Source organism: Methylobacterium planeticum, from assembly GCF_008806345.1.
Taxonomy (GTDB): Bacteria; Pseudomonadota; Alphaproteobacteria; order Rhizobiales; family Beijerinckiaceae; genus Methylobacterium; species Methylobacterium planeticum.
This window is the reverse complement of the sequence record NZ_VZZJ01000006.1, coordinates 168,873-280,531: the sequence shown is the minus strand read 5'-3', so window position 1 is coordinate 280,531 and position 111,659 is coordinate 168,873. Positions and strand designations below refer to the sequence as shown.

At 69.5% G+C, this 111,659-nt stretch carries 103 protein-coding genes and 3 pseudogenes (1 of these 106 only partly in view); 60 read left to right on the top strand and 46 right to left on the bottom strand.

Annotation, left to right across the window (positions count from 1 at the left end):
* Window positions 1–17 precede the first annotated feature (17 nt).
* From F6X51_RS10230 to F6X51_RS10210, 5 genes are all read right to left on the bottom strand, one after another.
* Entirely contained in the window at window positions 18–494 is a 477-nt protein-coding gene (locus F6X51_RS10230; RefSeq protein ID WP_150963200.1) for a VOC family protein, read from the bottom strand.
* A gap of 44 nt (window positions 495–538) precedes the next feature.
* The gene (locus F6X51_RS10225) at window positions 539–1,030 is read right to left on the bottom strand and encodes an SRPBCC family protein (protein ID WP_150963198.1); all 492 of its coding nucleotides are present in this window, start codon (window positions 1,028–1,030) and stop codon (window positions 539–541) included.
* Window positions 1,031–1,130: 100 nt separating this feature from the next.
* Entirely contained in the window at window positions 1,131–1,577 is a 447-nt protein-coding gene (locus F6X51_RS10220; RefSeq protein WP_150963196.1) for a VOC family protein, read from the bottom strand.
* 107 nt (window positions 1,578–1,684) lie between these two features.
* Window positions 1,685–2,947: an RNA polymerase sigma factor gene (locus tag F6X51_RS10215; RefSeq protein ID WP_150963194.1), complete on the bottom strand. Its 1,263-nt coding sequence runs from the start codon at window positions 2,945–2,947 to the stop codon at window positions 1,685–1,687.
* Complete coding sequence (locus F6X51_RS10210) at window positions 2,944–3,321, bottom strand: YciI family protein (protein ID WP_150963192.1); 378 nt, start codon at window positions 3,319–3,321, stop codon at window positions 2,944–2,946. Before F6X51_RS10210 ends, F6X51_RS10215 begins: the two co-directional genes overlap by 4 nt.
* A gap of 173 nt (window positions 3,322–3,494) precedes the next feature.
* On the opposite strand from F6X51_RS10210, the gene F6X51_RS10205 reads away from it, so the two are divergent.
* Window positions 3,495–4,964 carry a hypothetical protein gene (locus F6X51_RS10205; RefSeq protein ID WP_150963190.1) on the top strand — a complete coding sequence of 490 codons (1,470 nt, stop codon included), beginning with the start codon at window positions 3,495–3,497 and terminating at the stop codon, window positions 4,962–4,964.
* On the opposite strand, the gene F6X51_RS10200 is transcribed toward F6X51_RS10205, so the two are convergent.
* Together F6X51_RS10200 and F6X51_RS10195 are read right to left on the bottom strand one after the other, a co-directional pair.
* Complete coding sequence (locus F6X51_RS10200) at window positions 4,948–5,664, bottom strand: class I SAM-dependent methyltransferase (protein ID WP_210250299.1); 717 nt, start codon at window positions 5,662–5,664, stop codon at window positions 4,948–4,950. The genes F6X51_RS10205 and F6X51_RS10200 overlap by 17 nt on opposite strands.
* Window positions 5,586–6,671 (bottom strand): glycosyltransferase family 2 protein, encoded by a 1,086-nt coding sequence (locus F6X51_RS10195; RefSeq protein ID WP_150963186.1) that lies wholly within the window; start codon window positions 6,669–6,671, stop codon window positions 5,586–5,588. Before F6X51_RS10195 ends, F6X51_RS10200 begins: the two co-directional genes overlap by 79 nt.
* 184 nt (window positions 6,672–6,855) lie before the next feature.
* Here F6X51_RS10195 and F6X51_RS10190 point away from each other — a divergent pair, with 184 nt between their 5' ends.
* From F6X51_RS10190 to F6X51_RS10180, 3 genes are all read left to right on the top strand, one after another.
* Window positions 6,856–8,478 (top strand): ABC-F family ATP-binding cassette domain-containing protein, encoded by a 1,623-nt coding sequence (locus F6X51_RS10190; RefSeq protein WP_150963184.1) that lies wholly within the window; start codon window positions 6,856–6,858, stop codon window positions 8,476–8,478.
* Window positions 8,479–8,653: 175 nt separating this feature from the next.
* On the top strand, window positions 8,654–9,544 hold the full coding sequence (locus F6X51_RS10185) for a 3'-5' exonuclease (RefSeq protein ID WP_150963182.1): 891 nt from the start codon (window positions 8,654–8,656) through the stop codon (window positions 9,542–9,544).
* Window positions 9,545–9,672: 128 nt separating this feature from the next.
* The gene (locus F6X51_RS10180; RefSeq protein WP_150963180.1) at window positions 9,673–9,939 is read left to right on the top strand and encodes a hypothetical protein; all 267 of its coding nucleotides are present in this window, start codon (window positions 9,673–9,675) and stop codon (window positions 9,937–9,939) included.
* A gap of 86 nt (window positions 9,940–10,025) precedes the next feature.
* Here the strand turns inward: F6X51_RS10180 and F6X51_RS10175 are convergent, their stop codons facing one another.
* Window positions 10,026–10,385, bottom strand: a complete 360-nt coding sequence (locus F6X51_RS10175) for a hypothetical protein (RefSeq protein ID WP_150963178.1) — start codon at window positions 10,383–10,385, stop codon at window positions 10,026–10,028.
* Between the two features lie 170 nt (window positions 10,386–10,555).
* Here F6X51_RS10175 and F6X51_RS10170 point away from each other — a divergent pair, with 170 nt between their 5' ends.
* From F6X51_RS10170 to F6X51_RS10160, 3 genes are all read left to right on the top strand, one after another.
* A complete protein-coding gene (locus tag F6X51_RS10170; protein WP_210250298.1) occupies window positions 10,556–10,858 on the top strand; it encodes a hypothetical protein in 303 nt (100 codons plus the stop codon).
* A gap of 136 nt (window positions 10,859–10,994) precedes the next feature.
* Entirely contained in the window at window positions 10,995–11,534 is a 540-nt protein-coding gene (locus F6X51_RS10165; RefSeq protein ID WP_150963174.1) for a hypothetical protein, read from the top strand.
* 167 nt (window positions 11,535–11,701) lie between these two features.
* Window positions 11,702–11,929, top strand: a complete 228-nt coding sequence (locus F6X51_RS10160; RefSeq protein WP_150963172.1) for a hypothetical protein — start codon at window positions 11,702–11,704, stop codon at window positions 11,927–11,929.
* A gap of 21 nt (window positions 11,930–11,950) precedes the next feature.
* Here the strand turns inward: F6X51_RS10160 and F6X51_RS10155 are convergent, their stop codons facing one another.
* On the bottom strand, window positions 11,951–12,796 hold the full coding sequence (locus F6X51_RS10155; RefSeq protein ID WP_150963170.1) for a transglutaminase-like domain-containing protein: 846 nt from the start codon (window positions 12,794–12,796) through the stop codon (window positions 11,951–11,953).
* 664 nt (window positions 12,797–13,460) lie between these two features.
* On the opposite strand from F6X51_RS10155, the gene F6X51_RS10150 reads away from it, so the two are divergent.
* The 6 genes and pseudogenes from F6X51_RS10150 to hydA all read left to right on the top strand — a co-directional run bounded on the left by F6X51_RS10150 (window position 13,461) and on the right by hydA (window position 18,097).
* Window positions 13,461–13,883 carry a response regulator gene (locus tag F6X51_RS10150; protein WP_150963168.1) on the top strand — a complete coding sequence of 141 codons (423 nt, stop codon included), beginning with the start codon at window positions 13,461–13,463 and terminating at the stop codon, window positions 13,881–13,883.
* A 147-nt stretch (window positions 13,884–14,030) separates the two neighbouring features.
* Window positions 14,031–14,567 (top strand): annotated as a pseudogene (locus tag F6X51_RS10145) (ABC transporter permease); the annotation flags it as partial.
* 2 nt (window positions 14,568–14,569) lie between these two features.
* Window positions 14,570–15,346 (top strand): ABC transporter ATP-binding protein, encoded by a 777-nt coding sequence (locus tag F6X51_RS10140; protein WP_150963166.1) that lies wholly within the window; start codon window positions 14,570–14,572, stop codon window positions 15,344–15,346.
* Window positions 15,346–15,909 carry a hypothetical protein gene (locus tag F6X51_RS10135; RefSeq protein WP_246696731.1) on the top strand — a complete coding sequence of 188 codons (564 nt, stop codon included), beginning with the start codon at window positions 15,346–15,348 and terminating at the stop codon, window positions 15,907–15,909. The genes F6X51_RS10140 and F6X51_RS10135 overlap by 1 nt, the downstream gene beginning before the upstream one ends.
* 11 nt (window positions 15,910–15,920) lie before the next feature.
* A pseudogene (locus F6X51_RS10130) lies at window positions 15,921–16,689 on the top strand (aspartate/glutamate racemase family protein).
* Between the two features lie 10 nt (window positions 16,690–16,699).
* On the top strand, window positions 16,700–18,097 hold the full coding sequence (hydA, locus tag F6X51_RS10125) for a dihydropyrimidinase (protein ID WP_150963164.1): 1,398 nt from the start codon (window positions 16,700–16,702) through the stop codon (window positions 18,095–18,097).
* 40 nt (window positions 18,098–18,137) lie between these two features.
* Here the strand turns inward: hydA and F6X51_RS10120 are convergent, their stop codons facing one another.
* The 7 genes and pseudogenes from F6X51_RS10120 to F6X51_RS10090 form a co-directional block, all read right to left on the bottom strand.
* Window positions 18,138–19,028: an ABC transporter permease gene (locus tag F6X51_RS10120; protein ID WP_150963162.1), complete on the bottom strand. Its 891-nt coding sequence runs from the start codon at window positions 19,026–19,028 to the stop codon at window positions 18,138–18,140.
* Between the two features lie 4 nt (window positions 19,029–19,032).
* On the bottom strand, window positions 19,033–19,974 hold the full coding sequence (locus F6X51_RS10115; protein ID WP_150963161.1) for an ABC transporter permease: 942 nt from the start codon (window positions 19,972–19,974) through the stop codon (window positions 19,033–19,035).
* 100 nt (window positions 19,975–20,074) lie between these two features.
* The gene (locus F6X51_RS10110; protein WP_150963159.1) at window positions 20,075–21,340 is read right to left on the bottom strand and encodes an ABC transporter substrate-binding protein; all 1,266 of its coding nucleotides are present in this window, start codon (window positions 21,338–21,340) and stop codon (window positions 20,075–20,077) included.
* 42 nt (window positions 21,341–21,382) lie between these two features.
* Entirely contained in the window at window positions 21,383–22,378 is a 996-nt protein-coding gene (locus F6X51_RS10105) for an ABC transporter ATP-binding protein (protein ID WP_150963156.1), read from the bottom strand.
* A 157-nt stretch (window positions 22,379–22,535) separates the two neighbouring features.
* Window positions 22,536–23,261, bottom strand: a complete 726-nt coding sequence (locus tag F6X51_RS10100; RefSeq protein ID WP_150963154.1) for an aspartate/glutamate racemase family protein — start codon at window positions 23,259–23,261, stop codon at window positions 22,536–22,538.
* A 154-nt stretch (window positions 23,262–23,415) separates the two neighbouring features.
* The gene (locus tag F6X51_RS10095) at window positions 23,416–23,841 is read right to left on the bottom strand and encodes a PAS domain-containing protein (RefSeq protein WP_150963152.1); all 426 of its coding nucleotides are present in this window, start codon (window positions 23,839–23,841) and stop codon (window positions 23,416–23,418) included.
* 47 nt (window positions 23,842–23,888) lie between these two features.
* Window positions 23,889–24,107, bottom strand: a pseudogene (locus F6X51_RS10090) (nitric oxide dioxygenase); the annotation flags it as partial.
* Between the two features lie 80 nt (window positions 24,108–24,187).
* Between F6X51_RS10090 and F6X51_RS10085 the strand changes: the two are divergent.
* Window positions 24,188–24,658 (top strand): Rrf2 family transcriptional regulator, encoded by a 471-nt coding sequence (locus F6X51_RS10085; protein WP_150963150.1) that lies wholly within the window; start codon window positions 24,188–24,190, stop codon window positions 24,656–24,658.
* 199 nt (window positions 24,659–24,857) lie between these two features.
* On the opposite strand, the gene F6X51_RS10080 is transcribed toward F6X51_RS10085, so the two are convergent.
* Both F6X51_RS10080 and F6X51_RS10075 read right to left on the bottom strand, forming a co-directional pair.
* The gene (locus F6X51_RS10080) at window positions 24,858–25,079 is read right to left on the bottom strand and encodes a DUF2171 domain-containing protein (protein WP_150963148.1); all 222 of its coding nucleotides are present in this window, start codon (window positions 25,077–25,079) and stop codon (window positions 24,858–24,860) included.
* Window positions 25,080–25,105: 26 nt separating this feature from the next.
* On the bottom strand, window positions 25,106–25,663 hold the full coding sequence (locus F6X51_RS10075; protein WP_150963146.1) for a YciE/YciF ferroxidase family protein: 558 nt from the start codon (window positions 25,661–25,663) through the stop codon (window positions 25,106–25,108).
* 209 nt (window positions 25,664–25,872) lie between these two features.
* Between F6X51_RS10075 and F6X51_RS10070 the strand changes: the two genes are divergently transcribed.
* The 3 genes from F6X51_RS10070 (at window position 25,873) to F6X51_RS10060 (ending at window position 29,726) form a co-directional block, all read left to right on the top strand.
* Window positions 25,873–27,147, top strand: coding sequence for a GNAT family N-acetyltransferase (locus F6X51_RS10070; protein WP_150963144.1), 1,275 nt, complete (start codon window positions 25,873–25,875; stop codon window positions 27,145–27,147).
* A 100-nt stretch (window positions 27,148–27,247) separates the two neighbouring features.
* Complete coding sequence (locus tag F6X51_RS10065; RefSeq protein WP_150963143.1) at window positions 27,248–28,129, top strand: cupin-like domain-containing protein; 882 nt, start codon at window positions 27,248–27,250, stop codon at window positions 28,127–28,129.
* A gap of 73 nt (window positions 28,130–28,202) precedes the next feature.
* Window positions 28,203–29,726, top strand: a complete 1,524-nt coding sequence (locus F6X51_RS10060) for a lipopolysaccharide biosynthesis protein (RefSeq protein WP_150963140.1) — start codon at window positions 28,203–28,205, stop codon at window positions 29,724–29,726.
* A 142-nt stretch (window positions 29,727–29,868) separates the two neighbouring features.
* Here F6X51_RS10060 and F6X51_RS10055 read toward each other — a convergent pair whose 3' ends face one another.
* The 4 genes from F6X51_RS10055 to F6X51_RS10040 all read right to left on the bottom strand — a co-directional run bounded on the left by F6X51_RS10055 (window position 29,869) and on the right by F6X51_RS10040 (window position 35,176).
* Window positions 29,869–31,035 (bottom strand): glycosyltransferase family 4 protein, encoded by a 1,167-nt coding sequence (locus tag F6X51_RS10055; protein WP_150963138.1) that lies wholly within the window; start codon window positions 31,033–31,035, stop codon window positions 29,869–29,871.
* Window positions 31,032–32,276 carry a glycosyltransferase family 4 protein gene (locus F6X51_RS10050; RefSeq protein ID WP_150963136.1) on the bottom strand — a complete coding sequence of 415 codons (1,245 nt, stop codon included), beginning with the start codon at window positions 32,274–32,276 and terminating at the stop codon, window positions 31,032–31,034. Before F6X51_RS10050 ends, F6X51_RS10055 begins: the two co-directional genes overlap by 4 nt.
* Before the next feature lie 357 nt (window positions 32,277–32,633).
* Window positions 32,634–33,800, bottom strand: a complete 1,167-nt coding sequence (locus tag F6X51_RS10045; RefSeq protein ID WP_191970060.1) for a glycosyltransferase — start codon at window positions 33,798–33,800, stop codon at window positions 32,634–32,636.
* 92 nt (window positions 33,801–33,892) lie between these two features.
* Complete coding sequence (locus F6X51_RS10040; RefSeq protein WP_150963132.1) at window positions 33,893–35,176, bottom strand: GNAT family N-acetyltransferase; 1,284 nt, start codon at window positions 35,174–35,176, stop codon at window positions 33,893–33,895.
* A 203-nt stretch (window positions 35,177–35,379) separates the two neighbouring features.
* On the opposite strand from F6X51_RS10040, the gene F6X51_RS10035 reads away from it, so the two are divergent.
* The 3 genes from F6X51_RS10035 (at window position 35,380) to F6X51_RS10025 (ending at window position 38,180) form a co-directional block, all read left to right on the top strand.
* A complete protein-coding gene (locus tag F6X51_RS10035; RefSeq protein WP_150963130.1) occupies window positions 35,380–36,441 on the top strand; it encodes a polysaccharide deacetylase family protein in 1,062 nt (353 codons plus the stop codon).
* Between the two features lie 173 nt (window positions 36,442–36,614).
* The gene (locus F6X51_RS10030) at window positions 36,615–37,670 is read left to right on the top strand and encodes a glycoside hydrolase family 5 protein (RefSeq protein WP_191970059.1); all 1,056 of its coding nucleotides are present in this window, start codon (window positions 36,615–36,617) and stop codon (window positions 37,668–37,670) included.
* Window positions 37,671–37,742: 72 nt separating this feature from the next.
* Window positions 37,743–38,180, top strand: coding sequence for a hypothetical protein (locus F6X51_RS10025; protein WP_150963125.1), 438 nt, complete (start codon window positions 37,743–37,745; stop codon window positions 38,178–38,180).
* Window positions 38,181–38,249: 69 nt separating this feature from the next.
* Here the strand turns inward: F6X51_RS10025 and hpxZ are convergent, their stop codons facing one another.
* Window positions 38,250–38,651 (bottom strand): oxalurate catabolism protein HpxZ, encoded by a 402-nt coding sequence (hpxZ, locus tag F6X51_RS10020; protein WP_150963123.1) that lies wholly within the window; start codon window positions 38,649–38,651, stop codon window positions 38,250–38,252.
* Window positions 38,652–39,080: 429 nt separating this feature from the next.
* Here hpxZ and F6X51_RS10015 point away from each other — a divergent pair, with 429 nt between their 5' ends.
* The 5 genes from F6X51_RS10015 to F6X51_RS09995 all read left to right on the top strand — a co-directional run bounded on the left by F6X51_RS10015 (window position 39,081) and on the right by F6X51_RS09995 (window position 44,762).
* Window positions 39,081–40,715, top strand: a complete 1,635-nt coding sequence (locus F6X51_RS10015) for an ABC transporter substrate-binding protein (protein ID WP_150963121.1) — start codon at window positions 39,081–39,083, stop codon at window positions 40,713–40,715.
* Between the two features lie 113 nt (window positions 40,716–40,828).
* Window positions 40,829–41,782, top strand: coding sequence for an ABC transporter permease (locus tag F6X51_RS10010; protein WP_150963119.1), 954 nt, complete (start codon window positions 40,829–40,831; stop codon window positions 41,780–41,782).
* 3 nt (window positions 41,783–41,785) lie between these two features.
* Window positions 41,786–42,712 (top strand): ABC transporter permease, encoded by a 927-nt coding sequence (locus F6X51_RS10005; RefSeq protein WP_150963117.1) that lies wholly within the window; start codon window positions 41,786–41,788, stop codon window positions 42,710–42,712.
* Window positions 42,709–43,752, top strand: a complete 1,044-nt coding sequence (locus F6X51_RS10000) for an ABC transporter ATP-binding protein (protein WP_150963115.1) — start codon at window positions 42,709–42,711, stop codon at window positions 43,750–43,752. The genes F6X51_RS10005 and F6X51_RS10000 overlap by 4 nt, the downstream gene beginning before the upstream one ends.
* On the top strand, window positions 43,749–44,762 hold the full coding sequence (locus F6X51_RS09995) for an ABC transporter ATP-binding protein (RefSeq protein WP_150963113.1): 1,014 nt from the start codon (window positions 43,749–43,751) through the stop codon (window positions 44,760–44,762). The genes F6X51_RS10000 and F6X51_RS09995 overlap by 4 nt, the downstream gene beginning before the upstream one ends.
* Here F6X51_RS09995 and F6X51_RS09990 read toward each other — a convergent pair.
* The 6 genes from F6X51_RS09990 to F6X51_RS09965 all read right to left on the bottom strand — a co-directional run bounded on the left by F6X51_RS09990 (window position 44,759) and on the right by F6X51_RS09965 (window position 51,189).
* Window positions 44,759–46,411: an AMP-binding protein gene (locus tag F6X51_RS09990; protein ID WP_150963111.1), complete on the bottom strand. Its 1,653-nt coding sequence runs from the start codon at window positions 46,409–46,411 to the stop codon at window positions 44,759–44,761. The genes F6X51_RS09995 and F6X51_RS09990 overlap by 4 nt on opposite strands.
* Before the next feature lie 71 nt (window positions 46,412–46,482).
* The gene (locus F6X51_RS09985) at window positions 46,483–46,818 is read right to left on the bottom strand and encodes a DUF6285 domain-containing protein (RefSeq protein WP_150963108.1); all 336 of its coding nucleotides are present in this window, start codon (window positions 46,816–46,818) and stop codon (window positions 46,483–46,485) included.
* Between the two features lie 2 nt (window positions 46,819–46,820).
* Window positions 46,821–47,837, bottom strand: a complete 1,017-nt coding sequence (locus F6X51_RS09980) for a phosphotransferase family protein (RefSeq protein ID WP_150963106.1) — start codon at window positions 47,835–47,837, stop codon at window positions 46,821–46,823.
* A 45-nt stretch (window positions 47,838–47,882) separates the two neighbouring features.
* A complete protein-coding gene (locus tag F6X51_RS09975) occupies window positions 47,883–48,650 on the bottom strand; it encodes an SDR family NAD(P)-dependent oxidoreductase (protein ID WP_150963104.1) in 768 nt (255 codons plus the stop codon).
* Between the two features lie 105 nt (window positions 48,651–48,755).
* Window positions 48,756–49,937 (bottom strand): acetyl-CoA C-acyltransferase family protein, encoded by a 1,182-nt coding sequence (locus tag F6X51_RS09970; RefSeq protein ID WP_150963102.1) that lies wholly within the window; start codon window positions 49,935–49,937, stop codon window positions 48,756–48,758.
* Window positions 49,938–49,977: 40 nt separating this feature from the next.
* Window positions 49,978–51,189, bottom strand: a complete 1,212-nt coding sequence (locus F6X51_RS09965; protein ID WP_150963100.1) for an acyl-CoA dehydrogenase family protein — start codon at window positions 51,187–51,189, stop codon at window positions 49,978–49,980.
* Window positions 51,190–51,320: 131 nt separating this feature from the next.
* Between F6X51_RS09965 and F6X51_RS09960 the strand changes: the two genes are divergently transcribed.
* Both F6X51_RS09960 and F6X51_RS09955 read left to right on the top strand, forming a co-directional pair.
* Window positions 51,321–52,025, top strand: a complete 705-nt coding sequence (locus F6X51_RS09960; RefSeq protein ID WP_150963098.1) for a TetR/AcrR family transcriptional regulator — start codon at window positions 51,321–51,323, stop codon at window positions 52,023–52,025.
* A gap of 114 nt (window positions 52,026–52,139) precedes the next feature.
* The gene (locus F6X51_RS09955; RefSeq protein ID WP_150963096.1) at window positions 52,140–53,477 is read left to right on the top strand and encodes an Nramp family divalent metal transporter; all 1,338 of its coding nucleotides are present in this window, start codon (window positions 52,140–52,142) and stop codon (window positions 53,475–53,477) included.
* Window positions 53,478–53,550: 73 nt separating this feature from the next.
* Here the strand turns inward: F6X51_RS09955 and F6X51_RS09950 are convergent, their stop codons facing one another.
* A complete protein-coding gene (locus tag F6X51_RS09950; protein WP_150963094.1) occupies window positions 53,551–54,171 on the bottom strand; it encodes a BA14K family protein in 621 nt (206 codons plus the stop codon).
* A 219-nt stretch (window positions 54,172–54,390) separates the two neighbouring features.
* Window positions 54,391–55,131, bottom strand: coding sequence for a Crp/Fnr family transcriptional regulator (locus F6X51_RS09945; RefSeq protein ID WP_150963091.1), 741 nt, complete (start codon window positions 55,129–55,131; stop codon window positions 54,391–54,393).
* Between the two features lie 629 nt (window positions 55,132–55,760).
* On the opposite strand from F6X51_RS09945, the gene F6X51_RS09940 reads away from it, so the two are divergent.
* Both F6X51_RS09940 and F6X51_RS09935 read left to right on the top strand, forming a co-directional pair.
* Entirely contained in the window at window positions 55,761–56,357 is a 597-nt protein-coding gene (locus F6X51_RS09940) for a hypothetical protein (RefSeq protein ID WP_246696729.1), read from the top strand.
* 260 nt (window positions 56,358–56,617) lie between these two features.
* Window positions 56,618–57,469: a transglutaminase-like domain-containing protein gene (locus F6X51_RS09935; protein WP_150963090.1), complete on the top strand. Its 852-nt coding sequence runs from the start codon at window positions 56,618–56,620 to the stop codon at window positions 57,467–57,469.
* A gap of 57 nt (window positions 57,470–57,526) precedes the next feature.
* Here F6X51_RS09935 and scpA read toward each other — a convergent pair whose 3' ends face one another.
* The 4 genes from scpA to F6X51_RS09915 all read right to left on the bottom strand — a co-directional run bounded on the left by scpA (window position 57,527) and on the right by F6X51_RS09915 (window position 62,954).
* Window positions 57,527–59,692 (bottom strand): methylmalonyl-CoA mutase, encoded by a 2,166-nt coding sequence (gene scpA, locus F6X51_RS09930; protein ID WP_150963088.1) that lies wholly within the window; start codon window positions 59,690–59,692, stop codon window positions 57,527–57,529.
* Between the two features lie 104 nt (window positions 59,693–59,796).
* The gene (locus F6X51_RS09925; RefSeq protein WP_150963236.1) at window positions 59,797–60,057 is read right to left on the bottom strand and encodes a hypothetical protein; all 261 of its coding nucleotides are present in this window, start codon (window positions 60,055–60,057) and stop codon (window positions 59,797–59,799) included.
* A gap of 147 nt (window positions 60,058–60,204) precedes the next feature.
* Window positions 60,205–62,010 (bottom strand): translation elongation factor 4, encoded by a 1,806-nt coding sequence (gene lepA, locus F6X51_RS09920; RefSeq protein ID WP_150963087.1) that lies wholly within the window; start codon window positions 62,008–62,010, stop codon window positions 60,205–60,207.
* A gap of 158 nt (window positions 62,011–62,168) precedes the next feature.
* On the bottom strand, window positions 62,169–62,954 hold the full coding sequence (locus tag F6X51_RS09915; RefSeq protein WP_150963085.1) for a HugZ family pyridoxamine 5'-phosphate oxidase: 786 nt from the start codon (window positions 62,952–62,954) through the stop codon (window positions 62,169–62,171).
* A gap of 303 nt (window positions 62,955–63,257) precedes the next feature.
* Between F6X51_RS09915 and F6X51_RS09910 the strand changes: the two genes are divergently transcribed.
* The 5 genes from F6X51_RS09910 (at window position 63,258) to F6X51_RS09890 (ending at window position 67,287) form a co-directional block, all read left to right on the top strand.
* Window positions 63,258–63,968 carry a response regulator transcription factor gene (locus F6X51_RS09910; protein WP_150963083.1) on the top strand — a complete coding sequence of 237 codons (711 nt, stop codon included), beginning with the start codon at window positions 63,258–63,260 and terminating at the stop codon, window positions 63,966–63,968.
* 40 nt (window positions 63,969–64,008) lie between these two features.
* On the top strand, window positions 64,009–65,811 hold the full coding sequence (locus F6X51_RS09905) for a sensor histidine kinase (RefSeq protein ID WP_150963081.1): 1,803 nt from the start codon (window positions 64,009–64,011) through the stop codon (window positions 65,809–65,811).
* On the top strand, window positions 65,808–66,314 hold the full coding sequence (locus F6X51_RS09900) for an HPr kinase/phosphorylase (protein ID WP_150963079.1): 507 nt from the start codon (window positions 65,808–65,810) through the stop codon (window positions 66,312–66,314). The genes F6X51_RS09905 and F6X51_RS09900 overlap by 4 nt, the downstream gene beginning before the upstream one ends.
* Before the next feature lie 125 nt (window positions 66,315–66,439).
* Entirely contained in the window at window positions 66,440–66,841 is a 402-nt protein-coding gene (locus F6X51_RS09895; RefSeq protein WP_150963077.1) for a PTS sugar transporter subunit IIA, read from the top strand.
* A 125-nt stretch (window positions 66,842–66,966) separates the two neighbouring features.
* Window positions 66,967–67,287, top strand: coding sequence for an HPr family phosphocarrier protein (locus F6X51_RS09890; protein WP_150963075.1), 321 nt, complete (start codon window positions 66,967–66,969; stop codon window positions 67,285–67,287).
* Between the two features lie 6 nt (window positions 67,288–67,293).
* Here F6X51_RS09890 and F6X51_RS09885 read toward each other — a convergent pair whose 3' ends face one another.
* The 3 genes from F6X51_RS09885 to F6X51_RS09875 form a co-directional block, all read right to left on the bottom strand.
* Window positions 67,294–68,160, bottom strand: coding sequence for a GNAT family N-acetyltransferase (locus F6X51_RS09885; protein ID WP_150963073.1), 867 nt, complete (start codon window positions 68,158–68,160; stop codon window positions 67,294–67,296).
* A gap of 115 nt (window positions 68,161–68,275) precedes the next feature.
* A complete protein-coding gene (locus F6X51_RS09880) occupies window positions 68,276–69,370 on the bottom strand; it encodes a CobW family GTP-binding protein (protein WP_150963071.1) in 1,095 nt (364 codons plus the stop codon).
* Window positions 69,371–69,542: 172 nt separating this feature from the next.
* On the bottom strand, window positions 69,543–71,090 hold the full coding sequence (locus F6X51_RS09875) for a D-alanyl-D-alanine carboxypeptidase family protein (protein WP_150963069.1): 1,548 nt from the start codon (window positions 71,088–71,090) through the stop codon (window positions 69,543–69,545).
* Window positions 71,091–71,448: 358 nt separating this feature from the next.
* Here F6X51_RS09875 and queE point away from each other — a divergent pair, with 358 nt between their 5' ends.
* The 3 genes from queE (at window position 71,449) to queC (ending at window position 73,358) form a co-directional block, all read left to right on the top strand.
* Window positions 71,449–72,081, top strand: a complete 633-nt coding sequence (gene queE / locus F6X51_RS09870; RefSeq protein ID WP_150963067.1) for a 7-carboxy-7-deazaguanine synthase — start codon at window positions 71,449–71,451, stop codon at window positions 72,079–72,081.
* 155 nt (window positions 72,082–72,236) lie between these two features.
* Window positions 72,237–72,596 carry a 6-carboxytetrahydropterin synthase QueD gene (gene queD / locus F6X51_RS09865; RefSeq protein ID WP_150963065.1) on the top strand — a complete coding sequence of 120 codons (360 nt, stop codon included), beginning with the start codon at window positions 72,237–72,239 and terminating at the stop codon, window positions 72,594–72,596.
* Between the two features lie 57 nt (window positions 72,597–72,653).
* A complete protein-coding gene (gene queC, locus F6X51_RS09860) occupies window positions 72,654–73,358 on the top strand; it encodes a 7-cyano-7-deazaguanine synthase QueC (RefSeq protein ID WP_150963063.1) in 705 nt (234 codons plus the stop codon).
* A 267-nt stretch (window positions 73,359–73,625) separates the two neighbouring features.
* Here the strand turns inward: queC and F6X51_RS09855 are convergent, their stop codons facing one another.
* The 3 genes from F6X51_RS09855 to F6X51_RS09845 form a co-directional block, all read right to left on the bottom strand.
* Window positions 73,626–74,054, bottom strand: coding sequence for an EamA family transporter (locus tag F6X51_RS09855; protein ID WP_150963061.1), 429 nt, complete (start codon window positions 74,052–74,054; stop codon window positions 73,626–73,628).
* Between the two features lie 3 nt (window positions 74,055–74,057).
* A complete protein-coding gene (locus F6X51_RS09850) occupies window positions 74,058–74,504 on the bottom strand; it encodes a tautomerase family protein (protein ID WP_150963059.1) in 447 nt (148 codons plus the stop codon).
* Between the two features lie 207 nt (window positions 74,505–74,711).
* Window positions 74,712–75,272 carry a TetR/AcrR family transcriptional regulator gene (locus tag F6X51_RS09845; protein WP_150963057.1) on the bottom strand — a complete coding sequence of 187 codons (561 nt, stop codon included), beginning with the start codon at window positions 75,270–75,272 and terminating at the stop codon, window positions 74,712–74,714.
* 191 nt (window positions 75,273–75,463) lie between these two features.
* Here F6X51_RS09845 and F6X51_RS09840 point away from each other — a divergent pair, with 191 nt between their 5' ends.
* The 15 genes from F6X51_RS09840 (at window position 75,464) to F6X51_RS09770 (ending at window position 94,862) form a co-directional block, all read left to right on the top strand.
* Window positions 75,464–76,396, top strand: a complete 933-nt coding sequence (locus tag F6X51_RS09840; protein WP_150963055.1) for a quinoprotein relay system zinc metallohydrolase 2 — start codon at window positions 75,464–75,466, stop codon at window positions 76,394–76,396.
* 35 nt (window positions 76,397–76,431) lie between these two features.
* A complete protein-coding gene (locus tag F6X51_RS09835) occupies window positions 76,432–77,247 on the top strand; it encodes a quinoprotein dehydrogenase-associated SoxYZ-like carrier (RefSeq protein ID WP_150963053.1) in 816 nt (271 codons plus the stop codon).
* A 20-nt stretch (window positions 77,248–77,267) separates the two neighbouring features.
* A complete protein-coding gene (locus F6X51_RS09830) occupies window positions 77,268–77,861 on the top strand; it encodes a rhodanese-like domain-containing protein (protein WP_150963052.1) in 594 nt (197 codons plus the stop codon).
* Between the two features lie 27 nt (window positions 77,862–77,888).
* Window positions 77,889–78,293, top strand: a complete 405-nt coding sequence (locus tag F6X51_RS09825; protein ID WP_150963051.1) for a thioredoxin family protein — start codon at window positions 77,889–77,891, stop codon at window positions 78,291–78,293.
* 503 nt (window positions 78,294–78,796) lie between these two features.
* Window positions 78,797–79,621: a 3-methyl-2-oxobutanoate hydroxymethyltransferase gene (gene panB / locus F6X51_RS09820; RefSeq protein WP_150963050.1), complete on the top strand. Its 825-nt coding sequence runs from the start codon at window positions 78,797–78,799 to the stop codon at window positions 79,619–79,621.
* A gap of 225 nt (window positions 79,622–79,846) precedes the next feature.
* Complete coding sequence (locus F6X51_RS09815; RefSeq protein ID WP_150963049.1) at window positions 79,847–82,306, top strand: response regulator; 2,460 nt, start codon at window positions 79,847–79,849, stop codon at window positions 82,304–82,306.
* 161 nt (window positions 82,307–82,467) lie between these two features.
* On the top strand, window positions 82,468–83,229 hold the full coding sequence (bcsS, locus tag F6X51_RS09810; protein ID WP_150963048.1) for a cellulose biosynthesis protein BcsS: 762 nt from the start codon (window positions 82,468–82,470) through the stop codon (window positions 83,227–83,229).
* A gap of 522 nt (window positions 83,230–83,751) precedes the next feature.
* Entirely contained in the window at window positions 83,752–86,109 is a 2,358-nt protein-coding gene (gene bcsA / locus F6X51_RS09805) for a UDP-forming cellulose synthase catalytic subunit (protein WP_246696734.1), read from the top strand.
* Window positions 86,110–86,119: 10 nt separating this feature from the next.
* Entirely contained in the window at window positions 86,120–88,669 is a 2,550-nt protein-coding gene (locus F6X51_RS09800; RefSeq protein ID WP_191970065.1) for a cellulose biosynthesis cyclic di-GMP-binding regulatory protein BcsB, read from the top strand.
* Window positions 88,666–89,850: a glycosyl hydrolase family 8 gene (locus F6X51_RS09795; protein ID WP_150963045.1), complete on the top strand. Its 1,185-nt coding sequence runs from the start codon at window positions 88,666–88,668 to the stop codon at window positions 89,848–89,850. The genes F6X51_RS09800 and F6X51_RS09795 overlap by 4 nt, the downstream gene beginning before the upstream one ends.
* Window positions 89,835–91,832 carry a hypothetical protein gene (locus tag F6X51_RS09790; RefSeq protein ID WP_150963044.1) on the top strand — a complete coding sequence of 666 codons (1,998 nt, stop codon included), beginning with the start codon at window positions 89,835–89,837 and terminating at the stop codon, window positions 91,830–91,832. Before F6X51_RS09795 ends, F6X51_RS09790 begins: the two co-directional genes overlap by 16 nt.
* The gene (gene bcsN / locus F6X51_RS09785; protein WP_150963043.1) at window positions 91,829–92,866 is read left to right on the top strand and encodes a cellulose biosynthesis protein BcsN; all 1,038 of its coding nucleotides are present in this window, start codon (window positions 91,829–91,831) and stop codon (window positions 92,864–92,866) included. Before F6X51_RS09790 ends, bcsN begins: the two co-directional genes overlap by 4 nt.
* Before the next feature lie 63 nt (window positions 92,867–92,929).
* The gene (locus tag F6X51_RS09780; RefSeq protein WP_150963042.1) at window positions 92,930–93,385 is read left to right on the top strand and encodes a hypothetical protein; all 456 of its coding nucleotides are present in this window, start codon (window positions 92,930–92,932) and stop codon (window positions 93,383–93,385) included.
* 181 nt (window positions 93,386–93,566) lie between these two features.
* Entirely contained in the window at window positions 93,567–93,803 is a 237-nt protein-coding gene (locus F6X51_RS09775) for a DUF6894 family protein (RefSeq protein ID WP_150963041.1), read from the top strand.
* Window positions 93,804–94,064: 261 nt separating this feature from the next.
* Window positions 94,065–94,862: a lytic murein transglycosylase gene (locus tag F6X51_RS09770; protein ID WP_150963040.1), complete on the top strand. Its 798-nt coding sequence runs from the start codon at window positions 94,065–94,067 to the stop codon at window positions 94,860–94,862.
* A gap of 23 nt (window positions 94,863–94,885) precedes the next feature.
* Here F6X51_RS09770 and F6X51_RS09765 read toward each other — a convergent pair whose 3' ends face one another.
* Window positions 94,886–95,983 (bottom strand): DUF2778 domain-containing protein, encoded by a 1,098-nt coding sequence (locus F6X51_RS09765; protein ID WP_150963039.1) that lies wholly within the window; start codon window positions 95,981–95,983, stop codon window positions 94,886–94,888.
* Between the two features lie 306 nt (window positions 95,984–96,289).
* On the opposite strand from F6X51_RS09765, the gene F6X51_RS09760 reads away from it, so the two are divergent.
* Complete coding sequence (locus tag F6X51_RS09760; RefSeq protein WP_150963038.1) at window positions 96,290–96,496, top strand: hypothetical protein; 207 nt, start codon at window positions 96,290–96,292, stop codon at window positions 96,494–96,496.
* Window positions 96,497–96,552: 56 nt separating this feature from the next.
* On the opposite strand, the gene F6X51_RS09755 is transcribed toward F6X51_RS09760, so the two are convergent.
* Window positions 96,553–97,455 carry a ketopantoate reductase family protein gene (locus tag F6X51_RS09755; RefSeq protein ID WP_150963234.1) on the bottom strand — a complete coding sequence of 301 codons (903 nt, stop codon included), beginning with the start codon at window positions 97,453–97,455 and terminating at the stop codon, window positions 96,553–96,555.
* A 129-nt stretch (window positions 97,456–97,584) separates the two neighbouring features.
* Entirely contained in the window at window positions 97,585–98,319 is a 735-nt protein-coding gene (locus F6X51_RS09750) for a DUF3750 domain-containing protein (protein WP_150963232.1), read from the bottom strand.
* Between the two features lie 429 nt (window positions 98,320–98,748).
* Between F6X51_RS09750 and F6X51_RS09745 the strand changes: the two genes are divergently transcribed.
* The 3 genes from F6X51_RS09745 to F6X51_RS09735 all read left to right on the top strand — a co-directional run bounded on the left by F6X51_RS09745 (window position 98,749) and on the right by F6X51_RS09735 (window position 107,672).
* A complete protein-coding gene (locus F6X51_RS09745) occupies window positions 98,749–104,556 on the top strand; it encodes a HAMP domain-containing protein (RefSeq protein WP_150963037.1) in 5,808 nt (1,935 codons plus the stop codon).
* A complete protein-coding gene (locus F6X51_RS09740; RefSeq protein ID WP_150963036.1) occupies window positions 104,553–106,652 on the top strand; it encodes a response regulator in 2,100 nt (699 codons plus the stop codon). The genes F6X51_RS09745 and F6X51_RS09740 overlap by 4 nt, the downstream gene beginning before the upstream one ends.
* A gap of 78 nt (window positions 106,653–106,730) precedes the next feature.
* Entirely contained in the window at window positions 106,731–107,672 is a 942-nt protein-coding gene (locus F6X51_RS09735; RefSeq protein WP_150963035.1) for a hydroxyacid dehydrogenase, read from the top strand.
* 103 nt (window positions 107,673–107,775) lie between these two features.
* On the opposite strand, the gene F6X51_RS09730 is transcribed toward F6X51_RS09735, so the two are convergent.
* Complete coding sequence (locus F6X51_RS09730) at window positions 107,776–107,970, bottom strand: hypothetical protein (protein WP_150963034.1); 195 nt, start codon at window positions 107,968–107,970, stop codon at window positions 107,776–107,778.
* 236 nt (window positions 107,971–108,206) lie between these two features.
* Window positions 108,207–108,779, bottom strand: coding sequence for a MucR family transcriptional regulator (locus F6X51_RS09725; protein ID WP_150963033.1), 573 nt, complete (start codon window positions 108,777–108,779; stop codon window positions 108,207–108,209).
* Between the two features lie 185 nt (window positions 108,780–108,964).
* On the opposite strand from F6X51_RS09725, the gene F6X51_RS09720 reads away from it, so the two are divergent.
* From F6X51_RS09720 to F6X51_RS09705, 4 genes are all read left to right on the top strand, one after another.
* Window positions 108,965–109,381: a hypothetical protein gene (locus F6X51_RS09720; protein ID WP_322098523.1), complete on the top strand. Its 417-nt coding sequence runs from the start codon at window positions 108,965–108,967 to the stop codon at window positions 109,379–109,381.
* A gap of 212 nt (window positions 109,382–109,593) precedes the next feature.
* Window positions 109,594–110,082 (top strand): winged helix-turn-helix transcriptional regulator, encoded by a 489-nt coding sequence (locus F6X51_RS09715; RefSeq protein ID WP_150963032.1) that lies wholly within the window; start codon window positions 109,594–109,596, stop codon window positions 110,080–110,082.
* Window positions 110,083–110,090: 8 nt separating this feature from the next.
* A complete protein-coding gene (locus tag F6X51_RS09710) occupies window positions 110,091–111,230 on the top strand; it encodes an HlyD family secretion protein (RefSeq protein ID WP_150963031.1) in 1,140 nt (379 codons plus the stop codon).
* A protein-coding gene (locus F6X51_RS09705; protein WP_246696727.1) for a DHA2 family efflux MFS transporter permease subunit crosses the window boundary here: on the top strand, window positions 111,227–111,659 show its start. The gene runs 1,151 nt beyond the window's last position; 433 of the gene's 1,584 nt are visible here — the first part of the coding sequence; it begins with the start codon at window positions 111,227–111,229; its stop codon lies off the right edge, out of view. Before F6X51_RS09710 ends, F6X51_RS09705 begins: the two co-directional genes overlap by 4 nt.

Below are 111,659 nucleotides of genomic sequence, written 5' to 3'. Positions count from 1 at the left end.
TCGACCCGGAACCGGCCTCAGCCCGCGGCGGCGCGCGCCAGGGCGGCGATGTCGAGCTTCACCATGCCCTGCATCGCCAGGAACACCCGGCTCCCGACCGCCGGATCGGGGTCGGCCAGGAGGCGCGGCAGCATCTCGGGCACGATCTGCCAGGGCACGCCCCAGCGGTCGCGCAGCCAGCCGCAGGCGATCTCCGCCCCGCCCTCGGCGGTGAGCGCCGACCACAGCCGGTCCACCTCCGCCTGATCGGCGCACAGGACCGAGATCGAGGCGGCGGTGTCGTAGCTCGCCGGACGGCCCCCGTTGAGCGCCTGGAAGCTCTGGTCGCCGAGCCTGAAGCTGATCAGGATGACGTCGCCCGCCTGCCCGCCCGGCCAGGGGCCCGGCGCGTGCTGGACATGCGTGATGGCCGATCCGGGAATGAGCGAGACGTAGAGGCGGACGGCCGCCTCGACGTCGCCGCCGAACCAGAGGCAGGTGCTGATCGTCGACATGGGTGCATCTCCCGATCCGTGGAGGGTGTTGGGGCGGCCCGCCCCTAGAGGGTCGCGGCGAGCTCCGCGAGCTGGTCGGCGCAGCGTCCCCAGCCCGCGTGGAAGCCCATGGCCTCGTGCCGGGCCCGGTCCTCCGCCGACCAGTGGCGGGCGCGGGCCGTGTAGCGGGTCCCGCCCTCCGCATCCTCGAAGGTGATGATACCCGTGAAGAAGGGCTTCGCCGACGGCTCCCAGGCCCGCAGGTAGGCGTCGGTGAAGACGATGCGGGCGTCCGGCACGATCTCGAGATAGACCCCGGCGCTCGGGAATTCCGAGCCGTCCGGCCCCCGCATCACGAGGCGGCTCGCCCCGCCGGGCCGCGGGTCGGTCTCGGCCTCGCTCACGGTCCAGGGCTTCGGCGCGAACCAGCGCTTCAGGAGTTCCGGCTCGGTCCAGGCCCGGAACAGGGCGGCCCGCGGCGCCGGGATGATGCGGGTGAGGACGAGGTCGCGCTCGCCCGTCGAGGCGCTCGGGGTTTCGGAGGTCGCGTCGGTCATGGCCGGTCTCATGGTCGGAGGTTGCGTGGCGGCGCGCGATCGGTGGCGCCGGCACGGTGCGGGCGCGTCGCGACCGGGCGGGGCAGGCTCGGGGCGTCGATCAGCGTGTCTGCTGGTTCATCGCCCAGACCACGCCGAAGGGGTCGCGCAGCTGCGCGTAGCGGTCGCCCCAGAACATGTCGGTCGGCGGCATCAGCGGCGTGGCGCCGGCCTCGGTCGCGCGTGCCCACCACGCCGCGATGTCGTCGACCATCAGCGTCATGTTGAAGCTCTGCGGCGCCTGCAGCGGGTGGCCGTGCTCGGGAAAGGCATCGGACAGCATCAGCGACGAGCCGTTGACGTAGAGGTGGACGTGCATCGTCCGTCCCTGCTCGTCGGGGGGAATCGCGGCGGCGGTCTCGGCTCCGAAGGCGCGGGCGTAGAACTCGGCGGCCTTCATCGCGCCGTCGACGGTGAGGTAGGCGACGAGGCCCCCCTTCGTCGGGCAGGGGGCGGGCTTGGCGTCGTTGGGCTTGGCGTCGGCGGGCTTGGCGTCGGTGCTGCTCATGCTGGTCCTCTCCTCTCGGCTGCGACCCTGGTCGTCCGCGGCCTCGCCCCAAGGACGCTCGGCCCGACCGGTCTCCGACAGCGTCGGCGAAATTTTTTCGTTTGTCGCTAGTCCGGGTGCGCGGCCTCGCGCGACAGGCGGTCGAGCTGTTGGCGGATCTGCGCGGCCTCCGCGGCGGTGCCCGCGAGGGCGATCGCGCGGGTCATCGCCTCCCGGGCCTCGGCGGCGCGGCCGAGCTGCATCAGGAAGGCGCCGCGCAGCCCGTGAAAGTAGAAGTATCCGTCGAGGGCCGCCGCGAGGGCGTCCGTGAGCGCGAGCCCCGCCGCGGGGCCGCGGGTCTTGCCGACCGCGACCGCCCGGTTGAGGCTCACCACCGGCGAGGGCTGCATCCGCTCGAGCACCGCGTAGAGGGCGTCGATCTCCGCCCAATCGGTGTCCTGCGGGCGGCGCGCGCGGGCGTGGAGCGCGGCGATGGCGGCCTGGACCTGGTAGGGGCCGGGCGCGCGGTGGCGCATCGCCTTGTCGACGAGGGCCAGCCCCTCGGCGATCATGGGCCTGCTCCACAGGGCGCGATTCTGGTCGTCGAGGAGCACGATCTCGCCCTGCGGATCGAACCGCGCCGGGCTCCGGGCGTGCTGGAGCAGCATCAGGCCGAGGAGCCCCATCACCTCCGGGTCGGTCCCGAACAGGCGCAGCAGCACGCGCCCGAGGCGGATCGCCTCGTCGCAGAGGGCGCCGCGCTCCGAACCCGTCCCGGCGGAATAGCCGGCGTTGAAGACGAGGTAGACCATGGCGGCGACGGCCGAAAGCCGTTCGGCGCGCTCGGCGGCGCCGGGCGGCCCGTAGGGCACGCCGCTGCGGGCGATCCGCGCCTTGGCGCGGGTGATGCGCTGCTCCATCGCCGCCTCGGAGACCAGGAAGGCACGGGCGATCCGCGCCAGGCTGATGCCGGAGACGATCCGCAGCGCCAGGGCGATCTGCTGCGTCGCCGGAAGGTCCGGGTGACAGCAGATGAACAGCAGGCGCAGGATGTCGTCGCGGTAGGGGACGGCGTCGAGCTGCTCCGCGAGGGGCCCTTCCGTGTCGTCGAGGTCGGACAGGGCGGCATCGTCCGGCAGGGGGGCGTGCCGCGCCTCGCGCCGCTTCCCGTCGAGGCCGGCATTGCGCCCGACCAGGATGAGCCAGGCCGCGGGATCGCGCGGCGGGCCGTTGCGGGGCCAGGTCCGGAGGGCGCGCAGGGTCGCCTCCTGGAAGGCCTCCTCCGCGACGTCGAGGTCGCGGAAGCTGCGCAGCAGGGCGGCGATCGCCTGCGGCCGGGCCGCGCCCAGCGCCGCCGCGATCCAGGCCGTGTCCGGATTGGCCTCGCTCATCCGGCGGCGAGCCTCGGATCGGGATTGTAGAGGAGGACGGGGCGGAGCTCGTAGGCGCCGCCGGGATTGGCCGCCGCGAGGTCGCGGGCGATGGCGAGCGCCTCCTCGAGGTCGGCCACGTCCACCACGTAGAAGCCGAGCAACTGCTCCTTGGTCTCCGCGAATGGGCCGTCGATCACGAGCGGCGGCTCGCTCGCCTTGCGCAGGGTCGTCGCCGCGGTGGTCGGCAGGAGGCGCAGGGAGGGGCCGAGCCGCCCGGTGCGCTGCAGCTTCTCGTGGACGACGCCGAGGCGGGCCATCACGGCGGCGTCCTCCTCCTGGCTCCAGCCCGTGACGACGTCCTCGTCCTTGTAGCAGAGGATGGTGTAGAGCATGGCTTCTCCTTCCCGTCAGAGGACGCGGATCCCAGCCCGATTCCGACACAGGCGGCCAGGATTTTTTCGCGCGCGCCGGATGACGCCCGCCCGGCGCCGGTGGATCCCGGCTTAAAGCGATCTTCACGCGCGGGGCCCAAGCTTGCGGCCTTGGGAAGCCGGACGCATCCGAAATGGCCGAGATCCTCGCAGCACCCCGCCCCATGCCGGTGCGCCGGCTCCGGCCGGATGGCGCGACGCTCGTGCTGGTCGGGGTGCTGGCGTTCCTGGCGAGCCAGGCGGGACGGCTCCTCGGGGATCCGGACACGCAGTGGCACGTGGCCGTCGGGGCCCGGATCGTGGCCGAGGGGGCGCTGCCCTGGGTCGACCGCTTCTCGCACACCTTCGCGGGCGCCGCCTGGATCGCCAAGGAGTGGCTCTCGCAGGTCCTGCTCTACGGCGCCTTCGCGGCTGCCGGCTGGCCCGGCGTCGCCCTGCTGACCGCCCTCGTGGTCGCCGGCACCTTCGCGCTGATGTATCGCTGGCTCTGCGGCGACCTGGCGCCGACCTCGGCCCTCGTCGCGGTGCTGCTCGCCGCGGTCTTGACCGCACCGCACCTCCTGGCGCGGCCGCACGTCCTCTCCTTCCCGGTGATCCTTCTGACGACCTGCGCGCTGGTGGGGGCCGCCGAGCGGCGCGCCGGGCCGCCCTGGTGGGTGCTCGGCCTCTTCGCCCTGTGGGCGAACCTGCATGCCGGCTTCACCATCGGCTTCGCGGTGGCGGGGCTGATCGGGCTCGAGGCGGTCGCCGCGGCACCGGCGGGGCGGCGGGCCGGCCTCGCCCTGCGCTGGGGCATGTTCCTCGCCGCGATGCCCCTCGCGGCCTGCGCCACCCCCTACGGCCCCCGCGCCATGCTGATCACCATCACCCTGTTCGGCAGCGGCGAGCCCCTCCCCTACATTCAGGAATGGCAGCCGCTCGACCTCGACACGGTCGGGATTCTGGCCGGCGCCGCGATGCTGGCGCTCCTCCTCGTCCTGGCGCGGGAGGGATGGCGCAACCTGCCGCGCATCGTCCTCCTGCTCCTCCTCGGCGCCATGACCCTGCGGCACGGGCGATTCCTCGACCTCTTCGCCCTGATCGCCCCGATCCTCGCCGCGGCCCCCCTGGCGCGCTGGCTGCCGCCTCGGGCCGCGGCGCCGGTCCCGGCCCCGCACCCGGTCGGGTGGGCCGTGGCCGCGCTGCTCCTGGCGTTGCCGGTCGGCCTCACGCTGACGCGTCCCCTGGAACCCGATCCGGCGGTGGCGCCCCGCGCCGCCCTCGATGCCGCGCGCCGCGGCGGGCTGACGGCGGGCCCGGTCTACAACAGCTTCGACTTCGGCGGATTCCTGATTGGCGCCGGCGTGCCGACCTTCGTCGACGGGCGCGCGGACCAGATCTTCCTCGGCGGCTTCACCCGCAGCCTCAACGAGGCGATCGCGGCCGAGGCGGACGGCCCGTTCCTCGACATCCTGAGCCGCCACGGCGTGACCTGGGCCCTCGTCCAGGCCGGATCCCCGGAGGCACGCCACCTCGCCCGCGCCGGCTGGACCCGCATCCACGCGGACGCGGTCGCGGCGGTGTTCGGGCGGCCGGGCGCGGCGGCGCTCAGTCCGGCAGGCTGACGAGCGCGAAGAGCGACAGCCCGAGGGCCATGCGGACGCGGCCGACGAGGTGACGCTCCGCCGAGAAGATCGTGCGGAGCAGGGCGTTCATCCATCGGGCCGGCACCCGGTCGTCCTCGGTCGGCCGCCCGGTCACGATCGAGCCGACGCGGCGCGCCAGCGCCAGGGGAAACAGCAGCGTGTTGAAGTAGCCCACGCGCTCGACGCGCAACCCCGCCGCCGCGACCGCGTCCGTCAGGCTGCGCGCGGTGTAGCGCCGCTTGTGGTGGTGGACCGCGTCGTGGTGCGACCAGAGCCACGGCAGGGCCGGCACGGTGACCAGGATGCGGCCGTCCCGCTTCAGCTTGGCGCCGAGGGCGGCCAGGGAGGCGCGGTCCTCCTCCACGTGCTCCAGCACGTCGAGGAGCGCAATCAGGTCGTAGCTCCGGTCGGGGACGGGCAGGTCGTGCGGCAGGGCGCAGGGCCGGATCACGAGGCCGGAGCGCCGTTCGGCGATCGCGCGCGCGCCCGGGTCGTACTCGACCGCCTCGACGGTCCCGAAGGCGCCGAGCATCCCGAGATTGCCGCCGCTGCCGCAGCCGGCCTCGAGGATGCGCATCGGCGCCGGGGCGCGGCCCCGGCTCAGCTCGCGGCGGAGGAGCGTCGCGAGGATCTGGCGTCGGCCGGTGAACCACCAGTGCCGCTGTTCGTTCTCGGCCATTCGGGCATAGGCGGTCGGGTCCATTCGGAATCCTGCTCGGGAAGCCGCGCGCGCTCCCCATTCACGTCGCGCACGAGGTAAAGCGGGCGGCCCCTGACCTCCGCGGCGATGCGGCCGACATATTCCCCCATGATCCCGAGGGAGAGGAGGTTGAGGCCGCCGAGGAACAGGATCGTCACCATGATCGAGGGGTAGCCCGGCACCGCGTTGCCGGTGACCAGGGTCAGGCCGATCAGGACCAGGCCGTAGAGGATGGCGAAGCCCGCCACGGTGAGGCCGATATAGGTCCAGACCCGCAGGGGCGCGGTGGTGGAGCCCGTGAGGCCGTCGAGGGCGAAGTTCCACAGGCGCCAGTAGCGCCACTTGGTCTGGCCCGTCCGGCGGGCCTCGCGCACGAAGCGGACCTCCGCCTGACGGAAGCCGATCCAGGAGAACAGCCCCTTCATGAAGCGCGCGCGCTCGGGCAGCGTGTTCAGGATGTCGACGACCTGCCGGTCAAGCAGCCGGAAGTCGCCGGCATTCGACGGGATGCCCTGGTCGGCGACGCGGTTATAGACCCCGTAGAAGCCCCAGGCGGTGAGCCGCTTCAGCGGCGTGTCGACCCTGCGCCCGCAGCGTACGCCGTTCACGATGACGGAGCCGGCCATCCAGAGGGCGACCATCTCCTCGATCACCTCCGGCGGATCCTGCAGGTCGACGTCGATCGGGATGACCGCCTGGCCGCGGGCGTGGCGCAGCCCTGCGGCCAGCGCCGCATCCTTCCCGAAATTGCGCGACAGGCTCACCACCGCGATGTCGCTGCGCTGCAGCCGGGCGGCGGCGAGGATCGCCGGGGTCGCGTCCGAGCTGCCGTCGTCCACGAACAGGATCTCGTAGCGCGTGCCGGGTCCGGCGCGCCGGCAGGCGCTCTCCATCGCCGCGTCGGCGCGGGCGAGGAACGGGGCGATCGCGGCTTCCTCGTTGAAGACCGGAACGACGAGCGACAGCAGGATCTGGGTCAGCGGCATCACCGGCAGCGTTGGCCGAACTCGGGGGGCCAGTATGGTGCAGGAATGCTTAAGGCTTCCCTTCCCGCCAGGGCCGCGCCGGGCGGGCCCGGGGCCGGCGGGGGTCTGCAATGATCCCCCCGCCCTTCCGCTCGCGCGACCGATGCCGTATGGGCGCGGGACAATCCCGAGGTCCCGCGCACGCATGATACGCCTGGAAAAGATCGGCAAGCAGAACGGCCGGCAGATCGTCTTCATCGAGGCCTCCGCCGCCCTCCAGAAGGGGGAGAAGATCGGCCTCGTCGGTCCGAACGGCGCCGGCAAGACCACCCTGTTCCGGATGATCACCGGCGAGGAGCAGCCGGACGAGGGCCAGGTCGCGGCCGAGCGCGGCATCACCATCGGGTATTTCAGCCAGGATGTCGGCGAGATGTCCGGCTGCAGCGTGCTCGCGGCGGTGATGGACGGCGCCGGCCCGGTGAGCGCGGTCGCGGCATCGCTGAAGGCGCTCGAGGCGGCCCTCGCCGACCCCGACTGGATGGACGAGATGGAGACCCTCATCGAGCAGTACGGCGAGGTCCAGGGGCGCTTCGAGGAACTCGGCGGCTACGCCCTGGAGGGCCGGGCGAGCGAGGTCCTGGCCGGCCTGAGCTTCACCCAGGAGATGATGGAGGGCGATGTCGGCGCCCTCTCGGGCGGCTGGAAGATGCGGGTCGCGCTCGCCCGCATCCTGCTGATGAACCCCGACGTCATGCTCCTCGACGAGCCGAGCAACCACCTCGATCTCGAGAGCCTGATCTGGCTCGAGACCTTCCTCAAGGGCTACGAGGGCGCGCTGCTGATGACCTCGCACGACCGCGAGTTCATGAACCGCATTGTCACCAAGATCGTCGAGATCGACGGCGGCGCCCTGACGACCTACTCGGGCGACTACGCCTTCTACGACCAGCAGCGCGCGCTGAACGAGACGCAGCAGCAGGCCCAGTTCGAGCGCCAGCAGGCGATGCTCGCCAAGGAGATCAAGTTCATCGAGCGCTTCAAGGCCCGCGCCTCCCACGCCGCGCAGGTGCAGAGCCGGGTGAAGAAGCTCGACAAGATCGAGCGCGTGGAGCCGCCCAAGCGCCGCCAGAGCGTCGCCTTCGAGTTCCAGCCGGCGCCCCGGTCCGGCGAGGACGTCGTCAGCCTGAAGAACGTGCACAAGCGCTACGGCAGCCGCCGGATCTACGAGGGGCTCGACTTCTCGGTGCGCCGCAAGGAGCGCTGGTGCGTGATGGGCATCAACGGCGCCGGCAAGTCGACCCTGCTGAAGCTGGTGACCGGCTCGACGCAGCCCGACGACGGCGCGGTGACGATCGGGGGCAGCGTCAAGCTCGGCTACTTCGCCCAGCACGCGATGGACCTCCTCGACGGCGACCGGACCATCTTCGGGTTCCTGGAGGATGCCTTCCCGCAAGCCGGCCAGGGCTCGCTGCGGGCGCTCGCGGGCTGCTTCGGGTTCTCGGGCGACGACGTGGAGAAGCGCTGCCGGGTGCTCTCGGGGGGCGAGAAGGCCCGCCTGGTGATGGCCAGGATGCTCTACGACCCGCCGAACTTCCTCGTCCTCGACGAGCCCACGAACCACCTCGACATGGGCACGAAGGAGATGCTGATCGGCGCCCTCTCGGGCTACGAGGGCACCATGCTGTTCGTCTCGCACGACCGGCACTTCCTCGCCGCCCTGTCGAACCGCGTCCTCGAACTCACCCCCGACGGCATCCACGCCTACGGGGGCGGCTACACCGAATACGTGGCGCGCACCGGGCAGGAGGCCCCGGGCCTGCGCGGCTGAGCGGCTGAGCGGGCCGCCGGCCCGCAAATGCCTGGGGATGCCGGCCCGCAAATGCCTGGGGATGCCGGCCCGGCGGCCCTGGCCTGACCCGAACCTTCGCGCCTAGGTTGTCGCGTTGCGCCGCCTCGCCCCGATGCGGGCGGCGCGGGCGAGACGCGGCGGGACGCGAGCGACGGTGACCGAACCCCTCGACGGCATTGCGAGCGTCCTGGAGAGCACGGGCGAGTACCGGGTGCTGCGCCGGCTCGGGCCCTTCGCGGGCTGCGGCGTGGTTCCGGACGAGCCGACCTTCATCGGGCTGATCCTCGACACCGAGACCACCGGGATCGACCACGCGACCGCCGAGGTGATCGAGCTCGGCATCATCAAGTTCGAGTACGGGGCGAGCGGCCGGGTCTACCGGGTGCTGGAGACCTTCAACCAGCTGCACCAGCCGCGCGGGCCGATCCCGCCGGAGATCACGCGGCTGACCGGCATCACCGACGCGGACGTCGCCGGGCAGCGGATCGACGACGCCGCCGTCCTGGCGCTCGCCGCCGACGCCGCCGTGGTGATCGCCCACAACGCGCGCTTCGACCGGCAGATGTGCGAGACGCGCTGGCCGGTCTTCGCCGAGAAGAACTGGGCCTGCTCCTGCCACCAGCTGCCCTGGCGCGAGGAGGGCCACGAGGGCCTGAAGCTCGGCTACCTGCTCGTCGATTACGGCTGCTTCCACAACGGCCACCGCGCCATCGACGATTGCCACGCCCTCCTGGCCCTCCTCGCCGCGCCGCTGCGCCGGTCCGGGCGCCTCGCCCTCGCCTGCCTGCTCGAGACCGCCCGCAAGCCCACCGTGCGGATCTGGGCGACGGGCTCGCCGATCGAGACCAAGGACGTGCTCAAGGCCCGCAGCTATCGCTGGAGCGGCCGGCGGCGCTGCTGGTACATCGACGTCGCGGAGGACCAGTTCGACATCGAGCGCAGCTTCCTCAGCCGCGAGGTGTTCCGGCGCGAGATCCGCGACCTGCCGGCGGACCGCATCACCGCGCGGGACCGGTTCTCGCTGCGGACGAATCCGGAGGCCTGAGCCCGCCGCGCGGGTCCTCGGTCAGGGAATATTGCGACCTTTTCGGCGCTCGGCCGTTGACGGGGCACGCTACCCCGGCGCGCACGGCGCGGCCGGACCCCTCGCAACCCCACCGGAAGGACATCCCGATGAAGCGCATCCTGATCGCCGCGACCCTGATTCTCTCACCCCTCGCCCTCGCCGCCTCCGCCCAGGCGCAAGGCACCGTGCGTGGGGCCGAGCGGGGCGTCGAGGACGGCAACCGCGCCGCCGGGCCGGTCGGCGGCGTCGTGGGCGGCGCCGTCGGCGCGGCCACCGGCACCGTCGGCGGCGTGCTCGGGGTCGACCCCGACCGCCGCGAGGAGCGGATCGAGCGCCGCGAGGAGCGCACCGTGCGCGAGCGCCGCGACCGCTGATCGCCGCATTCGGCCCCGGCCGACCCTCGATCGAAGGCCCGGACGGCACCCGCCGCCCGGGCCTTCTTCCGTCCGCGCCTCCTCCGTCATCTCCTGTGACCCGGCCGAAGCGAGCGGAAGAAGCCGATGACCTTACGGGCGACGGTCGGCCCGTCCGGATCGTGCGGGTCTTCGGGGTGGCCGGCCCCGCCCGCGGGACCCGGTCCCGCCCCGTCCCCCGCGCGCCGGCGCTCCTCGAAGAAGCGCGTCAGCAGCTCGAGGGCGAGGGGCGGCACCGGCTCGCCGTGCTCCTCGAGCAGGAGCGCCGCCTGCGCCAGGGCGGTCACGGTCTGGTCGGCGACCGGGCGCTGGAGCATCCGCTCCGCCAGGGCCTTCTCGGCGAGCTTCACCGCCAATTCGGACACCCTGGCGAGGCGTTCCGGGGAGGGTCTCTCAGTCGCGCTCATCGCTCGCGTCTCCTCCTGCAAATCACCACGCGCTCGGCCGGAGATCGCTGACGCGGATGGCAACCCACTTGAGGTCAAGGCTGCCGCTCCGCGTATGCTCTCAGGTAGATTGACCCCCGCGTCACCGACGGCAAGAACTCCGCCCACAGAAATCATCAGAGGTGGGCGGGGTGTCCGAGGCGGAGCCGATCTACACTTTCGAGACGATCAAGGGTTTCTTGCACTCCGGCGACCGGGTGCTGTTCTACAAGCCGCATCAATCGCTCGGATTCACGATCGACACGGACGAGCGCCTCGCGAGCGTGCACGCGCTGCTCGGGCGCGACCTCGGCCTGCGCTCCGCCGACATCAAGGAGACCTTCTGCAACGGCGACGGTTCGCAGATCATCGCGCGGATCGAGCACGCGGCGCGCGTCAAGCCGGCGACCCAGTACGGCAACGCCCTGATCTCGGTCCTCACCGCGGAGGGCTGAGGCGCGGAAATCCCCGTCCGGTGCTCGGCGGGCGGGGTTCGCCGCTCAAGTTCGCCGGGCACTTGCGCTATGTTAAGGACGTCCCGCGCGTCCGGGAGGATCCTCGAAATTGGGGGCGGCTACGGGGTAGGCCACCATGAACAAGTTCGACCACATCCTGAACTGGACGCTCCAGGCTGGCTCGCACGTGTTTCCGGGCGAGGACGGTGGAACCTGCATCAACGAGGCGGCGCTCGTGGCGGCGGGATTCCCCTATCGGCCCGTACGCTCGATCCTCGACATGCCGCCCTGCTTCTCGCGGCCGATCTGCAGCCTCGCGATGATGCTCAACGACGAGGCGAACGACACCGACCGTCAGCGCCTGATGCCCTTCGTGACGCGCCTCGCCTGCGCGGACACGCCGGAGGTCGAGCGCCGCCGGGCGGCCTTCATCGACTCGCAGGTGGGCTATCTCGGGCTCTATCCCCGGCACACCCGGTTCGAGCGGGGCCTGAAGGCGCTCGAGGGCGCCCTCGCCATCGGCCGGCAGGCGGAGGCGATCGGGTTCGAGGCGGCGCGCGGCCGCCTCGACGCGGCCCGGACCGAGCCGCCGCCGTCGAGCCCGCGCGGAGCCCAGTCGATCTCGGCCAAGCTGAAGGCCTGGCTCGGCGCCGCCCAGGGCGAGAGCGTCGGCTAGGCGTTGCGAGCGGGCGTCGCGGAAGGCGTCGGCGCGCCCGGTTGGACGCCGGGCCCGTCCGGTTTGACGCCGGGCCTGCCCGGCGTCCATCAAGGCGGGACAGGTTCCGGCGGGCGGTCGCGGTCGCCCGATCGGGACCGGTGTCACCGGATGACGGGCGGGGGCCGATGGCGGGAGCCGACGATTATCTGCGCCGGCTGCTCGATCGGGCGGCGGAGGAGGAGATGTTCCTGGAACGGCTCGGGCGCGCCGAGGAGGTCCGGCCGGACGCCGCGCCCGCCCTCTCGCTGATGATCACCCGCGAGCAGCGCGTGCGCCTGCGCGCGCTCGGCTTCACGGATCAGGACATCCACACCATGAGCCCGGCCGAGGCGCACCGGCATCTCGGTCTCTGACGGCCGGGCCGCCCGGCGCCCTCAGGCGGCGCGTTCGAGCACGAAGTCGCCCGCAACCTCGTCCGTATGCACCGTGAACTGGGCGAGCGGGGCGCGGCCGAAGCTCGTGGTGATGGCGCAATCGGTGGCGTCGCGCCCGTAGGCCATCACGATCCGGCCGATCCGGGGCGTGTTGTGGCGGGCATCGAAGGTGTACCAGCGCGGGCCCTGCGGGCCTTCGAGGAACACCTCGAACCAAGCCGAGAAATCCATCGGGTCCGGCACCGGCGGGATGCCGATATCGCCGAGGTAGCCGGTAGCGTAGCGGGCCGGGATGTTCATGCAGCGGCACAGGGTGATGGCGAGATGCGCGAAGTCGCGGCAGACGCCGACCTGCTGCGCGTGGCCGTCGGCGGCGCTGCGGGTCTCGTCGGCCTGCAGGTAGTCGAAGCGGAGCCGCCCGTGGGCGTAGTCCACGATGGCCTGGACCCGGGCCCAGCCCTCCGGGGTCCCGCCGAACAGAGACCAGGCGGTTGCCGAGAGCTTGTCGGTGTCGCAGTAGCGCGAGCCGAGCAGGAATTGCAGCACGGCGTCGGGTAGGTCCTGCACCGGGATCTGCCGGGCCCCCTGCTCGACCGCGTCCGGTGCGCCGGAATCCTCGATCACGAAATCGGCCGACATCGCGATCCGGCCGCCGGGGGCGACGATCCGGGTGCGCAGGTTCCCGAACTCGTCCCGGTGCTGCGAGGCCTCGACCGGCGGATCGAAGCTGATGCGCTCCGGCGTGACGAGATCGGCCTGGCGCTCCGGCCGGACGTTCAGCAGCAGCAGCATCGGCGTCGGGCCGAACGTGTCGAACGCGATGGTGTAGCCGGTCCGAATGCGCATGGTCGCCGCCCGCTCACGATATGTTAAACGCTTAAACATCTATACGCGCGAACGTTCCGGCCGCGGCTGCCTCGTTGTTGGACATCTGCGCAAGAATTGGAGGCATCTGCGCCAGTTGATCGGCGTTTCCCCCGACGCCCGCGGCACCTCACGCTGTTGTGACCAGAGCGGCGTCGCCGGCGTTGCGGGAGGATGCGCCGCCACGGCGCGGCCGCGCCGGACCGGAAAGCCCGATGGCGTCGACGCCCGCCCCGCGCCAGCCCGCCCCGGTTCCGCCTCCGGCGACCTCCGGCATGCGCGGGCCTCGCGCTCCGGCGGTCGGCGCATGGCTGGTCGGCCGTCCAGCATCTTGGCCGCGACGGGGTCCTGACCCCCGGTGCCCGCAATCCTGCGGAGCGTCGTCCTCGCCGCCGCCGTCGATCGCCTCGGGCGCGTCCGCTTCGGCCGCGGCGCGAGGCCGGACGAAGGGTCCCGCGCGACGCCGGCTGACATGGAGCATTGGCGACCGGTTGGGCAGGCCGGTGATCATTACTGAGGCAGTATCGGCGGCGGGTCGGCATTTTTGTCCGAAGTCCTGCGAATATTGATTGTGACCAGCGCCGTTAACACAACGTTAACGCTTTTATAAGGTAATGTGTTTACTGTTTTTCCAAGGGTGGGTTCCGTGGCACATCGACATCGCCAACCTCAGGTGCTGCTCCTGTCGGGTGACGAACTCACGCGGCTCCTGACCACGAGCGGGCTCGAAGGCTACGGATACGAGGTGCGCAGCGCGCGCACCGCGGCCGAGGCCGAGGCGATCCTGCGCGACGAGGAGGCCCTGCGCCACATCCACGTCCTGGTGACGGATGCCGACGTGCGCGACGCGAGCGACGGCCTCGCTTTGGCGTCGCTGGCCCGCCGGCTCCGGCCCTCGATCCACGTGATCTACACGGCGCGCCAGCCGCACCGGATCTCCGCCGCCCACAAGGTCGCGGGGGCACCCTGCCTGCGCACGCCCTACCACCCGCACCAACTCGCCGGCATCATCAGCGGCCTGCAGGCGACCGTGGCGCCGAGCGGCGGCCAGAGCCAGAAGGCGGCCTGATCCCCGTCCTGCCCGCCGCCCGGACCGCGTCCGCCACCACCCCGACATTGCCCGCCACGATGCCCGCCGGGTCGGCGCGTTCCCGGGCCGCATCCGCGGTGATCGCCGCGCCGATCACCAGCGTGTCGACCGGATGGGCGGCGAGGTTCGATCGGCTGGTCGCGATCCATCGAGAAGTCGGTCGAGCCGACCCTGCAGATGCTCCGCCCGATCCCGCCGGTCTCATGGATTCCCCTCGCCATCATCTGGTTCGGCATCGCCGACAGGCCGGCGATCTTCCTGGTCTTTCTCGGAGCCTTCTTCCCGATCCTGATGAACACCATCCACGGGGTTTGGACGATCGACCGGAACCTCGTTCGGGCCGCATCCATGATGGGCGCCAACGAGCGGCAGTTTCTCTGGAACGTCGTCGTTCCGGCCGCCCTCCCCTCGATCTTCGCAGGCCTACGCATCGCTATCGGCTCGGCCTGGATGCTGACGGTCAGGGCCGAGATGGTCGCGGTGAAAAGCGGCGTCGGCTACGTACTGTGGGACTCCTATTACTTCCTCCGCTACGACATGGTCATTCCCGCGATGGTCTCGATCGGCCTGCTCGGATACCTGTCGGATTGGGCGATCAAGGGGCTGATGGGCAGCATCCTGCGCTGGCAGAGGACCACCACCGTCCAGGGCCGGGAGGGCTGACCATGGCCGAGATCGCCATCCGCAACGTCACCAAGGCCTTCCACGACCGGGCCCGCTCCCAGGATGTGCTGGCCGTCGACACCGTGAACCTGACGATTGCCGACCATGACTTCGTCTGCCTGCTTGGGCCCTCCGGTTGCGGGAAGTCGACGCTCCTCAACATGATCGCGGGTTTCGAGAAGCCGAGCAGCGGCTTGATCGAGGTCGCCGGCACGCGGGTCGAGCGCCCATGCGCCGACCGCGGCGTGGTCTTTCAGCAGCCGACCTTGATGCCGTGGCTCGACGTTGCCGACAACGTGCCTTTTCACCTGAAGCTGAAGGGCGTCGGCCGGAAGGAGCGGCGCGAGCGGGCGCAATCCTTCATCGACCTCGTCGGCCTGACCGGCTTCGAGCGGCACTTTCCGTCGGAACTCTCGGGAGGCATGAATCAGCGCGTCGGCATCGCCCGGGCGCTTCTGATGAACCCGCGGGTGATCCTGATGGATGAGCCCTTCGCGGCCCTCGATGCCCAGACCAAGATGGAGATGCAGGAGGAACTGGTGCGGATCTGGGAGCGCATCCGCTGCACCATCGTGTTCGTCAGCCACAGCGTCGACGAGGCCCTGGTGCTGGGGAGCCGGGTTGCCGTGATGACGCGCCGGCCGGGCCGCATCCGCGACGATTTCGCCTTCGACCTCCCGCGCCCGCGCGACGTTACCCGCCCCGCCTTCAACGACGCCAAGCGCCGGGTGCTCTCGCTCATCCGGGACGAGGCGACGACGTCCCGCCGGGCGGCCTGATGTCCGGCCCGGAGATGTTCGGTGACGCGACGCCCGACGGACCGGCGTTGCGTCTCGGCATGCTGACGCCATTATCGAACACGGTGCTGGAGCCGATGATGGCAGCGCTCGCCGCCGACCTGCCGGGGACGAGCGTCCATTTCGGCCGCTTCCGGGTGACCGAGATCGCCCTGTCCGAGACTGCACTCGGTCAGTTTTCCCTCGCACGGATGACGGAGGCGGCCGAACTCCTCGGCCACGCACGCGTCGATGCGATCGCCTGGAACGGGACTTCGGCGGCTTGGCTTGGCTTCGCCCGCGACGAGGCGCTCTGCGCCGCGATCCAATCGACGACGGGTATCCCGAGCACGACCTCGGTCCTTGCGTTTCGCGACCTGTTCCGCGCGACGGGCGCCCGCCGGATCGCACCGTTCCTCGAACGCGAATTCGGCTTGCCGGTCTACGTTTCCATCGCCGCCACCCTCTGGGGCAGCCTTGCTCTCCTCGGGAAGGACGCCCGAGGGCTCGCCGCGTGGGGCAGCATGTTCGCGATTTCGCCCGCGTCCGGCCGCCACGCGCGCTGAGAGTTGAACCGTTGCGCCTCCTCCTCCTCAATCCCAACACCTCGCAGGACATGACCGAGCGCATGCTCGTCGTGGCGCGGGCGGTAGCTTCTCCGGGCACCACCATCGTCCCGGTCACCGCGTCCCGCGGGATGCCCTACATCGCCAGCCGGGCCGAGGCGCAGATCGGCGGCGCCATCGCTCTGGAGATGATCGCGGAGCACCACGACGCCGTCGACGCCGTGGTGATCGCGGCCTTCGGTGACCCGGGCCTGCTCGGGGCGCGCGAACTCTTCGATATCCCGATCGTCGGGATGGCCGAGGCCGCGATGCTGAGCGCCTGCATGCTCGGGCGGCGCTTCGGCATCGTCACCTTCGCGCGCCCTCGGGCCCTGGTACGAGGACTGCGTCGCGATGCACGGTCTCGCGAGCCGCTGCGCCGGGATCCGAATGCTCGACATGCCGGTGCGCACCGTCGCGACGGTGCAGGAGGGCAGCGAAGACCTTCTCGTCGAGTTGTCGGCGCGGAGCATCGCGGCGGATCAGGCCGATGTGGTGATCCTCCCCGGCGCGCCGCTGGCGGGCCTTGCCCGGCGGGTTGCGCACCGAATCCCGGTCCCGGTCATCGATCAGGTCGCGGCCGCCGTGAAGCAGGCGGAAGCCCTCGTCGCGCTGCGCCCACGCAAGGCCACTACCGGCACCTTCAGCCGACCGCCCGCCAAGTCCGCCATCGGATTGCCGCTGCCGCTGGCCGAGCGGATCGCTCATACCAACGAACCGATCGCGCTTCGGGCCCTGTGAGACACAGACCATGACCGAACTTGATCTCGCCATCCGGGGCGCCACCGTGGTCACGGCCTCCGAATCGGTGCGGGCCGATATCGGCATCCGCGGCGGCCGCATCGTCGCCCTCGCGGATACCCTCGAAGGTGCCCCGCGCGAGATCGACGCGAGGGGCCTCCTCGCCCTCCCCGGCGGCATCGACAGCCATGTTCATATCGCGCAACCCTCCGGCCCCGGCATCGTCATGGCGGATGATTTCGCATCGGCCACGGCGGCTGCGGCCGCCGGCGGAAACACCCTGGTGATGCCCTTCGCGCTTCAGGCGCGGGGCACATCGCTGCGCGCGGCAGTCGAATCCTACCGGGCCCTCGCGGAGGGCCGATGCCACGTCGACGTGGCGATGCACATGATCGTCTCGGACGCCTCGCCGAACGTGCTTGGCCAGGAGCTGCCCTCCCTCGTCAAGGACGGGTACACCTCCTTCAAGGTCTTCATGACCTACGACGACCTCGTGCTCAGCGATAGGGACCTGCTGCAGGTCTTCGACGTGGCCCGGCGCGAGGGCGCCCTGGTGATGGTCCACTGCGAGGGCTACGATGCCATCCGGTTCCTCACCGAGCGCCTGGAGCGCGAGGGCCGCACGGCACCCTATTACCACGCGGTATCGCGGCCCGAGATCGTCGAGCGGGAGGCGGCCCATCGGGCGATCAGCCACGCCGAACTCGTCGACGTGCCGATCATGATCGTGCATGTCTCCGGGCGCGAGGCGATGGAGCAGGTGCGCTGGGCCCAGAGCCGAGGCCTCAAGGTCCATGCCGAAACCTGCCCGCAATACATCACGCTGACGGCCGAGGACCTGCGCGACGCGGGCCTCGAGATGAGCGGCGCGAAATACGTCTGCTCGCCGCCGCCCCGCGACCGCGACAGCCATGCGGCCATCTGGGAAGGCCTCACGCAGGGGGTGTTCCAGACCTTCTCGTCCGACCACTGCCCGTTCCGCTACGACAGCCCCGAGGGCAAGCTGACCCCCCGCGGCCGGACCTCCTTCCGCTGGGTGCCGAATGGGATCCCGGGCATCGAGACGCGCCTGCCGATCCTGTTCTCCGAAGGCGTCTCGAAGGGGCGGATCAGCCTGCAGCGCTTCGTCGAGTTGTCGTCGACGAACCATGCGCGCATCTACGGCCTGGCGCGCAAGGGCTCGATCGCCGTGGGATACGATGCCGACATCGCCCTTTGGGACCCGAACCGTCGGGAGACGATCCGCCAGGAGATCCTGCATCACGGCGCCGATTACACGCCCTGGGAAGGGTTCGAGGTCGTCGGCTGGCCCGTTTCCACGATCCTGCGGGGCGAGGTGATCGCCGAGGCGGGCCGTGTCATCGGAGCGCCGGGCCAGGGCCGGATCCTCGACCGGCAGCCTCGCTGAGAGAGCCCACAGCGTCACGGGCGAGCCGGGCGAAGGGCCGTCAGAGCTTGAGCGGTCCGCGGCGCGCCCGGCGGCGCTGAAGCCAGAGCACGGTGCAGAGGGCGGAGGCGATGACGACGGCCGAGACGGCGGTCGTCAGCGTGCCGAGGGCGTAGATCTCCGGCGTCGTCACGGTCGTGGTCAGGCCCTGGAGCTCCAGCGGCAGGGTGTTGCGTCCCCCGATCGCCTGGCTGGTCCGCGCCAGCTCGTCGAAGGAGAGGGTGAAGCCGAACAGGGCGACGCCGACAAGGGAGGGCGCGAGGATCGGCACCACGACGTGGGTGAGCGTCTGCGCACCGGTGGCGCCGAGATCACGCGCCGCCTCCTCATAGGCCGGGTCGAAGCGGTTGAAGACCGCGAACATGATCAGGAGGCCGAAGGGCAGCGTCCAGGTCAAGTGCGCGCCGAGGGCCGAGGTGTAGAGCCCCATCGCGGTGCCGTGGTCCTGGAGAAACGGCCAGCCCGTCGCTGTGGCGAGCGCCTTGATGCCGTCGTCGATCACCCGGAACTCCAGGCCGATGCCGAGGGAGACGACGATCGAGGGCACGATCAGGCTCGCGACCGCGAGAGTGAACAGGAGGTTGGAGCCCCGAAAACCCTTGCGGAAGGCAAGGCCCGCGAAGAAGGCGAGCAACACCGTCAGCGCCATGGCAACGAGGCCGAGCCGGAGGGATCGCCCGAAGGCAGCCCAGATGTCGACCACGCCGACGCCGGCCCAGAGGCGCGAGAACCAGTGCGTCGAGACCCCGTTCAGCGGGAAGGTCAGGCCGCCCTGCGGCCCCTGGAAGCTGAGCACGAGGATCGTCAATGTCGGGCCGTAGAGGAACAGCACGAACAGCGCGAAGAACGCTGCCAGAAGGTAGAACGAGAGGGTACGGGGACGGTCGCTCACGCGCTCACAGCTCCCGGCGCAGGTCGATGATGCGGGTCAGGCCGAGGATCATCAGCATCACCGCGCCGAGCAGCACCATCGCGTTGGCCGCGGCGGCCGGGAACTGCAGATACGACATCTGAACCTGGATGACCTTGCCGACCGAGGCGATCTGCTGCCCGCCCATGACGCCGACGGTCACGAAATCGCCCATCACGAGGGTGACGACGAAGATCGACCCGATGGCGATGCCCGGTTTGCAGAGGGGAATGACCACGTTCGCCAGCGTCTGCCAGCCCGTGGCACCCGCGTCGTAGGAGGCCTCGATCAGCGCACGGTCGATCCGTGCCATGCTGTTGAAGATCGGCACGATCATGAAGACGGTGTAGAGGTGCACGAAGGCGAGCGTGACGGAGAAGTTCGAGTAGAGCAGCCCCTCGATTGGAGATTTGGTCAGGCCAAGGCTCTGCAGCGTGTCGTTGACGAGCCCGTTGCGTCCGAGGAGGGGGATCCACGAGATCATCCGGATCACGTTCGAGGTCCAGAACGGGATCGTGCAGATCAGGAACAGCACCGTCTGGGTCGTGCGCGAGCGGACGTGGAATGCCAGAAAGTAGGCCACCGTGAAGCCGATCAGCAGGGTGCAGACCCAGGTCAGCGCACAGAACTTCAGCGTCGACAGGTAGGTCCGCACCGTGGTGCAGAGATCGCTGCCGTTGAGGCAGCCCTCGAAGACGTCGCGGTAGTTCTGCAGCGTGAAGGCCGGCACGATCTCGTACTCGTTGTATTCCCAGAAGCTGACCATCAAGGTCAGCAGCAATGGGATCGCGAGGAAGATCAGGAACACGAGCGCCATCGGCGCCGCCTGCAGGTAGGTCAGGCGCCGCCGCCGCCGCTCGCCCGCATTGAGGCTGGTCCGCGGCTTGTCGGCGGCGAGCGCTGGCGCGGGCAGGACGATCTCGGTCATCGGGCTCTCCCCGGCGCTGCACAGAGGCACAGGACCCGAGCGCCGCGACTTGGCGCCCAGTCGCGTCGCGCGTGGCAGGCGCGGCGATGCGGTGCCGCGCTCACGCGGCGATGAACTCGTTCCACTTGCGGACCATGTAGGTGTTCTCGTCCATCACCGCGTTCCAGCAGGCGACCGAGCCCATGCGCGCCTCGAAGGAACCGCCGTCGCGCGTTGCGCCGGCCTTCTCGAGGACCGAGCCGTCCGGACCCTTGATGTCCTTCTCGGCCGCCTTGCCCTCCATCCAGTAGGCCCACTCGTAGGGTTCCATATGCGCCTTGGCGGTCTCCAGCACCGCGGAGTAGTAGCCCTGCCGGTTGAGGTAAGCTCCGGCCCAGCCCGAGAGGAACCAGTTGACGAAGTCGTAGGCGGCATCGAGCTTGCGCCCGCTCAGCGTCTTCGGCAGGCCGAAGCCCGAGGCCCAGGCGCGGTAGCCCTCCTTCAACGGCTGGTAGACGCAGGGCACCCCCTGCGAGCGGACCTTGGTGACGGCGGGCGACCACATCGACTGGATCACGGTCTCGCCGGACGCCATCAGGTTCACGGACTCGTTGAAGTCCTGCCAGAAGGCCCGAAACTGTCCCGCGCGCTTGGCCTCGATGAGGAGTTTGATGGTGCGGTCGATTTCCGCCTTCGTCATGTTTCCCTTGTCGCCGTAGGTGTAGTCGCCCGTCGCCTCCACCACCATCGCGGCGTCCATGATGCCGATCGACGGGATGTTGAGGATCGACGCGCGTCCCTTGAACTCGGGGTTCAGCAGTTCCTTCCAACTCCCGATCGGCCGTTTGATCAGGTCGGGACGGATGCCGAGGGTGTCGGCGTTGTAAGTCGTGGGGATCAGGGTGATCCACTCGGTGGTGGAACTCGCGAAGGTCTTTCCAGTCTGGCCCTCCAGGTAGAAGACCTTCTTCGGCGCCGTGCCCTGGTCTCCGATCGTCTTGCCGGCGACCTCGCCCTTGGTGAACACGCTGGTGATCTTGTCGGCGAGCTTGATGCGCTTGGCATCCATGCCGAGGATATTGCCCGAGGGAATGATCTTCTTCAGGCTGAAGAACTCGGTGTCGACCAGATCGAACGAGTTCGGCTGCGTCACCACGCGCTTGGTCACCTCGTCGGTGACCACCGGGATGTATTCGATGGTGATGCCGAGATCCTCCTTCACCTTCCGAGCGATCTCGGCCGATTGGTTCACGGCCGTTCCGAGGTAGCGGAGCGTCACGGGCTCCGCCGCGTGGATCGCCGGAAATCCGGTGATCGGCCCGGCGCCGAGCGCCAGTCCGGCCCCCTTCAGGAAGGTGCGCCGGTTCGGTGTGGTGATCTCGCTCATGCGGGTGTTTCCCCTGGCTTGTTCTGCGCGAAAGGTTTGATGTCAGGCATCGAGCCGGTGTGCGGCGGCCTCGTCCCAGCCGACCGGGACGGTATCGCCGAGGGCGAGCGGGCGCGCGGCGAAAGCGTGATCGCTCAGCACCGCGGTGAGTGCCGAGGAACCGTCGGCCGGCCTCTCGATCCCATCGGCATCGAGGCCGACCAAGACGCTGGTCCCCTGGTACTCGACCGCGACCACCCGCGCCGGACGAGCCCCCTCGCCGGCATCCTCACCGAGGCGCATCCGGTCGGTGCGGACCGCGATGGGGCCTTCGGGGAGGCCGATCACGTTGTGACCGCCGATGAAGCGCGCGACGAACGCGGTCGCCGGGCGCTCGAACACCGTGCGCGGATCGGCGGCCTGCTCGATCCGTCCACCCTTCATCACCACGACGAGGTCGGAGAGGGCCATCGCCTCCTCCTGACTGTGCGTGACGTGGATGAAGGTGAGACCGAGTTCCGCCTGGATCCGCTTCAGTTCGACCCGCATCCGGACGCGCAGGAACGGATCGAGGGCGGAGAGCGGCTCATCGAGGAGGAGGACCTTCGGGCCCGTGACCAGGGCGCGGGCAAGCGCCACGCGCTGCTGCTGGCCGCCGGAGAGCTGGGCGGGCAGGCGTTCGGCCAGATGCTCCATCTGCACGAGGCTCAACATCTTCATAGCCTTGGCCTGCCGCTCGGCCTTGGCGATCCCGCGCATCTTCAGGCTGAAGGCGACGTTGTCCCGGCAGTTCAAGTGCGGGAAGAGCGCGTAGCTCTGGAACATCATCGCGGTGCCGCGCTCGGCAGGCGGTGCGTCGCCAACGGAATACGGCCCGATCACGACATCGCCACTCGACACGGCCTCATGCCCGCCGATCATCCGCAGCGTCGTGGTTTTGCCGCAGCCGGACGGCCCCAGGAGGCAGCAATAGGCCCCGGACGGGATCTTCAGATCGATCGCGTCCACGGCGAGGGTTTCGCCGTAGCGCTTGGTCAGACGGATCAGCTCGACATCCATGCGGTGCTCCCTGCGCTCTCGCGAGCAAGGGGCGGGCCAGAACCTTGGCCACTGCGGCGTTTCTGCCTCCGGCGAGGCATCTTCGGGGCAGCCGGCATCGGGGCCGCCGCGTGACGCGTGCATCCGGGCTCGGTCGGTCCGAGCCCGGATGCACGCGTCACGCACCACCGAGCATCCGCGACAACGGGCCCGACAGTCCAGCGGTTTCGACGATGATCCGGGGCGGTGGCGGCTCGATCCGGGAGGCGGCCGCGATCACCGCGCGCGTGCCTGCCTCGACCGAGCAGATCACCGGCACCGGAACCGCGGGCTGGATGCGCTCCACCATTCCCGCGAGCGCCGCACCACCGAGGATGACGGTCTCCGCCCCGGTCTCCACCGCGCAGGCGCAACAGGCGGCGGCGAGGTGGGTCAGGGCGGCTTCGGGGTCGCGGGCGATCTCTCCCCCGGTCTGCGTGATCGTTCTCACCCCGGCAAATTGCTCCGAGAGCCCGAGTGTCGCGACGATTTCGCCGAGGATCGGCTGCCACAGGGCGCCGCCGGTGACGATGCCGAAGCGTCGATCGCCGGCGGCCGCCGCTCGGCAGGAGGCCTCGACCATGCCGACGACCGGCACCGCCGAGACCTCCTGCAAGGCGGACAGGCCCGGATCGCCGAAGCAGGCGAGAAAGACGGCATCGTGGCCATTCGCATGCTCGGCAAGGCATTCGAGGGCAGCATGCCCCGCGATCGTGAGGGCCGCGCGGCTCGCGATGTAGCGCGCCCCGAACCGGGCGGTGACCGGCTCGAACGCCGCACTCCCGCCCGCGATGCGCCGCACATGCCCTGTCACCAGGTCGGTGACGCTCTCGCTCGTATTCGGATTGATCAGGAGGATGCGCATGATTCAGCTGCCTCGGACTTCGCTCTGCCGGCCCGACACGCATCGCGAAGGATACGCCAGGAGCGGAGCCCGATCTCGATGCCAGTCTCAACGCACCGAAGCCAGTGCCGGAAGCAGCGTCCTGACGAGAGCGCGGACGGCTCGGCGCTCCCGGCTAGCCTGAGCGGTTCGCCAGTTGCTGGCGCAGGGCCTTCATCTCGGCGAATCGCACGGTCACGTCGCGCATGACTGCGACCACTCCGGTCATGGTGCCCTGCTCATCCTTGAGCGGAACGATGGTGAATTCGAGCGAGATCTGGCGCCCATCCTTGCAGATGCCGGGGACGGACAGGAGAGCGCCTTCGCCGTAGCGGCTCTCTCCGGTCGCCATGGTCTTGCGATAGCCGTCCCAATGCCGCGCCCGCAGGCGCTCGGGCGTGATGATGTCGAGGGACTGACCGAGAGCCTCGGCCTCGCTATAGCCGAAGATGCGCTCGGCACCGGGATTCCAGACGCAGATGGTGCCGTCGCTGTCGGAGGCGATCACCGCGTCGGCGGACGCGGCCAGGATGGCGTCCGCGACGATGCGGGCGATGGGCATGCGGGTTCTCCTCGCGTCGGGGCGCCGCTGCGATCTGGAGCGGCGCATCAGGGGGTGCAGGCAGCCTGCCTGTCGTCCTCGATCAACGCGTCGGCCGGGCCGAGGAACTCGAAGCGGATTCGCTCGGCCGGCACGCCGTGGCGCAGAAATCCAGGGACGAGTGCGCCGAGGAACGGCTTCGGGCCGCAAAGATAGTAGGTCGCTGCGTCGCGGGGCGTCTGTGCCGCCAACCATTCCGCGGTGATCCGGCCTTCGGCATCGACGTCGCATCTTCTATGTGGCTCGTCGCAAAGGTGCAACTCGCGTATATCTTCAGATCTCGCTTCGAACGTCGCCCGGATCGCCGATGCGCCTGACCCGCTACACGGACTACGCCCTCCGCACGCTGATCTATCTCGGTCTCCACGAGCCGCAGCAGAGCTCGATCGCGCAGATCGCGCGCGCCTACGGCATCTCTGAAAATCATCTGACGAAGGTGGTGCATCAGCTCGGACGCCTCGGCCTGGTGAGAACGAGCCGGGGACGCGGTGGTGGCCTTCGCCTCGGCAAACCGCCCGGGGAGATCGTGGTCGGCGCCGTGGTGCGCCAGACGGAGGACGATCTGGCTCTGGTCGAGTGCTTCGCGACCGGCGCCTGCGCGATCACGGCGCCGTGTCGGCTCAAGCACGTCCTCGGCGAGGCGCTGGCGGCTTTCCTCGCAGTGCTCGATCGCTACACGCTCGCGGATCTCCTCGGCGACGACGCGGGTCCGGAGATCGCGCAGCTCCTCGGGATCCCGCTGTCGCCTGGAGGACGCAGCTTGCCGGAACACGTCTGAATCGCCGAGGCCGGGTCGCTGCCTAACCCTGATCGCCAGATCGAAGCGCGCGACCGGAACGCCCTCTCGGCGTGGATGCTGCGGATCGGGTGCCTGGGTGCCGCGTCTTTCCGCAATGCGATGTCCCGGCCATGCCTGCTCGATGTGAGAGGGGCCACCCGCGGGCGGCCCCTCCTTGAACCCATGAGTGATCGTCGTCTCAGTGGGCGACAGCCTCCTCGTCCTCCGCCTCGGGGGCGGTTAGGTTCAGGCGGACCACTCCATCGGCAATTGCCGCGATCGAGTCGACGTGAAGACAATGGTGACGGCCCTGCGCGTCCGGGTCGGTCTTGGTCGGCTTGATGCGTTGATCCTCGAGATGATCCACCGTACCGACATGCCCCCCGTCGGATCCGACGACCGGCATCTGCTCCTGAATCATGCTGAGCTCGACCCTACTGAACCCCCTCAGGCGGCCCGGGGTTTCGCGCTGCCTTTGGCCTTGGCACCAGTGTTCGCATCCGCGTCCGCGCCCTCATCACCCGAGAGATTGATGCGTTCGGCAATCTGCGTCAGGAGCGCATCGGCCTTCTTCTCCTCCTGAAGGGTCTGATCGAGGAGCTTGGCGGCATCGGCGTATCCGAGCTGCGTCGCCCAGGTCTTCAGCGTGCCGTAGCGGGCAATCTCATAATGCTCGACGGCCTGGGCGCAGGCCGCGAGAACCGCATCAGCCGCCGGGCTGTCGGCAAAATCCTCGAGATCCTCTTCCATCTCGCTGGTGATGCCCTGCATCGCCTCGCAGGTCTTCGCCCGCGCGGGCTTTCCAACCAGCTCGAACACCTCCTGCAAGCGCTCGACCTGCGCCGCGCTCTCCTCGGCATGGGTCTCGAAGGCTTGCCGCAACTCGTCGTGCTCCGCTGCCTTGGCCGACTTCTTAAGCGCTTTCACTGACTGTTTTTCCGCGTAGTACACGTCCTTCAGCGTCTCATAGAACGCGTCGTGCAAGGTCTTTTGCTTGGTTGCCATGTTATCGTGTCCCATAAATACTGGTTCAGCGTGGTCGCTGTTGGAAAGCCGCGTGAGCCGTGACATCAGAACGTCTCGCGCCGAGCCCGGCTCCGTAAATTTCGGTGTGCATGTGCCGGGAAATCTCGGGAACAAACGTTGCGCCACAGGCATGAAACGCCCGCCTTTTTGGGAACCGAGGATCGCCGAAACGCGCGCTTAAGCCCGGGATGCTAATCGCCCGCAACGTTCGAGCGGGATGGCAGGCTGATGACGCAGTTCGAGGCGGGGTTACGGCCGTGTGGAGCGACGTGGCCGAGGATGCATCGACCGGGTGCAGAGGTCGAGGCCTTCGCGTGAGCGTAGCCCTCACAGCTGAGATCCTGGAGGTGGAGGCCGCCGCCGAGCATGCCGCGCGCTGGCGTGACCTGGCGGCCCGCGCCCTCGAGCCCAACCCGTTCTTCGCACCCGATCTCGCGATCCCCGGGCTCCGCCATCTGCCCGAGGGGCGCCGCGGCTCGGTCGTGATGGTCTGGCGCGGGGAGGAGCGCCGCGACCTCGTCGGCGTCCTGCCGATCGTCGGGATCGGGGCGCGCTACCTCGCGCCCCTTCCGGCGCGTCAGGCCGCGGCGTTCTACGGCACGATCAGCACGCCCTTGCTCGGCGCCGAAGCGCCGGATGCGACCCTCGCGGCAATGCTCGCATCGCTTGGACAGCGCGGAATCCACGCGCTCCACCTCCCGTATCTGCACGAGGGCGGACAGGTTGACGCGGTACTGGCCAAGCTCGAAGCGGATGCGGGCGTTCGTCGGGTTCGCATCGACGGGTTCCGACGCGCCTTCCTTCAGAGCGCGCTTCCGGGTTCGGATTACATGCGGGCGACTTTGGAGACCCGGCGGCGCAAGGAGGCCGATCGCCAACGACGCCGCCTCGCCGACATCGGGTCCCTGACCTTTCGTGTCGCACGAGGCCCGCTGGAGATCGCTGCCGCAGTCGAACTGTTCCTCGATCTCGAGGCGTTAGGCTGGAAGGGCCGCGAGGGCACGGACCTCAAGACGGCGCCGGGCTCCGCGGCGTTTCTCCGCGATGCCGCGGCGGGTCTTGCTGCCCACGACGCCATCCGGATCGCGATTCTCAGCCTCGACGAGCGCCCGATCGCGGCCGGCCTCGTGCTCACCGCGCAGAATCGCGCCTACTATACCAAGACCTGTTACGCCGAGGATCTCGGGCGGTTCTCGCCCGGTTTCCTCCTTACCCTCGATCTCACCGCCCATCTCCTCGACGATCCTGCCCTCGCGAGCGCCGATTCCATCGCGATTGCTGATCATCCGATGATCGATCGGCTCTGGGTCGAGCGGTTTCCCGTGATGTCGATACTGGTTGAGACCGGGCCTGCTTTCGGACTCGTGGCCGGAGCCGAGCGCCTGCGGGAGACCATCCGTCAACGAAGTCGCGCTTTCCGGACTGGAATCCGGGCGTGGCGCTCATCGCGGAATAAAGGTTAAAATTCGATAATCCCATCCTGATGGAGCGGAGCCATTGTTCGGCAGGTGCCGGAAAGTTAGGTCTGTCCTGAAGAATCCAAGCTTCCAAGGGCCCGGCAACATGGCTAGCCAGATCGACGTCTCGGCACAGGATCTGTCCGACTTCCCGAAGGTGCCCTTCGGGATCCGGCACAATCTGGCGAACAACCCGCTGCTGTCGCTCGATCGCTTGATCGAATTGGCCGCCAGCATGCCGCGCGACAGCATCGAGTACAATTCCGGCAAGGTCGGCATCGACCAGAACCCCGAGACGGTGCCGCTGATCGACATGGATCCCGTCGAGGTGGTCCGCCGGATCCGCGAGGCGAATGCCTGGCTGGTTCTCAAGCGCGTCGAGCGCGACCCGGCCTACGGCGCGCTCCTGACCGAGGTGCTCGATCGCTTCGCGCGCGATCTCGGCCATGCCAACGCCGCTGCCGCTGGCTTCACGAATATCGAGGGCTTCGTCTTCGTATCCTCGCCGAACGCGACGACGCCGTTCCACTCCGACCCGGAGGACAATTTCTTCGTCCAGGTCCACGGTGAGAAGTTCTTCCACATCATCGACAACCAGGATGGCGGGGTGGTTTCCGCCGCCGAGATGGAATTCGCGCCCGACGCACATCGCAATCACGCCTACAAGCCGGAGTTCGAGGCGCGGGCGCGGGTGTTCAGCATGAATGCGGGCGACGGCTGCTTCGTGCCCTATCAATGGCCGCACTGGGTCCGCACCGGCGCGACGTACTCGATCTCGATGGCGATTACCTGGAAGTCGACCGAAGTGAAGCGGCGTAACCGCCTGCTCTTCGTCAATGCCATGTTGCGCAGGGCGGGCATGCCGCAGCCCGCGCCCGGGCGACGCCCGGCGCTCGACGCCGTGAAGGTCGCTGCCTACACGGGGTTGCGCGCTGCGATCGAGCCGCTGCGGCGGGTGCAGGGCCTGCGGGCGCAGCACGGCAAGTGAGGGGACGCCGGCGGACCGCACCACGCGCGCCGGCCCGAGCGGTGTCGGCGGAATCAGTCAGCCGGATGGGTCGATGGTGAGGGCGGTTGCGGAGGCGGGAGCGCCCGGCGCGGAAGGCGCCCCAGAGGGGAGCCGGCGCGGACCGACGCGTCGCCTCGCTGGCCTGTTCGGCAGTTCCGGAATCGGAGCCTATCTGCGGGTTGCCGCCTTCGGGTCTGGCGCCCGCATGTTCGGGCTCGCCTCGCAATTCGTCGTATTGATCCTCCTGAGCCGGGTCCTGTCGAAGGCCGGCTTCGGCGAGATGATGATCGCGTTCGGGATCTATCGCGTCATCGGAACGGCCCTCGGTGTCGGCGGCTCCCTCGTCCTGCTGTTTCACATCTCGCGCCATCCTGAAGACAGGGCGGCCGAGATTCGCCTTCACCGGTTCACCGCCCTGATCACCGGCGCAGCGTCCTGTCTCCTTGCCCTGATCGGCGCGCGCGAAGCGGGCTTGATCGCCACTGCCCTGAACAAGCCCGCGCTCGCGGATTGGATGGTCCTGCTCGCCCCCTTCGCGGTGTTCAGCACGCTTCTGGTGGTCGCCACCGGGGCACTCGAAGGCCGCTCCCGGGTCTCGGAATCGATCCTGGTCGGCGAGGTGGCACCGAGCGCGGCCCGCATCGTGCTCCTGCCCCTCGTGGCCTTCCTGGCGTTGCCAGAGAGTACGGTGGCCCACGTCCTCACCCTCTCGGTCTTACTGCCGTGGCTCTGGGCATCGCGACGGATCTGGGCGCGGGAGATTCCGGGGATGCGTGCCTGGACAAGGTGGGATTATCAGTACTGCGCGAAGTTCGTCGGCGCGACACTCTTCGCCAACCAGCTCGGCGCGATCGACCTCGTCGTCGCGGGCGCTCTGTTCCCGTCGGCGGTCGTGGCCGATTATGCGGTGGCGTCGCGCATCGCGGCACTCTACGCCTTCTTCCAGCTCATCCTGCTGAAGCGCTTCGCGCCCCTGGCCGGGCACCTGCTGCAGGCGGAGGACGATGCGGCCTTGCGGCGCGACACCGGCCTGTGCCGCAGCCTGACCATCGGCTGCACGGCCCTGACCATCGCCGGCATCCTCGCCGTCGCCCCCTATGTCCTGCCGCTCTTCGGTGGGTTCGGAGGGGCGATGACCTTCCTGGTCTGGCTCGCCGTGCCCTCCTTCGTCACCTCTTTCTACGCAACCTCCGACCGGCTGCTCGTCATTGCCGGCAAGGCCGACGTGCTTCTCGGGCTGACCGTATCGTCCTTCCTGCTGCTCGCGCTCTCGCCGTACCTGACAGCTCCCTGGATCGGCTCGGCCGCGATCCCGGCGGCGATGATCCTGTCGGCGCTGGCGCTGAACCCGATCGTCGCTGTCTACGCCCAGCGCCTGTACGGCGTCGTGACGATCCGGCCCATCGACATCGGGACCATCGCGATCGTCTGCCTCACGCTCGGTTATCACGCCCACGCGACCTCATTGGTCTCGACGCTCGCCGCCTGCCTCGTTCTCGCCATCGTCGGCACAGCGTTCCTGCTCTCGGCGGGCGGGACGGGCTGGAGCCTAAAGAGCCTGCGCCGGCGCGCTTGAGATCGGGCGGGTTTCGGCGGCAATCACCATCGCCTGAGGAGCCGGGCCTCCCAGCGCGCCGCATGGCTTCGCCCGGTGCGGGTGCCTTGCTTTCCGAGATCCCGGGCAACAGCCGGTTGCCCGACCGCCGGCGGCGGAGCCCTCAGCGGTCCGTGAGGGCGTGATGGTAGAGCTGCAGCGTGCGCCGGGCAATCACCGTCCAATCGTGCGCCTCGGCGATGCGCATGCGGTCTGCCGCATCGATCCCTTCCGCCGCCGCTCCCGAGGCGGCCGCCTCGAAGGCTGCGGCGAGATCCGTGACGTCGCCGACGGCGATGAACCGCGTGCCGGCGGGTGCGATCTCCCGGTGGGCCGGAATGTCGCTCAGGATCAGCGGGCAGCCGTAGCTCAGGGCCTCGAGAACGGCGATCGGTTGACCCTCGACGCTCGACACCATCGCGAAGGCGCCGGCATGGCCGAACAGGCCGGCCAGGTTGGTGCCGGTCTGGTGGCCGAGAAGCACTGCATCGCCCACGCCCTCAGCCGCATCCGAAACCGCGCGCGCGTACCCGTCGCGGTAATCGGCGCTCCCGACGATGGCCAGTTTCCATCCGCGGGCGCGCGCCTGCCGCATCGCGGCGATCAGGTCGAGTTGGCGCTTGACCGGGTCGATGCGCGCAACGGTGAGGATGTAGCGGCCTGGCGTCAGATCGAAGCTGCGCAGGATCGCCGGGCCGGCCTCGACGTTCGGCGCCGGGATCCCGTTCGGAATGATCTCGACGGGCACCTGATAGCGGCCGCGGACGCGGTCGGCGAGAAACCCCGACACCACGATGCGTCCGTGCGCCAGGCGCATTCCGGCCGTCTCGCCGAGGCGCAGGAGCCAGCGTGCGAATGAGCCCCACTTCTCGCGCTCGTAGTCGAGGCTGTGATGCGTCACCACAAGCCGCAACCCGAGCATGCGACCGAGCGGCGTGAACAGGGCCGGTCCGATGCCGTGGATGTGCAGGATGTCGGGCCGCGTCACACCGGCCCGCAGGACGCCGATCAACGTGTGGAAGAAGGTCTCGACGCCAGTCGTGCGGGGAGCCCACAGGCGGGCGAACCGCACGCCGCACCAGGTGCGCCCGACATCCGCAGCCATGTAGGAGGGCCGCACGACGACCTCGACTTCGCACCCGATCTCGACGAGGCGCGTGGCGAGATTCTCAACGTGATTCTCGATGCCCCCCTGCACCTTCGGGAATCCGCGCAGGCCGAGCATCGTCACACGCAGGGCCGGCCGGACCGCATCAACGACCTCAGGCTGCGCCTCCAACACGTCCATCATGCCGCGACTCCCGGGGTCAGCGTGGAATAGAGAGCTACGAGCCGGTCGCGATAGGCGGCGGCGGTAAAGTCGCGCTCGACCCAGGCACGCCCGGCCGCCCCCATCCTGGCGAGCCTCGCATCCGGCAGGGCGGCGTAGCGCGCGAGCTCGTCGGCGAGAGCCTCGACATCGCCCGATGCGACGAGGCTGCCGGTCTCGCCCTCGCGAACGAGTTCGGGGATGCCGGCGATCCTGGCACCGATGACCGGGCGTCCGGCCGCGTAGGCTTCGAGCACCGCAAGCGGCGCGTTCTCGTTGCACTCGGACGGCGCCACGACGGCGCGCGCCGTCTGGAGCACGTCGGCGAGTTCGTCCTTGCTCACGTGACCGAGGAACCGCACGTCGGCGCCGAGCCTTTCCGTCAGCTCACGCAGTTGGGTCTCGTCCGGACCGCGGCCGGCGAGTGTCAGCGGCTGGCCGGAACGCGCGGCCGCTCGCACCAGTGTCTCGACCCCCTTGAGCCGCTCCAGGCGACCGCAATAGACGAAGCGCGTCCCGATCGGCTCGTCGGGTCGGAAGCGGGCGACGTCGACGAAATTCGGCACGTGCACGAAGCGCTCGCGCGGCCAGCCCCAGCCGATGAGGGTTTCCATGACGAAGCGGCTCGGCACGACGAAGCGCGCGATGTTGGCCTCGTAGAGCCGCAGCCAGCGGTGGATATAGCTCTCCGCCATCACGACGCCCGACAGGGCGAGCGATCCTTTGATGCAGCGATGGACCGCGACGTTGTAGAGGCGCCCACCCTTGCAGCTGTCGCAGGGTCGGCCATCCCGCATCATCGTGTAGGCCGGACAGCCGAGCTTCAGATCGTGCACCGTCATGACGGTCGGGACCCCCCGTTCGCGCAGCAGGGGAAGCACGGAGGGGGAGAGGTGGTGATAGATGTTGTGGGCGTGCGCGATCGTCGGCCTCGCCCGGTCGAGGAGGTTTCCGAGCTTGCTGCGGGCCTGACGGGAATAGATCACCCGTTGTGCGTTGAGCAGCTTGCGCGCCAGGCTGTAATCGCGACCGAATTCGATCTCGTCAGGAAAGTAGTTCTCGTAGGCGGTCGGCAGATTGTTAGCATGTCGCATCGCGAAGGGCACGACATCCCAGCCGATGCCCTCGAACAGCCGGTTCTGCTCCAGGAACAGTACTTCAGCACCTCCGCGCGGGTAGAAGTAGTTGTTAATCGAGAGGAGGCGATTCTGAGCAAACGACATCAACGCCGCCGATCCATGCCGCTGGACGCGCCAGTCCGCGCGGGTGCGAGTGACGCCGTTACGCGGACGCCGATCCGATGGGGTGAAGTCGTTCGAACGCCCTGACCGCCCATCATGGCGTGAGGGGACCGGAGGCTCGCGGAGGCGCCGTCGGATTCAGTAGCATCGTTTCCTCCAGCACAGCTTCTACGACACATCGCCTCGCGCGATGCCACGACGGCCAACTAAAAACGCTTGGTCTCTGCTCGCCGTAACGCGATGTCCACAGAAATAGACTCGGGAGAACGAGTAGAAGAGCGATCAAAATCGGAAGGAATGCTTTCGAATTTTCGAAAAGTTTTTTGCGTATCGCCGCACTTACGCGGCGGCCGAGTTCGGCTTCGCGTCAGCCACGACGTGGCCGTCGATCCAGGCCTGCGGACGGATCCGCGGACGCAGGAGGCCGAACCAGAATCCCACCGCGTAGATGTTCCAGGCGGAGACCGCGTAGAGCGCGTAACGCCACGAGCGCCACTTCAGCGCCATGGCACCGAAGGGAAGGGCCAGCAGCACGCCGAACGCCACCGCCTTCTGCCAGCCCGGAACGGCAACGAGCGCCGCCAGCATCGACAACCACCACAGGTGGATGATTGCGCAGAGCAGGAAGGCGTTGTTGTTCCGGAAGATCAGCCGGAACTGCGGCTGGCCGAACGCGGCTCGGAAGGCCTCCCCGGTGGCGAAGGCGGTCTTGTTCCGGAATCGGCGGGCCAGCAACCGGAAATCCCCGTCCGAATGCCCGTGATGGTCGATCGCGACGCTGTCGATCCGTGCCAGGGTCCAGCCAGCAGCGTGGAGGCGGCAGCCGAGATCGAGTTCTTCGCCCCCGTGCAGGTTCCGGTCGGTGAAGTACCCGATCGCCTCGATCGCCTCGCGGCGATAGAGGCCGCCGCAATCGAGGCGGCTCACCGCTCCCGGCTGTCGGTCCGGCTCGATGCGTCGCTCGCGCGCTTCGAACTCGACGTTGCTCGTCTCCCGCTCGCGGATCAGGCCACCAATGCCCGCGAGCATCGGGTCGCGCGCGAGCTGTTCCAGGGCCTTCCCGAGGAAGCCGGGTTGCAGCTTCATGTCGCCGTCGATGAGGCAGATGAAGCGCCCGCGGCAGTACTGGTAGCCGAGCTGGGCGCCCGCTCCGCAGGATCGATCAGCGATCCGCTGAAGCGTGACGATGCGGATCGGGTAGCGGCGGGCGATCTCCAGCGTCCGGTCCGTGGAGGCGCTGTCGGCGAGAATGACTTCACCGTCATGTCCCGCCAACGCCGCGAGCGCGCTCTCGATCGCCGCGGCGATGCGCTGCTCCTCATTGAGCGCCTTGATGACGATACTGATGGTCGGTTGATCTGGCACGATGTCGTGAGCCTGCTGATCCAAGAATGTGTCGCGTTGATACGGTCGTCCCGCCTCCAGACACAGCATCCGATGAGGATTGCCAACCTGTGTCTGGGTGGCACAGTGCCTTTGCGCTTGTGAGTAGCTGCGCAAGCGCAAGGCCAACTTCCGCGTGTGCCAAGTTGAACCTCTGCCGAAAGGAAGCCTCGGCACCGCTGCCCTGTGCATCCTTCGCGGTGTGCGTTGCGAGGTCAGGTGCGATTTCGCAGTCGGTGCCTGAACGTCGCTGCGGCGCGCACGCTCCGACGGAGGCCCGGCCATCCCTTCACCCGCTCGCGCGCATGCCAGAGCGCGAGGATCAGGCGTCCGCGCAAGGTGCGGGCGGCCTGATACCGGTATAGCGGCAGGGTATGATCGGCCCAGTCCGCCTTGTAGCCCTCTTCGCCCACCGTCAGGTCGAAGACCGTGAGATCACCCCGCGCGATGCACATCTGGATGACGCTCTCGATCAGAAGACGTCCGACCGACAACCGGCTCCAATCGGCCCGGTAGGTGGTGATCAGGAAGGCGTAGCGACCGCGGAAGATCACGCCCCAGAGACCCGCGACGAGTTCGTCGCCGACCCAGAGCCCCGCGACGCTGATGCTGCCCTCACGCATCGGCGCGCCGGTCATGCGCTCGTAAAATGCGACCCTCGCATCCTGAGCCAGGGTGTCCGACAGGCCCGCCGCCTGTTGCCAGCGGGATTTGTGCTCGAGCAGGAAGCGGGTGATCGCGAGACGCTCCGCTTCCGCCTCGGGAAAAGCGACGCGCACGGGTGCTATCTTCTCGAGGCGGCGGCGATAGCGCCGGTTCTGGCTGAAGAACTGCGTGCTGCGTGCCGCCGCGAACGCCGCGAAATTATCCGGCAGGCTCGCCCCATACGCGTTCGTGTGGGGCTTGAGGCCCGGCAGGCTCGCCAGGGGATTGGGGACCCCGTCGAAGGCGAGCGGCATCCGCGTGAGGCGTACGAGATCGACGCGGGGCAACCGAGCGAGGATGTTGCTCCAGAGCCGAGCCATGTCGATGGTGCCGATCGCCCGTTTTGGATTGATCAGCGGGAGGTTGTAATCGGTGAGATCACCCCCGAGAAATTCGAGGCTCCGAACCGAGCCCTTCAAGGTAAGCGCCAGAGGGAGGAGGAGCAGGGTCTCGCCGCCCCGCGTGGTCACGTGAACGAGGCAGGCGTTCACACCGGTGGCTACGCCGACGGTGTCGAACCAAGTCGAGACCCACTCGAAGGTCTGGAACGCGCTGCAGGAGCAGGTCTTGCTAGCCTGCTGCCAGATCTCCTCACTCGCCGCGAGGCTGTGGAAGATCGTTAGGCCGGCGCCCGCTAAATCAGGAATGGTCCAATCCTCAGGCGCGCGCGACAACTCGAAGTGCTCGGCAGCACCCGGACGGCGATTTTCTTCGGGGAGGGCCGAGGCGGTTCGCGCGGATTGCATGGACCATTGTCCGGAAGCCAAGGAAGAATCAGCTCGATCTTCGATCACAGATAGGGTCCGATGGAAAAGGCCGTGGTTTTACCGTGTTTCGATGAAGACTTGGTGTCCGGGAACCACTTCGTATAAGTTCAGGGGATTGAACAGGCACTTTCGTTCGTTCGCAGCTGAAGACGGACTGCTGGAAGCCGATATCCTTAACAGTTCGGCTGGGGTCGGCCGGTTCAGAATGAAAGCGTTGGGGAACGACCGAGATGGATGCGCGCGCGCTGCTGAAGACCGGTCTGCCGATCATAGCGCATCGGAGCGGCTTGGCGCGCGCCCTCTCCCAGCGTTACGGCGGAGCTGGCACGCTCTTCATGCTCCATTCCGTTGTCCCGGACGGTACTTTTCATCCCGACGCGAGCCTGCGGTGCCCGGTCTCCCGCCTCGATGCGGCCTTGGGCTTCTTGCGCAGGCTCGGTGTGGACTTCGTCAGCCTGGATGAGGCGGTTCGCCGCCTCCAGTCCGGGGCGCCTGGCCGGTTTGCAGCCTTCACGTTCGACGACGGGTTCGCGGACAATCTCGTCCACGCGCTTCCGGTGATGGAGCGGCACGGCGCGCCGTTCACCGTCTACGTCACCACCGGCATGATGACGGGCGAAATCGATGCCTGGTGGCTCGGCTTGGCGGAGCTGATCCGCAGGCGCGACACGATCACCCTCCCGAGTATCGGGCGCAGCTTCACGTGCGAGAGCCGGGCCGCGAAGGTCGCGACCTATATCGAGATCGAGCGGCTCGTCCACGACGATTACATGCTCCTGCCCTTGATCCGGAGCCTGATCGCCCTGTCCGACATCGACATCGCCTCACTCGTTCTGAAAGAAGGGCTGACGCGCGATCAGATCCGGCGGTTTGCCGATCACCCCTTGGTGACGATCGGCGCGCATGGAACGACGCATATCAATCTGGCGCTCGCCCCGGAGGACGCGGCGCGCAGCGAGATGGCCGAGAACCGCAGCTTTCTCGAACTGATGCTCGATCGGCCGGTGCGCCACTTCGCCTATCCGTTCGGCAACCCGCGCGCCTGCGGCATCCGGGAGGCCAAGCTTGCCAAGGAACTCGGTTTCGAGACCGCCGTGACCACCCGGCACGGGGCCGTATTCTCCGATCACCTCCGGCATCTGCACGCCCTGCCGCGCGAGACCCTCGCCAGCACCGACACGCCCTCGACGCTGTCCTGCAAGGTCGGTGGGTTCTACCGGGCGGTTCGCACCAAGTTCGGGCCGCCGGTGGCGCATATGCTGAGCGGCCGTGAGCCCAGCGCCTCCCGATGAGGCGGCGTCTCCCGGCGATCTGGATCGCGGCCTATCTCGTCGGCGGACCGGTCCTCGCCGCCGAGAGCGTGCCGTTTCACCGCGGCATCGGCATCTCGCACATCCTTGCCTGGGCGGAGGTCGGCCCGGACCGGGCCTTCGCCTTTCCGCCCTTTGCGGGTGCGGACCGAACCATGCCGCCCGCCGAGATGCGCCGCTTGACCGACGCTGGCCTCGATTTCGTGCGCCTCGCGCTCGATCCCGGGCCTTACCTGCAATTCACCGGATGGAAGCGCGATTGGGCGGACCGCTTCCTGATCGATACGGTCCGGGGCTTTCTCGCGGCGGGGCTCGGAGTGATCGTCGACCTGCACCCGAGTGATCTTCACCCCGACTACGAGTCCCAGGCGTTGACCGTGAGCTCGCGCAGCTCGGGCTTCCAGGCCTATCTCGGCCTCGTCTCGCGCATCGCAGGCCTCCTCACCGAGATCAAGTCCGAGAAGGTCGCGCTTGAGCTGATGAACGAGCCGACGATCGGGTCGGCGGCGTGGCAGCCGATGCTGGAGGCTGCCTACAAGGCCGCGCGGAGCCGGGCGCCGCGCCTGTCGCTGGTTCTTGGCGGCGGAAACCAGAACGCGGTTTCCGGCCTCACCGGCATGGATACAAGGCCATTCGCCGACGATCCAGCCGTCCTCTACACCTTCCACGCCTATGATCCGTTTCAGTTCACGCATCAGGGGGCGTCGTGGAACGCCGCCGCTCTGCTTGCCGACGTACCATATCCGGCTCGCGCGCGGCCGCTGAATGAGAGCTTGGACGCGATGAGCCGCATCATCGCGCAATCGGACATGAAGGCCGACGCGAAGCCGGCAGCGCTGGCGACCGCGACGCGCCAGCTCGAGAGCTACCAGCGCTCGGGTTTCGACCGCGGCGCCCTCGCGAAGGTTTTCGACGAGGTCGGTGAATGGGCACGCAGCCGGACCATCGCGCCGCAACGGATCCTGCTCGGCGAGTTCGGTGCGCGTCTGACGCCCGCGAGCACGGGAGCCGCGCAGCAGGCGGAGCGGGAGCGCTGGTTCCGCGACATGCGCGAGCTTGCCGAAGCGAAGGGGTTCGCGTGGTCGGCCTTCACCTATCGCGGCTCCGGCGGTTTCGCGCTGGCCCGCAACGAGGTCGGACCCGGGCTCGACCCGATCGTCGCGCGAGGTCTCGGCCTGCGGCGCATGGAGGCCGCGCCGCATCGACCTTGAACTCGGGACAATCCGTCGGTTGGCGTCGCTTCGCCGAACGTGGCAGAAGCCGTCGCGCGAGAGGATGTGCTCATGACGGATGCCGGCCCCGATGCGATCCCGAGTGCTCAAAACGACGGCAGGATCGCAACGCCGAGCCTGAGCGTGATCGCGGGCCCGAACGGTCTGCCGAGTCTGCGCCTGAACACCGGCTCGCAGATCGTGATGATGGACGTTTCTCCCGCTCTTGCCGCCCAGCTCGGAACGTCGCTGCTCGCCGCGAGTGCACTCTACAGCCGCGAGGCGCAGATTCTGGAGCCGGGTGAGGTGATCGTGCAGGCTGAACTGCCCGTGACTGCCTGGAAATCGGGCACATTCGACGCGAGCGGCATGCCGGCCCTCATCCTCGGCCTGCTCGGCGGAGCGGAGCTCGTCCTGCGCCTCACCCCCGTCGACGCGGCCGCTTGCGGCGCGGCCCTCTACACCACGACCGAACGGATGAAGGCGGAGCCCGGCACGCCGATCAGCTGAGGGGCGGCGAGGTCTCGCTCCGCGGTTTGGAGGCGCCGAACGCGTCCCTGCGGGACCGGCTTCGAGGGATCACGCGCCAACTCCAGCATCAGCATCCTCGATGAGGCTGACATGGGCCGCGACGACTTTCCAGCCATCCGAAAAACGCATCCAGGTTTGACTCTGGCGCCCGATCCGACCGGGCGCACCGCGACGCGTGAACAGGGTCATCGCGCTCGCGGAGTCCTGGCCGTAGGTGGTGATGACGGTTCGGACAAGCTGCCGCTCAAGACCTGCCGGCGAGCGGGCGCGTCGGAACGCGCGAATCGCGTCCATTCCATAGAGATTCTCGCCGGCTCCGTAGCGGATCGTGCGGGGATCGTCGTGGAAGAGGGCTTCGAGGGTCGCCACGTCGTTCGTCACGAGGGCCTGCTCGTAGGCGCGAAAAGCCGCCTCGACTTCGGCCTTCACCGTGGGGTCATCGATCTGCATGAGGTTCTCCGGAGCCGCGCGGGCCCGCCAGCGTTCGGGCTTGGCCAGGAAAGAGCAAGGCGACCGCTCGCCCTGAGCTTGCGAGTTTCGGGCCTCCTTCAGCGACGGTGTCAACACCGCTCGGGCAGTTCCGGTCGCCCTGGAATTGGGTGACACGACTTCCAGGCCCTGGGAATTTCGATCGACGCACGGGGCCGCTGAGGATCTGCCACGACTGCTCGCAGGACCGACGGGTAATCGATGCCGCGCTGAGATCGGGTCCAAGAAACACATGATCTTGTCGTAACTTAGCCTCGTTGATCCGACATCGGATCGGTCCGCCCGTGCGTGCCCGCTACTGTGTGGCCGCGAGCTTGCATACAGGACGCCGACCCGGAAGCGCCCTCCACCAAGGAGCGGCCACGGGACCTCAGGGGACGGCTTTTCGGTATGCGGGCTCAATCTCGGAATCGGTTCGGTCACTCGCTCGGGCTGCGCCTCGCGCTCGCCACGGCACTCTCTGTCGCGGCCGTGCCGGCCGTCGCGCAAGGCGTGCTTCGGATCGGCATGACCGCGTCGGACATCCCGCTGACGACCGGTCAGGCCGACAACGGCGGCGAGGGCATGCGGTTCATGGGCTACACCGTCTATGACGGGCTCGTGAACTGGGACCTGTCGAGCGCGACGAAGCCCTCCGATCTCGCGCCCGGCCTCGCCACAGGTTGGACGGTGGACGCCAACGACAAGACGCTCTGGACCTTCAAGCTCCGTGATGGCGTGAAATTCCACGACGGATCGGATTTCACCGCGGACGCGGTGGTGTGGAACCTCGATAAGCTGCTGAAGAACGATGTCCCGCAATTCGATCCGCGCCAATCGGCCCAGGGCCGCTCGCGTATCCCGGCGGTGGCGAGCTACCGCGTGATCGATCCGCTGACGGTCGAGATCAAGACCAAGGCGCCGGATGCCACCCTGCCCTACCAGATCGCCTGGGTGATGATCTCCTCGCCCGCGCAATGGGAGAAGCTCGGCAAGAGCTGGGAGGCCTTCGCCAAGACGCCCTCCGGCACGGGTCCCTGGAAGCTCAGCCTGTTCGCTCCGCGCGAGCGCGCCGAAATGCTGCCGAACAAGGAGTACTGGGACAAACCCCGCGTGCCCAAGCTCGACAAGCTCGTGCTCGTGCCCCTGCCCGAGGCCAATGCCCGCGTGGCCGCGCTGCGCTCCGGCCAGGTCGACTGGATCGAGGCGCCCGCGCCCGACGCGGTCGCGTCCCTCAAGGGTGCCGGATTCCAGATCGTCACGAACAGCTACCCGCATAACTGGACCTGGCATCTCTCGCGCGTGCCGGGCTCGCCCTGGAACGATGTCCGGGTGCGCAAGGCCGCCAACCTCGCCATCGACCGCGAAGGCCTGAAGGAGTTACTCGGCGGCCTCGCGATCCCCGCCCAGGGCTTCATGCCTCCGGGGCATCAATGGTTCGGCAGCCCGAGCTTCAAGCCGGGCTACGACCCGGAGGCGGCCAAGAAACTCCTGGCCGAGGCCGGCTACGGGCCGGGCAAGCCGCTGAAGACCAAGATCCTCATCTCGGCGTCCGGTTCGGGCCAGATGCAACCCTTGCCGATGAACGAGTTCGTGCAGCAGAGCCTCGCCGAGGTCGGGATCGAGATCTCGTTCGAGGTGGTGGAGTGGAACACGCTCATCAACATCTGGCGGGCCGGCGCCAAGTCCGACATGGCGCGCGGTGCGACGGGGATGAACTATTCCTACTTCATCCAGGATCCCTTCACGGCCTTCATCCGCCACCTGCAATGTGATCTGACGCCGCCGGCCGGCACCAACTGGGGCTATCACTGCGACCCCGAGATGGACAAGCTCTTCGCCGAGGTGCGCAACGCCTTCGATCCGGCCCAGCAACTCGCCGTCTTGAAAAAGGTCCACGAGAAGTTCGTGGACGATGCGCTCTTCATCATGATCACGCACGACGTGAACCCGCGGGCGATGAGCCCGAAGGTCAAGGGCTTCGTGCAGGCTCAGAACTGGTTCCAGGACTTCTCGCCGATCTCCATCGCGAGCCCGTCCCGCTAGCGCGCTCTCGCCCCGGGCGACCCCCGGCGTGAGAGGACCGCGACACCGCAACTGCCCGGTACCGATCCTGCCTCCGTGGGACCGGCGCCGGGCCGCAGGAGCCCGTTCGCCCCGTGCTGTTCTACATTCTGAAACGACTCGTCTACGTCACGCCGGTCGCCCTCGGCGTCAGCCTCGTCTGCTTCCTCCTCGTCCATCTGGCGCCCGGGGATCCGCTGAGCGCGGTCCTGCCGGTCGATGCGAGCCAGGAGACGATCGCCGAGATGCGGGCAGCCTACGGCTTCGATAAGCCGTTGCCGGTGCAATACGCGATCTGGCTGTGGCGGGTGCTGCACGGCGACCTCGGCAACTCGATCGCGACCGGACGCCCCGTGCTCTCGGAGGTCGGCCGGGCGGTGGTGAACAGCCTGATCCTCGCCTCGCTGGCGACGCTGATCGGCTTCACCTTCGGAACCCTGTTCGGGTTCGTGGCGGGTTACCGCCGCAACTCGATCCTCGATCGGCTCGCTTCGATGGTGTCGGTGTTCGGAGTAAGTGTCCCGCATTACTGGCTCGGCATGGTGCTGGTCATCGTGTTCTCGGCCAATCTCGGCTGGCTGCCGCCGACGGGCGCCGGCCCGGACGGCTCGGGCAACTGGCGCCCCGATTTCGAGCACCTGCGCTACATCATCCTGCCGGCCCTCACGATGTCGGTGATCCCGATGGGGATCATCGCCCGCACCGTGCGGGCGCTCGTCGGCGACATCCTCGGCCAGGACTTCGTCGAGGCTTTGCGCGCCAAGGGACTGACCGAGTTCGGTGTGTTCCGCCACGTCGTGCGCAATGCCGCCCCGACCGCGCTGGCGATCATGGGTCTGCAACTCGGCTACCTCCTCGGAGGCTCGATCCTGATCGAGACGGTCTTCGCCTGGCCCGGCACCGGGTTCCTCCTGAACGCGGCGATCTTCCAGCGCGACCTGCCCCTTCTCCAGGGTTCGATCCTGGTGCTGGCGATGTTCTTCGTCCTTCTTAACCTCATCGTGGACGTGATGCAGACCGCACTCGATCCACGCATCGAGCGGGCCTGACCGATGGCTGCACCGATCACCGCCGCCGCCGTCACGGCACTCGCCGAGGGCACGCCGCTTCCGAGCGTCTCGCCCGAGGCCTACGTGCCCTCCCGGGGCTACTGGCGTCATGTCGGCCACAAGCTTTCCCGCGATCCGGTGGCACTCGCAGCCGCCGCCGTGATCCTCCTGGTCGTGGGCGTCGCCCTGTTCTCGCCCTGGATCACCCCGATGGATCCCTACAAGGGATCGATGCTGCGGCGCCTCAGGCCCATCGGTGATTCCACCTACTGGCTCGGCTCGGACGAACTCGGCCGCGACATGCTGAGCCGCCTGATGGTGGGCGGACGCCTCTCCCTGTTCATGGGGGTGACGCCGGTTCTGATCGCCTTCGTGGTCGGCTCGAGCCTCGGGATCCTGGCGGGCTACGCCGGCGGCTGGATTAACACGATCCTGATGCGGACCATCGACGTGTTCTTCGCCTTTCCCTCCGTGCTCCTGGCGATTGCCCTGTCGGGTGCGCTGGGGGCGGGCATCTTCAATGCCATCGTGTCGCTCACCTGCGTGTTCGTGCCCCAGATCGCGCGCGTCGCCGAGAGCGTCACGACGCAGATCCGGGCGCGCGACTACGTCGACGCGGCCAAGCTCTCGGGGGCTTCCGCCTTCACCATCGTGCGGGTGCAGGTGCTCGGCAACGTCCTCGGCCCGATCTTCGTCTACGCCACGAGCCTGATCAGCGTGTCGATGATCCTCGCCTCCGGCCTGTCGTTCCTCGGCCTCGGAGTGCGTCCACCCGAACCCGAATGGGGCTTGATGCTCAACACGCTGCGCACCGCGATCTACGTCAACCCGATGGTGGCGGCCCTGCCGGGCTTCGCGATCTTCATCGTCTCGATCTCGTTCAACCTGTTCTCAGACGGATTGCGATCCGCGATGGAGATCCGCCAATGAGCGTCGGTGTGATCGATCCCCGCGACCGTGGCGGTCCGGCCCAACCGCTGCTCAGCGTCACCGACCTCGTCAAGCACTTCCCCATCCGGAAGGGTTTCGGCGAGAAGAAAGGCCGCGCGGTGCGCGCCGTCGACGGCGTCAGCTTCGAGGCTCTGAAGGGTGAGACCCTCGGCATCGTCGGCGAGTCCGGCTGCGGCAAGTCGACCACGGCGCGCCTGCTGATGGGCCTGACCGAGCGTGATTCCGGCGACATCCTGTTCGACGGAGAGTCGGTTGGTGGCCGCGCCCTCCCGTGGCGCAGCTTCCGTCGCCAGACCCAGATGGTGTTTCAGGACAGCTACGCCTCGCTCAACCCGCGCATGACGATCGAGGCCTCGATCAGCTTCGGCCCGCGGGTGAACGGGATCGGCGCGCGCGAGGCCGCCGAGCGCTCGCGCGGCCTCCTCGCCCGCGTCGGCCTCGAGCCGAAACGCTTCGGCGGCCGCTATCCGCACGAATTGTCCGGCGGCCAGCGCCAGCGCGTGAACATCGCCCGCGCCCTTGCGCTCGAGCCGCGCCTCATCGTCCTGGATGAGGCGGTCTCCGCGCTCGACAAGTCGGTGGAGGCGCAGGTGTTGAACCTCCTCCTCGACCTCAAGCAGGAATTCGGCCTCACCTACCTGTTCATCAGCCACGATCTCAACGTGGTCCGCTTCATCTGCGACCGCGTGATGGTGATGTATCTCGGCCGCGTCGCCGAGATCGGACCCGCCGACACGGTCCTGTCGCGGCCCTCGCATCCCTACACGGAGGCCCTCCTCGCCTCCATGCCCTCCCTCGACCCGGATCGGCGCACGCAGGAGGCGCTGCTCGCGGGCGATCCTCCGAACCCGATCGATCCGCCGCCGGGCTGCCGCTTCCATCCGCGCTGCCGCATCGCCGAGGCGGTCTGCGCCGAGACCGAGCCGCCGCTCGATCCCGTGGCTCCGGCGCACCGCGCGGCCTGCCTCGCGCGCCAGCCGAATTCGGGCCATTCCCTCAGCGTCGCGAGGGCCGCATGAACGCCGCGGTCGCCATCGAGAACCTCAAGGTCACCTTCGGTGCCGTGCGCGCCGTGGACGGCGTCGATCTGGTGCTGGAGAAGGGCCAGGCTCTCGCGCTGATCGGAGAATCGGGGTCGGGCAAGAGCGTGACCCTGCGGGCCATCCTGCGTCTCCATTCGGAGAAGCGCAGCCGCATCGAGGGCCGTATCCAAGCGGCCGGACGCGACGTCCTCACCATGTCGAAGCGGGAGCTCTCCGCCTTTCGCGGCGGAACGGTCTCGATGATCTTTCAAGAACCTCTGCTTGCCTTCGATCCCGTCTACACGGTGGGCCAGCAGATCACGGAATCGATCCGCCGACACGAGGGCGTCAGCGCAGGCCAGGCTCGCGTCCGCGCCCTGAAGATGTTCGAGCGCGTGCGCATTCCGAGCCCGGAGCGCCGTCTCGACGCCTACCCGCACGAGATGTCCGGGGGCATGCGCCAGCGCGCGATGATCGCCCTGGCCTTGGCCTGCCGCCCCGAGGTCCTGCTCGCCGACGAGCCCACCACGGCCCTCGACGCGACCGTGCAGATCCAGATCCTGCTGCTCCTGCGGGAGCTGCAGGCGGAGCTCGGCCTCTCGACCATCTTCGTCACCCACGATCTCGGGGCGGCCGTCGAGGTCGCGGACCGGATCGCCGTGATGTATGCGGGCCGCATCGTCGAGACCGGGACGGCGCGGCAGATCGTTCTCGATCCGCATCATCCCTACACGATCGGCCTGCTGCGCAGCCGTGCGGACGGGGCGCTCGCCAAGGGTGCGCGGCTCGACACGATTCCGGGAAGCCCGCCCGACCTCGCGAACCGGCCGCCGGGTTGCCCGTTCGCGCCGCGTTGCTTCCTTGCCGAGGAGCGGTGCCGTCGAGAGGAGCCGCCGCTCGCCGCGGCCGGTCCGTCCCATCTGGCGGCGTGCTGGCGCTCCGAGGAGGCTGCCGCGAGCTTTCGGCGCAAGCGGGCGGAGGCGGCCGAGCCGGTCCTTGCGGTCTAGGCCTTTGCGGCCGGCTCGATCGCCTGCGCCTGCTCGCGCAGCACGAACTTCTGGATCTTGCCGGTGGCTGTCTTCGGCAGCGGCCCGAACACGATCGTCCTCGGCACCTTGAAGCGCGCGAGGTGCTCGCGGCAGAAGGCGACGATCTCGGCTTCCGTCGCGCCGGGACCACTCGGCTTGAGCTCGAGAAACGCACAGGGCGTCTCGCCCCAGGTAACGTCGGGGCGGGCGACGACCGCGGCGAGCATGACGGCGGGGTGGCGCGAGAGGACTTCCTCGACCTCGAGACTCGAGATGTTCTCGCCGCCCGAGATGATGATGTCCTTGGCGCGGTCCTTGATCTCGACCGCGCCGTCCGGATGCCAAACCGCGAGATCGCCCGACAGGTACCAGCCGCCCGTGAGCGTCCGGGCGGTGGCGTCGGGGTTCTTGAGGTATCCCTTCATCACGGTATTGCCGCGCATCGCGATCTCCCCGATCGTGCGCCCGTCCTGCGGGATCGGCGCAAGGGCCGAGGGATCGACGACCGCCAACTCCTCCACGGTCGTCAGCGACACGCCCTGGCGTGCCATCCGCTCGTAGCGTTCCGCCTCTGTGAGATCCGCCCAGGCGTCGACCGCCACGCTGGCCGTGCCCGGTCCGTAGGTCTCGGTCGCCCCGTACAGGTGCGTGACCGAAAATCCCATCGACTCCATTGCCCGGAGGATCGTCGAGGTCGGTGCGGCACCGCCCGTGGCACAGCGAACCGTCTGCGGGAAGGGAACGCGGTCCTGCGCCGGCGCGTGCACCAGCATCGAGAGGAGGATCGGCGCGCCGCAGAGATGCGTGACGCCATGCTCGGCGATGAGGCGGAAGATTCGAGCGGGCTCGACCTTGCGCAGGCAGACCTGCGTGCCGCCGGCTGCCACCATGGCCCAGGGGTAGGACCAGCCGCTGCAATGGAACATCGGCAGCGTCCAGAGATAGACGCTCTCCCGGTTCACCCCGAAAGTGACGGCGTTGCCGAGCGCCTGAAGGTAGGCCCCGCGATGGCTGTAGACGGCGCCCTTCGGATCGCCCGTCGTCCCCGAGGTGTAGAGGAGACAGAGGGATTGCCACTCGTCGTCGGGCCCCGGCCAATCGTAGGATGGGTCGCCCTCGTGCAACAAGTCCTCGTAGCCGATTGCCTCCAGGATCGCGGGGCCCGCCGCCGGAGCGGGGACCTCGACGAGCAGAGGCTGTTCGTCGAGAAGGGCCAGCACCTGCGCGACCAGGGGCGCGAAATCCCGATCGACGATGAGCACCTTCGCCTCGCCGTGGCGCAGCGAGAAGGCCAGCGTCGCCGCGTCGAGGCGCGTGTTGAGCGGGTTCAGCACGGCGCCGAGCATCGGCACGGCGAAATGCGCCTCGATCATCTCCGGGATATTGGGGGCGAGGATCGCCACGGTCTCGAGGCGCCCGATTCCGCGCCGGGCGAGCGCGGAGGCGAGACGGCGGCAGCGGTCGTAGAGCTCCGCGTAGGTGATGCGCCGCTCGTCGTCGATCACCGCGACGCTGGCGCCGAAGCTCACGGCGGCGCGGGCAAGGAAGCTCGGCGGGGTGAGGGCCGCGAAGTTCGCGCGATTCTTGTCGAGCCCGGTCTCGAACGGGTGCCCGGTGTTGCCGGCCATGGCGCTTCCTCGTTTCCCCGAACGTCTCGCCCGCGGCGCCGGGGTTGATCCCCGGATGCCAGCGCCCCCGCTCACTGACCGGGCGGCGGGGGCTTCCAGATGGCGGCGGCCGTCTCGGTAGCCTCGACAAGCGCCGCGTGGAGATCCGCATCGGCATCGTGACCGCCGGCCCGGATGGCGGCCGCGAGGTCAGCCGTCGTGGCGTCGGGATCGATCCGGGACACTGCCCGCGCCAAGGCATCGCGCATCGCGGCGCCATGCTCGATCTCGCGGGCGACGATGCCGATGGCATTCGCCACCATCGCGGCGAGATAGCGGGGGCGGCCCGTCAGGGTGGGGGCGATCTCCCGGCTCAGGACCTGGCGAGCGACGTCGAGAAGTTCAGCGCCCGATGGTTCGTCCTGCATGGTCAGACGCTCCAAAACTTCGGGTCTGTCGCCCGCAGGACTGCGCGTTCGAGTTCCGGGACCATGCGCCCGGTCAGGGCGAGTTCGAGGGAGAACGCGGCGCCCGAGAGATGGCGCTGCCCCTGTTCGAGGGCGATTACCGCCCAGCGCAGATGGGCGACGATTTCCCAGTAGCGCACGGCGGCATTGTCGATGGGCCCGCCGCCCTCCCCTTCGTATCCTCGATAGAAGGCCGCGCGCGAGGCGATGCCCCCGGCCTCGAGCGCGGGCCGGCCGAAGCGCCAGCACTCCGCGCAGAACCAGCCGAGATCGGATACCGGGTCGCCCCAGCCCGCAAACTCCCAATCGAGGATCGCGGTTAGCCCCGCGGCGTCGACCATGTAATTGCCGGTCCGGAAGTCGCGATGCGTCAGGGTGGGGACGGAGCAAGCCGGAGCGTGCCGGTCGGCCCAGCGCAGGCCCCATTCGAGTGCCGGGCGCGCCGCGCCGAGGGCATCGAGCTTACCCCGGAGCACGGCGATCTCGGCGCGCGCGGGGTCTGGCTCGGGGTCACCCAGGAAGGCGAGGTTTGCGCGGGGCAGGCGTATCCGATGGATCCGGGCGAGTTCCCGCCCGAGGCATTCAGCCAGCCGCTCCCGATCACCGCCGAGGCTCAGATCCTTGGCAACGCGCGGACCGAGCGCGACCCCGTCGACGAGGCCCATCAGAGCGAAGGGCGCTCCGACGACGGTCTCGTCCTGGCAGAACCCGACGGGCTCCGGCACGCGCACGCCGCCGTGATGAGCCGCCTGCAGGATGGCGAATTCCTCGGACCGGCTGCGGCTCGACGCGATCGTCGCCGCCGCATCCTTGCGCAGGACGAAGTGGCGCGGTGTGCCCGCCACGACGCAGTCGATCCGCCAATTCTCCTGGATCGAGCCGCCGCCGAGCGGCTGGACGTCGGTTAGCGTGACCTCGCCCGCACCGAGTTGCCGTGCGAGCCAGGCGCGCAAAGCCTCGCGGCGATCGTCATCCAGCACGGGCGGAGCCCTCCGGTGCCGGGCATTCCTTGATCCGCACGACGGTCACAGGCCCGAGACCAGATGGCCGCCATCGATGGCGATCACGCTGCCCGTCATGTAGCCGCCCGCATCCGAGGCAAGGAGCAGGAGCGCGCCGTCGAGGTCCCCGGCCTCCCCGAGGCGCCGCTGCGGGATGCGCTTGATCAGGGCCTTGCCGGCGTCCGTGTCGAAGAATGCGCCGCTGAGCTCCGTCCGGATGTAGCCGGGCGCCAGGGCATTCACCCGGATGCCGTGGCGCGCCCATTCGAGCGCGAGGCTTTTGGTGAGCTGCACGACGCCGGCCTTCGACACCGCGTAGGGCGCAACACCGCCCGCAACCCGAAGGCCGAGGATCGACGCAACGTTGATGATGCTGCCGCGCGTGTCCGTGCGCACCATCCGGCGCGCCGTGGCCTGCGCCATCAGCCAGACCCCCTTGAGATTGGTGTCGACGACGCGATCCCACTCGTCCTCTTCGAGGTCGAGGGCCGCCCGCGTGACCGTGACGCCGGCATTGTTCACCAGAACCGCGACCGGGCCGAAGGAGGCTTCCGCCAAGTCGAGCGCCGCTTCGACGGTCATGGAATCGGTGACATCCATCACCGCCGCTCTCGCCTGCCCACCCGCGGCCTCGATCCGTACCACGGTCTCGGCAAGGGCGTCAGCCCGGCGCGCCGTGACGGTGATGCGCGCTCCGGCTTCCGCGAGGCGCAAGGCGAAGTGACGCCCGAGGCCGCTCGAAGCGCCCGTGACGAGCACGTGCCGGTCAACCAGATCGAACAGCCCGGCCATCGGCCCTCCCGGCGGCATCCGCTTCGCGCGGATCACCGCAACCGTTTCCGTCCATGTCCCGCCCACGCTCGTCCGGCACAGGTCGGGCCGCCCACACTCAACCGATCAGGACAGGCGCTCAAGGGCGAGCGCGATGCCCTGTCCGCCGCCTATGCACATCGTCACGAGACCATAACGCCCCTCACTGCGGCGCAGCTCGTAGAGCGCTTTGACGGTGAGGATCGCCCCGGTGGCGCCGATCGGATGTCCGAGCGCGATGGCGCCGCCGTTCGGGTTCACCCGCGCCGGATCGAAACCGAGATCGCGTGACACGGCGCATGCCTGTGCCGCGAAGGCCTCATTCGACTCGATGACATCGAAATCACCGACCGTCAGGCCCGTACGGTCGCAAAGACGCCGAACCGCCGGGACCGGGCCCATGCCCATCTCCGAGGGATCCACGCCTGCGTGCGCATAGCCGACGATCCGGGCGAGCGGTGTCCGCCCGTCGCGCTCGGCTCGCTCGGCGCTCATCAACACGAGGGCAGCAGCGCCGTCGTTGAGGCCCGAGGCGTTGCCCGCGGTCACCGAACCGTCCTTGCGGAACGCGGGACGCAGCGTCGCCAGATCCTCCGCGCGGGTCGCCTTCGGGTGCTCGTCCGTGTCGAATGCCACGATCTCGCGCCGCACCGTGACCTCGACCGGCAGGATCTGCTCGCGGAATCGGCCCTCCGCGATCGCCGCGCGGGCCCGGCCCTGACTTTCGGCCGCGAGTGCATCCTGAGCTTCGCGCGAGACGTCGTAGCGAGCGGCCACGTTCTCGGCGGTGATGCCCATATGGCCGTTGCCGAAGGGGTCGGTGAGGACGCCGATCATGTAATCGGTCGCGACCATATCGCCCATGCGCTGTCCGGTGCGTGCGGCCGTGAGAATGTGGGGTGCCCGGCTCATGCTCTCCGCGCCACCCGCGACCGCGATGGCGGCATCACCGAGGAGAATGGCTTGCGCAGCCGAGACCACCGCCTGGAGGCCGCTACCGCACAGGCGGTTGACCGTGAGCGCCGGAACCTCCTGTGGGATCCCGCCCTCCAGGGCCGCCACCCGCGCCAGATAGGCATCGCGCGGCTCGGTCGGGATGACGTTGCCGAAGACGACGTGCCCGACCTCGGCGCCTTGCACCTCGGCTCGGCGCAGGGCCTCGCGGACGCAGAGCGCCCCGAGGCGCGACGGCGGCACAGCGGCGAGCGATCCCCCGAAGGACCCGATGGCCGTCCGCACGCCCGCAACGATCACGACACCATTCGACATGTCTCTCGCTCTTCCCCGCGCCATTGCTCGCGAAACACGCCTAGACCGAGTCCGGCACGTTCCAGTGCCAGAACGACCGCTCTTCCTTCTCGAGGAAGCGGTTCAGTACCATCTTGTGGACCTCGTCCGCCCCGTCGACGAGGCGCGCCTGGCGGGCGTAGCGGTAGATCCACTCCAGTACCGTGTCCTTGGAGTAGCCCCGGGCGCCGTTGATCTGGATCGCGACGTCGGCGGCCGCGTGCAGCAGGTTGGCGACGTGGATCTTCGCCATCGAGACCTCCTTGCGGGCGAAGCCGCCGCGATCAAGCTCCCAGGCCGCCTTCATCACGAGCAGACGCCCGACCTCGATGCGCATGGCGAGGTCTCCGAGCATCAGCTGGATGCTCTCACGGTCGGCGAGGCGCACGCCGAATCCATGCCTATCGGACGCGTAGGACCGGGCGATCTCGACGCAGCGTTTCGAGAGTCCGAGCCATCGCATGCAATGGGTCAACCGGGCGGGGCCAAGCCGGATCTGCGTGACCTTCAGGCCGGCGCCCTCACCGATCAGGACATTGTCGCTCGGGATCTCGAGTCCGTCGAAGCGCAACTCGCAATGGCCCCCATGTTCCTCGGGTCCCATGATGGCGATGCGGCGCACGATCTCCCAGCCGGGCTGTTCCGCGTCGAACAGGAAGGCCGTAAGCCCGGTCCGCGGATCGTCCGAGGTGCGTGCGACCAGGATGAGGTGCCCGGCATCCTCAGCCCCGGTGATGAACCACTTCTGCCCGGTCACCACGTAGGTGTCGCCCTCGCGCCGCGCCGTGGTGCGGATCATCGACGGGTCCGAGCCTCCGCCGGGATGCGGCTCGGTCATGGCGAAGGCCGAGCGGGTGCGGCCATCCACGATGGGCGCGAGCCAGCGCCTCTTCTGAGCCGGTGTGCCCACCGCCTCCAGGAGCATCATATTGCCGTCATCGGGCGCGGCGGAATTGAAGACGACCGGCCCGAAGATCGAGCGGTTCATCTCCTCGTAGCAGACCGCCATGCCAACCTTGTCGAGCCCGGCCCCACCGGTCTCCGGTTTCAGCTGGAGGCACCAGAGACCCTCGCTGCGCGCCTGCTCGCGCATCCGCGCGAGGACGTCGAGGGCGATGTTGCCGTGCGGATCGTAGGCGCCCGGATCGCTCTCCAGGGGAATCAGGGCGCGGTCGACGAAGGCCGCGATCCGCCTGCGATAGTCTTCGACGCGGGGATCGACCGAGAAATCCATTCGCGGGCCTCCGCGCGGAAAAACGAGCAAGCGCTCGGTTTTCTAGACCTGTCGGCGCTGATCGGCAATAGAATGCTGCGGCGAATGTCAGCTCGAAGCGCGGGGGAAGCCGTGAACGTTCCGGGAAGGCCATGGTGACGGGCGCGGCCGAAGCGCGGGGCAGGCGCTACGATCCGAACTTGGCGTCCCTCGAGCCGATCTGCGCGCGAATCCTCGCGCGCCATCGCGCGACGATCCGCGTGCAGAAGTCGCACGTGGCCACGGCGAACCTCGCGCGGATCATCGGCGCGGTGCTTCATCTCTCCGCGCAGAAAGGCTTTCATCAGACCACCTTGCGCGACCTTGCCGAGGCCACCGGCCTCAGCATGGGCGGCCTGTATTCCTATTTCGAGAACAAGAATACCCTGCTGGTCATGATCCTCACGGAGGTCGCCACAACCGCGGAAGCCGCGCTCCGGGACGCTCCGGATGCGGTGAAGAACGATTCGGTCCTGCATCTGCGCTGGCTCATCGCCACGCATATCCGGCTGACCGAGGACATGCAGCCCTGGTTCGTCTTTGCCTACATGGAGGCCAAGGGATTTCCGGCTTCCGCGCGGCGGATCGCAGTCGAGAGCGAACTCGCCACGGAGCAGATCTTCGCCGATGTGCTGGCACGGGGCGTCGCACAGGGGCGCTTCCGCGTCGGCGACGTGTCCCTCACGGCGTCGCTGATCAAGCCGCTGCTGCAGGATTGGTACGTGAAGCGCAGCAAGTACCGGAAGCGGCGAACGGATGTGGAGGTCTACATCGCTGCCGTGACGACCTTCGTGGAGCGATCGATCCTCATCCGCTGAGCTCAGGCCTTCCATCCGGTGACCGTGCGGCAATAGCATCTTAGCTGTTTGTATCGATTATAGCACATGCTATAGAGCGGCGATCGGTTCGGTGTGGGTCCTTACGTGAATTTCATGCAGCGGCAGCAGGCGTGGCGCTTCGGCGGCGACTCCGACGCGGAGCCAAGCCTCGGCCGGATGAACGCGAGCGTCCCGGTTCCCGCGACCGGAACGTGGTTTCGCCGGATGCTGGCGTTCGTTGGCCCGGGCTACATGGTCTCGGTCGGCTACATGGACCCCGGCAACTGGGCCACCGACATCGCCGGTGGGTCGCAGTTCGGCTACACGCTGCTTGCCGTCATCCTCCTCTCGAACCTGATGGCGATCGTCCTGCAGGCGCTCGCGGCGCGCCTCGGGATCGCCACCGGGCGCGATCTCGCCCAGGCATGCCGCGACCACTACCCGCGACCCGTCAGTTTCGTGCTGTGGCTCGTCTGCGAGGCTGCGATCATCGCCTGCGACCTCGCGGAGGTGATCGGCACCGCGATTGCCCTGAAGCTTCTGTTCGGCATTCCCCTGATCCTCGGAGCGAGCATCACGGCGCTGGATGTCTTCCTGATCCTGCTGTTGATGCGACGCGGCTTCCGCGCGCTGGAAGCCTTCGTGATCGCTTTGCTCACGGTGATCTTCATCTGCTTCGGCATCCAGATCACCCTCGCGGCCCCACCGGTTCAGGCCGTGCTGGCGGGCTTCCTGCCGTCGCCCGAAATCGTCACCAACCCGGCTGCCCTCTACATCGCCATCGGGATCATCGGCGCGACCGTGATGCCGCACAACCTGTACCTGCACTCGTCGATCGTGCAGACGCGCGCCTATCAGCGGGACAAACCGGGCCGCAAATCCGCTCTGCGCTTTGCGGTGATCGACAGCACCGTCGCGTTGATGCTGGCGCTGTTCGTCAATGCTTCGATCCTGATCATGGCCGCGACGGTCTTCCACGCGAGCGGGCGCACCGAGGTGCAGGAGATCGAGCAGGCCTACGACCTGCTGACGCCGCTCCTCGGCGCCGGTCTCGCCTCGACGCTGTTCGCGGTGGCACTGCTGGCCTCCGGGCTCAACTCCACCGTGACGGCGACCCTTGCCGGGCAGATCGTGATGGAGGGGTTTCTGCGGCTTCGTCTGCCTGATTGGGCTCGGCGCCTCGTCACGCGCGGGATCGCCATTGTGCCCGTGGTCGTGGTGACCGCGCTGTATGGCGAGCAGGGCACCGCTCGCCTCCTCGTCCTCAGCCAGGTCGTGCTGTCGATGCAGCTGCCGTTCGCGGTGATTCCACTCGTTCAGTTCGTGTCGGACCGCGGCAAGATGGGGCCACTCGTCATCCCGCTCTGGCTGAAGCTTCTGTCCTGGGCAATCGCGGCGGTGATCGTCGCGCTGAACCTCAAGCTCCTGCTCGACACGATACTGGGCGCGTGATCGCGGCGACGGCACGAACGAGAGCGCCTCGTGGGTCTCCCTGCGAGGCGCTCTCAGTTCAGTTCACGAGGCCTTACGGGCAAGGATGCCGCTGACCATCGTAACCAAGATAGGTCCCGCTGCGGCGGTCGTAAGAACGGAAGCGCTGCGCGCAATAGGCCGTCTGGTCGCCGCCACCGGGAGCGACTTCCGTTTCGACCGGAACGGCACCGTAATCGTAGGCACCGTACCCGGCCGGGGCGTAGCCACCATCGTACCCACCGCCGTAATAGCCGTTATCATAGCCGTAGCCGCCGTAGCCGTATCCGAGGCCTCCCGCTGCCAGGCCGAGACCCAACCCCAGCCCGAAACCGCCGTAGCCGCGGCGGTAACCGTATCCGCGGCCACCGTAGAAACCGCGGTTGGCGATCGCGCCGCCCTGGAACCCGCGTCCCTGGAACCCGCCGCCGGCGATCCCGGCCCTGCCCCCGCGGAATCCACCGCCGCCAATGCCCACGCCGCCACCGCGGAAGCCTCCGCCGCCGATGCCCGCACCGCCGCCGCGGAATCCGCCGCCGACGCTGCCTCCGGCACCGCCGCCCGCGAAACCGCCTCCGAGGGCGTTGCCGCGGAAGCCCTGCGCGTCCGCCGCCGCGGGGATGAAGGCGAGAGCGCCGGCCAAAATGGCGGAGCCTAGAATTATTCGACTGGTCATGGTCCGTCCTGCAATCGAAAACCTGAAGTGGTCTGATAACGCGCCGATCGCTCAGGAGTTCGTAAGCTTGACCACGGAAGAATGTTTGTCGTGCGCGACCGGTCGTCGCCGGATGATTTGCGGATGTTCTTCGTGCAAGCGTCGCGCCCTACGATGCGACGGGCTGCTCCGTGAAAGCGCTCGCCCGCGATATCCCACCGAGCGAGGAGCGGCATCGCGTCAGTTCACCCTCGGTCGGACGAGGTGGAGGTAGGTTGGGTCGAACTCGGCCACCTTCGTCAGGGCGCTCCAGTCTTCGATGGCGAGGCTGCGCCCGCGCAACATGATCAGGCCGCGCCCCCTAAGATCCTGCAGAACCCGGTTCACGTGCACGTTCGAGAGGCCGAGCGCGTCGCCGATGTCGATTTGCGTGATCGGCAAATCGCAGCGGAAACCCTCCGCGAGGCCGACCGCGTGAAGCCTCAGGTAGAGTTCGCAGAGCATGTGGGCGATCCGGCCATGCGCCGTGCGGCGGCCGATCCCCGTCATCCATTCGCGGAAGATGGCAGCGTCGATCAGCGTATCCCGCCACATGATGGCGGCAACGCCGGGAAAGCGCCGCGTCATCTCGCGCAGGGCCTCGTGCGGAATGAGGCCGACGCTACTCGTCGTGGTCACCCCGAGACTGTGATCCATCACCTGGAGGTGCAGGCTTTGCAGGTCTGGAACGTCTCCCGGAATATGGAACGAGAGGATCTGCCGCTTGCCGTCCGGCAGCACCTTGTACCGGAATCCCCATCCGGACAGCAGAAGACAGCAATGGGACGGCCTGTCCCGGTCGCGGACAATGTCTTCACCGGGTTCGAAAATCCGCACCGTGAGAGGCAACGCCTCGATGGCCTGCCGCTCCGCGTCGGTGAGGGACGCGATGCTGGCCAACTTGCGAGCCATGCGGCCGATATCTGAAGCGGCGGAGGCCATGGACGTCTCACTCACCTTCAACGGCAGTATCGTCGCTGATCTCCGGCGCCGCTGACCATTGGCGCGTCGTCGTAGGGGGAATCGCGGAACCGGAGAGCGATCGACCGTCGCGCGAGGCTTATCACTCTGGTTTCGAACGGGACATGCTGCAAGTATCGCCTATCCCGCGAGACATTTTCCGGTTTATTCCATCTCGGAAATTTGGGCGCGACGGCTGTCGGAAATCCCATCATGCTTCCGCGCGTTCTGACGTGCCCCATGGCTGAATTGCCTGTCACACGGACATACTGAAGGCGACGGCGACTCCTTCATCGTGCCGATCGTGACTTAAGACGAGAATCGAGACCGCCCCGAGCGCCCGGCCGCGCCGCCTGTGCAGGCGCATGCCCGCGACGGCGACGAACAGGCATCACCGTCGATGACAGCTACGCCCTGGCGAGCGGCAGCGTCACCCGAATCTGAAGCGCGTTCTCGCTCGATGCGTCGATCGCCGGCGAATCCGACGATGACCGGATCGCCGTCGACGCGTCCAATCTCGAAGAGGCGCGCCGGGAACGCCCTGGAACGGACGTCGTTGGCCCCTAAAACTGGGCTTGCTGCAGTGCGGCGCCCCGAAAAGAGGTTGGACGATGCAGTCGGGTTTCTCCGCAAGATTGACCGTACTGGGATTTGCTCTCGTTCTGCCGGCTGCCGCCTTCGGGCAAACCTCGCAACCGCGCGCCGCGCCTCCGATGGAGAACGCGGCAGGGTCCGGCTCCGGTCGGCCGGCGAACCTCTGCCGGGAACTGATGGCCTTCCTGCATCCGCCCGCGGCACAAGCCGATGCCAGCACGCCACCTCCTCAGACGGCGACGGCGGTGCAGGCACCGTCGCAGGATAAGCCGGTCCCGAAACCCGGCGAAGCAGGGGCTCCTCAGAAGGAATCCGGCCAAAGCGGGCCGATCTCGAATGCCGGCCCCGGTGCCGCAGGCCCGCAGGGCACTACGCAAAAGGATACACAGGCCGCTCCGAAATCCGACAAGCCTGCGGCTCCCACCGCGCCGAGCGCTCCGAAACCTTCACCCGAGGCTGTCGCAAGGGCGGATGCGGCGGCAGACACGAATGACCTTCGGACTTGCCGAGCGGTGGCTCAGGAGATGCGCCGCGCCGGCGTCGCAATGCCCCCACCCCTGATCGCGCTGTCCGCCATGGACCCGAGATTGCTGGAAGCGTCGCTCGCGCCGTGAGCGGCGCTGGCCGATTTTTGCAGAGACACTGGCGAGCGCACGGTCCGGCGCGACCTCCTGGTGTGCGGTCGTGCCGGACTCGACGCCCGGTAGGGTCTGGCGTCGGCGATGATCCGCAGGCTTGCGGTTGCAGCCTCAGCGGACTGCTGCACTGCAAGATATTTGAGCAGCCGAATGGCCCCGATTTGGATGCAGCGCGGGAACGAACGAACGCGCGGCGACTTTCCCGCCACTCATCTTGCGACGCCGTGGACGAGACCATGCTGATCCGGACGGGATATTCCATCGCCTTCGACACCCTCGGGCCGATCCCGATGAACCTGATGCTGAGCGTGCATCCGTCACGCACGGGCGACCTCGTGACGCCCGATACCATCAGCATCGACCCGCCGGTGCCCACCAGCCAGTACCTCGACGATTTCGGCAATGTCTGCACGCGGCTCGTCGCACCCGGTGGCCGCATCACGATGTCGGCTGATTTCACCATCCAGGACACCGGCCGGTCGGACGACATCGCGCCCGAGGCTAAGCAGATTCCCGTCCAGGACCTACCCGACGGTGTGCTCGTCTTTCTCCTCGGCTCGCGCTACTGCGACACCGACAAGCTCTCCGAGACCGCCTGGTCCCTCTTCGGCACTACGCCCGAGGGCTGGGCGCGGGTGCAATCGATCGTCGACTTCGTCCACGAACGCATCACGTTCAATTATCAGGAGGCGGATGCTACCCGGACGGCCTTCGACGGCTATCATCAGCAGCGCGGCGTCTGCCGCGACTTCGCGCATCTGGCGGTCACGTTCTGCCGTTGCATGAACATCCCGGCTCGCTACTGCACCGGGTATCTCGGCGATATCGGCATTGCGTCGGTGCCGGACCCGATGGATTTCTCGGCCTGGTTCGAGGTCTATCTCGACGGACCGGACGGCCCGCGCTGGTACACGTTCGATGCCCGCCACAACAAACCCCGGATCGGCCGTATCGTGATGGCCCACGGACGCGACGCGACCGACGTCGCGATTTCGACGAGCTTCGGCTCTGCGCTCCTCGCGAAGTTCGAGGTCCACACCGACGAAGTCCCTTCCTCCCCGACGGAGGATTTCGCCAAGGCTGCCTGAGCGAGTTTGGCGCGAGATCGCAGGACCGAGAGGACCTGCCGGTCTCGCGCCGTCCGCCTATTCGGCCGCCTGGCGCGCAACGTAGCCCAGTCGGTCGTTCAATTCCGCGATCAGTTTCACGGCCGCATCCGCGATGACGGTGCCCGGCGGAAAGATCGCCGAGGCGCCGGCTTCGTAGAGTGCCGGATAATCCCCGGGTGGGATCACGCCCCCGATGACGATCATCACATCGTCGCGTCCGGCCTCGGCGAGCGCGGCCCGGAGTTCCGGCACCAGTGTGAGATGACCGGCGGCGAGCGAGGACACACCAACGATGTGCACGTCGTTCTCGACAGCTTGACGGGCAGCCTCCGCGGGCGTGGCGAAGAGCGGGCCGATATCCACGTCGAAGCCGAGATCCGCGAAGGCGGAGGCAATGACCTTCTGGCCGCGGTCATGCCCATCCTGGCCCATCTTGGCGACGAGGATGCGGGGGCGGCGTCCGTCATTCTCCTCGAAAGCCTCGACGAGCTTGCGGACCTCTTCGACCACCGGCGACATGCCACCCACCTCGCGCTTGTAGACTCCCGAGATCGACCGAATCTCCGCCCGGTGTCGGCCCCAGGCCTTCTCCAACGCCTCCGAGATCTCGCCGACCGTGGCCTTCGCCCGGGCGGCTTCGACCGCGAGAGCCAGGAGGTTGCCCTCGCCGTCCGCCGCCTTTGTCAATGTGTCGAGCCGGCTTCGCACGTCCGCCTCGTTGCGCTCGGCGCGCAGCCGCTTCAGTTTGTCGATCTGCAGGGTGCGGACATTGCCGTTGTCGACCCGCAGAAGCTCGATGGCGCGGTCGTCCTCGGGCTTGAACTTGTTGACGCCGACGATCGTCTGCCGGCCTGAATCGATCCTGGCCTGCGCGCGCGCCGCCGCTTCCTCGATGCGCAGCTTCGGGATGCCCGCCTCGATCGCCTTGGCCATCCCGCCGAGCGACTCGACCTCGCGGATATGCTCCCAGGCGCGGGTGACGATGTCCTGGGTCAGGCGCTCGACGTAGTAGGAACCGCCCCAGGGATCGGCGATGCGCGTCGTGCCCGATTCCTGCTGCAGGAAGAGCTGAGTGTTGCGGGCGATCCGGGCAGAGAAGTCGGTCGGGAGCGCGAGCGCTTCATCGAGCGCGTTGGTGTGCAAAGACTGTGTGCCCCCCTGCGTCGCCGCCATCGCCTCGATGCAGGTGCGGGTGACGTTGTTGAAGACGTCCTGCGCGGTGAGAGACCAGCCGCTCGTTTGGCTGTGCGTCCGCAGCGGCAGCGATTTGTCGGACGTCGGCTCGAAGTCCTTGACGAGTTTCGCCCAGATCAGGCGCGCGGCCCGCATCTTGGCAATCTCCATGAAGAAGTTCGTGGAAATGGCCCAGAAGAACGACAAGCGCGGCGCGAACTGGTCGATCGTCAGGCCCGCCGCGAGGCCGGCCTTGATGTACTCGACGCCGTCGGCGAGCGTGTAGGCGAGTTCGAGGTCGTTCGTCGCCCCGGCTTCCTGCATGTGGTAGCCGGAGATCGAGATCGAGTTGAACTTCGGCATGTTCTGCGACGTATAGCCGAAGATGTCCGAGATGATCCGCATCGACCCCTTCGGCGGATAGATATAGGTGTTGCGGACCATGAACTCCTTGAGGATATCGTTCTGGATGGTACCGGCGAGCTTCTGCGACGGCACGCCCTGCTCCTCGGCCGCCACGATGTAGAGGGCGAGGATCGGCAGAACCGCGCCGTTCATCGTCATCGACACGGTCATCTCGTCGAGGGGGATGCCGGAGAACAGCGTGCGCATGTCGTAGATCGAATCGATCGCGACACCCGCCATGCCGACATCGCCCGAGACGCGCGGGTGATCGGAATCGTAGCCACGGTGCGTGGCGAGGTCGAAGGCGACCGAGAGCCCCTTCTGCCCGGCCGCGAGGTTCCGCCGGTAGAAGGCGTTCGAATCCTCCGCCGTCGAGAACCCCGCATATTGCCGGATCGTCCAGGGCTGCGTCACGTACATGGTCGGGTAGGGGCCACGCAGGTAAGGCGCCAGACCCGGATAGGTGTGGAGGAATTCGATGCCCTCGCGATCCTCCGGACCGTAGTGACCCTTCACGGGAATGCCCTCGGGGGTCATCCAGGGCTCGCCCGCGAATTGTGGCGGCGCGGCAATGGCCGCAGCCTCGTACGGGATCGTCGTGAAATCGGGGATGCGGGACGTCATGCTCTCGCTCGTGCGGGGCTCGAATTGCGGCGCATTATAGGCGAGCGCCAGTGCGGGGCTACTCCCCTCTGGGCGAACGCGCAGATCGCGCTCTCCCCTGGGTTTCAGCGCCGTCCGGCGAGACCACCCATGCGTGCGAGCCGACCCTGCTCCACGTGCCAGCGGGCCTCCGCGATCGCGGCGCTGAGCCGGCGGATGCGCCAGGTCCGATAGAGCCTGAGGATCGGCAGGCCGGGCTTTCCGCGGCAGGCTTCGTGATGCTTCAGGCGACGCAGAAGGCCCGGAAGGCAGGCATCCGCCGCAGCGCCGGTCGCGATGTCGATCTCGCGCATCTGGCGCCGGAGGTCCGCCTTGAAATCCTCCACGTCCGAGCCCTCCGGGTTCGACCCGGGCCGCCGCAAGGATCCATCACGCGGCGCGGAGGCCGTCGGCTTGATAGACGCAGAGGGCGCGCGATCGGTCAAGGAAATGCCGACGCGACAGGTCGCGCCCTTCATGCGGCTTCGCGAGTCTCAATCGTCCATCTTCAGAGCCGCGATGAAGGCCTCCTGCGGGATCTCCACCCTGCCGAACTGGCGCATGCGCTTCTTGCCCTCCTTCTGCTTGTCGAGGAGCTTGCGCTTGCGGGAGATGTCGCCGCCGTAGCACTTGGCCGTCACGTCCTTCGACAGCGCCCGGATGGTCTCGCGGGCGATGATCTTGCCGCCGATCGCGGCCTGCACCGGGATCTGGAACAGGTGGCGGGGGATGAGGTCCTTCAGCTTCTCGCACATGGCGCGGCCGCGGGATTCGGCGCGGGTCCGGTGCACGAGCATCGACAGGGCGTCGACCGGCTCGGCATTGACGAGGATGGACATCTTGACGAGGTCCTCCTCCCGGTAATCCGAGAGGTGGTAGTCGAACGAGGCGTAGCCCTTCGAGATCGACTTCAGGCGGTCGTAGAAGTCGAACACCACCTCGTTCAAGGGCAGGTCGTAGACAACCATGGCGCGCTTGCCGACATAGTTCAGATCGATCTGGACGCCGCGCCGGTCCTGGCACAGCTTGAGCACGCCGCCCAGATACTCATCGGGCGTCAGGATGGTGGCTCGGATCCAGGGCTCCTCGATCGAGGCGATCTTCATCACGTCGGGCATGTCCGCCGGATTGTGAAGCTCGCGCATGGAGCCGTCCGACATGTTGAGCCTGTAGACCACGCTCGGTGCCGTCGAGATCAGGTCGAGATTGAACTCGCGCTCAAGGCGCTCCTGGATGATCTCCAGGTGGAGAAGCCCGAGGAAGCCGCAGCGGAACCCGAAGCCGAGGGCTGCCGAGGTCTCCATCTCGTAGGAGAAGCTCGCATCGTTGAGGCGCAGCTTGCCCATGGCGCCGCGCAGGTTCTCGAATTCCGCGGCATCCACGGGGAACAGGCCGCAGAATACCACCGCCTGCACGTCCTTGAAGCCGGCGAGCATGCCGCTCGTCGGGCGCTTGTCCTCCGTGATGGTGTCGCCGACACGGGTGTCCGCGACCTCCTTGATCGAGCCGGTGAAGAAGCCGACCTCGCCGGGGCCGAGTTCGCCGATCTCGGCCATCTTCGGCCGGAACACGCCGATGCGATCGACGCCGTGAACCGCATCCGCGCCCATCATCCGGATGGTCATGCCCTTCTTGAGCACGCCGTCGACGATGCGCACGAGGACGACGACGCCGAGATAGACATCGTACCAGCTGTCGACGAGCAGCGCCTTGAGAGGCGCGCTTCGGTCGCCTTTCGGCGGGGGCAGGCGCGTGACGATCGCCTCGAGCACGGCCTCGATATTGAGCCCGGTCTTGGCCGAGATCGGTACCGCCTCCGAAGCATCGATCCCGATCACCTCCTCGATCTGCTCCTTGACTCGGTCGGGCTCGGCCGCGGGCAGGTCGATCTTGTTGAGGACCGGGACGATCTCGTGGTTGGCGTCGAGGGCCTGGTAGACGTTGGCCAGCGTCTGCGCCTCGACGCCCTGGCTCGCGTCGACGACGAGGAGCGAGCCTTCGCAGGCCGCGAGCGAGCGGGACACCTCGTAGGCGAAATCCACGTGGCCGGGCGTGTCCATCAGGTTGAGGATGTAGTCCTTCCCGTCCTGCGCCTTGTACTCGAGGCGAACGGTCTGGGCCTTGATGGTGATGCCGCGCTCGCGCTCGATGTCCATCGAGTCGAGCATCTGCTCGCTCATATCGCGCAGCGCGACGGTGCCGGTCGCCTGGATCAGGCGGTCGGCAAGGGTCGATTTGCCGTGGTCGATATGGGCAACGATCGAGAAGTTGCGGATATTGTCGATCGGGGACACGGTCATCGGGGCATATCTCCGGCGCCGCAGAAGTCGCCCGCAAGCGACCGCACGCGCACCGTCTCATGTCAGGAAGCGTTGAGGGCGCAGATAGCAGCGCCGCGGGTCAACTCCAAGCGGGGACGGGCCGGGCGAGCGGCGTGGCCTGTGCGGATGGTTCGGCCTCAGGCGCCCTGACGGAGCTGTGCCGCCATCGCCACGAGCGATTTTCGCAGCGCGCCCATGTCGCGGACCGGCTCCGGATACGTGACGCGGGCGGTCCGCTCGCCGACCATGAGGTCCATGCCCTCGGGATCGAGGCCGGTCAGGCGCCATGCGCCCTCCCCCTCGCCGGTCGCCGCAGCGTAGAGCGCGAGCGCGTCGACGTGGTCCTGGTTCATGTGCTCGACAGCGCCGCGCTCGCCTGCGACGACGCCCTCCGCGCCGGCCAGATCGAGCAGGAGTTCTGAGGCTGTCAGGGTCGCGGCCTTGGCGAAGCCGCCGTTCAGGTGGCCAGCCTCCGGCGTGAGGGCAAAGAAACCGAAATCCGGGAAGTCCGCATAGAGCTTCGCCTTCGGGTGGCGGGCGAGGAAGCGTTCGCGGACCCTTGGCTCGTCTATCCGGCTGGCCCGCCCCGTGACGGTCAGGCGAGGATGGGCCAGCGGATCGCCCTTGCCGCCCTGGCTGAAGAGAATCGAGCAGCGCGGATCGGCCAGGAGGTTGCGAGTATGGGCCGAGAGCCGTGAGAGCAGCATCAGGGGTGTGCCGTCGACATCGGTCGCGATGGTGACGAGGGACGCGAACGGCACTCCATCCTGGGCGTCGAGCGTCGCCAATGCGCCGGACCGAATGCTGCGCAGAAGGTGTCGCGCGAGGCCGATCGCGTCGAAGGGCGCCTCGGCGGCCGAAAGCGGCTGGGCCGGGCCGCGTCGTTCGCCCTGCGGCTCCACTCCCCCTGGCGTCTCGTCCATTCCGCTCCCCGCGCCTGTTCACGGCCGGACATCGCACCGGCACGAGCGTGATCATAGCGACAAGCCGGTGCCACGCACGAGCCCCAGGGCCCGCGACCTGTTGGCCGCTTACGGCCAAGCTACGCCGAGCGCTCGCTTTTTTCGAACGATGCCTATAAAGCTCCCACTTTACCGCGCGAAACGGACCCCGCCGCGGGCGAGTGGTCGCGTTCGTGTCTTTGCCTGCCCTGATCGACAGGGGCCGGAGCCGGAAAAGCGGCCAGGTCCAAAGCTCGCACCGCCTCCGTTCAGTAGGGAACGCGCATGCCGACCATCGCCCTCGTTGACGACGACCGAAATATCCTGACCTCCGTCTCGATCGCCCTCGAGACGGAAGGCTATCGCATCCAGACCTACACGGACGGCGCCTCGGCCCTCGATGGCCTCCGGCACTCGCCGCCGGACCTTGCCATCTTCGACATCAAGATGCCGCGCATGGACGGGATGGAGCTTCTGCGACGCCTGCGGCAGAAGTCGGACCTTCCCGTGATCTTTCTGACGTCGAAGGACGAGGAGATCGACGAGCTGTTCGGCCTCAAGATGGGCGCCGACGATTTCATCCATAAGCCGTTCTCGCAACGCCTCCTCGTTGAGCGGGTGAAGGCCGTTTTGCGGCGCTTCGCCCCGAAGGAGGGGCCGGGTGCGCCGGCCCGCGAGGCGGACGCCGCCGCCCGCTCGCTGGAGCGCGGCCTGCTGATGATGGACCCCGAGCGCCACACCTGCACTTGGAAGGGCGAGCCGGTGACCCTGACGGTCACCGAGTTCCTGATCCTGCAGGCGCTCGCTCACCGCCCCGGCGTCGTGAAGAGCCGGAACGCCCTGATGGATGCGGCCTACGACGATCAGGTCTACGTGGACGACCGGACGATCGACAGCCACATCAAGCGGCTGCGGAAAAAATTCAAGGTCGTCGACACGAACTTCGACATGATCGAGACCTTGTACGGCGTCGGCTATCGCTTCAAGGAAAGCTGAGGCCGGGCGACAGCCCCGCCTCCGTGTATCCGCGCCAGCGATGCTATCACCCCTGTTCGGGACCACCGTGCGAAGCCAAGACGAAGACGATGTGCGCCGCGGCCCCCTGAATTGGCCGCGCGCCGTGTGGCATGCGATCGGTCAGCGTGCCTCGTCGAGCCTCACGCGCCGGATCGTCGTCCTCAACCTCGTCGGTCTGATCGTCCTCCTGCTCGGGTTCCTCTATCTGAACCAGTTCCGTCAGGGGCTGATTCAGGCGCGGGTGCAGAGCCTGCTGATCCAGGGCGAGATCATCGCGGGCGCGATCGCCTCCTCGGCCTCCGTCGACACGGACACGATCCGGATCGACCCGGACAAGCTCCTGCAACAGCAGGCCGGGGAGGGTGCGGCGATCGACGAAAATCCTTCTCCGCTCGCCTTCTCGCTGAATCCCGAGCGGGTCGCCCCGCTTTTGCGCCGCCTCGTGACGCCGACGGGCAACCGGGCGCGGGTCTATGATCAGGAAGGCGGGCTGCTCTTCGACACCCGCTCCCTCTATGCCCGCGGCGACATCAACCGCGCTGATCAGAGCGCTGTCCGCCCGCAGAAGCACAATTTTCTGGAGCAGGTCTTCGACTGGGCCCAGACCCGCGTCTTCGGGATCTTCGGGGAGCGTGTCCGCAAGCAGGAAGAGGTCGGCCCCGTCAATGGCCGCTCCCTGCGCGAGGTTCAGGCGGCGATGAGCGGCGCCCGCGGCAACATCGTGCGGCGCAACGAGATCGGCGAGACCACGGTCTCGGTGGCGGTTCCGATCCAGCGCGGCGGAAGCGTCCGCGGCGCCCTCATGCTCTCGACGCAGGGCGATGCGATTGATCGCGTCATCGCTTCGGAGCGCTTCGGTCTCGTCCAGGTCTTCCTCGTGGCGGCCCTCGTGATGGTGGTTCTCTCGATCCTGCTCGCGGGCGCCATCGCGGGCCCGGTGCGGCGCCTCGCCGACGCGGCTGAGAAGGTTCGCATGGGCATCAAGTCGCGCCAGGAGATCCCCGACTTCACGAACCGGACCGACGAGATTGGTCATCTATCGGGCGCGCTGCGGGACATGACGCAGGCGCTCTACCGACGCATCGACGCCATCGAGAGCTTCGCGGCCGATGTCAGCCACGAACTGAAGAACCCGCTGACGTCCTTGCGCAGCGCCGTCGAGACATTGCCCCTCGCGAAGAGCGACGAGTCCCGCGGGCGTCTGATGGAGATCATCCAGCACGACGTGAAGCGCCTCGATCGGCTGATCAGCGACATCTCCGATGCCTCGCGCCTCGACGCCGAACTCGCCCGGGCCGAGGCCCGCCGGGTGGACATCCGCAAGCTCCTCACCACCGTGGTCTCGGTGGCCAATGAGCGGCGACGCTCCAAGGACGCACTGATCCAGCTCGACATCGAGGCGCCGGCGGATCAGGAAAATCCCTTCGGCATCATCGGTCACGACAGCCGCCTCGGTCAGGTGGTGAACAACCTGCTCGACAATGCCCGCTCGTTCTCGCCATCCGACGCCAAGGTGCGGGTCGCGCTCCGCCGCGTGCGCAACGAGATCGAGCTGATCTGCGAGGATGAGGGGCCGGGCATCCCCGAGCATGCCCTGGAGCGCATCTTCGAGCGCTTCTACACCGATCGTCCGGAGCAGGGCTTCGGCCAGAATTCCGGCCTCGGTCTCTCCATCTCGCGCCAGATCGTTCAGGCGCATCGCGGCTCGATCCGCGCCGAGAACCGACCCGGCCCCGCCGATGAGGAGGGGCAGCCGACGGTGCGCGGGGCCCGATTCATCGTCCGCCTGCCGGCGGCTCCGCGGCAGGCCGCGGCGGCGTGAGCGTGTCCGTCACGGGTGATGAAACGATTCATGCCACCTGCCTCGCGCTCGGAGGGGCCGGCGTGCTGATCCGGGGCGAGGCAGGGGCGGGAAAATCGACCCTGGCGCTTCTCCTGCTCGATCGCGCCGCGCAGGAGGGACGTCCGGCAGCGCTGGTCGGAGACGACCGCGTGCGCTTGAGCGTACGGAACGGACGCGTTGTTGCCCATCCGCACCCTGCGATCGCGGGCCTCATCGAGATCCGGGGCCTCGGTCTGCATCGTACCGACGCGCTTGCGGACAGCACGGTGCACCTCGTCGTCGATCTCGTCGAGGTGGCGCCGCGTCTCCCCGATGCGTCCTGCATCGCCTGCGAGATCCTCGGAATCCGCCTGTCCCGCCTCGTGCTCGATCGAAATCTGAGGTTGTCGGGATTGGCACCACGTCTCGTACAGGATGCAGTCGCCGTTGCTTCGCAGTCGCACCCGGCCGCTCTCTTCCGGCGAGAGCCCGACGCCCCATAGCGCGGTGTCGCCATGCGTGGCATGATGATGACGTCGTTTCGAGCAAAACGTCGCGACCGCCTTGCGCATCTTCCTGCGGTGCACAAAATGGCGGCTCCGCTCACAGGGCGTCGGAAAACGCGTCGATGATTGGAATGGTGCTCGTCACCCACGGATTGCTCGCGACCGAGTTCAAGGCCGCGCTTGAGCATGTGGTCGGCCCGCAGGATCAGATCGAGACGATCACGATCGGGCCGGAAGACGATATGGAGCTGCGACGCCGGGACATCATGTCCGCGGTATGCCGGGTCAATTCCGGCAATGGCGTCGTCGTGCTGACCGACATGTTCGGCGGAACGCCCTCTAATCTCGCACTGTCCTGTATGAACGGTGGCGCCGTCGAGGTGGTCGCTGGAATCAACCTGCCGATGCTGATCAAGCTGGCCAGTGTCCGCGACGAAGAATCTCTCGGCGATGCCGTGCTGCACGCCCAGGAGGCCGGCCGGAAGTACATCAACGTCGCTTCGCGCGTTCTTGCCGGCAAATAGCCTTTACGCCGCCCCTTTCCTTTGATTAGCCAAAGCCGCCAGGTTCGGGGCGGTTGAGCCGTTGAGAGCCTGCCAACGGGTGTTGGGAGACGCCCGGGCACGAGCCGAGGAAGCGCGCGAATCCGATGACTGAAGCCTTCGACCTCGACGATGAACTGCCGCCGGTGCCCGAGGGCGGCTATCTGCGGATTCTCCCGATCATCAATCGTCGCGGCCTGCATGCGCGCGCGTCCGCCAAGTTCGTGCAGACCGTTGAACGTTTTAATGCCACCGTCACGGTGACGCGCTCCGGCGAGACCGTCGGGGGCCGCTCGATCATGGGTCTCCTGACCCTCGGTGCGGCCCAGGGCACCTCGATCGCCGTGACGGCGGTCGGAATGGATGCCGAGGCCTGTCTCGACGCGATCGAGGCGCTTCTCGCCGACAGGTTCGGCGAGGAGGAATAGGCGCATCTAACCCCCGGCCGAGAAGCCGGCTTGCCGCCATGTCACGGCCCGGTCCCCGGCGCCGAGCCGGACCGCGCCTGAGACGACTTCGCCGCGGCGACGCCCGAGATCGATGCTGACTTGACGTCTTTTTGCGAAGAGGCGCGTCACGACACGCAGCATCGCGGCCTCCGACGGGTCGGCCACGATCGGCGTTCGCGAGGACTGGGCATCCAGGAGCAAGAATGTTTCAACCGCGTCGCGGATGCGGCTCGGCTCGGATATTCGTTCGATCTCCTGCACCGCCTGATTCGCCCGCGCGCCGATCGCCACCAGCCTGTGCGCCGGAACCGTCCGAGCCCGCGTCGCGGGACGTGTTTCGAGGAGCCGGAGCGAGGGCCGCTCCGTTTCCCGCATGGGACCGGCTGGGATCTCCGCGAGGGTCAGGGGCCGGGGCGCCGAGGCGAGATGCGTGCGCAGGGCCGCATCGACGGCGGAGGTGTAGCGCCCGTCGATCAGGTGGACCGCCTGCCCGGTGAGGCCCGGAGGCTGCCACGGGGCCGCGCGCCGCGCGCGCCAGAGCGAAGACGGGAGCACGAGGGGCACGATGCCGTGGAGCGTCTCCGACCCGCCCGCATGCTGTCCCCAGGCCAGCGCGAGGGCGAGATGGCGTCCCGGTGCCAGGTGCCGGAAAGCGGGCAGGACGTAGTCCGGATCAGCGAAATGCGGCGCCTGCTCGCCGCTGCGCGTGAGGAGCGCGCGCCAGGCCGCGATCGTGCCCGATGTGACCGCATCCGCCGGCGCGAGGTCGACGCGCCAGCCGATCGGGTCCGCGTGCGCGGTGCCTTCCATGGGCGAGCGCCCGCCCGCGATGACCCTGAAACCCTGACGCATCGTGACCATCCCGCTTGCCTGCGGCGTCCCGATCCGGGACGACCCGGCGCCGCCTGGGCGCCATCTGCGGGTCGGGGATCAAGGATGATGCCGGCGCGAGTCGCCCCGAACCGGGTCAGGTGCCCGGGATCGCGAGCGGGTTGGCCGTGAGGGCGGCGGCATCCGGCGCATCGATGCGCGGGCGTCCCAGGAACGCGTCCCACAGGTTCTGCACGAAGGCCGGCTCGAGGTCGCGGACGATCAGCACGAGGCGCGAGCGCCGATCGTCGTCGGGCCAGGCGGGCAGCGTGACGGGGATGTGCATGACGTGCTGGACGCCGTGGACCACGACGGGACGGTCCGGATCCTCCTTCAAAGCGACCAAACCTTTCAGACGCAACAATTTTGCGCCTTGGCTGGAGCGCAGGAGATCGAGAAACATCTCGAGCGAGGCGCGCGAGACCGGACCGTCGCTCGTGAGCGAAAAAGCGCGAATCGAGGCGTCGTGCCGGTTGACGTCGTGGTGGCCGTGGCCGTGCGCGTGGGCCGCGACCTCCTCGGCGCCGAGCCAGTCGCGCACGTCCGCGCTCTTGCCGTCGAGGCCGAAGAAGCCGCCGAGCAGCGTCTCGGCGGGCACGTCCGGCGCATCGATCGGGGCCGCCGGATTGAGGGCGCGGAGGCGTTCGCGCAGGGCGCCGGCCTCGGCCGGACCGGTCTCGTCGAGCTCCGTTTTCGTGAGAATTATCCTATCCGCGACAGCGGCTTGGCGCAGGGCCTCCGGGTGCGCGTCGAGGGTGGCGCGGCCGTTGACGGCGTCCACCACGGTGACGACGCCCTGCAACCGGTACCGCATCACCAGATAGGGATGGTAGATCAGCGCGTGCAGGATCGGCGCCGGGTCGGCGAGGCCCGTCGTCTCGATCACGACGCGGCGGAAGGGGCGGATGCGGGCGTTGTCGCGCTTGCGGAGGAGATCTTCGAGGGTGGCGACGAGGTCGCCCCGGACGGTGCAGCAGAGGCAGCCGGCGCCGAGCAGAATCATGTCTTCGTCGACCGCCTCGATCAGGAGGTGGTCGAGGCCGATCTCGCCGAATTCGTTCACGATCACGACCGTGTCGGCGAAGGCCGGGTCGCCCAGGAGGCGGTTGAGCAGCGTGGTCTTCCCGGCCCCGAGGAAGCCGGTCAGGATCGTGAGCGGAATCGGTTCAGGGCGGGCGGGGGAATCGGTCATGCGACCGGCCTAGACCGCCGCGCGGCCGGGCTCAATCCTTGGAACAAATCATGAAGGGTTCCGCGCTTTCGAGGCGCGGAACCACGCGTTCGGCGTGCGAAACCACGCGTTCGGCGTGCGAAACCACGCGCTCGGCGTGCGAAACCACGCGCTCGGCGTGCGGAACCGCGCCTCACTCCCTGGCCTTGGCCTGCGCACCCGGCTTCCTGGCCGCGGGCTTCGGCTCAGCCTTCGAATCGGCCTTCGCCGCAGGTTTCGCCGCAGCCTTGTTTGCGGCGTGCGGCTTGGTGGCGGCCTTGGCCTGCGGGATCGCCGGCTTGGCCTCGACGGAGGTGTAGGCGGTGGCGGCCTTGGGCACGCCGGAGCTCCGGGCGACCGCCTTCGGCTTCGTCCCCGCCTTGGCCTCTGCCTTGGCCTCTGATTTGGCTTCCGCCTTGGCGGCCTGCTTCGGCTGCGCGGCGGCCTTCTCGGCCTTCTCCGCCTTGGCGAGGCGCGCCGCCTCGCGGGCGGCCTCGCGCCTGACTTTCAGGGCTTCGAGCTTCGCCGTGCGGGCGGCGTTGCGCTCGGCCTTCTGCGCCTCCTCCTGGGCGTTCAGCATGATCTGGCCCTCGGCCGGATCGCGGCCGATCCAGACCAGGATCGGCTGCAGCGGCGCCCGGGGCGGCAGGGTGCGGCTGCGCAGGGCCGCGCTGTTCAGCGTCGCGAAGGCGAGGGCCGAGGCCGGGGGGGCGGCCGCCGCCATCAGCTGCGCGTTGGCGTTGTCGACGCCGGCGCCCGGCACGCTCGCCGTCAGAGCGCCCTGCCCCTCGTCCACCGGCATCGGCTTGCGCCTGTCGCAGATGTAGGGGCGCATGTCCGGCGCCTCGGTGACCGAGGAGGCCGCCAGCGCATCGAGGCTCTGGTTGGTCCAGCCCGTCGACTGGCCGAAGCCGTAATCGAACAGGTCGGCGGCCCGGATGTCGCGCTCGCGGGCGCTCGGCTGGCCCATCACCACGGTGAGGAGGCGGCGGCCGTTGCGCGTCGCGCTCGCCACCACGTTGAAGCCGCCCGAGCAGATGAAGCCGGTCTTCATCCCGTCCGCCCCGGCATAGCGGCCGAGGAGCCCGTTGTGGTTGGCCATCACCGCGCGGCCGAACTGGATCGCCGAGATCGAGAACAGGCCCCGCGAATCGGGGAAGTCGCGCAGGAGCGCCCGGCCGAGGACGGCCATGTCGCGGGCCGAGGTCCACTGGCGCGGGTCGGGCAGGCCGTTCGGGTTGAACCACCGGCTCTCGCGCATGCCGATGCGGCGGGCGGTCTCGTTCATCAGGTCGGCGAAGCCCTCGATCGAGCCGCCGAGATTCTCGCCGATCGCCCAGGCCACGTCGTTGGCCGACTTGACCATGATGATCTTGAGGGCGTTGTCGAGGGTGAGCTGGGTGCCGGGCTTGAAGCCCATCTTCGAGGGCGGCTCGGCGGCGGCGGCCGGCGAGATCGTGATCAGCGAATCGAGGGAGACCTTGCCCTGCCGCACCAGGTCGAGGGCGACGTAGGCGGTCATCAGCTTGGTGATCGAGGCCGGATACCACGGGTCCGTCGCGCCCTGCGCGTAGATCACCTTGCCGGAATCGACCTCGACGACGAGGATCGGTGCCGTCACGGCGCCGGCCGCGCCCGCCCCCACCAGGCCCGCCAGCGTGGCGAGGCTCAGGACGAAGCGCTTCAGGATTCGATTCGACATCAGGCCTGTCTCGAGAAGGTCCGCCGATCCGGCAGCGCCCCCGCGCCGGACCGTCCAAAGGCAAGGTAGATCAACGGCTAAGCTTCGGCGAGTCCGGGCGGCGGGACCATCCCCGCCGAACGCACAGCATCCGCCGCACCGCGGCCGAGTTCAACGCGGCCACCGTGGCGAGAGGATGGCGGGTTCGCGCGCCGCCGCGGCTGCGGGGCGGCGCCGGCCGCATGGCTGTCCGGTGGCTGCGCGACGGCTGCCCGGTGGCGTCCCGGCGCGCCTCGGCCTATGTGCAGGGCGAACCTCGCGTTTCTGCAGGGACACGGCAGGCGCCGGCCGCGGGCGGGCGCGGCGGCACGACGGAACGATGGCGTACGCGGTCAAGGAACTCTTTCACACCCTGCAGGGCGAGGGCGCGCAGGCGGGCCGCGCGGCGGTGTTCTGCCGCTTCTCGGGCTGCAACCTCTGGTCGGGGCGCGAGGAGGACCGCGCCGGCGCGGCCTGCCGCTTCTGCGACACGGACTTCGTCGGGATGGACGGCGAGGGCGGCGGGCGCTTCGCCACGGCCGACGACCTCGCCGGGGCGATCGCCCGGACCTGGGAGGGGGGCGAGCACGAGCGCTACGTGGTCTTCACCGGGGGCGAGCCGCTGCTGCAGCTCGACGCGGCCCTGGTCGCGGCGGTGCACGCCCACGGCTTCACCCTCGCGGTGGAGACGAACGGCACGCTCCCCGCGCCCACGGGGATCGACTGGATCTGCGTCAGCCCGAAGGCCGGCAATCCCCTGGTCCAGGCGAGCGGCCACGAACTGAAGCTCGTCTTCCCGCAGGCCGGGCTCGACCCGGACGATTTCGCCAACCTCGACTTCCGCCACCGCTGGCTGCAGCCTATGGACGGACCCGAGCGCGTCGCCAATACCGGGGCGGCCGTCGCCTATTGCCGGGCGCATGCCCGCTGGCGGCTCTCGCTGCAGACCCACAAGCTGATCGGGATCCCCTGAACGCGGGCCGACGCGCAGGCGCGGGCGCCGGCCAAGACACAGGGCAAGAGACCGGGCAAGGGACCCCGGGCAAGAGACCGGGCAAGGGACCGGGCCAGCGACCGGGCAAGGGACCGGGCCAGCGACCAGACACGAGACCAGACACGAGACCAGGCATGACGAAGATCACCCAGGCCTTCACCTTCGAGGCGGCCCACCGCCTGCCGAACGTGCCCGAGGGGCATCGCTGCGCCCGGATGCACGGCCATTCCTACCGGGTCGAGCTGACGGTCGGCGGCGAGGTCGATCCCCAGACCGGCTGGATCGTGGATTTCTACGAGGTCGAGCGGGTCTTCGCGCCGCTCCTCGGGCGCCTCGACCACCATTGCCTCAACGAGGTCGAGGGCCTGGAGAACCCCACCGCCGAGACCATCGCGGCCTGGATCTGGCATCGGACGAAGCCGGAGCTTCCGGGCCTCAGCGCGGTGCGGATCTACGAGACGCCGATGTCCTGGGCCGAGTACGAGGGCGCGTGAGCGCGAGCCGGTGAATGCGCGGCGAGGAAAGCGCGGATCAGCGAGGGGGGTGAGGCGATGAGCGATGACGGCGCGCTGGTCCTGTTCTCGGGCGGGCAGGATTCGACCACCTGCCTCGCCTGGGCGCTGGCGCGCTTCCCCCGCGTCGAGACGCTGGGCTTCGATTACGGCCAGCGCCACCGGGTCGAGCTCGACGGCCGGGGGCGCCTGCGGGCGGGCCTGGGCCGGATCGACCCGGACTGGGCCGGCCGCCTCGGCGAGGACCACACGCTCTCGCTCGACGCCCTCGGGGCCGTCTCCGAGACGGCGCTGACCCGCGAGACCGAGATCGGCTTCGAGGCGAGCGGCCTGCCGAACACCTTCGTGCCGGGCCGCAACCTCGTGTTCCTGACCTTCGCGGCGGCGCTCGCCTACCGGCGCGGGCTGCGCCACCTCGTCGGCGGCATGTGCGAGACGGATTTCTCCGGCTATCCCGATTGCCGCGACGACACCATCAAGGCGCTGCAGGTTGCGCTCAATCTCGGGATGGACCGCCGCTTCGTGCTCCACACCCCGCTGATGTGGATCGACAAGGCGGAGACCTGGCGCCTCGCGGACAGGCTCGGGGGTCAGCCCCTCGTGGACCTCATCGTGGAGGACAGCCACACCTGCTACCGGGGCGAGCGCGGCCAGCGCCACGCCTGGGGCTATGGCTGCGGCACCTGCCCGGCCTGCGACCTCCGGGCGAAGGGGTATTCGCGGTATCGCGCGGAGGCGGCGTGAGGCGCTGCGGCCGACACGATCGGGCGCCGACGCGCGGCCCTGGTCGATGCCGAGGGCCCGTCTTGCCGCACGCTGCCCTGCCGGCCAGCGCGCAGGATCGCGACACGCGGCCCGCCCGCGATGACGGCAGGAGACGTGGCCCAGCCGGCGCCTGACCCTTAGAAAGGCTCAGCCGGAACGCGTGAGAGTGGGTCCGCCGTCTCCCTGTTCGAGTCACTGCAACGCGCGGATCGAAGCGTCCGGGTGGCGTCGGCTGCGGACGGAATCTCAGGATGCGACGAGCAGGACGCCCGCGACCGCGAGCACCATCCCGATCGCGCGCTTCGCCGTCACCGGCTCGCCGAGGACGACGATCCCCAGCAGCGCGCCGCCGACGATGAACATGCCGTAGACCGGCACGACGATGCTGGCCGGACCCAGCGACAGGCCCTTGAAGAGCGAGCCGACCGCGATCGTGAGCGCAAGGCCCGCCGCGTAGGCGTAGAGCGCTCCGGGCTTGGCGAAATCGACGAAGGCCTTTCCGGCGAAGCTGCCGCTGAACCAGGCGTTGATCACGGCGGCCACGGCCACCATCGAGGTCGCGATGGCGAGGACCGCGAAGGCGTTCAGGTCGCCGGTGCGCGTCGCGAGTTTCACCATCAGGGTCACGGTCGAGTAGCCGACCATCCCGAGAACCGCCCAGGCGATGTAGTGCATCGCTCAGACCGCCACGCCGGCGCGCGCGAAGGCGGCGACCTTCTCCGGCGAGAAGCCCTCGCGCCACGCGGCCTCCTGCCCGGGTTCCGGCAGCGTGCGGCCGAACTCGATCATCTGCTCGGGGACGATGTCCTGGACATAGACCCAGATGTCCTCGCGTTCGATTCCGGCCGCCTCGTGGACGCGGGCGCCGATCTCGGCGAGCAGGCCCCGCTTCTGCTCGGCGGTGCGCCCCGCTCGGATCAGCCCGTGCACGTAGACGTGAGGGAGGCCGTTCGGTCGTCCGCCGATGAAGTGCGTCCCCGGCACCGCGGCCTCGAAGAAGACCTGCGCGAAGTATCCCGGAGCGCCGGTATTGCGGCTGTGAGCCTCCGTGATCGCCGTCACGATCTGCTGCCGCTGGGCGTCCGTGAGGTCCAGATTCGCCGTCTTGACGGTATAGGTCGGCATCGCCTGCGCGCTCCTCGTTGAACCGTCGTGCCTCGGGTCGCGGACACGCTCTCGTCGCCTCGGCTCGCGCCGATCTCGCGGGACCCAGGATTGCAGGTTCCGAACCGGGCGCCAACCGTGGGCGCCCCCAGGGGCGCGTCGCCACCGCGGCATCGGAGACCGTCGAGCGGACCCGGCCGGCGCATGCCCGGCGCCGGATCCGAGCCCCTAGCGCAGGCTCTCGCTCAGCGCCCGCAGCGTCCCCGCGAAGGCGGCGGGGCCGGCGAGAAGGCGCTCCATCAGCAGGGCGCCCTCCAGGGTCGAGACCACGAAGCGGGCGTGGATTGCGGGATCGAGGCTCGGCCGCACGCTCCCGTCCGCCTGACCCGCGCGCAAGACCCGCTCCAGCCAGGCGATGTGGTGCTCGAAGAAGCGCACGATGTCCCGGCGCAACCGCTCCGGCAGGGCCTCGCCCTCGATCGCCAGGGCGGCGCAGAGGCAGCCGAGTCCCTGCTCGACGCCCCCGAGATAGAGCCGGCCATAGGCCTCGATGCGGGCGACCCCGCCGGCATGTAGCTCCAGGATCTGCACCAGCGCCGCGTCGTAGCGCTCCGCATAGGCCGCGACCAGGGCCGCACCGAGATCCTCCTTGGTGCGGAAATGGTGGTGGATGCTCGCCTTGCGGATCCCCACCACCGCCGCGAGGTCGGCGTAGCTGAAGCCCGCGTAGCCGCGGCCGCGCACCAGCGCCTCGGCCTCGATCAGCAACTCGGTGCGCGTGTCTCTCATCGATCGACGATTCCGCGGCGGCGCTCGCGGGATCCTCGCGGAATCGTGGGGGCGCGGCGGCCGGTGATCCGGTTCTCGCACTTGACCGCGGAAAAATCTACCTACTAAATGGTCGGAACGCAGTCAGGAAGGAAACGCATGCCGGCGCGCGTCGCCTGCTCCGCATCGGCCGCCGCCCCCGGGGTGGCGGCGTGAGCGCGCGGGCCTCCCGCCGCGAGGCCCTGTTCGGCGGCCTCTGCCTGTGCTGCCTGCCGGCGCGCGGCTTCGCGGCCGAGCCCTTGCGCCTGAAGGAGGTCGGCCCCGGCATCTTCGTCCGCCGCGGCCCCCACGAGGAGGCGACGCCGGAGAACGGCGACGCCATCGCCAATATCGGCTTCGTCATCGGGCGCGACGGGGTCCTCGTCACCGAGACGGGGGGCAGCCTCGCCGACGGCCAGCGCCTGCGGGCCGAGATCCGCAAGCGCACGGACAAGCCGATCCGCCACGTCGTCCTCAGCCACGTCCACCCGGACCATTGCTTCGGCGCCGCCGCCTTCGCGGAGGATGCGCCGAACGTCATCGGCCACCACGCCCTGCGCCCGGCGCTCGAATCGCGCGGGGCGTATTACCGCAAGCGGCTCGAGGAGATCCTCGGGCCCGGCCGGGCCGGTGAGGTGGTCTACCCGACCCAGAGCGTGACCGGCGGGGCCGAGATCGACCTCGGCGACCGCCGCCTGCGCCTGACCGCGCACGGCACCGCCCATACGAGCTGCGACCTGTCGATGCTCGATACGGAGAGCGGCCTGCTCTTCCCGGCCGACCTCCTGTTCGTCAACCGCGTGCCCTCCCTCGACGGCAGCCTCATCGGCTGGCTCAAGGAGATCGAGGCGCTGAAGGGCCTCGGCGCCGGCCGCGCCGTGCCCGGGCACGGGCCCGCTATCGTCGATGTCGCGCCCGCGCTCGCCGATCTCACGCGTTACCTCTCCGCCCTGCGCGACGAGACCCGCAAGGCGATCGCGGCCGACATCCCGATCGAGGCCGCGGTGGGAACCGTGGCGCAGTCGGAGCGGGAGCGATGGGTTCTGTTCGAGACTTATCACGGCCGCAACGTCACGCAGGCCTACAAAGAACTTGAGTGGGAATAGCCCCGGGGCCACATCGACTATCGAGGAGACACGCCATGAAGAACACCCTCCTGCTCGCCCTGGGCCTGACCCTCTCGGCCGCGGCCATCAACGGGCCGGCCGGCGCCGCCGGCGCCTCGGACGGGGATGCCGAGCGCCAGGCCCGCTGGGACGAGATCGCCAAGTCGATCTTCGGCGCGCGCAAGATCGAGCCGACCGACACGCTGATCCAGATCGACGCCCCCGCCCGCGCCCTCGACGCGGCCCTGGTGCCCATCACCCTGACGATGCCCGACAAGGGCCGGATCAAGGGCGTGCACTTCGTCATCGACGACAACCCCTCGCCCTATGCGGCGCATTTCCGCTTCGGCCCGGCCGCGGACCCGGGTGAGCTGCGGCTGCGGGTGCGGATCAACAACTACACCAACGTCCACGCCGTCGCGGAGCTGACCGACGGGCGCCTCGTCGAGGCGACGAAGTTCGTGAAGGCCTCCGGCGGCTGCTCCGCCCCGATGGGGATGAGCGACGAGGAGGCCATGCGCGGCATGGGCGACATGAAGATGAAGTTCGCCGAGAGCCAGCCCGGCAAGCCGTTGGAGGCGACCCTGATGATCCGCCACCCGAACTTCTCGGGGATGCAGATGAACCAGGTTACGCGCGACTACACGCCGGCCCGCTACATCCAGACGGTCTCGGTGACCTATGGCGGCCAGACCGTGTTCGACCTCGACGGGGACATCTCGATCGCCTCGAACCCGGTGATCAACTTCGCCCTGAACCCCGCCGGCAAGGGGCCGATCACGGTGGCGGCGACGGACAACCAGGGCGGCCGCTGGGAGCACAGCTTCACGGCGCCCTCCCCGAGCAACTGAGGCGCCGCGAGGGCTTGCCGATGCGCCGCGTCCCGAGCGCCGCCCTGCGGGGCGCCACGATCCTGGCGGCCGCCCTGCTTCTCGCGGCCGCCCCCGCCGATTCGCCCCTGAACGTGCCCGAGCCCGACGGGATCTGGACCGGGCCCCAGCACGGCTACACCCCGGCGACGCTCGCGGGGGCGACGGTCGTCGACATCGCCGCCCTCGACGCGCTGATGCCCGGCGGGCCGCTGCTCCTCGACGTGGCAATCGCCGACCGCAAGCCCCAGAACTTCCCGGCCGACCGCCCGTGGCTGCCCGCGCACCGCTCGGTCCCGGGCGCCGTCTGGATGCCGAATGCGGGCGCGGCGCCGACGGACCCGGCGCACGAGGCCCTGTTCTACGAGCGCGTCGCGGCCCTCACGGGCAACGACAAGGGCAAGGTCATCGTCACCTTCTGCCACCCGGATTGCTGGGGCAGCTGGAACGCGGCCAAGCGCCTCGTCCTCAAGGGATACACCCGCGTGCACTGGTTCCCCGAGGGGATCGAGGGCTGGCAGGACAAGCACGAGACCGCGGTGATCAAGCCTGATCCCGCCTGGGCCGCGCGCGCCGCGGGCGACGCCCAGCGCTGAGGCGCCCCCCGCAAGGACAGCCACGCCATGATCGGTCGCCGTCGCTTCCTCCGTTTCCCGGTGGCCGCCCTGCTCGCGGCCGGCCTCGTCGCGGTAGGCCTCGCGGCCCCGGCGGCGGCCCAGCCCTTCGACCCCGAGACCTTCGAGGCGGCGCAGGCCGCCGGCAAACCGGTCCTCGTCGTGGTGTCGGCGCCCTGGTGCCCGATCTGCCGGACGCAGAAGCCGATCCTCGCCAAGCTCGGGGCCGATCCGCGCTTCAAGGACCTCGTCCTCCTCGAGATCGATTTCGACACGCAGAAGCCCCTGCTGCGCCGCTTCGATGCGCGCCAGCAGAGCACCCTGATCGCCTACAAGGGCCGGCAGGAGGTCGGGCGCTCGGTCGGCGAGACGCAGCCGGAATGGATCGAGAGCCTCGTCGAGAAAACCCTCTGACGCCGGGGCCTTGGCGGCCGAACCTGCGGGCCCGGATCACCGGCCCGGGGGGGCCGCGAGGGACCGGATCTGCGCCGCCGGGCGCCGCCGTTGCCGCAAGCGTGCGCATCCCCGTTTTCGCCTAAAGTATCAGCAGCTTCGGGGTCGTTTCTCACGCGCGGATCTGTTGACACCGCCGCGGTTGTGGCGGAAACAAGGCAGGCCCGGAGGGGCCGAAGTCTCGGGAGGAAACGCCCGCAAAGGGCATCGGTCCGGCGACGCCATCGCCATGATCTGCACGCGGCCGCAGGCCCCTCCCGGGCGACCCTCATCCCCTGTTTCAGCGACGCGCCGGCCTTGATCCGCGGGGGCATCTGTCATGCCCGGCGCCCGAACGGCCGGCCGCGCGGCAGATTCCCGGTCTCCGGCGTTGTATAAGCGCCGCCGAGCGCCCGCGCACGGAGCCTGGAGGGCAGGCCCGCGCGGGGTCCGGCGCTCACGCGTGAGAGATGGGTATTTGAGCGATGTCCCAGGTTGTCCAATCCCGCCGCCTGCGCGCGATCGACCTCGCCAGGAGCAAGGCCGAGGGCCGCAAGATCATCGCGCTCACCGCCTACCATGCCCACACGGCGAGCATCCTCGACGCCTATTGCGACTTCATCCTCGTGGGCGATTCCCTCGGGATGGTGATGCACGGCATGGAATCGACCCTGCCCGTCACCCTCGAGATGATGATCCTGCAGGCGCAGGCGGTGATGCGCGGGACCTCGCGCGCCCTCGTGGTCGTCGACATGCCCTTCGGCTCCTACGAGGCGAGCCGCGAGCAGGCCTTCCTCAGCGCCGCCCGCGTGCTGAAGGAGACGGGCGCCGGGGCGATCAAGATGGAGGGCGGCGCGCGCTTCGCCGACACGGTGGCGTTCCTGACCCAGCGCGGCGTCCCGGTGATGGGCCATATCGGGCTCACCCCCCAATCGGTGAATACGATGGGCGGCTTCCGGGTCCAGGGCCGCGGGGCCGAGGCCGAGCGCCAGCTGATGGAGGATGCCCGCGCGATCAGCGAGGCCGGCGCCTTCGCGATCGTCCTCGAGGGCATCGTGGAGCCCGTGGCCCGCGCCATCGCGCGCTCCCCCGACGTCACCGCCCCGACCATCGGGATCGGCGCCACCGCCGAGTGCGACGGCCAGATCCTCGTCCTCGAGGACATGCTGGGGCTGAGCGACCGGGCGCCGAAATTCGTGAAGAGCTTCGGCTCCCTGCGCAGCCAGATCGAGGATTCGGTGCGGGCCTATGCCGAGGAGGTCCGGGCCGGCACCTTCCCGGCGACCGAGCACACCTATCAGGCGCGCTGAGCCGCGCCCGATTCGCCCGAGCCCCGGCGGTTCAGGCGCTCGCTCGCGCCGGGACCGCCGTGAGGGTGTTCGCCCGAGAGGTTTCGCCTGGGGGGAAAGCCCCGGAGCGGGCGGTTTCCGCGGGCCTCTTAACCCGCCTTTAAGCGCTTCCCGCCCTCGCTTGACCGGACGGATGGCCGATCGTGGCCTGCCGCGACCGGCAGGCGAGGCCGGCGGAGCGACTGCATGCTGGACTCCGTCCGGATCCCGCTGAGGGTGCTGAACGCGGCGCAACTCGCCGGCATCGCGGCCGTGGCGTTCGCCCTGGCGTGGCTCGGCCTCGGCGTCGCGGACTCGCATCCCGGTTCGGGCGCGGCGGAGCAGGCGGTGCTCGCCGCCGCGCGCGCCTACGCGCAGGCGATCGACCAGGGCCTCCACGCCGTCGAGACGGATGCGCGCAACGCCACCCTGTTCCTGCGGCCCGGCGATGCCGCGCTGCCCGACGGCGAGCGCTCGGCCCTGCTCCAGGCCTGGCTGTCGCAGAACCCGGTCTACCGCGAGGCGATCCTGGTGACGCCGGAGGGCGGCGTGCGGGCCGCGGGCGACCCGCGCCGGCTCGGCCAGAACCTCGCGCGGCAGACCTGGTTCGCCCGGGCGCGGAATGCCCAGATGGTCGTCGCCACGGGGGATGCGGCGAGCGGCGTCGTCGACGTGGCCGTCTCCCTCGGCACGCCGGGGCAGAGCGACCGCCTCCTCCTCCGGATCGGCCCGGACTTCTTCTCAGGCATCGATGCGCAGCTGCGCCGGTCCCTGGCGCTCCCCGGCGCCGCCTTCACGGTCACGGGGGCCGACGGCCAGATCCTGGCGGGCGGACCGGCGACCGGGGCCGCCTCGCTCCTCGAGGCCTCGGCGCCGACGCGCGGCTACGGCGACCTCGCGAGTTCCGGCTGGCTGGTCACCGCCCAGGCGCCGCGCGGCGCGAACGCCGCCTTCGAGACCCCGGGCGGAAGGGTCCTCGGGTTCGGCCTCGCCCTGACCCTCGCGGCGGCCATCCTCGGCTACGCGCTCGCGGGCCGCGCGGCCCGGCCGCTCGCCCGCCTCGCCGGGGCGCAGGCGCCGGACGGCGAGGCCGCGCCGGTCTCCCGGGTCAGCGAGTTCGACGCGCTGACCCGGGTGATGGCGGGGCGCGCCAGGAGCTCCGAGGCTTTCCTGGCCGGCGCCGGCACCGGCCTCGACCGGGTCAAGCGCCGGCTCCAGACCTTCGAGGCGATGTCCGGCTGGAGCTGCTGGGAGATCGATCCGGCCACCAACCGGGTGATCTGGGCGGACCGGGACAGCCTCGGCACGCCCGCCGCCATCGACCGGGCCGCCGAGCTGACCGACCTGACCGCACGGTTCGACCCCGCCGACCACGATCTCCTGGCGCTCACCATCCGGGCCGCGCTCGCGGCGGACGGCCCGCACGACGTCGTCCTGCGCACCCGGGCGCACGGTGCCTCCGGAGACCGCCGCGTCCTCGTGCGCTTCCTGCGCGACGCCGAACCCGACGCCGGCGGCACGCCGCGCCTCCACGCCCTCAGCCGCGCGCTGACCGCGGAGCAGAGGATCGGAGCGCTGCGGCCGGCCGACCTGAACGAGCGCCGGCGCGACCTCGTCCTGCGGCGGGTCACGGACGGGATCGTCCACGATTTCAACGCCGTGCTGACCGTCGTCCAGGCCAATCTCGGGGCGCTGCGGCGCCGCCACGCCCTCGAGCCCGATCCCGCCCGCCTCGTCGACGCGGCCCTGACGGGGGCGCTCCGCGGCACGGCCCTGACCCGGCGGCTGCTGCACCTCGTCCGCGGCGATGCCGAGCACACGGCCGGATCCGTGGCCGAGAGCGATCTCGCGGCGACGGTCGCGGCCTTCCTCCCCTTCCTGCAGGCGAACGTCCTGCGCGGCACGCCGGTGATCGACCGCATCCCGGCGGACCTGCCGCGGGCGCGGTGCGGCGAGCGCTTCCTCGAAGTCCTCCTCCTCAACGTCGCCTTCCACTTCCGCGACCTCGGGCTGAACGGCTTCGCCATCGGGGCGGCCGCGCCGGGCGACGGAGAGGCGCCGGGCCTCGATCTGCCGCCCGGCCCCTATCTCCGCCTCCTCCTCGCCAGCGGGCGCCCGACGCCCGGAACCGGCCCGCGAACGAGCACGACCGAGGCTCTGGCCACGGTGGCGCTCCTCCTCGGCGAGGCCGGGGGCGGCCTCCACCTCGTGTCGGACGGGACGGCCGAGGCCGCCTTCCTGGCGGAGATCTGGCTCCCGGCGGCCGAGCGGGCGCGCGCGGCCGAGGCGCCGCCCGGGCAGCCGGACCTGCGCATCCTCCTCGTCGAGAGCGACAGCCTCGTGCGGGCGAGCCTCGCCGAGGCCTTGATCGATCTCGGGCATCGCGTGGTGCAGGCGGCCTCGGGCGAGCACGCGCTCGCGCTGCTCGCCGAGAGCGCCGGCTACGACGCCATGATCGCGGACCAGTCCATGCCGGTGATGACGGGGCTCCAGCTCGCCGCCACGGTGGTCGAGCGCCATCCCGGCATCCGCATCATCCTGGCGAGCCCCCACGGGCAATTGCCGAGCGCCGCGCGCGCGTTCCTGCAGCTCGACAAGCCGTTCCGGCAGGAGGATCTCGCGGCGATCCTCGGCGCCGTGTCGCCCCAGCGCGCCGAGGCTGCGTGAGGCGTCCGTACGGTTCTTTCGATGAAATGTACAACGTCAAGCTGAGTACTTGTTAACCCTCGACAGGGATAAATCGGTGCATCGGAACACCGAAACCCGTGGAGGGAGCGGCCTTGGGGATCGTCCGGCAGCATCGAGTCTCGCGGAGCGCGGGCAGATCCATGATCGTCTTCGCCGCCGTCGCGCCGATACTGTCCGGGGGCCCCGTGCGGGCGGCGGACCTGCCGGCTGCGAACGGGGCGGCCGACTGGTACACGGGGGCGCAGCAGCAGGCCGTGGACGACAGCTGGGCGGTCGCCGTCGACGGGTCGACGAGCGTGACCTCGAACAGCTCCGCCTTCGGCTCGCTGACCGTGACGGCCGCGCCCGGCGGCCCGCCGACCCAGAGCGGCGTGCGCGTGCGCGTCGAGGGCATCGCCGGCACCTACTCCTATCCCGGCCGCGCGGTCGCCGCCCGGGTCAACGGCTACCAGCAGGAGGGCGGCCTCCTCACCGGTTACGAGTGGATCTGGCGGGACGCGGCGCTCGCCGGCTATATCGGCTTCAACGTGCGCAGCAACCAGCTCTCGGTTCCCGATCCGGGCAACCCGGTGGTGGGCACCGGCGTCGGCCTCAAGGTCGCGGCGAGCCTCTACGCGACCCCGACCGACCGGACCATGGTCTCCGCCTACGGCGCCTACTCGACCAAGTTCAACGCCTATTACTCGCGCTTCCGCGTCGGCTACATGGTGGCGGACGGCGTCTATATCGGACCTGAGGCGCTGTTCCTCGGCGACGACTTCTTCCGCCAGTACCGCGTCGGCGCCCACCTGTCGGGCCTGGCCTTCGGGCCGGTCCAGGTCTCCCTCGCGGCCGGCTACGTCAAGGATCGGGTCCAGGGATCGGGCTATTACTCGAGCGTCGAGGCGCGCGCGAACTTCTGAGCGCGGCCTCGCACCGCTCTCCCGCGCCTGTTCCGGCCCAAGATCCTGATGAGCTTCAGGTTTGCGATTTCGAGAAGGGCTGTTCCGGGCGACCGGATGCTTCGCCTGCGGGGCCCTTCCGGTGGCGGCCCGGTGACTCCGCGGGGTTCATCTCCCGGCGGCTATTTCCGCCAGGTTTCCCCACTTGGGGAAGACCTGCATGAATGAAAATCGTCTGGTCGATCGCGTGCGAAAATATTAATCTGCGCTGCGCCGTCGTCGATCCATTGGAGATCGTCGTAATTTTACGGATATTCGGCGGTCGAACTCTGGCGGATTTCGAAAGTTGTGCCTGCGGCCCCGGAGGCGCTTGCGCTCATCCTTCGAATGGTGACTTATTTTTGACCCGAACGCCCGCAAATTTCGTCAGATGATGGGCCGAGAATCCCGAGACTGATCCAGAAACGGTCATATTCCGATGGTGAGGCGAGCCGCGACCCGGGAGAGGCAGGCGTGAGAAGTGCGGTCCGTTGGCTCGCGTGGATGGGGACGACCGCGGCCGGCCTCCTCCTGCTGAGCCAGCCCGTCGGCACCGGCAACCAGCTCGCCATGAGCCTCGCCGCCATGGCGGCCATGATCGTGCTCTGGCTCTTCCTCGACGGCCCGCGCACCCGCTTCGTCTTCCTGGCGATGGGGAGCCTCGTGGTGCTCCGCTACATCCTGTGGCGGGTGACCAGCACCCTGCCCTCCCCGGCCGACCCGGTCAGCTTCGGGTTCGGGCTGCTGCTGCTCGTCGGCGAGCTGTACTGCGTCTTCATCCTGTTCGTCAGCCTGATCATCAACGCCGACCCCCTGCGGCGCCCGCCCCCGCCGGCGGCGCCCGCCGGCGACCTGCCGAGCGTCGACGTCTTCGTGCCGACCTACAACGAGGACGCGGCGATCCTCGCCATGACCCTCGCGGCCGCCCGGCAGATGAGCTACCCGCCCGAGAAGCTGACGATCTGGCTCCTCGACGACGGCGGCACCGACCAGAAATGCGCCGATCCCGACCCCCGCAAGGCCGAGGCCGCGCGCCGGCGCCGCGCCGCGCTCACGGCGCTCTGCGCCGACCACGGCGCCCGCTACCTCACCCGGGAACGCAACCTGCACGCGAAGGCCGGCAACCTGAACAACGGGCTCGCCCAGGCGACCGGCGAGATCGTGGTGGTGTTCGACGCCGACCACGTGCCGTTCCGCTCGTTCCTGCGCGAGACGATCGGCTACTTCGCGCAGGATCCGCGCCTGTTCCTGGTGCAGACGCCGCACGCCTTCCTGAACCCCGACCCGATCGAGCGGAACCTGCGCACCTTCGAGCGCATGCCCTCCGAGAACGAGATGTTCTACGCGGTGACGCAGCGCGGGCTCGACAAGTGGAACGGCTCGTTCTTCTGCGGATCGGCCGCGCTCCTGCGCCGCGAGGCCCTCGACGAGGCGGGGGGATTCTCGGGCATCACCATCACGGAGGATTGCGAGACCGCCTTCGAGTTGCACGCGCGCGGCTGGACCAGCGCCTATGTCGACAAGCCGCTGATCGCCGGGCTGCAGCCCGACACCCTGGCGGATTTCATCGGCCAGCGCTCGCGCTGGTGCCAGGGCATGTTCCAGATCCTGCTCCTGAAGAACCCCGCCTTCCAGACGGGCCTGAAGCCGATCCAGAAGCTCGCCTACCTGTCGAGCATGACGTTCTGGTTCTTCCCGGTGCCGCGGCTGATCTTCATGTTCGCGCCGCTGCTGCACATCTTCTTCGACCTGAAGATCTTCGTCGCCAGCGTCGACGAATCGATCGCCTACACGGCGACCTACATCGTCATCAACCTGATGATGCAGAACTACGTCTACGGGAAGTTCCGCTGGCCCTTCGTCTCGGAGCTCTACGAGTACATCCAGGGGCTCTACCTCTCGAAGGCGATCGTCTCGGTGATGGTCTCGCCGCGCAAGCCGACCTTCAAGGTCACCAACAAGGGCGCGAACCTCGACCACGACCACCTCTCGTCCCTCGCGCTGCCGTTCTTCGCCGTCTACGCCCTGCTGTTCGCCGGCTGCGCGGTCGCCGCCTGGCGCTACCTGTTCGAGCCGGGCGTCACCAACCTGATGCTCGTCGTCGGCCTGTGGAACTTCTTCAACCTGCTGACGGCGGGCGCGGCCCTCGGGGTCTGCGCCGAGCGGCGCCAGCGCGAGCGGACCCCGTCCCTGCCGATCGACCGGCGCGGGGTCCTCACCCTCGGCGGCCGGGCCGTCGACGTCGCGATCGAGCGGGTCTCCGCCGAGGCCTGCACGCTCCGGTTGCCGAGCGGCCACCTCGTCCCCGGCGCCGGGCACCGGGCCATGGCGGGCGCGCTGACCGTGGTCCCGGTCCCGGGGGCGCGGCCGGGGGGCGCGCTGCCCGTCACCCTCGACCGCGTCGCCCGGACCGGCGACGAGGCGACCTGCCACCTGCGCTTCGGCACGCTGCGGCCGCAGGATTACACCGCGCTCGCCGGCCTGATGTACGGCGACGCCGAGGCGATGCGGCGCTTCCAGCTGCGCCGCCGCCGCCACAAGGACATCCTGTCGGGCACCCTGCAATTCGTCTGGTGGGGCCTCGTCGAGCCCCTGCGGGCTTTGCGCTACGCCCTCGCCGGGGAGGGGCCCCCCGTCGCGGTCGATCCGGCCCCGGCCCCGGTCTTCGACGAGCCGGACCCGGCGCCCGCGACGCTGCCCGGTCCCCCGCTCGACCCGCCGGTGCGCCACCCCGAGCCGGTGCGGGCGGCCCTGGTCCCGGCCGAGGCCGAAGCCTCGAGCGACTGGGTGCGCCTGATGCTCGAATTCGAGAACGAGCGCGTCCTGGCCGCCGAGCGCGGGCGCCGCACGAGCACGGTGTGAGGTCGCCATGATGCTCCTCTGGCGCCTGCGCGCCGCGTCGTGCCTCGCAGCCCTCCTGACCGGCGCGGTCCTGTCCGCGCCGCCCGCGCGGGCGCAGAGCTTCCTCGGCGCCGGGCCGGCCGAGCGGCTGACCGTGCCGCCGACGGGCGACGCCCTGCGCGCGGGCGCGGCCCCCTCCACGCCGCCCGCCGCGCCGTCCGCCCCACCGGCGCCCCCCCAGCCGGAGACCGACGCGGCGCGGCGCGGGGCGCTGACGGCCGGCATCGCGGCGGCGCGGCGCTTCCCCGCCGGCACTCGCGGCTACCGGCTCGCGGGGGAGGACGACACCCTGCAATTCCCGGTCTTCCTCACGGAGGCGCAGGCGCGCGGGGGGGCGCGTCTGCGCATCTCTTATCTGTCGGCGATCTCGGTCGCGCCCGAAGCCTCGGAGCTGACCGGGAGCGTCAACGGCACCAAGGTCGGCTGGACCCGGATCCAGGCGCCGGGTGCCGTGAAGGTGGTCGAGTTCGCGATCCCCGAGGGCGTGCTCAAGGCGGGCTACAACGCCGTCGGCTTCACGGTGAGCCAGCGCCACCGGGTGGATTGCTCGATCGACGCCACCTACGAGCTCTGGACCCAGATCGATCCCTCGCGCTCCGGCCTCGTCGTCGGCCCCGCCACGGACCTCGACCTCCGGACCCTCGCGGCCCTCGAGCCGGACGAGAGCGGCGCGCTCCCGATCAGCGTCCTGCTCACCGAGAAGCCGAGCCTCGAGCGGCTCGAACGGATGATCGGCGCCGTCCAGGCGGTCGCCCTGGTCGGGCGCCTGGCGCGGCCCGCGGTCACCTTCGGGCCGCCGATGGCCGGGCGTACCGGCATCAACCTCCTGGTCGGGACCGCGGCCGAGCTTCGCGGCACCGAGGGCCTCGAGGAGATCGGCCCGATCGGCGGCCCGAAGCTCGGCCTCCTGCCGGCGCGGGCGAACCGGGCGACGGTCCTCGTGGTCACGGGGGCGAGCGGCAGCGATGTGCGCGAGGCGATCCGGATGCTCGCCGGCTCCGGCGAGCCGGCCGGCACCCCGTCCGGGACCCGCCTCGCCGAACTGGTGCGCGGCTACCCGGTCTCGGGCGGCGAGAGCCTGAGCCTCGAGACCCTCGGCGTCGCCACCCGCGAGTTCAACGGGCGCCTGCTGCGCGTCGGCTTCGAGGTGCGCTTCCCCGCCGATTTCGTCCCGGCGGATTACGGCAAGGTCATGCTGCACCTCGCCGGGGGCTACGCCGCCGGACTGGAGCCGAGCGCGCAGATCGTCGTCGACATCAATGGGCGCAACGCCGCCAGCGTGCCGCTGCCCTACACCCGCGGCGAGGTCTTCGAGGACAGCGCCATCCCGCTGCCCCTGAGCCTGTGGCGCCCGGGCCTCAACCGCATCGAGATCGCCGCACAGCTGCCCACCGCCGCCGATCGGGCCTGCGACACGCTCGCCCCCGGGGCGAGGCGGGCGCGCTTCCTGTTCCTCGACCGGACGCGCATCGAGATCCCGTCGCTGGCGCGCGCCGTGCGCAGTCCCGACCTCGCCGCCGTGAAGGCGGGGGCGGTGCCCTTCGTCAGCGGCCCGCGCCCGCGCCTCGTCCTGCCGACGCCGGATCGGGATTCGGCCGACGCCGCCGCGATGCTCGCCGCCCGCCTCGCCATCGCGGCCAAGCGCGTCATCGATTTCGAGGTCAGCGCCGACGAGCGCGCCACGGGCGGCGGCGCGAACCTCGTGGTCGCCCCGGCCCGCGCGCTCAACCCCGTCACGATCGAAGCGGTCGGCCTCGACCCCGACCAGATCCGGCGCATCTGGGAGGGCCGGGCCGAGACCGTGGCGACGCCCGGGCAGTTCGGGGCCGAGGGCGTCCTCACCCTCGACCGCCTGCGCCGCAACCTGCCGATGCGCTGCGCCCTCCCGGCCACCGCCATGCCGTTGCGCGTGGCCGCCGCCGCGCCCGTGCCGATCTCGCCCCAGGCGCCGGCGCCCCGCCCGGCGCCGGCGCCCTCCGACCAGGACCCCCTGGCGCGCTGGAGCGATTCGCTCCGGGGTACGAACTCCCTCTCGGGGGCTCTGCTCGAGGCCTGGGACGGCGCGTCCCGCCGCGTGGCCGAGCTCCGCGAGGCGGTCCTCGGCTGGAGCAAGGCCCCGGCGGCCTCGCAGGCCGCCACCGTCAACCCGCGCGCGTCGCTGATCATCGCCGAGAGCGCCGCCACCGGGCCGCTCGCTGAGCGCACCGTTCTGGTGACCGCCCCGAACCCCTCGATGCTCAAGGCGTCCGTGTCCTGCCTCGTCGACCCCGTGGTCTGGACCCGCCTCGTCGGGCAGGCCGCCTTCCTCGACGCCTCGGACGGCAGCCTCACGGTGGTGCAGCCCGAGCGCGTCGACCTCATCGAGACGCAGCCCTGGTCGCTCGCGAATTTCCGCCTCGTCTCGGCGGCCTGGCTCTCCCTCAACCCCGCCTATTACGTCGGGATGACGCTCCTGATGGCGCTGTCCCTCGGGCTCGCCACCACGAGCCTCGTCCGCCATCTCGGCAGGCAGAACCGATGAGGTCCGGCGCGCGGGCATCCGCCCCGGGCCGGTGGGCCGCCCCGGCCGTCGTCGTCCTGCTCGCCGGCCTCTCCGGTGGCCCGGCCCGCTCGCAATCGCCGGAGGCCGTCATCGTGCCGCCATCCACCGCCCTGCCGAACGCTCCCCGCAGCGAGGGCCCGGCGCGCACCGCGCCCGGCCTTCCCCTCGCGGGGATCCTCGGCGACGATCCGGGCTGGCGCTCCTACCGGGGCCGCTTCATCACCGAGCAGGGCCGGGTCGTCGACACCGCGAACGGCCTGATCAGCCACAGCGAGGGCCAGGGCTACGGCATGCTGCTGGCGGTGGCCGCGGGCGACCGGCCCGCCTTCGAGCGGATCTGGGGCTGGGCCCGGGCGAACCTGATGGTCCGGTCGGACGAGCTCCTGGCCTGGCGCTGGGCGCCCGACAGGCGGCCGGGCGTGGCCGACATGAACAACGCCACGGATGGCGACATCCTGGTGGCCTGGGCCCTGACCGAGGCCGCCGAGGCCTGGGGCGAGCCCGCCTACCGCACCGCCGCCCGCCGCATCGCCGTCGAGTTCGGGCGCAAGACCCTCCTGTTCAAGGATCCGCACGGCGCCCTGATCCTGCCCGCGGTCTCCGGCTTCTCCGCCCGCGAGCGCAGCGACGGCCCCCTCGTCAACCTGTCCTACTGGGTGTTCCCGGCCTTCCAGCGCCTGTCCATCGTCGCGCCCGAATACGATTGGGCGGCGCTGCTGCGCAGCGGCGTGAGCCTCCTGCGCCAATCCCGGTTCGGACCGAGCAGCCTGCCCACCGAGTGGATCTCCGTGAAGGAGGCCCCCCGGCCCGCCGACGGCTTTCCGGCCCTGTTCTCCTACAACGCGATCCGCGTGCCCCTGTACCTCGCCTGGGCCGGCGTCGGGCGGCCCGAGGACCTCGCGCCCTTCCGCACGCTCTGGGGCGGCATCGATCGCGAGCGGCTGCCGATCGTCGACACCGCCGATGGCCGCCCGGTCGAGTGGCTGACGGAGCCGGGCTACGCCGCCCTATCGGCGCTCACCGCCTGTGCGGCGGCCAACACGCCCCTTCCCGAAGGCTTCGAGACGGTCCAAGACAATCAGAACTACTACCCGTCTACGTTGCACCTTCTCGCCCTGATCGCGGCACGGATGCGATACCCGGCATGTCTGAAGCGATGAGACCGTCGCGCGCCCGTGCGCGCCCTGCCCTCGGCCTCGCCGCCGCCCTCGCCCTCGGCGTCGCGACGCCGCTCGCGGCGCAGACCGGCGCTCCCGCGCCGCAGACCGGCGCCCCCGAGGCTTCCCCCCGCATCGTCTACGGCGACGGGGCGCGCGCGCCCGCGATCCTGGCGGACCCGGACACCTCCGGCAGTTCCGGAATGGTCGACGAGAGCGCGCTGCGCTACTACGCCTCGCAGAAGCAGACGGCCCGGATGAGGGCCGAGATCGCCCGGCTGAAGCGCCTCTATCCGGGCTGGATCGAGCCGGCCGACCTCGACAGCCTGCAGCCGAGCCCGCCCGAGGAGGCGCCCCTCTGGGACCTGTTCACGGCCGGGCGCTTCGAGGATCTGCGGGCCGCCATCGCCTCCCGCCGCTCGGTCGATCCGAACTGGCAGCCCTCGGAGGAACTCGCCCGCAAGCTCCGGCGCGCCGAGTTCCGCAACCGCATCAGGGCGGTGTCCGGCAGGAGCCCCGAGGAGGTGGTCGGGCTCTACCGCACCGATCCGGCGGCCCTCGACCCCTCGGACGTCGAGAGCAACTGGGCCATCGCCGACGCCCTCGCGGCGACGGAGGCCGGCGAGGACGCCTTCAGCCTCTACAAGTCCGTCCTCGACGGCAGCAGCGATGCGGGCGCGCGCCTCGCCACGATCCAGAAGGCGATGACCCACATCAAGATGGATCAGGCCGAGCGCCTGATCGCGATGGGCCGGCAGGATGCGGAGGGCGCTTCCGAGTTCGATCCGATCCGCCTCGACATCACCCGGGCGCGCATCGCCGCCTTCCTGCACGACGAGCCGGCGCAGACGCCGAGCCTTGCCGACCTCACCGCCTTCCAGACCTATGCCCGCAAGGGCAACGACCCGAGCCAGACCGGTCTGCTCGGCTGGTACGCCTACAGGCGCCACCAGTTCCGCGAGGCCCTGGAATGGTTCAAGCAGGCGATCGCCCGCGGCGGCGACGCGATGGTGGCGCACGGCCTCGCCCACACCCTGCGCGAGCTCAACATGCTGCGCGAGGCCGAGGAGGTCGCCTACGCCTGGCGCGACCGCTTCGTCGGCAACGAGATCCTGTTCATCGACCTCCTGGAGCGGAAGCTGACCCTGGCCAGCCCGCCCTTCATCGAGCCGGCCCGGATCGAGCGCTACGCCAAGGTCGTGATCGCCTCGGGCTCCGGCGAGGGTGCGCAGGGGCTCGCCTGGTACGCCTACAATTCCTGCCAGTTCGAGGCGGCCCTCGAGTGGTTCCAGAGGGCGGTGGCCTGGCTACCGGGCGAGAGCACGGTGTTCGGCTACGCCCTCACCCTGCAGCGCCTGAAGCGGCAGAAGCCCTATCTCGAGACGGTGAACCGCTACGACGGCCTTTTTCCGAAGGTGGTGGACCTGCTCTTCCGCGAGGATACGGGCGGGCCGCCCCTGCCCTGCGCCAACCCGCAGCCGGCGGCCCCGCCCGCGCGCCAGGCGACCGCCCCGAAGCCGGAGCCCTCGCCGTCGCCCTACGGCCGGGTGCCGCGGCCGGACGCCGCCACCGCGGGAGCGCGGGCGGAGGCGAAGCCGCTCGCCGTCCAGCGCAACGAGTTCCCCCTGCCCGTGCCCCTCGACAACCCGCTGCGCTACCCGCCGGGCTCGGTGCAGAGGCTGCTCGCCGAGGCGCCGCCCGCGGGCGGCTACGCGAAGGAGCCCGCCACCGCCGCCGTTCCGCTGGTGGCGCGCCGGGTGCCGGGCGCGGGGGCGATGCCCTACGAGCGCTACGGCTACGCCCTGCTGCCCGGCTATAACGGCCTCGACAAGCCCGAGGGCCTGAGCCCGCCGCCGCAGGGGACCCTCTGGCAGGACCAGCAGGCGGACCGCAGCCGCGCCGGCACGCCGGAGATCGACCGCTTCTCGGTGCCCGGCCGCGCCTCCTCGGACCGGACCGCACAGAACCCGAGGGCCTTCCCGTGAGGCCGGGGTGGCGCGCGCTTCGCGCGGCGGGCATCGGCGGCCTGAGCCTGGGCCTTGGGCTTCTGGCTGCAGCCGGATCCGCCCGCGCGCAGGCGACGCCGGCCCTGCGCTTGCCGGGCGCGGGCGCCGTCACGGGCATCGTCGAGACGCGGGTGCGGGACGGGTTCGACCAGCGCATCCGGTACGAGGGAGGCGACGGGCGCAACCACGCCGAGATCGCCCTGCGCAACGAGACCGGCGACCTCCTCCTCGCCTTCCCGCCGCGCCTGGCGAAGCCGAGCCAGTTCGGGATCGACGGCGAGATCGCGGTCCGGTTTCCCGGGCAGGTGATGCGCGTGCTCCCGGTCCCGCGGCGCAACGCCTACGGGCCGATCGGCATCGCGCTCGGGCCGGACTGCCTCTACGCCTGGCAATGGTTCGAGCGGCCGCGGGCCGGGCCGAGGCCTTCGGGATCGTCGAGCCTGTTCGGCCCCCTCGCCGAATCGCCGGCCGGGCGGCGGGCGCTCTCGCTGCGGATCCGCCTGTGCCGGACGGCCCGGGCGAGCCTCGACGACCTGATCGGCGCGGTCGAGCGGATGGTGATCGCGCTTCCGGCCGGGAACGGCCTCGTCGGGTCCGCGCCACCGCCCGCCCGGGCCGTCCCCACGCTGCGGCGCCGGCCCCCCGCGCCGCAGGCGGCCCGGTCCGCGCCGGCCGAACCCGAGCGCGCGAGCGAGCCGCGATCCGCGCCGCCGCCGCCCTCGCCGCCGCCTCGCGCCCTCGTGCCGCCCCCGTCGGAGCCGAGCCCGACCGATGCCGGGCGGCGCTACCTCGCGCCGGCGACGCCCGAGGCCGCCCCCGCCCCGCCGGTCGCCTCGCCGCAGAGCCCGGGCGGAGGCGCGCAGCGCTACATCACCGATGGGCTGAAGCCCGCCGACGCGCCCGGGACCACCATGACGCCGAGCCCCGCGCCGGGCCGCGGTACCGGCGAGAGCCTGTCGCGCGACCTGCCCTCGGAGGCCTACCAGCCGCCGCCGAAGCGCGACGGGCCCTGATATGCCGCCCGTTCTCCCTCCGGCCCGACCGGGGTGCCGGCTCGCGCGACGGCGGCCTGCCGGGTGCCGCGTGTGATCGGGGCGCTGACGAACCGCCTGTTCCCGCTGCGGCTCGACGGGCGCTCGCAGGTGCGCGTCGCCCTCATCGTCGAGGTCGCCGCCGCCATCGTGGCGGAGAGCGCCGGCTGCGCCCCGGTGGAGCGGCAGGCCCGCGCCATCCGGGCCCCCGGCCGCCTGCCCCGGGATGCCACCGAGTTCGAGCGCGGGCTTCTCGTCGGCCTCTGCCTCGCGCTGGTGTCGGAGACGCCACGCCCGGGGCCGCCGCCCGAAGCCGACCTCCTCGCCGCCATCATGGAGGCCTCGGCCTGCGGCTACGTCGCGGGTGGACGGCGCCTGCCCTGCCACGATCCGGGCGTGCCGGCCGACCGGCGGCAGGACCCGGCCCTGTGCACCTGCCGGGCCGAGGTCGCCGCCCTGATGGCGGGCCCCCTCGCGGCCCTCGCGCGCGGCAATACATGACAGCGCGGGCGGATATTCGGTCGCATCCGTCAATCGGACGCTGGCATGAGATGTGCCGGGAGGGTTAACACTGGCGCCCCTGCCACGGTGGGTGCACCAGTCCGGCGAGGCGGGAGGGGGAGCCCTGCTCGCCCGCCTCGCCGGTCAAACCGACAGCACCCTGCCTCTCCTTCGGACGCCGATGCCCCGCTACTTCATCGATCTGCACGACGGCTCACAGCATATCCGGGACAAGGAGGGATTCGACGTCCCCGGAATCGAGGCGACGCAGGAGCGTGTCGTCGGCATCATGTCGGCCATCGCCCAGAACTTCGAGGCCGGCGTCGATCATCAGCACTGCGTCGCGGCCGTGCGGGGCGAGGACGGGACTGTCCTCTATCGCGCCCGCCTGTCGCTCGACATCCAGCGGCCCGAATAGGCAGCTCGGGCGCACCGGAAGGCGACGGGACGCGCGGGGCGCCAAGGGCCCCCGGCGCGGGTCCCGGCGTGCCCCACGACACCTCCGCGCTCTCGACGCCTTCGACCGATCTGCGCAATACCGCATTGACTGTGTGGCGCATCATGTCCAGTGGCGGTGGGCCCCTGCAACCCGCGGGCATGTCGCGGTGTTCTTCGCTGCGGCTAAGGTTGCGCAAGGAGAGCGGCGGATCCTCCGTCCGCCGCCCTGATGGAGTTTCGGATGAGCATAAGCGGGTACACCAAGCCCTGGATCGCCGCGGGCTTCGCCGCGCTCGCCCTCGTGGCCGGCAAGGCCGACGCGGCGCAATGCGGCAACACCTCCGCCGGGTTCGAGGCCTGGAAGCGGGAATTTGCCGAGGAGGCCCGCGGACGCGCGAGCGCCGCCAGCCTCGCGGCCCTGATGGGGACCTCCTACTCGACGGCGACCATCTCGGCGGACCGCGGCCAGAAGAGCTTCCGCCTCTCCCTCGACCAGTTCATGGCCAAGCGGGGCGGCCCCGCCATCGTGTCGCGCGGTCGCGCGATGAAGCAATCGAACGCAGCCCTGTTCGCCTCGATCGAGCAGCGCTACGGCGTGCCCCCGGGCCCGCTCCTGGCGATCTGGGGCATGGAGACGGGCTTCGGCGCGGTGCGCGGCAACGTGAACACCCTCTCGGCCGTCGCGACCCTGGCCTACGACTGCCGCCGCTCGGCCTTCTTCACCGATCAGCTCTACGCCGCCCTCACCCTCGTCGACCGGGGCGTGCTCAACCCGGGCACCCGCGGCGCCGCGCATGGCGAGGTCGGCCACACCCAGTTCCTGCCGAAGAGCATCCTGAACTACGGCACCGGCGGCAGCCTCGACAGCGTGCCGAACGCCCTGAACTCGACCGCCAACTTCCTGAAGGCGCATGGCTGGCGTGCCGGTGCCGGCTACCAGCCGGGCGAGCCGAACTTCGCGGCGATCCAGGGCTGGAACGCCGCCTCGGTCTACCAGCGCGCCATCGCGCTGATCGGGAGCCGCATCGACGGCCAGTAGGCCGCCGGGGGCGCCCAGGGGGCCTAGCGGTCCAGGAGCCCGAAGAGGCGGGTGCCGGCCGGCGGGCCATCCTGTCCGCGGCCGGCGACGACCACGAGGCGCTGCACCTCGCCCCGCAGGAAGGCCTGCAGGAAGCGGTCGTAGTTGCGGAACGAGACGCAGCCGTTCGAGGCGCCGCTCGGTCCGAGCATGTAGGTATGCGCCAGGAGCCCGTCGCGTCCGTGGATGGCGCCGCTGCCGCCGACCGGGTTCAGGCGAATCGCCCGCACCCCGTGGAACAGGGCCTCGCGCTCCCGCAGGTCGTAGGTGCCCGGCGGCGTGGCGCCGCGCATCCGCAGGTGGACGTAGCGGGGATCGTCCATGCTGGCGCCGAGCCCCGAATGCGCCTCGAGCTGCTCGCCGTTCGGCAGGTACACCCGGCGCGCGCTGATGTCGTAGATTGCCGTGTTCGCCGCCACCGGCGGCACCGGGCTGGGGCTGAGCCGGGCGCGCGGCGTCGGATCGAGGCCCTCGCTGCCGACCCCCGCATAGGCGAGCGCCGTCGCGGGGGCGCGGGGCTCGACGCCGAACAGCTTCTCGACGAACGACCGGTCGTCCGCCACGGCGGCCCGGAACACGCTCCGGGTCGAGGGCGACACCGCCCGGCCCGCGAGGCGCGGGGTCTCGGGGACGGGCCCGCGCCGGAACTCCGGGGGCCGCGGCACCGGCATCGGGACTGTCTGCACGAGGCGCGCGGGCTCCGCCGCCGGCACCGGAAGCGGCGCGGCGGCGCTCCGGATCGGCTCGGGCCGCGGGGCGACGGCGGGGCGGGGCTCCTCCGCTGGCCGGAGCGCCGCGAGGAGCGGCGCGGCGCGGCTCAGGGTGCCGGTCCGCGCTCCGAGCGCCGGCACCGGATCGAGCATCCACGCGACGCTTCCGGGCGGCTTCGCGGCGGGCTTGTCGGCCGGGACCGCCGCCGGGAGGCTCGCGAGCGAGACGACCGGGCGGGTCGGGTTCGCCGGGAGCAGGATCGCCCAGGCGCAGAGGCCGACGGCGCCGGCGGTGATCGTCAGGAGCGGCCCGCCGAGGCGGCGGCGCGGGGCGCGGGTGCGGCGGGCGGACGGGTACGCGACGTGGGACATGCGGGCGCTACTCGGATACGCGTTCCCGCACGGGCGCTCTCCGCCGAGCGCGCGGATCCGACGAAGGACCGCGCGATCGCCGCCGAGGCTGGACCGGCCGTGGAGGGAAGAATCAACCTTAACTGCCTGCTATTCAGCGGCATCTTGGTTAATCTTGATTGAAGCGGGCCGGCCGTCGCGCTGCTCCAGAGCGACACGCCCGGGCCGAGAGGACAGGCCCCGCGCGGCCGCCGCCGGAACGGTCCGGCACGGCCGGTCCGGTCTCACGAGGCCTCCCGCCGGGGCGGACGAACCGAGGTGACCCCGATGGATACGCCCGACGACCTCACCCAGGCTCGGATCCAGGCGATGGAATACCTGATGCAGATCACGCTGCTGCGCCTGTTCCGGGCCGGGGCGCTCGACCGCGACGCGCTCATCGGCGAGGCCCAGCAGGCCGCGGCGGGGATGCAGGTGGCGCCGGCGGAGCGGCCCGTCGGCGAAGCGCTGGCGCGGTTTCTCGCGGAGCTCTGAGGCTGGGATCGAGGCTCGGGCCGCATCGCGGATGCCCGGCCCCGCCCCCGGAGCGGTCAGGCGGCCGCGGTGCCGCGCGCCTCCGCCAGCTTGACCAGGGTGTGCAGCACGCGGTTCGCCGGCGTCGGGATGCCGAGTTCGACGCCCCTGCGAAGGACGAAGCCGTTGAGGTGGTCGATCTCGCTCGGCTTGCCGCGGGCGATGTCCTGGGCAGTCGAGGAACACTGGTCCGGCATCGTGGCGGCGAGGCCGAGCACGGTCTCGAGGATCGCGTCGGGGAGCCGGATGCCCGAGGCCCGCGCCACCGCGCTGCACTCGCTGACCACCGCCCGCATCACCTCGGCGACGCCCTCCGCTTCGATCAGGCGGCCATAGGGCCATTGCGTCAGCGCCGAGAGCGCGTTGTAGGCGCAGTTGACGATGAGCTTGCCCCACAGGGCCTGCCGCGCGTCGTCCGAGACCGTCGTGGGGATGCCGGCGGCGCGGAACGCCTCCGCGATCCGGGCACTCCCGGGGGAGGCGCCGATCAGTAATTCGCCGCGGCCGTGGTGCCGGACCGCGCCCGGTCCCGTCATCTCGGTCGCCACGTAGACCGCCACCGGAACGACCGACCGGCCGAGCACGGCTTCGAGACGCTCGGCATTGTCGACGCCGTTCTGCAGGCTCAGGACCGTCGCGCCCGGATGGAGGAAGGGCGCCATGGCCCGGCCCGTGGCTTCGGTGTCGCCCGACTTGACGCAGAACAGAACGACGTCGGCCTCCGCGACGCCGTCCGGGTCGCCGGTCGCGCTGACGCCGACGCGCGCCCGGCCCGCCGCGGTGTCGAGGAGGAGACCGCGCTCCCGCATCGCCACCACATGATGGGGCCGTCCGATCAGCGTCACCGGCAGGCCGGCACGCGCCAGGAGGGCGCCGAAGTAGCAGCCCACGGACCCGGCCCCCATCACGGCGACCCGCATCGTCGTCTCGTCCGCCATCGAGGCCGTCCCTTCCGGCGCCATCAGCGTGCGCGCAGGTGCCGGCATGTCCCGGACCCGCGGCCCGCGCAAGCCAAACACCCGCGCGCGGCGTGGCGGCTCGGCTTCTGTCTAGACGCCGAAGCGGCCGAGGGCCGGGAGCTTCACCGCGGGACGGCGGACATCGAGGCCGGCGACCGCCCCGAGGATGTTCACCTCGAGACCTTCGACCCAGCCGAGCGTCAGGCCGAGATAGCCCCCGAGATTGACCCGGACGCCGGTGCGCGACGGCGTCAGCCCGATCCAGCGCCCGTCATAGGGGAAATCCTTGCCGATCGCCGTTGCGGGCAGGCTGGCCCGCATCTCCGGGACGGCACTCATCACGGCGGCCACGAAGGTGTTCGAGTTCGGCCCGGGCCAGGCGGTGTAATCGCCCGGATTGGCGAAGCGGTAGCTCCGGATGGTGTCGCGGATGCGCGGGACCATGCGCTCCGCCTCGGCGCCGTCGGCCGCGGAGACGATCTCCGGGACGCTGCCGAACCAGCGTCCGTCCGGCACGAACCGATCGACCCAGATCGGCTGGCCCCAGGCCGTGTAGTCGAAGCGCTGGTAGTCGCGCCCGCCCGCCTCCTTGATGACGATCCAGCTATGGGTCGCCACGATGCCGCGCCAGCTGACGGTTCTGGCCGAGAAGATGCGTACCACCGCGCCGGCGTGCCCCGAGGCCGGCGGCAACAGGCCCGTGCTCGACCGGTCGGCCGAGCGCCAGTCGCCCCGGTTCTGGCTGACATAGAGCGCGGCGGAGACCGCGACCGGCACGATGAACACGAGCGCGAACGCGACGAGAAAGATCTTCAGCAACGGAATTCCGGGAGTCCGAGTGTGAGCCCCGGATGTGGGGGCGGTGTCCCGGTTCCGCGAGGGCCCTAGGGGCGATCGGCCGCGTCGGATCACCCTTCCGCGATGAAACGGGCTCGTTTCGATGAAGAGCCAGCGGCGAGCGTTATCGATTGCTCGCGTCCAGACATCGAAACAGGATCGGTGCACCGTCGAGCAATTCAGGATTTGGAAATCGGTGCATAGGAACGTATTCGTCCTGGCCGATCGATGATAGTGCCTGTCGAAATGCTGTAGCGTGCGCTGCTGCCAGCGCCTAGTAAGCGACGGTTCACATCGGCGGTGCTAGTCGACCGCAAAAATTCGGCAGCGGGCGGCAGGTTCGCCCGTGCCACATCGCTGGGTGGGGACGGTCGCTTCGCGCGCCCGGGCTCGCGGATCTTCGGAAGGTGCGTTCGCATGACGGCAGCAACCCTGCAGTTGGAGCCGAAGCTCCTCCTGAAAAGCCTGCGCGCGTTCCGAAAGGGTGATTTCTCGGCGCGCCTGCCCCTCGACCTGACAGGGATCGACGGCGAGATCGCCGAAGCTTTCAACGACATCGTCGAGCTGAACCAGGGGCTGGCGCGCGAGCTCGACCGGGTGGCCCGCGCGGTCGGCAAGGACGGGCGGATCGGCGAGCGCGGCAAGCTGCCGTCGGCGACCGGCGGTTGGCACGACTGCGTCGACTCGGTCAACACCATGATCGGCGATCTGGTCCAGCCGACCACCGAGGTCGCTCGGGTGATCGGAGCTGTCGCCAAGGGCGATCTCGGCCAGACCATGCAGATCGAGATCGAGGGGCGTCCGCTCCGGGGCGAGTTCCTGCGCATCGGCAAGGTCGTCAACACGATGGTGGACCAGCTGAACTCGTTTGCGTCCGAGGTGACGCGCGTCGCCCGCGAGGTGGGCTCGGAGGGCAAGCTCGGGGGGCAGGCGCAGGTCAAGGGTGTCGGCGGGACCTGGAAGGACCTCACCGACAACGTGAACCTGATGGCCGCCAACCTCACCGGGCAAGTGCGCAACATCGCGGAGGTCACGACGGCTGTGGCGAACGGGGATCTCTCGAAGAAGATCACCGTCGACGTGAAGGGCGAGATCCTCGATCTCAAGTCGACCTTCAACACCATGGTGGACCAGCTGAACTCCTTCGCCTCCGAGGTGACGCGCGTCGCCAAGGAGGTGGGCTCGGAGGGAAAACTCGGGGGCCAGGCGCAGGTCAAGGGCGTCGGCGGCGTCTGGAAGGATCTCACCGACAACGTGAACATGATGGCCGAGAACCTGACAGGCCAGGTGCGCAACATCGCGGAGGTGACCACCGCGGTGGCCCGCGGCGACCTCTCGAAGAAGATCACCGTCGACGTCAAGGGCGAGATCCTCGCCCTCAAGCTAACCATCAACACGATGGTGGACCAGCTGAACTCCTTCGCCTCCGAGGTGACGCGCGTCGCCCGCGAGGTCGGCACCGAGGGCAAGCTCGGGGGCCAGGCGCAGGTCGAGGGTGTCGGCGGGACCTGGAAGGACCTCACCGACAACGTGAACATGATGGCAGCCAACCTCACCGGACAGGTGCGCAACATCGCCGACGTCACCACGGCGGTGGCCAACGGCGACTTGTCCAAGAAGATCACCGTCGACGTGCGCGGCGAGATCCTGGAGCTGAAGAACACCATCAACACGATGGTGGACCAGCTGAACTCGTTTGCCTCGGAGGTGACGCGCGTCGCCAAGGAGGTGGGCTCGGAGGGCAAGCTCGGCGGACAGGCGCAGGTTCGCGGGGTAGCCGGCACCTGGGCCGACCTCACCGACAACGTGAACCTGATGGCGGCCAACCTCACCGGACAGGTGCGCAACATCGCCGACGTCACCACGGCGGTGGCCAACGGCGACTTGTCCAAGAAGATCACCGTCGACGTGAAGGGCGAGATCCTGGAGCTGAAGAACACCATCAACACGATGGTCGATCAGCTGAACTCGTTTGCCTCGGAGGTGACGCGCGTCGCCAAGGAGGTGGGCTCGGAGGGCAAGCTCGGGGGCCAGGCGCGCGTCGAGGGCGTCGCCGGCACCTGGGCCGATCTCACCAACAACGTGAACCTGATGGCGGCCAACCTCACGGGCCAAGTCCGCAACATCGCGGACGTGACCACCGCGGTGGCGAACGGCGACTTGTCGAAGAAGATCACCGTCGACGTGAAGGGCGAGATCCTGGAGCTGAAATCGACCATCAACACCATGGTGGATCAGCTGAACTCCTTCGCCTCCGAGGTGACGCGCGTCGCCCGCGAGGTCGGCACCGAGGGCAAGCTCGGCGGACAGGCGCAGGTGAAGGGCGTCGGCGGCGTCTGGAAGGGCCTGACCGACAACGTGAACATGATGGCGGCGAACCTGACCGGACAGGTCCGCAACATCGCCGACGTGACCACCGCGGTGGCGAACGGCGACCTCTCCAAGAAGATCACCGTCGCGGTCGAGGGTGAGATCCTGGAGCTGAAATCGACCATCAACACGATGGTGGACCAGCTGAACTCCTTCGCCTCCGAGGTCGTGCGCGTCGCCCGCGAGGTGGGCATCGAGGGCAAGCTCGGGGGGCAGGCGCAGGTCCGCGGCGTCGGCGGGACCTGGAAGGACCTGACCGACAACGTGAACATGATGGCGGCCAACCTCACCGGACAGGTCCGCAACATCGCGGACGTGACCACGGCGGTGGCGAACGGGGATCTGTCGAAGAAGATCACCGTCGATGTGCGCGGCGAGATCCTGGAGCTGAAATCGACCATCAACACCATGGTCGATCAGCTGAACTCCTTCGCCTCCGAGGTGACGCGCGTCGCCCGCGAGGTGGGGTCCGAGGGCAAGCTCGGCGGACAGGCGCAGGTCAAGGGCGTCGGCGGGACCTGGAAGGACCTCACCGACAACGTGAACATGATGGCCGCCAACTTGACCGGACAGGTCCGGGGCATCGCCAGCGTCGTGACGGCGGTGGCGCAGGGCGACCTCAAGCGCAAGCTCTCGGTCGATGCCAAGGGCGAGATCGCGGCGCTCGCCGACACCGTCAACGAGATGATCGAGACGCTGGCGACCTTCGCGGATCAGGTCACCAACGTCGCCCGCGAGGTCGGCGTCGAGGGCAAGCTCGGGGGCCAGGCGCGGGTGCCGGGCGCGGCGGGCCTATGGCGCGACCTCACCGACAACGTGAACCAGCTCGCCGCGAACCTGACGACCCAGGTGCGCGCCATCGCGGAGGTGGCCACCGCGGTAACGAAGGGCGACCTCGCCCGCTCGATCTCGGTCGAGGCCTCCGGCGAGGTTGCCTCGCTGAAGGACAACATCAACGAGATGATCCGCAACCTGCGCGACACGACGCTGAAGAACGCCGAGCAGGATTGGCTGAAGACCAACCTCGCCAAGTTCACCCGCATGCTGCAGGGCGAGCGCGACCTCGCCACGGTCTCGAACCTGATCCTGTCGGAGATCGCCTCGCTGGTCAGCGCGCAGCGCGGCGTCTTCTACATGGTCGAGGCGGATGGCGACGAGCCGGTGCTCGACCTCATGGCGAGCTACGCCTTCACCGAGCGCAAGAACCTGTCGAACCGCTACCGGATGCGCCAGGGCCTCGTCGGGCAATGCGCCTACGAGAAGAAGCGCATCCTGCTCACGAACGTGCCGTCGGACTACATCACCATCGGATCCGCCCTCGGCGAGGCGGCGCCCCTCAACATCATCGTGCTGCCGGTCCTCTTCGAGCAGCAGGTCCGGGCCGTGATCGAGCTCGCCTCGTTCAACCGCTTCAGCGAGACCCATCAATCCTTCCTCGACCAGCTCACCGAGTCGATCGGGATCGTGCTCAACACGATCGCGGCCAACATGCGCACGGAGGGGCTCCTCAAGCAGTCGCAGCTCCTGACGAGCGAGCTGCAGAGCCAGCAGGAGGAGCTGAAGAAGACCAACGACCGGCTCGAGCTCCAGGCCGCCTCGCTCCAGCAATCGGAGGACCTGCTCAAGAGCCAGCGCGAGCGCCTCCAGCTGACGAACGAGGAGCTGGAGGAGAAGGCCCGCCTGCTGGAGATCCAGAAGAAGGAGGTCGAGGGCAAGAACCGCGAGGTCTCGAACGCCAAGATCGCCCTGGAGGAGAAGGCCGAGCAGCTCTCGCTCACCTCACGCTACAAGTCGGAGTTCCTGGCCAACATGAGCCACGAGCTGCGCACGCCGCTCAACAGCCTCCTGATCCTCTCCAAGCTCCTGTCCGAGAACCGGGACGGAAACCTCTCCGACAAGCAGCGTGAATTCGCCAAGACCATCAACGCCGCGGGCTCGGACCTGCTCTCGCTCATCAACGACATCCTCGACCTCTCCAAGATCGAGTCCGGGACCGTCAGCCTGGAACTCGGCGACGTCGACCTGCAGGACCTCGTCTTCCATCTCGACCGCAGCTTCCGGCAATTCGCCGAGGAGCGTCAGATCGCCTTCACGATCGACGTCGCGCCGAGCCTGCCGCGGATGCTGCGCACGGATTCGAAGCGACTGCAGCAGGTGCTGCGCAACCTCCTGTCGAACGCCTTCAAGTTCACCGAGCGGGGCGGCGTCACGCTGAAGCTCGCCTCGGCCGAGGGGTCGCCGCTCCGCGCAGGCAGCCAGTGGATCGCCCTCTCGGTCACCGATACCGGCATCGGCATCCCGGAAGACAAGCAGCGCATCATCTTCGAGGCCTTCCAGCAGGCCGACGGCACCACGAGCCGGAAATACGGCGGCACCGGGCTCGGCCTCGCGATCAGCCGCGAGATCGCCCGGTTGCTCGGCGGCGAGATCGTGCTCGCGAGCCGGCCCGGCGCGGGCAGCACATTCACCCTGTTCCTGCCCTTCGAGCCGCCGGCCGCCACCGGCCCGAGCCACGCGGCGATGCCGGCCGAAGGGCCCGCGCCGAACGGGCTGCGGCCACCCTCGGCCGCGATGGCGCTGTCGGCCTCGGCGGATGACCGCCACGGCATCCAGGCGGGCGACCACCTCGTGCTGATCGTCGAGGACGACGCGATGTTCGCCTCGGTGCTTCTGGAGCTCGCCCGGGATCGCGGCTTCAAGGGGCTGATCGCGCAGGACGGGGCCACCGCCCTCGGCCTCGCGCACCGCTACAAGCCCCACGCCATCACCCTCGACATCGGCCTCCCGGACATGGACGGCTGGGCGCTCCTCGACCTTCTCAAGAACGATGTCCGCACCCGGCACATCCCGATCCACGTCATCTCGGTCAACGACGAGAAGAAGCGCGGCCTGCGGGCCGGCGCCTTCGGCTTCCTGGAGAAGCCCGTCGACCGCGACGGCCTGCTGAAGGCGCTCGAACGCTCGAAGGAGTTCATCACGCGGCCCGTGCGCAACCTGCTCCTCGTCGAGGACGACGACAACCAGCGCGCCAGCATCGCGGCGCTCCTCAGCGACGAGGACGTCGAGGTCTGCGGCTTCGGCACGGCCGCATCGGCCCTGGAGGCGATCGCGGGCGGGCGCTTCGATTGCGCCATCATCGATCTCGGTTTGCCGGACCTCGGCGGGGCCGAGTTGATCGAGCAGATCCGCGCGTCCCAGCACGGCGAGGAGTTTCCGATCATCGTCTATACCGGGCGGGAATTGACCGCGGCCGAGGAGCAGCAGCTGCGGCAGACCGCCTCGACCATCATCCTCAAGGACACGCGCTCGTCCGAGCGGCTGCTCGACGAGACCGCCCTGTTCCTGCACCGGACGATCAGGGACGGGCACCGCGACAGCGCGATCGTGGTCGAGCGCGTGGAGCCGGTGGCACTCCGGGGCCGGCGGGTCCTCCTCGTCGACGACGACCTGCGCAATATCTTCTCGCTGACGAGCGCGCTGGAGCAATGCGGCCTCGAGGTCCTGTTCGCCGAGAACGGACGCGACGGGATCGCGCTGCTCCAGGCCCATCCCGGGGTCGATGCCATGCTGGTCGACATCATGATGCCGGAGATGGACGGCTACGAGACCATGCGGGAGATCCGCCGCGACGAGCGTTTCCGCGCGCTGCCGCTCATCGCCGTCACCGCCAAGGCGATGAAGGGCGACCGGGAGAAGTGCATCGAGGCGGGCGCCTCGGACTACGTCTCGAAGCCGATCGACATGGATCAGCTCCTCGCCGTCCTGCGGGTGCAGCTCGAGCAGCGGCGCCAATCCGCCAACGGCGCCGGGCCGGTGCCGGACGGCCCCGGCGCGACGCTCAGGCCCACGCTATGAACGGGTACCGGGCAGGTTCGGCGGCCGGCGAGGCGGCATCGGCCGAACCCCGCGAGGCCGACGCGCAGATCAGAGCCAAGATCCTGATCGCCGACGACGACCGGCGCAATCTCCTGGCGGTCTCCGAGATCCTCGACGAGCCCGGCCTCGAACTCGTGCTGGTGGAATCGGGGGAAGACGCCCTGCGCCACACCCTGCGGGACGACTTCGCGCTCATTCTCCTCGACGTCCAGATGCCGACCATGGACGGCTACGAGGTCGCGACGCTGATCCGCAGCCGCTCGCGCTCGTCGCGCGTGCCGATCCTGTTCCTCACCGCCTATAACAAGGAAGACGTGCACGTCTTCCGCGGCTACTCGGCCGGCGCGGTCGATTACGTCTTCAAGCCGATCCAGCCGCTGATCCTGAAATCCAAGGTTGACGTCTTCGTCGATCTCTACCGCAAGGCGGAGGAGATCAAGCAGAAGGCGGCGGCCGAGAAGGCGCTCCTCCTCGAGAACCTGCGCGTGCGTGGCGAGAAGCTCGAGGCCGAGCAGGCGCTGCGGAGGCGGGACGAGCACCAGACGGCGGTGCTGCGCGGGCTTCCGATCGCCCTCTACACGGCCTCCCCCTCCGGGCCGGCCCGCCGTCTGTCCTTCACCGGGGACGGCATCGCGCGCATCACCGGGTTTGGCCCCGAGGCCTTTGCGGGTCCCGATTTCTGGCGCTCCCGCCTGAACGCGGAGGATCGCGGCCGCGTGTTCGAGGCCCTCGACGCCGCGGCCGGCACCGGGGCGGCGACGCTCGAGTATCGCTGGCGCCACGCGGATGGGACCGAGCGCCACATCCTCGACCAGGTCGTCATCAAGCCGGCCGAGGGCGGGGGCAGCGCGGACGTCTTCGGGATGTGGTTCGACGTCACCGAGCGCAAGGAACTCGAGCTCAGCCTCCAGCACGCGTCCAAGCTGGAGGCCGTCGGGCGCCTGACCGGCGGCATCGCGCACGATTTCAACAACATGCTGAGCATCGTCATCGGCAATCTCGACCTGCTGCAGAGGGCGGTCGGCCCGGACGAGAAGGCGTCCCGGCGAGTGGAGAGCGCGATCGGGGCCGCCGAGCGCTGCGCCGAGCTGACGAGCCGCCTCCTGACCTTCTCGCGGCGCTCGCCGCTTCAGCCCGCGCCCCTGGATTTCGCGACCTTCATGCCCGGCCTGCTGAAGCTCCTGAAGCGCACCCTGAGCGAGCGCGTGGAGGCGAGCCTCGTGCTCGAGGACGACGTGCCGATGATCTGCGTCGATCACGCCCAACTGGAGGCGGCGCTCATCAATCTCGCGGTCAACGCGCGCGATGCGATGCCGGAGGGCGGTGCGCTCAGCATCCGCGTGCAGCGCTCGGACGCGAGTGCGTCGTCCGAGGCGGCGCCGGACGGCTTCGTGCAGATCGCGGTGGCCGACACGGGCACGGGCATGCCCGCGGCGGTTCTGGAGCGCGTCTTCGAGCCCTTCTTCACCACGAAGGAACAGGGCAAGGGGACCGGCCTCGGCCTCAGCATGGTGCACGGCTTCGTCCAGCAGAGCGGCGGACGCATTCAGGTGGAGAGCCTTCCCGGCCACGGCACGACCATCACCCTGGCCCTGCCGATCCTCGTGGCCGGCGAGGCGGCCGACCCGGGGGCGCCGGACCCCTGCTGCCCCCAGGACATGCATGGGGAGGGCCGAACCGTCCTCGTCGTCGAGGACGATGCGGATGTACGGCAGGTGGCGACCTCCGCCCTCGAGATGCTCGCGTTCCAGGTCAAGGAGGCGCGGGACGGGGCCGAGGCCATCGCCATCCTGGAGCAGGATTCCGAGGTGGCGCTCGTCTTCAGCGACGTGAACATGCCCGGCACCATGAACGGTATCGAGCTCGGACGGATCGTGAAGGAGCGCTGGCCGGGGATCGACGTGCTGCTGACCTCGGGATACCTGAAGGACGACCAGGATGTCGGCGACCTTCGCATGCTGCAGAAGCCCTATCGCGCCTCGGAACTCGTGGAGAAGCTCCTGGCCTTCGAGGCGATGACGGCCGAGAGCGGCCGCGCCGCGCGCCGGCGTGCCGTCGGGACATCGTCAGCCTGAACCCGGGCGTCCGGCCGGCCGTCCATGCCGGATTCCGGCATCAGTGACCCGGCGCCGCACGCCGCCAAGGACATCGTCATGCCGAAGGTCGTCATCAGCGAGTTCATGGACGAGACCGCGATCCGCGAGATCCTGTCCGGCCTCGACGCGCTCTACGATCCGGGCCTCGTCGACCGCCCGGAGGCGCTGCGCGATGCGCTCGCGGGCGCGGACGCCTTGATCGTTCGCAATCGAACGCAGGTGCGCGGCGATCTCCTGGCTGCCGCCCCCGCCCTCCGGGTGGTCGGACGCCTCGGCGTCGGCCTCGACAACATCGATGTCGCGGCCTGCAAGGCTCGGGGCGTTGCCGTCTACCCGGCCCTCGGCGCCAATGACGGGGCGGTCGCCGAATACGTGATCGGCACCGCGATGCTGCTCCTGCGCGGCGCGTACGGGGCGACCAGGGAGGTCGCCGCCGGTTCCTGGCCGCGCAACGCCCTCATGGGTCGCGAGATCGCGGGCAAGCGCCTCGGCCTCGTCGGCTTCGGGTCGATCGCCCGAGAGACGGCGCGCCGTGCCGCGGCGCTCGACTTGCGGGTCGCCGCGCACGATCCGTTTCTCCGCTCCGACGACCCGGCCTGGCGGCCCGCCCGGGGGGCCGTCGAGTCGATGAGCTTCGAGGCGCTCGTCGCCTCGAGCGACGTGCTCTCGCTGCACGTGCCGCTGACGGAGGAGACGCGCGGGCTGATCGATGCCGCGGCGATCGGCCGGATGCCGGCCGGCGCGATCCTGATCAATGCCGCCCGCGGCGGCGTCGTCGACGAGGAGGCCGTCTCGGCGGCCCTCCGGAGCGGGCATCTCGCCGGGGCGGCCCTCGACGTCTTCGTCGACGAGCCCCTGGCCGCCGCGGCCGGCGCCCGCTTCCGCGACGTGCCGAACCTGATCCTCACGCCGCACATCGCAGGGGTCACGCAGGAATCGAACGTCCGCGTCTCACGGGTCATCGCGGAGGCCGTTCGCCGGCACCTGTCCGAGGGCTGAAGGCTCGCGCGGGACCCGCGCCGCTGGCGGTTTGCCGGCGTCACCGACGTGCCCGCAATCTCAAGACATGCCGGTCGGCCCCGACCGCAGGCGTCCGGGCGTGTCAGAGCCGCCGGTCGAATTCCAGCTGCCGCATCAACTCGGCCAGGCGGGAATCGATGGGCTCGTCGATCACCGGCTCGTAGATCATCTGCAACTGGCGACCGAGGCGCTCGCGCGTGAGCGCATCGAGCATCGGACCCGGATCGTTCGCGTAGTCCTCGCTCGGACTAGATCTTCTGGGCGCGTCGTCGAGCATCGGATCGGGGATCGCCAGATGTGCGCGCGGCCTGGGGCTCGACGGTGGCCGGCAGCGGGGTGGAGGAACGGGCAGCGGACGCTAACCCTGACGTTGATCGTCCCCAACCCCTCGCGCGCGGCGGAGTTCCCGCCGCAGCCCGAATGTGGCTTGTCTGACACTGTCAGCAGGCGCGAGCCGGTGTCCTTCGTGTGCCCGAGGCACCTTCTGCCCGTTCTCGGGCAGTGCTCGGCGGCTCAGGCTTCGGGGCCGGCTTTGCGGTGGCTGCGCTGTCGGGTGCGCGCGCCGCCGACAGCAGGCGTCGGATCCGCTCCCGACCAGGCGTCCTCGGCTTGCGATGCCTCGGCCGGGGCTTCCTCGGCGCGGGTCATCGGTGCCGGCGTGTTCGAGGCGCTGCTCCGCCGTTGCTGCCCGAGACCGAGATCCCGTGCGAGCTGCGCGCGCCGGGCCGAGTAGTTCGCGGCGGTCATGGGATAGTCGCGCGGCAAACCGTATTTCGCCCTGTAGGCCTCGGCGGTCAGGGCCCGGAGCGTGAGATGGCGCTTCAGGGTCTTGTACGGCTTTCCATCCTCGAAGCTGATCAGGTGGTCCGCCGTGACCGATTTCCGGATCTGCGCCGGACTGGGCCTCACGACGGCGGGTTGCGTGTCCCGTTTCGCGGCCGAGAGTCCGCTCAGGGACGCATGCACGCTCGTGATCAGTTCAGGCAGATCCCGAGCGGGCACGAGATGATTCGAAACATAGACTGATACGACATTGACAGCGAGCCCAACGAAGCTGCTGCGTGTATTCCCATCGCGTCCGGACATTCTTGTTTCTGCCACTGAGCCGATACGGCATTAACTTGCCTCCACCGATGGGAATCAAGGAAGCATTTCGGGATAATCCTTCTTCGCGGGGCCGAAGCGGTCAGATCCGCCGGTTTTTTCAGTGCCGTTGTTCCGCGGCATGGTCCGGGTGGCTCGGCCCCCGCACGGGGGAGAGGGGTGCAGCGATGCGATCGACCGGATTGGTCGAAGGCATCGTGCGCCTGCCGACCATGTCTGCACTGGCAAAGCGTTCCGGCTGGCGCGACCAGATCGGAAGTGACACGGTGACGCTGTCGAGGCCTCCGGAGAAGTTCATGAAATCCGCACATGCAGCGATGTTCTTGAGCGTTCTGGCGATCGGCTGCGCCACGGCCGCGATGGCGCAAAGCGCGCAAGACGTTCCGATCGAGCGCGATCTGCGGCGCGAGCAGCGCATCGAGCGGCGTCTCGATCGCAACAGCCCACCACCGGTCGATCCGAACGTCTCGCCCGACAACCCCGACGGCGTCGTCGGCTTCGACGGTCCCCCGGGTATCCCGGAGGATAACATCGACAGCGGCCCCCTGCCGCCGGGATCGCCCGCCGATGCGGATGACGATTGAACCCTCGGCGACGGACAGCGCGGCGCGGGCGATCCGGGTTCGCTCCGTCTGATCCGCGCGGACCTGCCGGGGGATTGCGGTCCGTCCGGACCTGAGGGCCAAGAGACGACGCGAACGCGGTGTCTGCCTGTCGGAGGGCTGCCGCGTTCCCGTCCCGACCCGCGTGCGCCGTGTCACTTGCATCATGATAGTGACTGCACTAGCTCTTGCGCATGGAACGCAAGAGCTACGGCCACATGCAGTGCCCCATCGCCCGCAGCCTGGAGCGCGTGGGCGAATGGTGGAGCATCCTCATCCTGCGCGATGCCTTCTACGGCCTGACCCGCTTCGACCAGTTCGAGGCGAGCCTCGGCATCGCCCCGAACATGCTGACCCGCCGCCTCAAGGCCCTCGTCGAGGCCGGCATGCTGGAGCGGCGCCTCTATCAGGAGCGCCCGCCCCGCCGCGAATACGTGCTGACCGAGCGCGGCCGCGATTTCCGGCCGGTGCTCCTGAGCCTGCTCGCCTGGGGCAACCGGCAATTCGCACCCGAGGGACGGAGCGTCGAGATCGTCGATCCGGCCACCGGCCGCGGCATCGATCCCGTCCTGGTCGATCGCGAGACCGGGATCCCCTTGAGCGAAAGCGGCATCCGCGTCGTGGCCGGACCGGCGGCGGACGAGGCCATGCGCCGCCACATGTCGCGACGCCCCAACCTGTGAGGCAGACCATGACCGCCGCCGCGTCACCCGGGGAACCACGCGCCGAGGGCGGGGCCTCAGGCACGCATCCGCTGCGCCGGCGGCTGCTGCTTGCCGCGCTCGCCCTCGTGCTGCTCGCGGGCGGCGGCGCCTACGGGCGCTACTGGTGGGCGACGGGACGTTTCCTCGAGACCACCGACGATGCCTATGTGGGGGGTGACGTCACGGTCATCGCCCCGAAAGTGCCGGGCTTCATCGTGGAGGTGGCGGTCGCCGACAACCAGAGCGTCCGTGCCGGCGACCTGCTCCTGCGCATCGACGACCGGGACTTCCGGGCCGCCCTCGCGAAGGCCGAGGCCACCGTCGCGGGGACGGACGCCACGCTCCTCAACCTCGACGCCATGCGCCGCCTCCAGGAGGCCGACATCGCTGGCGCCAGGGCCGAGCTGCTCTCGGCACAGGCCGAAGCCGCCCGGAGCCGCTTTGACTACGATCGCTACCGGCAGCTCTCCGCGAGCCAATACGCCTCCGAGCAGCGCTTCCAGCAGGCGGATTCCGACTTCAAGCGGGCCGATGCCGCCGCCGTCAAGGCGAGCGCAGCGCTGGACGCGGCCGAGCGCCGGCTCGCGGTCATCGACACCCAGAAGGCCCAGGCCCGCGCCACCGGCGACCAGGCCCGGGCCGAGCGCGACATCGCCCGCCTCAACCTCGGCTACACCGAGATCCGTGCGCCGATCGACGGCACCATCGGGAACCGGAGCGCCCGGGCCGGTGCCTACGCGGTCGCCGGCGCGGGCCTGATTGCCCTGGTGCCGGCGCAGGGCCTCTGGATCGACGCGAACTTCAAGGAGAGCCAGCTCGGACGCATGCGGACCGGCCAGCGCGCCGCGATCGTGGCCGACGTGCTGCCGGACGTCACCTTCACCGGCCACCTCGCCAGCCTCGCGCCCGCGACCGGTGCGCAATTCAGCGTGCTGCCCACCGAGAATGCCACCGGCAACTTCACCAAGATCGTGCAGCGCGTGCCGGTGCGCATCCTGCTCGACGGGGACGGCGGCGTCCTCGGGCGGCTGCGGCCCGGCCTCTCGGTGACCGCCACGGTGGATCTGCGCGGTGGCTCGCCCGCGGAGGAGCGCACCGGACCGGCGGTCGCTGCGGCGACCCCGTGAGCACCGGCAAGTCCGCGGCCGGTCCGGCGCAGCTCTCGGACGCGCGCAAGGTCTTCGCCTTCGCGGTGATGTGCGTCGGCTTCTTCATTGCGCTCCTCGACATCCAGATCGTCTCGGCCTCGCTCAAGGACATCGGCGGCGGCCTCTCGGCGAGCCCCGACGAGGTGGCCTCGGTGCAGACGAGCTACCTCATCGCCGAGATCATCGTGATCCCGATGTCGGGCTTCCTCGCCCGGGTGATGTCGACGCGCTGGCTGTTCTGCGTCTCGGCCGCAGGCTTCACGGCCGCCAGCCTGCTCTGCGGCTGGGCCTGGGACATCGAGAGCATGATCGCGTTCCGGGCGCTCCAGGGCTTCCTCGGGGGCTCGATGATCCCCACCGTGTTCACCACGGCCTTCGCGTTCTTCCCCGGCAGGAAGATGGTCGTGG

What these genes read in the sequence shown, in the direction of transcription:
- F6X51_RS10230 (WP_150963200.1), bottom strand. Translation starts at nt 494, where the DNA reads ATGTCGACGATCAGCACCTGCCTCTGGTTCGGCGGCGACGTCGAGGCG.
- F6X51_RS10225 (WP_150963198.1), bottom strand. Translation starts at nt 1,030, where the DNA reads ATGACCGACGCGACCTCCGAAACCCCGAGCGCCTCGACGGGCGAGCGC.
- F6X51_RS10220 (WP_150963196.1), bottom strand. Translation starts at nt 1,577, where the DNA reads ATGAGCAGCACCGACGCCAAGCCCGCCGACGCCAAGCCCAACGACGCC.
- F6X51_RS10215 (WP_150963194.1), bottom strand. Translation starts at nt 2,947, where the DNA reads ATGAGCGAGGCCAATCCGGACACGGCCTGGATCGCGGCGGCGCTGGGC.
- F6X51_RS10210 (WP_150963192.1), bottom strand. Translation starts at nt 3,321, where the DNA reads ATGCTCTACACCATCCTCTGCTACAAGGACGAGGACGTCGTCACGGGC.
- F6X51_RS10205 (WP_150963190.1), top strand. Translation starts at nt 3,495, where the DNA reads ATGGCCGAGATCCTCGCAGCACCCCGCCCCATGCCGGTGCGCCGGCTC.
- F6X51_RS10200 (WP_210250299.1), bottom strand. Translation starts at nt 5,664, where the DNA reads ATGGCCGAGAACGAACAGCGGCACTGGTGGTTCACCGGCCGACGCCAG.
- F6X51_RS10195 (WP_150963186.1), bottom strand. Translation starts at nt 6,671, where the DNA reads ATGCCGCTGACCCAGATCCTGCTGTCGCTCGTCGTTCCGGTCTTCAAC.
- F6X51_RS10190 (WP_150963184.1), top strand. Translation starts at nt 6,856, where the DNA reads ATGATACGCCTGGAAAAGATCGGCAAGCAGAACGGCCGGCAGATCGTC.
- F6X51_RS10180 (WP_150963180.1), top strand. Translation starts at nt 9,673, where the DNA reads ATGAAGCGCATCCTGATCGCCGCGACCCTGATTCTCTCACCCCTCGCC.
- F6X51_RS10175 (WP_150963178.1), bottom strand. Translation starts at nt 10,385, where the DNA reads ATGAGCGCGACTGAGAGACCCTCCCCGGAACGCCTCGCCAGGGTGTCC.
- F6X51_RS10165 (WP_150963174.1), top strand. Translation starts at nt 10,995, where the DNA reads ATGAACAAGTTCGACCACATCCTGAACTGGACGCTCCAGGCTGGCTCG.
- F6X51_RS10160 (WP_150963172.1), top strand. Translation starts at nt 11,702, where the DNA reads ATGGCGGGAGCCGACGATTATCTGCGCCGGCTGCTCGATCGGGCGGCG.
- F6X51_RS10155 (WP_150963170.1), bottom strand. Translation starts at nt 12,796, where the DNA reads ATGCGCATTCGGACCGGCTACACCATCGCGTTCGACACGTTCGGCCCG.
- F6X51_RS10140 (WP_150963166.1), top strand. Translation starts at nt 14,570, where the DNA reads ATGGCCGAGATCGCCATCCGCAACGTCACCAAGGCCTTCCACGACCGG.
- F6X51_RS10135 (WP_246696731.1), top strand. Translation starts at nt 15,346, where the DNA reads ATGTCCGGCCCGGAGATGTTCGGTGACGCGACGCCCGACGGACCGGCG.
- hydA (WP_150963164.1), top strand. Translation starts at nt 16,700, where the DNA reads ATGACCGAACTTGATCTCGCCATCCGGGGCGCCACCGTGGTCACGGCC.
- F6X51_RS10115 (WP_150963161.1), bottom strand. Translation starts at nt 19,974, where the DNA reads ATGACCGAGATCGTCCTGCCCGCGCCAGCGCTCGCCGCCGACAAGCCG.
- F6X51_RS10110 (WP_150963159.1), bottom strand. Translation starts at nt 21,340, where the DNA reads ATGAGCGAGATCACCACACCGAACCGGCGCACCTTCCTGAAGGGGGCC.
- F6X51_RS10105 (WP_150963156.1), bottom strand. Translation starts at nt 22,378, where the DNA reads ATGGATGTCGAGCTGATCCGTCTGACCAAGCGCTACGGCGAAACCCTC.
- F6X51_RS10100 (WP_150963154.1), bottom strand. Translation starts at nt 23,261, where the DNA reads ATGCGCATCCTCCTGATCAATCCGAATACGAGCGAGAGCGTCACCGAC.
- F6X51_RS10095 (WP_150963152.1), bottom strand. Translation starts at nt 23,841, where the DNA reads ATGCCCATCGCCCGCATCGTCGCGGACGCCATCCTGGCCGCGTCCGCC.
- F6X51_RS10085 (WP_150963150.1), top strand. Translation starts at nt 24,188, where the DNA reads ATGCGCCTGACCCGCTACACGGACTACGCCCTCCGCACGCTGATCTAT.
- F6X51_RS10080 (WP_150963148.1), bottom strand. Translation starts at nt 25,079, where the DNA reads ATGATTCAGGAGCAGATGCCGGTCGTCGGATCCGACGGGGGGCATGTC.
- F6X51_RS10075 (WP_150963146.1), bottom strand. Translation starts at nt 25,663, where the DNA reads ATGGCAACCAAGCAAAAGACCTTGCACGACGCGTTCTATGAGACGCTG.
- F6X51_RS10070 (WP_150963144.1), top strand. Translation starts at nt 25,873, where the DNA reads ATGCTAATCGCCCGCAACGTTCGAGCGGGATGGCAGGCTGATGACGCA.
- F6X51_RS10065 (WP_150963143.1), top strand. Translation starts at nt 27,248, where the DNA reads ATGGCTAGCCAGATCGACGTCTCGGCACAGGATCTGTCCGACTTCCCG.
- F6X51_RS10060 (WP_150963140.1), top strand. Translation starts at nt 28,203, where the DNA reads ATGGTGAGGGCGGTTGCGGAGGCGGGAGCGCCCGGCGCGGAAGGCGCC.
- F6X51_RS10055 (WP_150963138.1), bottom strand. Translation starts at nt 31,035, where the DNA reads ATGATGGACGTGTTGGAGGCGCAGCCTGAGGTCGTTGATGCGGTCCGG.
- F6X51_RS10050 (WP_150963136.1), bottom strand. Translation starts at nt 32,276, where the DNA reads ATGTCGTTTGCTCAGAATCGCCTCCTCTCGATTAACAACTACTTCTAC.
- F6X51_RS10035 (WP_150963130.1), top strand. Translation starts at nt 35,380, where the DNA reads ATGGATGCGCGCGCGCTGCTGAAGACCGGTCTGCCGATCATAGCGCAT.
- F6X51_RS10030 (WP_191970059.1), top strand. Translation starts at nt 36,615, where the DNA reads ATGCCGCCCGCCGAGATGCGCCGCTTGACCGACGCTGGCCTCGATTTC.
- F6X51_RS10025 (WP_150963125.1), top strand. Translation starts at nt 37,743, where the DNA reads ATGACGGATGCCGGCCCCGATGCGATCCCGAGTGCTCAAAACGACGGC.
- hpxZ (WP_150963123.1), bottom strand. Translation starts at nt 38,651, where the DNA reads ATGCAGATCGATGACCCCACGGTGAAGGCCGAAGTCGAGGCGGCTTTT.
- F6X51_RS10015 (WP_150963121.1), top strand. Translation starts at nt 39,081, where the DNA reads ATGCGGGCTCAATCTCGGAATCGGTTCGGTCACTCGCTCGGGCTGCGC.
- F6X51_RS10005 (WP_150963117.1), top strand. Translation starts at nt 41,786, where the DNA reads ATGGCTGCACCGATCACCGCCGCCGCCGTCACGGCACTCGCCGAGGGC.
- F6X51_RS10000 (WP_150963115.1), top strand. Translation starts at nt 42,709, where the DNA reads ATGAGCGTCGGTGTGATCGATCCCCGCGACCGTGGCGGTCCGGCCCAA.
- F6X51_RS09995 (WP_150963113.1), top strand. Translation starts at nt 43,749, where the DNA reads ATGAACGCCGCGGTCGCCATCGAGAACCTCAAGGTCACCTTCGGTGCC.
- F6X51_RS09990 (WP_150963111.1), bottom strand. Translation starts at nt 46,411, where the DNA reads ATGGCCGGCAACACCGGGCACCCGTTCGAGACCGGGCTCGACAAGAAT.
- F6X51_RS09985 (WP_150963108.1), bottom strand. Translation starts at nt 46,818, where the DNA reads ATGCAGGACGAACCATCGGGCGCTGAACTTCTCGACGTCGCTCGCCAG.
- F6X51_RS09975 (WP_150963104.1), bottom strand. Translation starts at nt 48,650, where the DNA reads ATGGCCGGGCTGTTCGATCTGGTTGACCGGCACGTGCTCGTCACGGGC.
- F6X51_RS09970 (WP_150963102.1), bottom strand. Translation starts at nt 49,937, where the DNA reads ATGTCGAATGGTGTCGTGATCGTTGCGGGCGTGCGGACGGCCATCGGG.
- F6X51_RS09965 (WP_150963100.1), bottom strand. Translation starts at nt 51,189, where the DNA reads ATGGATTTCTCGGTCGATCCCCGCGTCGAAGACTATCGCAGGCGGATC.
- F6X51_RS09960 (WP_150963098.1), top strand. Translation starts at nt 51,321, where the DNA reads ATGGTGACGGGCGCGGCCGAAGCGCGGGGCAGGCGCTACGATCCGAAC.
- F6X51_RS09955 (WP_150963096.1), top strand. Translation starts at nt 52,140, where the DNA reads ATGCAGCGGCAGCAGGCGTGGCGCTTCGGCGGCGACTCCGACGCGGAG.
- F6X51_RS09950 (WP_150963094.1), bottom strand. Translation starts at nt 54,171, where the DNA reads ATGACCAGTCGAATAATTCTAGGCTCCGCCATTTTGGCCGGCGCTCTC.
- F6X51_RS09945 (WP_150963091.1), bottom strand. Translation starts at nt 55,131, where the DNA reads ATGGCCTCCGCCGCTTCAGATATCGGCCGCATGGCTCGCAAGTTGGCC.
- F6X51_RS09940 (WP_246696729.1), top strand. Translation starts at nt 55,761, where the DNA reads ATGCAGTCGGGTTTCTCCGCAAGATTGACCGTACTGGGATTTGCTCTC.
- F6X51_RS09935 (WP_150963090.1), top strand. Translation starts at nt 56,618, where the DNA reads ATGCTGATCCGGACGGGATATTCCATCGCCTTCGACACCCTCGGGCCG.
- scpA (WP_150963088.1), bottom strand. Translation starts at nt 59,692, where the DNA reads ATGACGTCCCGCATCCCCGATTTCACGACGATCCCGTACGAGGCTGCG.
- lepA (WP_150963087.1), bottom strand. Translation starts at nt 62,010, where the DNA reads ATGACCGTGTCCCCGATCGACAATATCCGCAACTTCTCGATCGTTGCC.
- F6X51_RS09915 (WP_150963085.1), bottom strand. Translation starts at nt 62,954, where the DNA reads ATGGACGAGACGCCAGGGGGAGTGGAGCCGCAGGGCGAACGACGCGGC.
- F6X51_RS09910 (WP_150963083.1), top strand. Translation starts at nt 63,258, where the DNA reads ATGCCGACCATCGCCCTCGTTGACGACGACCGAAATATCCTGACCTCC.
- F6X51_RS09905 (WP_150963081.1), top strand. Translation starts at nt 64,009, where the DNA reads ATGCTATCACCCCTGTTCGGGACCACCGTGCGAAGCCAAGACGAAGAC.
- F6X51_RS09895 (WP_150963077.1), top strand. Translation starts at nt 66,440, where the DNA reads ATGATTGGAATGGTGCTCGTCACCCACGGATTGCTCGCGACCGAGTTC.
- F6X51_RS09890 (WP_150963075.1), top strand. Translation starts at nt 66,967, where the DNA reads ATGACTGAAGCCTTCGACCTCGACGATGAACTGCCGCCGGTGCCCGAG.
- F6X51_RS09885 (WP_150963073.1), bottom strand. Translation starts at nt 68,160, where the DNA reads ATGCGTCAGGGTTTCAGGGTCATCGCGGGCGGGCGCTCGCCCATGGAA.
- F6X51_RS09880 (WP_150963071.1), bottom strand. Translation starts at nt 69,370, where the DNA reads ATGACCGATTCCCCCGCCCGCCCTGAACCGATTCCGCTCACGATCCTG.
- F6X51_RS09875 (WP_150963069.1), bottom strand. Translation starts at nt 71,090, where the DNA reads ATGTCGAATCGAATCCTGAAGCGCTTCGTCCTGAGCCTCGCCACGCTG.
- queE (WP_150963067.1), top strand. Translation starts at nt 71,449, where the DNA reads ATGGCGTACGCGGTCAAGGAACTCTTTCACACCCTGCAGGGCGAGGGC.
- queD (WP_150963065.1), top strand. Translation starts at nt 72,237, where the DNA reads ATGACGAAGATCACCCAGGCCTTCACCTTCGAGGCGGCCCACCGCCTG.
- queC (WP_150963063.1), top strand. Translation starts at nt 72,654, where the DNA reads ATGAGCGATGACGGCGCGCTGGTCCTGTTCTCGGGCGGGCAGGATTCG.
- F6X51_RS09855 (WP_150963061.1), bottom strand. Translation starts at nt 74,054, where the DNA reads ATGCACTACATCGCCTGGGCGGTTCTCGGGATGGTCGGCTACTCGACC.
- F6X51_RS09850 (WP_150963059.1), bottom strand. Translation starts at nt 74,504, where the DNA reads ATGCCGACCTATACCGTCAAGACGGCGAATCTGGACCTCACGGACGCC.
- F6X51_RS09845 (WP_150963057.1), bottom strand. Translation starts at nt 75,272, where the DNA reads ATGAGAGACACGCGCACCGAGTTGCTGATCGAGGCCGAGGCGCTGGTG.
- F6X51_RS09835 (WP_150963053.1), top strand. Translation starts at nt 76,432, where the DNA reads ATGAAGAACACCCTCCTGCTCGCCCTGGGCCTGACCCTCTCGGCCGCG.
- F6X51_RS09830 (WP_150963052.1), top strand. Translation starts at nt 77,268, where the DNA reads ATGCGCCGCGTCCCGAGCGCCGCCCTGCGGGGCGCCACGATCCTGGCG.
- F6X51_RS09825 (WP_150963051.1), top strand. Translation starts at nt 77,889, where the DNA reads ATGATCGGTCGCCGTCGCTTCCTCCGTTTCCCGGTGGCCGCCCTGCTC.
- panB (WP_150963050.1), top strand. Translation starts at nt 78,797, where the DNA reads ATGTCCCAGGTTGTCCAATCCCGCCGCCTGCGCGCGATCGACCTCGCC.
- F6X51_RS09815 (WP_150963049.1), top strand. Translation starts at nt 79,847, where the DNA reads ATGCTGGACTCCGTCCGGATCCCGCTGAGGGTGCTGAACGCGGCGCAA.
- bcsS (WP_150963048.1), top strand. Translation starts at nt 82,468, where the DNA reads ATGATCGTCTTCGCCGCCGTCGCGCCGATACTGTCCGGGGGCCCCGTG.
- bcsA (WP_246696734.1), top strand. Translation starts at nt 83,752, where the DNA reads ATGGGGACGACCGCGGCCGGCCTCCTCCTGCTGAGCCAGCCCGTCGGC.
- F6X51_RS09800 (WP_191970065.1), top strand. Translation starts at nt 86,120, where the DNA reads ATGCTCCTCTGGCGCCTGCGCGCCGCGTCGTGCCTCGCAGCCCTCCTG.
- F6X51_RS09795 (WP_150963045.1), top strand. Translation starts at nt 88,666, where the DNA reads ATGAGGTCCGGCGCGCGGGCATCCGCCCCGGGCCGGTGGGCCGCCCCG.
- F6X51_RS09790 (WP_150963044.1), top strand. Translation starts at nt 89,835, where the DNA reads ATGTCTGAAGCGATGAGACCGTCGCGCGCCCGTGCGCGCCCTGCCCTC.
- F6X51_RS09775 (WP_150963041.1), top strand. Translation starts at nt 93,567, where the DNA reads ATGCCCCGCTACTTCATCGATCTGCACGACGGCTCACAGCATATCCGG.
- F6X51_RS09770 (WP_150963040.1), top strand. Translation starts at nt 94,065, where the DNA reads ATGAGCATAAGCGGGTACACCAAGCCCTGGATCGCCGCGGGCTTCGCC.
- F6X51_RS09765 (WP_150963039.1), bottom strand. Translation starts at nt 95,983, where the DNA reads ATGTCCCACGTCGCGTACCCGTCCGCCCGCCGCACCCGCGCCCCGCGC.
- F6X51_RS09760 (WP_150963038.1), top strand. Translation starts at nt 96,290, where the DNA reads ATGGATACGCCCGACGACCTCACCCAGGCTCGGATCCAGGCGATGGAA.
- F6X51_RS09755 (WP_150963234.1), bottom strand. Translation starts at nt 97,455, where the DNA reads ATGCGGGTCGCCGTGATGGGGGCCGGGTCCGTGGGCTGCTACTTCGGC.
- F6X51_RS09745 (WP_150963037.1), top strand. Translation starts at nt 98,749, where the DNA reads ATGACGGCAGCAACCCTGCAGTTGGAGCCGAAGCTCCTCCTGAAAAGC.
- F6X51_RS09740 (WP_150963036.1), top strand. Translation starts at nt 104,553, where the DNA reads ATGAACGGGTACCGGGCAGGTTCGGCGGCCGGCGAGGCGGCATCGGCC.
- F6X51_RS09735 (WP_150963035.1), top strand. Translation starts at nt 106,731, where the DNA reads ATGCCGAAGGTCGTCATCAGCGAGTTCATGGACGAGACCGCGATCCGC.
- F6X51_RS09730 (WP_150963034.1), bottom strand. Translation starts at nt 107,970, where the DNA reads ATGCTCGACGACGCGCCCAGAAGATCTAGTCCGAGCGAGGACTACGCG.
- F6X51_RS09725 (WP_150963033.1), bottom strand. Translation starts at nt 108,779, where the DNA reads ATGTCCGGACGCGATGGGAATACACGCAGCAGCTTCGTTGGGCTCGCT.
- F6X51_RS09720 (WP_322098523.1), top strand. Translation starts at nt 108,965, where the DNA reads ATGCGATCGACCGGATTGGTCGAAGGCATCGTGCGCCTGCCGACCATG.
- F6X51_RS09715 (WP_150963032.1), top strand. Translation starts at nt 109,594, where the DNA reads ATGGAACGCAAGAGCTACGGCCACATGCAGTGCCCCATCGCCCGCAGC.
- F6X51_RS09710 (WP_150963031.1), top strand. Translation starts at nt 110,091, where the DNA reads ATGACCGCCGCCGCGTCACCCGGGGAACCACGCGCCGAGGGCGGGGCC.